Origin of the sequence: Methylorubrum aminovorans, from assembly GCF_022179725.1 — a bacterium.
Classification (GTDB): Bacteria; Pseudomonadota; Alphaproteobacteria; order Rhizobiales; family Beijerinckiaceae; genus Methylobacterium; species Methylobacterium aminovorans.
The window spans coordinates 54963-165225 of the sequence record NZ_BPRC01000007.1; the positions used below are offsets into that span (position 1 = coordinate 54963).

Genomic DNA, 110263 nt, shown 5'->3' on the forward strand with positions numbered 1-110263 from the left:
ATGGCGCGGATCGGCCGGATAGGGGCCGGCTTCGAGCGGAGCGCGGCGTCGGGTGTCGTGATCGCCGATCATGTCGGTCGGTATCCTCGCCAGATCCTCAGGACTTCGTGGCAACCCTGCAACTGAGTTGCCTCTCCGCCACACTCATGCGAAACCGCGGATCGATCTTCGCATTCGACGCATTCGGGGTAGCAGCCAGATGGCATCCTCGAACGTTCCGCTCAAGATGGCAGGCTCAATCTCGCCCTGCCGGCTTCAACGCTCCCACCTCACGCGACCTGACGAAGGCCATGATCGACCACGCTCTGTTCGACCCGGCGACCATCGATGCCGAGACGAAGGCGCTCAACGCTGAGATCGTGGCCGCGCACGCGGCGCAGGCCGATCCGTGGTCGCTGCCGATCGAGGAGGTGCGGGCGCGGCGCCGGGCGGGGACACAGGCCTCCCCCGCGATGCCGCGCAGCCCGCGCGCCGAGATCGTGACCATCGAGGGGCCGGGCGGCCCGCTGGCGCTGCGCGTCATCCGCCCGCAGGGCAAGGCGCGCGGCGCTTACCTCCACATCCACCGCGGCGGCTGGGTCTGGGGCGCGGCCGACGAGCAGGACCCCTGGCTCGAGCGCATCGCCGATACTTGCGGCTTCGTCTGCCTCTCGGTGGAGTACCGGCTGGCGCCAGAGCATCCCTATCCAGCCGCACTCGAGGATTGCGAGGCCGCGGCCCTCTGGCTCGCCGGTCCCGGCAAGGCGGAACTCGGCGTCCACGCGCTGACCATCGGCGGCGAGTCGGTCGGGGCCCATCTTGCGGTGATGACGCTACTGCGCCTGCGCGACCGCCACGGCCTGCCCCGCGCCTTCCGCGGCGCCAACCTCAATGCCGGCTTCTACGATCTCGGCCTGACCCCAAGCGTGCGGCTGTGGGGCGACGAGCGGCTCGTCATCAACTCCACCGACCTGAAGCGCTTCGCCGACGGCTACGTCCGCGAGGGCATCGATCGCCGCCGACCCGACGTCTCGCCGCTCTATGCCGACCTGAAGGGTCTGCCGCCGGCGCTGTTCACGGTCGGCACCGCCGACCCGCTCTTGGACGACACGCTCTACATGTCGGCGCGCTGGGCGGCGGCCAATAACGGCGGCCACACCGCGGTCTATGCCGGCGGCTGCCACATCTTCGTGCGCTATCCCGGCGCGCTCACCGAGCGGGCCCTGGAACTGATCGACCGCTTCCTGATGGCGCTGGCGTGACGCGGTGACGCCGCGCCGCCGCCGTCCTACCTGAGCCGGGTGCCCGCGCCTCCAGTCCTTCCGCCGTCTTTCTCCGCGTGGTTCGCCTCGCGCGGCTGGGCGCCCCGCCCGCATCAGCTCGAACTGCTCGCGACCGTCCAAGCCGGACGCTCGGCGCTGCTCGTCGCGCCCACGGGAGCCGGCAAGACGCTGGCCGGCTTCCTGCCGAGCCTCGTCGAACTGAGCGAGCACAAGGGCACCGGGAAGGGCGGCGAGAAGGGCAAGGCGCGCGGCCTTCACACCCTCTACGTCTCGCCGCTCAAGGCGCTCGCGGTCGACATCGCCCGCAACCTCGAAGCGCCGATCGAAGACATCGGGCTTCCCGTGACCGTCGAGACCCGCACCGGCGATACCCCGGCCCACAAGCGCGCGCGCCAGATCCAGCGCCCGCCCGACATCCTGCTCACCACCCCCGAACAGCTCTCGCTCCTGCTCGCCCATCGCGAGGCGGAAGCATTTTTCGCCGGGCTGAAGACGGTCGTACTCGACGAGTTGCATGCCCTCGTCACCTCGAAGCGCGGCGATCTTCTCTCCCTGGCGCTCGCCCGCGTGCGGCGGCTGGCGCCGGAGGCCCGCGCCCTCGGCCTCTCGGCCACGGTGCGGGAGCCGGACGAGCTGCGGAAATACCTCGTCGGCCAAGTGCCGGGCGAAGACCGCCGGGCCGATCTCGTCGTGGTGAAGGGCGGCGCCAAGCCCGACCTGCACATGCTCGAGATCGGCCGCACGCTCCCGCTCTCCGGCCACACCGCTCGGCACGCCATGCCGGCGATCTACGACCTGATCCGGGCGCACCGCATGGTGCTCGTCTTCGTCAACACCCGCCTCCAGGCGGAATACACGTTCCAGGAGCTGTGGCGGCTCAACGACGACACGCTGCCGATCGCCCTGCATCACGGCTCGCTCGACGCCTCGCAGCGCCGCCGGGTTGAGGCGGCGATGGCGGCGGGGCAATTGCGCGCCATCGTCTGCACCGCGACCCTCGATCTCGGCATCGACTGGGGCGACGTCGATCTCGTGGTCAATGTCGGCGCGCCGAAGGGCGCGAGCCGGATCATGCAACGGATCGGCCGGGCCAATCACCGCATGGACGAGCCCTCGAAGGCCTATCTCGTCCCCGGCAACCGCTTCGAGATGCTGGAATGCCGCGCCGCCCTCGACGCGGTGGAGGAGGCGGCCCAGGACACGCCCGATGCCCGCCTCGGCGCCCCTGACGTGCTGGCCCAACACGTGCTCGGCATGGCCTGCGCCGACGCGTTCGATCCGCTCGAACTCTACGGGGAGATCATCTCCGCCGCGCCCTATGCGAGCCTGTCCTGGGAGGATTTCGAGGCGGTGGTCGATTACGTCGCCACCGGCGGCTACGCCCTGCGCGCCTACGAGCGCTTCGCCAAGATCCTGCGCGGGCCGGACGGCAAGTGGCGGGTGCGCGATGCGCGGGTGGCACAACAATACCGCATGAACATCGGCACCATCATCGAGGCGACGCATATCAAGGTGCGCATGGCCCGCAGCCTGCGCTCCAAGCCCGGCACCGTGCTCCCCAAGGGTGGGCGGACGCTGGGCGAAGTCGAGGAGGATTTCGCCGAGACGCTCACCGTCGGAGACACCTTCCTGTTCGCGGGCGAGGTCCTGCGCTTCGAAGGGCTCGCCGAGGACGAGTGCCTCGTGACGCGGGCCGGGCCCGGCACCGACCCGGCGATCCCGTCCTATGCCGGCGCGAAGTTCCCGCTCTCGACCTTCCTCGCCGCGCGGGTGCGAGCCATCATCGCCGACCCGTTCGAGTGGGACCGGCTGCCGCGCCAGCTCTCGGACTACCTCGCGCAGCAGCGCCGGCACTCGGCCCTGCCGGGGGAGCGCGACCTCCTGGTCGAAACCTTCGCCCGAGCCGGGCGCCACTATCTCACCGCCTTCCCGTTCGAGGGGCGGCTCGCCCACCAGACGCTGGGCATGCTGCTGACCCGGCGCCTGGAGCGCGCCCGGCTGCGCCCGCTCGGGTTCGCCGCCAACGATTACGGCATCGCCATCTGGTGCACGAAGGATGTCAGCGAACGGGCCGCGCTCTCGCCCGGTTTCATGGAGGCCCTGTTCGACGAGGACATGCTCGGCGACGACTTGGAGGCGTGGCTCGACGAATCGGCGATGATGAAGCGCACGTTTCGCCAGTGCGCGGTGATCGCCGGGCTGATCGAGCGGCGCTTTCCCGGCCAGAAGAAGACCGGCCGGCAGGTCACGATCTCGACCGACTTGATCTACGACGTGCTGCGCCGCCACCAGCCCGACCACCTGCTCCTGCGCGCCGCACGGCAGGATGCGGCAACCGGACTCCTCGACGTGACCCGCCTCGGCATGATGCTGAGGCGTATCCGGGGGCGAATCACCCACAGGGCGCTCGACCGGGTCTCGCCACTCTCCGTGTCCGTCATGCTCGAAATCGGGCGCGAGCGGGTCTACGGGGAGGGGGCCGACGAGATCCTGGCTGAGGCCGAAGCCGAGCTGCTGCAGGAAGCGCTCGGCTGACGCGGGCCGGTCGCCCCCTCCGCGAAGCTTGGGACAACGACGTGGCACTCGGCCAGAGACTCGAGAAGACCGTGAAGGGCACCGACCTTGCGCTCGCCGGCGAGGCTGTGAGCCTCGACCGCACCGGCGCCCTGTGGCTGCCCGAATACCGCACCCTGGTGGTGTCGGACCTGCACCTGGAGAAGGGCTCGTCATTCGCTGCCCGCTCGGGCCAGTTCCTGCCGCCCTACGACACGCGCGAGACGCTTGCCTGCCTGCATGAGGTGATCCAGCGGCTCGATCCGGCCTGCGTCGTCGCGCTGGGCGATTCCTTCCACGATGCCCGCGGCCCGGAGCGGATGGAGCCCGGCGACCGGGCGATGATCGCCGCGCTGCAGGAGGGCCGCGACTGGGTCTGGATCGCCGGCAATCACGACGCGGCGGTGAGCGAGGGCGTCGGCGGGCGCTATTGCGAGACGATGTCCCTCGGCGGCCTGACCTTGCGCCACGAGCCGCTGGCGGGGGCCGGGGCGGGCGAGATCGCCGGCCATCTCCACCCCTGCGGCAAGGTGACGATGCGCGGCCGATCCGTGCGCCGCCGCTGCTTCGTCGGCGATGGCCACCGTCTCGTGATGCCGGCCTTCGGCGCCTATACCGGCGGCCTCAACGTGCGCGACGCCGCCTTCGAGCCGCTCTTCCCCAAAGGGTTCACGGCCTACCTGCTCGGCGACGGGCGCGTCTTCGCGATCGGACGATCCATGCTCGGGCGGGATTGAGGGACGTCACACCACATCCGGTTGATCCCTTCGGGATGGCGGATTTGGGCTTCGCTCAAGCGCCGCGTGGGCTCAGCGATACGGTCTCCGCTTTGATCAAGCGGAGACCGTATCGCAGACATAGGGCAGATCGACCGAAAGGAAGTGCACTCATGGCAAATCCGAGCGCGTAGGCCGCCCACATCTTTTGATCCAAAATCACCTTGCGACTACTACTTTCGCGCGCAAGGCAGCAAAATCGTCTTCTGCGATGGTGCCGTCCTCATGGGAGGACAGGTGCGATGGCTGCCGGCAACAATCCCGAACGCAGAACCCGCAAGTTTTCCGAAGTCGTCACACCGCGCCCCATTCGTACCCGCAGTTTGACCAGCCGGGGTGTCGCGCCGCCACGGGAACTTGGCCCTCTCGAACAATTGCTGGGCGTTTGGACCGGAAAGGGTACGGGCTGGAACATGATCGCCCTCCCGTTCCACAAGGCTCCGGCGCCGCCGGCCGGATTCAAGTTCCGCGTGCTGATGAACCAGTACGACGAGGAGCTTCAGTTCACGTTCGTCGACGACGATGTTCCCAATCGCGGGCTTTCGAGGCCGAGCCAGCCCGACTTCGACCAATTCGTCGTCACTCTCGATTATCAGCAGAAGATCGCACAAATCGCTGCGGAAGATCGGCCGAGCAGCGGCGGCTTGGCCGGCCCGGTCGGACTGCCGATCCACCACGAACCCGGCCTGTGGCTCTACGAGAAGAACCGCCGGAGCACGGACGATCAGATCGAGGGCGATGCGGTGTCCGAGGTCGAGCTCGACGTCGCGCGGCTGGCCTCGATCCCGCACGGAAATTCCGTCCTGGCCCTCGGCAAGTCGGAGGTGCACCACGGCATGCCGCCGATCCCGCCCATCAGCGGCCTACCCTCGGGCCGGTTCGAGGATGTCACGACTCCGGACTATGATTTCAGATCCGCCACCGATCCCGATCCGTATTTCGAACCGTACCGGCATTACATCGACAATCCCTTCATGGGGAATGTCACGGTGCCTGGATTTCCTGGCTTCAGCCCGGCCGACATGAACGCAATTTTGCGTTTCGCGAACCAGAACGTCGAGATCGTTCGGACGACGACGCTGACCGTTGATTCGACGCGCAAGAGCGCTGGAATCTCGAATGTTCCCTTTTCGGTTCGCGAGGCCGAACCGGTCAGCATGAAATCGACGTTCTGGATTCAGGAGTTGGCGGAGAAGGACGAGCAGGGCAATCCGAAACTCCGTTTGCAATACTCACAGGTCGTCATGCTGCATTTCTTCCGCCCTCGGGAAGACGAACTTCCGGAAAGAGCCGTCTGGCCGCATATCAGCATCGCGACCCTGGACAAGCTGCCTGCCGGTTACGAACTCGTGGAGAGCTAGAGAATCGTCCCGAAAGGCAGCCATTGTCTTTCGGAAAAAGAAGCTGCGAAGACAATAGTATCAAGCATCGTGCTGGATATCAGATCCAGCACGATGCTTTAAATGCTCGTTCCCGCGCTGTGGTGACACGTTTGACCCTAAGCAGCCAAGGCCGCGCGACGTGCCAAGTTCTTCACGGCAGCGCCCGCACGGAGGAGGCCGCGCAGTTCCTGCTGGATCTGATCGCAGCGATACCCCATCGCATCCACAGTTGGCGGCCGGCGCAGAGCATCCTCGTCGGTCGCGGCAATGCTGTTCGGCTCGCCCGTTACTTCACCCGCCGAGCGGCGGAACGATGCCGAGCGCCATCAGGATGGCGAGCACGTCGAACTGCTCCCAATGCGCGGTGATGCGACCGTCACGCAGCGCATAGGCCGTGATTCCTTTCAGTCGGAACCGCGCTCCCGTCGGAGCGACGTGCATGAACTGTCCGACATGCTCGCCATTCGCCGACCAGATCGCGACGACGGTATCGCCTTGCTCGATCGTCCGCTCGACATGATAGTCCTGGCGGAACGCGCTGTTGATGAAGCTGACCGACCTGGTGAAGCCTGCCTTGTCCGGTGTCGCCCCGAACACCGGCGAATGGTCGACGAAGTCATCCGCCAGCCGCTCCTGCGCCAGCCGAGCGGCGACGTCAGGGTCATTGCAGGTGTAAAATTCGGCGAACAGGCGGTCGCCATAAGGATTGATGCTCATAATTTTCGTCCTGATATTGCGCGAATAATCCGCGTCACGAGTGCCGCAGAAGTGTTGCAGGCTGATGGGGGCAGCGGTTGCTTGGTGCTGCGCGGTTCGAAGCAGAGCAGGCCAGGGAAATGCGTTCACTCGTCGATGGCGGCGCCTCTCCAACCCAGCGGATTAGGGTCAAGAAGCGCTGCCCTCCGAGACCTACGGACCCGTGCCGACGGGATGACAATCAAGCCGCTGACCGGGTTGACGAGGAATCCGAGTTGCCGCGATCACTGTGCCGACGAGGTCCTGCGCGTCGCCGACGCGATCCGGCTACCGTCCTTTGGGCCGACGAACGCAAGCACCATTGGCACCGAGATCATCGCGGGCGAGCAGACGGTCATTGAGCGGACCGCCCGAAGCGCCGGCGGTGCCGTGAACGACAACGGCCATGAACCTCTCCTTGCATCGGAACTCTGTTCGACGGCATGTTAGTGCAGATGGAGCATCGGTTACGTCAAATGCACTAATGGAGGGATTTTTTGGCGCGGAAAAAAAGTTGTCCGGAGTGCGGAGTGGAACGCTTTCTGCTTCTCCTTGACGGGCCTTGGGCCACGCTGATCGTACGCGAATTACTCCAAGGGCCGCGCCGATTTAGCGAACTGCGCGATGCTCTGGAGGGTATCAGCGCGCATACGCTGACCCACCGCCTTCGGCGCTTCGAGGCGCACGGGATCGTCACTCGGACGGTCTATGCTGAAATCCCGCCGAGGGTCGTGTACGAGTTGACACCACTGGGTGAATCGCTGCGCGACATTCTCTATGCCATGGCTGCCTGGGGGCAGAGCGTCACCAATCAGCAGCTCATGGCCGCCACAGACTGACCCGCGGTTATCCTGTCGAAGTTGTGGTCGGCGTAGAAAAAGTATCTCGGTCACGAGGAGACCGCATCCACGTTCGGGACCGGTCATCCCGGTTGGCTCGACGTAAGGTCGTGCCTCTCGTCGAGATGGCCCGCCGCGCAGCGGCTCAAAATGCGTCGGCGATTGTTGGAGCAGCGCCTTACGCTGCGACCAACAGCGCCGCCCCGGCGATCCCCGACAGGGCCAGACGCAACCGGCCCATCCAGTTCGGGACCATGCCGCGGCGGGCGAGGTCCTGATCGACGATGCCCCAGAGCAGGACCAGGGCGCCGAGGGTGCGAAGGTCCCATGGCGCCGGGGCGGCCAAAGCCGCCCAGGCCAGCAGCGAGGGCACGATGGCCAGGACGTAATCGCGCCAGCCGGCGCCGCGCGCCGCCGCGACGCCCCAGCGGATGCCGCCGAGGAATGAGGCGATCACCGCACCGTAGGCGGAGAGGATGGTGCGCGGCGAGAGGCCGATCGTGCCCAGGCCGACATCCGTACCGCTCACCGACAGCGCGGCGAAGCCCACGAACGGGATCAGCCCCGCGATGCCGAGAAGGACAGCGCTCGCGGGTACCGTGTTCAGCCGCCCCATGCCGTCTCCTCGGCTGCCTGCCGTGCGATCCGGCTCGCACCGGTTTCGCGCATCGCTCGAACCCACCCGCCGCGACGGGATGGCCCTGTGCGGGCCGCCGGCGAGCGGGCGGTGTCATGATCCGGTGTAAACGCGCAGATCCTCATCCGTCCCGCAACCGAGACCATTTGTTGCAGTACGCGCCCTCATCCCGCGCCCGGCCAAGAATCGGCGCGGGATAGCGGCGGGGCGACCATGGTGCCGGACGGCGGGCACCGGCAGGATGGGCACGAGACGGCCCACCCCTTGCACGATCGATTCCATGCTGCTGCGGCCGACGGACACGCGACTTGCCCTCGAGCGCCTCCGCGATGCGTCCGGGGATGCCTGGACGACCTGGCGCAGGCGAAGTCTGTTCCTGGCGGGCGGCATCTGCGTCGGCTTGGCCGCGGTGCTCATGGCGAAGGCGGCGGATGCGGCGCAGGCGGTGTTTCGGTCCGGAATCACCGCCTCGCCCCTGCTGGCGCTGCTGCTCTGCCCGGCCGGCTTCGCGTTGGCGGCGTGGCTGGCCCGGACCGTGTTCCCGAACTCTCAAGGATCCGGCATCCCGCAGGTGATCGCCGCCCGCGCCCTCGACGACGGGCCGGCGCGCCATGCCCTGATCTCGCTCAAGGTTGCGGCGGGCAAGGTCGTCGTGATGTGTCTCGGCCTCCTGTGCGGCGCCTCGATCGGGCGCGAGGGACCGACGGTGCAGGTCGGCGCGGCGATCATGGCCACTCTCGGCCGGCTCAGCCCGGAGCGGATGCGCGGTCTGCTGCTCGCGGGCGGCGCGGCCGGCGTCGCCGCCGCCTTCAACACGCCGCTCGCCGGAATCGTGTTCGGCATCGAGGAACTCGGCCGGGCCTATGACCGGCGGGGCAGCGCCCTCATCGTCGCCGCCATCGTCGCGGCGGGCCTGACCTCTCTGGCGATCCTGGGTGACTACACCTATTTCGGCACGTCCGACGCGGGGCTGTCCTTGAGCACCGGATGGCTCGCAGTCCCCGTGCTCGGCGTGGCGGGCGGGCTCGCCGGCGGGCTGTTCAGCCGCATCGTGATCGGGTTTGCCCAGGGCTTTCCGGGCCGGGCCGGCGCATGGATCGCGCGCCGCCCCATCCTGTTCGCCACGCTCTGCGGACTCGGTGTCGCCCTGTGCGGATTGGCCTCCGGCGGCGCCGTCTACGGCACCGGCTACGAGGAAGCGCGGGAGATCCTGCACGGCGAGAGCGATCCGCGCTGGGCGTTCGCGCCGCTGAAGTTCCTGGCCACCGTGCTGTCCTCGATCAGCGGCATTCCCGGCGGCCTGTTCGCCCCCTCGCTCGCCGTCGGCGCCGGGCTCGGCGCCCAGGCGAGCCTCATCCTCGCGGACGTCCCCGTGGGTGCGCTGGTGCTGATCGGCATGACCGCCTACCTGACCGGCGTTCTCCAGGCTCCGATCACCTCGTTCGTGATCGTCACCGAGATGACCCAGAACCACGCGATGGTGATCCCGCTGATGCTCGCCGCGCTGATCGCGGATGCGATGTCGAAGCTCGTCTGCCGCGGCGGCCTCTACCACACCCTGGCGGAGGTGCTGGTGCAGCGCGCAGGCCGCGAACGAAACGCGTAATGCCCAGGGCGCGGCGGAACGCCGCCGGTACGTCGGAAGTTACTGCTCCGCTTTCGTATCGGAGTGAACTGCCATGACGCTTCTCAAGTGGGCCGCCATCGCCTTCATCATCTCGCTCGTCGCGGGCGCCCTCGGCTTCACCGGCATCGCCTCCGGCGCGAGCTCGATCGCGCGCATCCTGTTCGGCCTGTTCCTCGTGCTCGCCATCGTCATCGTGGTGATCGCGCTGGCCATCGGTCAGGCGGTGTTCTGACGCCTCGGCCCTGAATCCGTGCGCCTCGACGGCCGCACCGCCCTGGTTACCGGCGCCTCCTCCGGGATCGGCGCCGAGACGGCCCTGGGGCTCGCCCGCCTCGGGGCGCGGGTCGGCCTCGTCGGGCGCGACCGCGCGCGCACCGAACGCGCCGCCGCGCATCTGCGCCGGGAGACCGGCGGCGCGGCGGACGTCTTCCTCGCCGACCTGTCGAGCCAGGCCGAGATCCGCCGCCTCGCGGGGGAGGTGAGGGCGCATTATCCCGCCCTCGACATCCTCGTGAACAATGCCGGCGCGATCTTCTCCGAGCGTCACGTCACGGTCGATGGAATCGAGCGGACCTGGGCCCTCGACCATCTCGCCTACGTGCTGCTGACGCACGAGCTGCGCGCACCGCTCGAAGCCGCGCCCCGCGCCCGCATCGTCAACCTCGCTTCCGCCGCCCATACCCGTGGGCAGATCGATTTCGACGATCTCGGCGGCGAGCGCCGCTATTCCGCGATGAAAGCCTATGCGCAGGCCAAGCTCGGCAACGTGCTGTTCACCCATGCGCTCGCCCGGCGGCTCGCGGGCAGCCCCGTTACTGTCAATGCGGTGCATCCGGGCGTGGTGGCGAGCGAGTTCGCCAAGAACACCCGCGGCGCGCTCGGCTTCGCCTGGAGCCTGATCCGCCCGTTCCTGATCTCGACCGAGGCGGGCGCCCGGACCTCGCTCCACGTCGCCACCGCGCCCGAACTCGATGGCGTGAGCGGACGCTACTTCGCCAAATGCCGCGAGACGGCCGCCTCCGCCCGCAGCCGGGACGAGGCGTTGCAGGAGCGGGTCTGGACGCTCAGCCGGCAGCAGGTCGAGATCGAGGCCTCGCACGCCGCGCAATAAGGGTGCGCCTCGCGGCTCGCCAAATCAGAAATGGCTGAACGCGGTGCGGGCGAAGTCCATGGCCCGGCCCGTCCCATCGAGGAAGCAAGGCGGATCCTCTCCGGATTCGACCGTGCCGATCGCGGCGGCCGGAACGCCGGCCTCGCGCGCTTCGGCGAGAAAGGCGGACAGGTTGTCCGGCGGCACCGCGCAGAGGATCTCGTAATCGTCGCCGCCGGTCAGCGCCGTGGCCAGCCGGCCTGGCTCGCGGGCGATGGCCGCCCCTGCGGCGGCCGAGAGCGGCACCGCCGGGACATCGATCCGCGCGGTCAGGCCTGTGCCGGCGAGCATTTTTCGCAGGTCGCCCGCCAGTCCGTCCGACACGTCCATGGCCGCGCGGGCGTGGCGGCGAAGGGCAGGAATAAGGGCCAGCCGCGGGCGCGGGTGGAGGTATCGGTCGAGCAGAGCGTCGCGGTGGGACGCCCCCAGCGCAGGATCGGGCGCGAGCCGCAGGGCGAGCCCGAGCGCCGCGTCGCCGATGCTGCCGCTGACGCAGAGCCGGTCGCCGGCCTGCGCCGCCTGACGCCGCAGCATCGTGCCCGATGGCACCTCGCCGAAGGCGGTGATGCCGATGAGCGCCGGACCGTCGGAGCGGACCGTATCGCCGCCGAGAAGCGGGCAGCCATGAGCACGGCTCGCGGCGCCGAGCCCCTCGGCGAAGGTGGCGAGCCACATCTCGGTCCAGTCGTCCGGCAGGGCCAGCGTCAGTAGAAAGCCGCGCGGACGGGCTCCCTTGGCGGCGAGATCCGAAAGGTTCACGCCGAGCGCCTTCACGGCAATCGAGCCGGGCGGATCGTCGGGGAAGTAGTGCACCCCGGCGACGACGGCGTCGGCGGTCACCACGAGGTCGTGGCCGAGTGTCGGCGTCAGGCTGGCGGCATCGTCGCGCAGGCCCTCGGCGCCGGGGCCGGCGAGCGGCGCGAAGTAACGCGCGATCAGCGCCTCCTCGCCCGCACGCGCCATCGCCGCCTCAGGCCTTCTTCGGCGCGGCCGGGATGCCGAACTCGGTGGAGCGCACCTCGCGGCCGACCCGGTCGAGCACGGCGTTGACCATGCCCGGCTCGTCGCCGCCGTAGAAGCTGTGGGCGACGTCGACATATTGCGAGATCGCGGCCCTGGCCGGCACGTCGCGGCGGAACATCAGCTCGTAGGCGCCCGCCCGCAGGATCGCGCGCAGCACCACCTCGAGACGGCGCAGGGGCCAGCCCTTGGCCAGCGCCGCGTCGAGCTTCGGGTCGATGGCGCGCTGCTCCTCGACGGCGCCGCGCAGCACGTCGCGAAAGAAGGCGATCTCGGCCGGTGGGTGGGCGACACCGTCGATCTCCTGGCCGATCCAGAAGGCCTCGAACTCGGCGAGCGCGTCGATCACGCCCTTGTCCGAGATCTCCATCTCGTAGAGCGCCTGCACCACGGCGAGGCGGGCGCCGGTGCGAGTGTTCGGTTTCGAAGAGGCCGGCGTCTGGGCCGGCGGCGCGGCGGGTTCGGTCATCGGGAAGGTTCCAGATTGGCAGCGCGCTTGATGGCGAGGAGGCTGAGCGCCGCCTCCGCCGCGCCGCCGCCCTTGTTCATCTCGGAGACCCGGGCACGGGCGAGCGCCTGCTCCATGGTCTCGACGGTGAGGATGCCGTTGCCGAGCGGCAGGTGCTCGGACACGGAGAGGTCCATCAGCGCACGGGCGCTCTCGCCGGCGACGATGTCGTAATGCCCCGTCTCGCCGCGGATGACGCAGCCGAGCGCCACCGCCGCGTCGTAGGGACCGCCGGCCTTGCGTCCGGCTTCCATCAGGATGGCGATGGCCGCGGGGATTTCGAGGGCGCCGGGCACCGTGAAGATCCGCGCCTCGGCGCCGACCGCCTCGATCGCGGCGCGGGCGCCTGCCAGCAGCTCGTCGGCGATGTCGTCGTAATAGCGCGCCTCCACCACCAGCACGCGGGTGCCGGCGAGGCTCTCGAGGATGCTTGTGGGCGCGTCCGCGTCCCGGCGTTGGGAGACCATGCGTGTGACGTTCCGGGGTGCGTTCGCGGAAGTTCGGGGCGGGCCGGAGGGTTAGCCCAAGTGCTGCGGGCTCTACAAGCGGCACGGGACGCAAGGCCGCGCGCGGCCGCGATGCAGTCCAGGCCAGCGACGCGCCGCCGCGGACCCGGCGATCGCTCGCTTCTCGGTTGAGCCGGACACGTTCGATCAACCCAAACCGGAAGAAGGGACGCCGCCTCAACCTGCGATGCTCGGCGATTAACCCGTCCGAAGTCGATGCCGGCGATAGACTGTCGAACACCGATTGCGGGCGCTCGAACAAGGGTCCCGCACTGGAAACGGGGGTTATCCAGCATGGCGACGGCGCGCGCGCGAAGGGACGGAACGGCCACGGTGCCGACCGAGGCGCCGCCGCCGCGGACGGCGCCGCTGGTGATCGATCTCGACGGCACGCTGCTGCGCACCGATCTTCTCCTGGAAGGCATCATCACGCTGCTGCGGCGCAACCCGCTGATGCTGCTCCTAATGCTGCTGTGGCTGCCGCGGGGCCGGGCCTTCTTCAAGCGCCGCATCGCAGAGGGTGCCGGGCTCGACGTCGCGACCCTGCCGGCCAACGAGGCGCTGCTCGCCCATATCGAGGCGCGGAAGGCGGCGGGGCAGGAGATCGTGCTCGCCACCGCCGCCGACGAGCTGATGGCGCTACGGGCGCTCCGGCGCTTTCCCGTCTTCGACCGGGTGGTGGCGAGCGACGGTGTACGGAACCTCAAAGGCGAGGCCAAGGCGGCCCAGCTTCGGGCGCTCTATCCTCAGGGCTTCGACTATGCCGGCGACTGTGCTGCCGACCTGCCCGTCTGGGCCGCGGCGCGCCGGGTCATCGTGGTGGGAGCCTCCCCCGCCGTGCTCCGTGCGGCCCACCGGCTCGGCAAGCCGGTCGAGGTGTTTCCTGCGGCCTCGCGCGCCCGCGCGCTCCTCAAGGCCCTGCGTCCGCATCAATGGGCCAAGAACGCCCTGGTCTTCCTGCCGCTCGTGCTCGGCGGCCGGGCCGGCGAGGCGGAGGCCTGGGCAAGCGCGGGCCTGGCCTTCCTCGCCCTCGGGCTCGTCGCCTCGGCGAGCTACCTGGTGAACGACCTCCTCGATCTCGCCCCCGACCGGGCCCACTGGTCGAAGCGCGAGCGCCCCCTGGCGAGCGGCCGGCTTCCCATCGCCACCGGTCTGGCGGCGCTCGTCCTCGGGCTCACGGGCGGGCTGGCGGTCGCGGCTTTCGCCGGGGTGGCGGTGCTCACCGGCGTGCTCGCCTATCTCGCCCTGACGCTGGCCTATTCCACGTGGCTCAAGCGGGTGCCGATGCTCGACGCGCTGACGCTCGGCTGCCTGTTCTCGCTGCGCATCGCCGTCGGCATCGCAGCGGTCGCGGTGGCGTGGTCGCCCTGGCTTCTCACCTTCTCGATGTTCCTGTTCACCTCGCTCTCCTTCGCCAAGCGCCATACGGAGCTGCGCGGCGCCGCGCGGCGCGGCCGGTCGGGCACCATCGCCGGGCGGGGCTACCAGCCGGCGGACGAGGCGGTGGTGCTCGCCTTCGGCGTCGCCTCCGGCCTGTCCAGCGTCGTCATCTTCATCCTCTATCTCGCCAACGAAGCGTTCCACCACGCCGCGCTCGCCGCGCCGCTGGCTCTGTGGAGCTTCCCGCTGATCCTCGTCCTGTTCATGGGCCGGGTCTGGCTGCTGGCGGGGCGCGACGCGCTCCACGACGATCCGGTCGCCTTCGCGATCAAGGACCGCCCGAGCCTCGCGCTCGCGGCAATCGCCGGCCTCGCCTTCGCAGCCGCCGCCTTCGGCCTGCCCCACAGCCTCCTTCCGCAGGGACTCGAATCGTCATGGGTCATGAGGTCGTCCGTTTCCTGATCGCCGGCGGCACGGCGACGGCGATCAACTGGCTCGCGCGGATTCCGCTCTCACTCGTCATGCCTTTCGAGGCGGCCCTGCTCGCCGCCTACGGCCTCGGCATGGTCGCCTCGTTCTGGCTCTACCGGGCCTTCGTGTTCCGGGTGTCGCGGGGATCGTTGCGCGGGCAGGTCTTCCTGTTCCTCGCGGTCAACGCCGTCGGCGCGGGCGTGGTGCTCGCGGTCAGCACAACCCTGCTCGACGGCCTGACCGCGCTGCTGCCAGACCTCGCGCGATCGATCGCCGAGGCGCTCGCCCACGGCGTCGGCATCGCATCGGGCGCCGTGGCGAATTATCTCGGCCACCGGCTCCTGACCTTCGCGTCCGGCGCGCGGCCCGCGCCCCAGAGCTCTTGATTCAGAGCCTGTAGACCGAGAGCAGCGTGACCACGGCGAGGTTTGCCACCACGCCCCAGGTGACGAGAAGCGGCAGGGCGGCGAAGGCCGGCGGGCGTTCACCGCGCACCATCAGCACAATCAGGATCGGCATCCAATCGAGAACGTAGCGCTGCGTCGCGATCTGCTCGGCGCCGTTGGAATGATAAAACAGGGTGATCCCGGCAATGACCGCGATGGTCGCCGCCCCGGCCCAGAACACCCGGTCAAGCCGCGCATAGAAGGCGAGCAACAGCCAGGGACTCGCCACGAGGATCGACGTGCCGGCCTTGTCGAAGCCGACCAGATCCATCAGCCGCGGGCCGCTGAACTCGAAATGCGTTCCCTGCAGGAACAGGTAGAGCATGTTGAACAGCAGGTAGTCGCGCGAGAACAGGCCGGTGCCAGTGATCCGGTGCCAGATGAAGCTGTCCTGGCCGGGATTGTGGATATAGGCGTAACCGGTCTCGAACGGGCTGCCGAACCGGGCTGCGTTGTAGGCGCAATAGACGGCGACGGCCGCCACGACCGGAAGGCCTGCGAGAAGCGCCGCCCGTGCGACGGATGTCGGGTTCGCGAGCAGCGGACGGTCGCGGGGCAGGGCCAGAACCAGCAGGAACAAGGGATAAAAGATCGCCATCTGACGACACAGGAAGGCGAGGCCGACGAACAGCCCGGCGAGCGGCACCGAAGCCCGGCAGATCACCGCCCAGAGGCTCAGGCTCATCATCAGGAAGGCAAGAGTCTGGGAGAAGAACCAGACGCCGTCCGAGCGCAGGGTGACCTGATAGAGGGGGCTCGAGAAGGCGAGTGCCGCCAGAAGCCACAGCGCAGGCCAGCGCTCGACGGCGAGCGCACGGAAGATCCGGCTCCAAGCGAGCAGGCTCAGGACCGACAGGCTGAGGCCCAAGAGCACGAAACCCTTGAAGCCGGGAAAGCCGAACAGGGCGACGAAGGGCGTGAGCAGCACGGCCGGGAGCGGCGGGAAGATGATGTAGGTGCGGCCCTCGAACAGGGCGCAGTCGATCTCGGGGCAGTGCTCGACCCAGAGCCGTCCGTGCAGGAGCGCATCAGCCAGTGCCCCGTGTGAATTGACGCCGGCATCGCGCAGGGCACCGCGGCCGAGCAGGAAGGCGAGGAGAAGGGCACCGCTCAGCGCGGTGAGCACCGCCAGCACCCTGTCACGGCGCCACTCGACCAATCCCGTCATGCTGCCCGCCGCCTTTTCTCAAGACAATCCCGAATCGAGGCGCCGGACTCGGAGAGAATGGTGAAGTGTCTCCTATGTGAACCTCGAATTTATCTTGAGGCAAGACCAGTTATCGGCTCCCCGGACGGCGGCGGAGCCGCAGGTCAGAGCCCGATGGGCAGTCGAGGCCGGGAGAGGTCGCGTCCCATACCAAATCCGGTTGATCCCCTCGGGATGGTGGATCTGGCCGGCGCTCAAGCGGCAGGCCGGCTTGCTGATACGCTCCCCGCTTAAATCAAGCGGAGAGCGTATCAGCCGACGATTCCTCCGCGTCTCGGCCACATTCCCCATTGTCGGGGACGCGCGAAAACAGCAAAGCTTCCATCGGAACACGCGACAAGAATGCGACGGACGGGGCTTATTATGATGGCGGGACGCACGAAATTCCTGGCGGCTGCGGCTGTTGCCGTGGCTCTTCTGGGCAACCAAGCCGCTTTGGCCAAACGCGTCACGGTCGTGCCGGGCGATCGGCCGATTGCCATCGACCTGCCGAACGCCTGGAAGGTGTCCGAGATCAAGCGCGGCATCCAGGCCAAGACCGCCGACGACGAGGTCTATCTCTGGTTCGAGAGCTACCGGCCAGCCCAGTTCCAGACGCTGCTCGACGAGCACAACGCCTATTTCAAGGGCCAGGGCGTCAAGGTTGTCGGTACCGAAACCGCCAAGCAGGTCGACTTCCCGACCTACGTGCTCAAGGTCACCGAATATCCGGCGACCTACGAGGGCAAGCCGACGGTGCTGCGCTACCTCTCGGTCGTGCCGAAGGCCGAGGGCGACCGCTATCTGCTGGTGAGCTACTGGGCCTCGCCCGCGGGCGACAAGCAATACGACAGCGAGGTCCAGAGAATCCTCAACAACCTGGCCGCCGCCTACGACGGCAAGTAGCGTTGGTCGACCTCACGTCTGCAGCAAGCCGCGCGTCTCGGCGAGCCGCGCGGCGTATCGGGCCAGGAGATCGACCTCGAGATTGATCCGGTCGCCCGCGCGGCGTTCCTCCCAGGTCGTGACCGACAGGCTGTGCGGGATCAGCAGCACCGAGAAATCGCTGCCTGAAACCGCGTTGACGGTGAGCGAGGTGCCGTCGAGGCAGATCGAGCCCTTCTCGGCGATGAAGCCGGCGAGCGCGTCCGGCGCCCGCAGGGTGAAGCGCTCGCTTGCCCCCCACGGGTTGTCCTCCCCGGTCACGGTCTCGCGGGCGATGATCTCGGCGATGCCATCGACATGGCCGGTGACGAGATGGCCGCCGAGTTCGTCGCCGAGCTTGAGCGAGCGCTCGAGATTGACCCGCGTGCCCTCGCGCCAGGAACCGACCGTGGTGCGGGCCAGGGTCTCGGCGGCGGCATCGACCGAGAAGCGGCAGCCGGTCCCGTGCGGCTCCACCGCGACGGCCGTGAGGCAGGGGCCGGAGCAGGCGATCGAGGCGCCGAGCGCAATTCCAGCGGGATCGTAGGCGCTCTCGATGACGATCCGGCGCAGGCGCTCGGCGCCCTCCACCGAGACGACGCGGCCGACATCGGTGACGAGCCCGGTGAACATGTCAGATCCTCTCGTAGGTGATCGCCGTGTCGGGGCCGTAGGCCCATCGCTCGACCTCGGCGAAGGCACCGTCGGCCAGCCGGCGGGCGAGGTTGGCCCCGAGCGCCGGCAGGCCGCCGGCCTCGCCCAGCGTGACGGTGCCCGTGATGAGCGTGCAGGCGTCGATGAGATCGTGCGCGGCGAGCGCGTCGGCAAGCGCCGGGCCGCCCTCGCTGCAGATCCGCGTCAGGCCGCGCTCCGCGAGCAGCGCCAGCGCTGCGGCCAGATCGATGCGCCCCCGCGCATCGGTGGGGACGAAGGCGAGTTCGACGCCGAAGGAGGTGAGCATCCGCCGGGCATGGGCCGGGGCGCCGCGCCCGGTCAGGACCAGCGTCGGCAGGTCGCGGGCGCCGCGCACGAGATGGCTCGCGGGGTTGAGGCGCAGCGTCGAGTCGAGGACGATTCGCAGTGGCGAGCGGTCGGCGAGCCCCGGCAGCCGCACGGTCAGGGAGGGGTCGTCCGCCCGCGCCGTGCCGATCCCGACCATGATCGCGTCGGCATGCGCCCGCCACAGATGCACCGCTCCGTCGGCGATCGGGCCGGTGATCTTCAGACGCTCCCCGGTCGAGGGGGCGGCGAAGCCGTCGCGGGTGCGGGCAAGCTTGAGATGCAGACTCGGGCGACCGCGCGTGACGCGGGAGAAGTGGCCGCGGTGATCGCGAACGGCCTCCTCGCGCATGAGGCCGGTCTCGACCGTGATCCCGGCGGCGCGCAAACCGGCATGGCCGCGCCCGGCCACCCGCGGATCGGGATCCTCGACGGCGGTGACCACGCGGGCGATCCCGGCGGCGATCGTCGCGTCGGTGCAGGGCGGCGTGCGGCCGTGATGCGAGCAGGGCTCCAGGGTGACGTAGAGCGTGGCGCCGCGGGTAGCCGCGCCGGCCATGGCGAGCGCCAGCGGCTCCGCGTGCGGGCGCCCGCCCGGTGCCGTCACCGCCTGCCCGACGATGCGGCCATCGGCGACCACCACGGCGCCGACGCTGGGGTTCGGCCACGTCCGGCCGAGATTGCGCCGCCCCAGCGCCAGGGCGAGGCGCATGGCGCGCCGATCGAGGGCTTGCTGCTGGCAGGCGTCCACGGCTCGCCCCGTCACGCGGATTTTCGGGCAGGCCGGCGGCGGCGCGGGGCGGCCATCTCCGCGTCCGGCTGCGCGGGCAGCGTTTGCCCGTCTTCGGACATCCCAGCCTGACCCTCCAGCCGGCCGCCGAGCGTGCCGAGCAGATCCTGGAAATCCTGCGCCTCGCGGAAATTCTTGTAGACCGAGGCGAAGCGGACATAGGCGACGTCGTCGAGCCCCTTCAGGCCCTCCATGACGGCCTCGCCGATGGCCTCGCTGGTGACCTCACCCTCTCCGCCGCTCTCCAGGCGCCGGGTGATGCCGCTGACGAGGCGCTCCACCCGCTCGGGGTCGACCGTGCGCTTGCGCAACGCGACATCGATCGAGCGCTGCAGCTTGTCGCGGTCGAACGGCACGCGCTTGCCCGAGCGCTTGAGCACGGTGAGTTCGCGCAACTGCACCCGCTCGAAGGTCGTGAAACGTCCGCCGCAATCCGGGCAGACGCGGCGGCGGCGGATCGCCGACGAATCCTCACTCGGCCTCGAATCCTTCACCTGCGTGTCGGGACCTCCGCAGAACGGACACCGCATCGTGCGCTCACCACCTCGTCCCGGACGCTCTCAAAAGCCGCCCCTCTCTGCCCCACCCGCCGCTCAATTGCCAGAACCGGGCTCGGCGGGATCGGTCGGATCGGGGGAAGTCGTCACCCCCCGCGCCTCCGGTTCGGCACGGAAGAGGGCGCGGAGCGCCGACGCCGTTGGCCCGGCCGCAACGTCGGCCAGGGTGAGCCGGTCGAGTTCGAGGAAGAAGGCCTGTTCCGCCGCGTCGAAGGCCCATTTGAGCCGGCAGCGGCCGATGAGCGGGCAGGGGTCACGCCGGCAATCAACCACCGTGCCGACGCCTTCCAGGTCCGCCACGAGCCGTCCGAGCCGGATCTCCCGCGGGTCGCGGGCGAGGCGCACGCCGCCGGAGCGGCCCTGCCGCGCCTCGACGACGCCGGACCGGACCAGGGCTTGGGCGATCTTCTGGAGGTGATGCACCGAGATGCCGAAGCGCTGCGCGACGGTCGGGGTCGCGATCCAGGTGCCCGGTTCGGTCAGCGTCAGGTGCATCAGCAGACGCAGGCCGTAATCCGTGTGAAGCGAGAGATGCAGGGTCGCCCTCCCGAGCGGGACCGCACAACCTTCAGATGAAGGAGCGCTCGAGTGCATCATTCCAAGGATCGAATGACCTGTACACTCCGTGGAAAAACAAACCTTGCGTCGATTAACTCTGAGGTTGCTCGCAAACGACAGCGGCCGCGGATCTGCCGATCCGCGGCCGCATCGTTCGGCCTGTGGCCGGACGCGTCTCGATAGGGGTGAGCGGCTCTCACAAAACGCCCGCCGCGCTGTCCTCGCCGGAGCGGGAACTGTTCGGAACCGGGCGTTTCGTGGGGTGCTCTTAGCTGTAGATCGGGAAGCGATCGGTCAGCGCGTGGACCTTCTCCTTCACCGCGGCCTCGACCGCGGCATCGCCACCCTCACCCTTCTCGGCGAGACCGTCGAGCACCTCGACGATGAGCGAGCCGACCTGCTTGAACTCGGCAACACCGAAGCCGCGGGTCGTGCTGGCGGGGGTGCCGAGACGGATGCCGGAGGTGATGGTCGGCTTCTGCGTGTCGAACGGCACGCCGTTCTTGTTGCAGGTGATGTCGGCCCGCGACAATGCCGCCTCGGCCGCCTTGCCGGTCAGACCCTTCCGCTGGAGGTCGACCAGCATCAGGTGGTTGTCGGTGCCGCCCGAGGTGATGTCGTAGCCGCCCGAGATGATGGTGTCGGCCAGCGCGCGGGCGTTGTCGATCACCTGGCGGGCGTAGATCTTGAACTCGGGCTTCAGCGCCTCGCCGAAGGCCACGGCCTTCGCGGCGATGACGTGCATCAACGGACCGCCCTGGAGGCCCGGGAAGATCGCCGAGTTGAACTTCTTGGCCAGCGCCTCGTCGTTCGTCAGGATCATGCCGCCGCGCGGGCCGCGCAGGGTCTTGTGGGTCGTCGTGGTGGCCACATGGGCGTGCGGGAACGGCGACGGGTGGAGGCCGGCGGCGACGAGGCCGGCGAAGTGGGCCATGTCGACGAAGAAGTAGGCACCAACCGAATCGGCGATCTCACGGAACTTCGCGAAGTCCCAGTGGCGCGGGTAGCCCGAGCCGCCGGCGATGATCACCTTGGGCTTGTGCTCCTGGGCGAGGCGCTCGACCTGCTCCATGTCGATGCGCTGGTCCTCGCGGCGCACGGTGTAGGAGACCGGCTTGAACCACTTGCCCGAGACGTTCGGCGGCGCGCCGTGGGTGAGGTGGCCACCCGCGGCGAGGTCGAGGCCGAGGAAGGTGTCGCCGGGCTGCATCAGGGCCATGAACACGCCCTGGTTCGCCTGGGAGCCGGAATTCGGCTGCACGTTGGCGAAACCGCAGCCGAAGAGGCGCTTGGCGCGGTCGATCGCGAGGTCCTCGGCGATGTCGACGAACTGGCAGCCACCATAGTAGCGCCGGCCGGGATAGCCCTCGGCGTACTTGTTCGTCAGCACGGAGCCCTGGGCCTCGAGCACGGCGCGCGAGACGATGTTCTCGGAGGCGATCAGCTCGATCTCATGCTGCTGCCGACCGAGTTCCTGCGAGATGGCCTTTGCGATCTCGGGATCGGTCTCGGCAAGATGAGCCGAGAAGAAGGTGTCGAGGGCGGTGGTGTCGGACGCAGTTCCGGCGCTCATGAGCGTAGCCTCTTTTCGTTGTTTACGGGCTTAACTCACCCGTTCTCCCGCTGGCGTTTGCGGGGGTGAATTTCGGCACTATTCGTACACGTCGTGGAACGACAGGCCAAGCACAGGTGATTTTACGCCTGTCTTCAAAATTTTTCACGGGAGCAGCCCGCATCTGCGGCACCGCAGCGCATCCGCCTGGCCCCACACACGACAACACCCGGCGGAACCGGGTGTCGCAGGACGAAGCAGGTCCCAAATGAGCCGTCCGCGAGTGCCGTTGCAACCGTAGCGGGTCGGAACGCCACCGCTTGCGGATTTGCGCCGAGTCCTTGCGGAAACCCGGCAGGCGGCACGGAACGACGGTCTTGGCTCAGGCCTGCAGGCGGCTCTTCACGTCGCCGAGGCTGGCGCGGACGAGATCCTGCGCCGCCGCACCCTGAAGCCGCTCGCGCAGGAGGGTTTCCGACACTTTCACCGCCGCGTCCGCGGCAGCGGCGCGGACCTGGGCGGAGGCTTGGGCCTCCGCCTGGGCGATCTTCGCCTCGGCAGCCTTGGTCCGGCGGGCGACGAAGTCGTTGAGGCGGGCGTGGCCCTCCGCGGCGAGGCGCTCGGCATCTTCGCGAGCGGACGCAACGATCGCTTCGGCCTCGCGCTCGGCTTCGGAGCGACGGCGCTTGTAGTCGGCGAGCACAGCCGCGGCCTCTTCGCGCAGGCGGCGGGCCTCGTCGAGCTCCTGGCGCACGCGCTTGGCGCGGCTGTCGAGCCCGTTGGTCATCATCGAGAAGCCGCCGACCCGCCAGACGATGACCAGGAACGCCACGAAGGCGACGGCGACCCAGAATTCCGCGGTCAACAGCATGTCGGTCTCAAACCCTTGGTCGGCCTTCCGCCCGGCCAGGCCGGAACGGGGTCGGTTCGGATGGGGGAGGGGCCGGCGCGGCGCCGGCCCTCAGGTCAGTGGACGGCGGGCGTCGCGTCGAGGGCGCGGTTCAAGCTGGCCTGATCGGGCGCCTGGCCGGTCAGCCGCTCGACGATGGCCGAGGCGGTTTCGCCGGCAATGGTGCGGACGTTGCCCATGGCTTCGCTGGTGCGCGCCCGGATGGTCGCCTCGGAGGCGGCCAGTCGCTGGTTCAGCTCGGCCTCGAGGGTCTTGCGCTTGGCATCGGCTTCGGCCGAGAGGCCGTTGCGGGTCTCCTGGGCGATAGCCTGCGCCTTCGCCTGGGCCTCGCGCAGAGACCGCTCGTAGGCGGCGCCGGCGGCGTCGGCCTCAGCCTTCATCCGCTGCGCCTCGTTCAGATCGGACGAGAGTCGACCGGAGCGATCATTGAGGATCGCCTCGATGCGCGGCAGCGCGACCTTGGACATCAGGTAGTAGAGCAGGCCGAACGCCAGCGCGAGCCAGATCAGCTGCGAGAGAAAGGTGTGGCTCTCGAAGGGCGGGAAGGCGCCGCCATGGCCGCCGGAGGGCTGCTCGGAATGAGTATGGGGGCTCCCGGGCGGAACGATCTGCGTGTCCGCGTTCGGGGAGGGGGTCGTGAGGGGATTCTTCTGCTCGGCCATGGCCCTGTCCGGTGACGTCGGAAGGCCGGCTCCGCGGGCGGAGCGGCCGGATCAACGAGCGAGGGCGTGCGAGGCGGACTTCAGCCGGCTCGCACGCCCTCGAAAGGCACGTCAGACGGCGAAGAGCAGCAGCAGCGCGACGAGCAGCGAGAAGATGCCGAGCGCCTCGGTGAGCGCGAAGCCCAGGAGGAGGTTGGTGCGCTGGCTGTCGGCGGCCGACGGGTTACGCAGCGCGCCCGAGTAGAACTGGCCGAACAGGTTGCCGAGGCCGATGCTGGCGCCCGCCATGCCGAGGCAGGCAAGGCCGGCGCCGATGTACTTCGCAGCGACGGGATCCATGAAACACTCCTGAAGTTCGAACGGGGTTCGTTGTGGGCGGAAGGGTCCGGCCGGTTGGGATCAGTGGCCGGGGTGGAGGGCGTCGGCGAGATAGACCGCCGTCAGCGTCGCGAAGACGTAAGCCTGAAGGGCCGCGACGAGGAACTCGAGAGCCGTCAGCGCGATGGTGAGCGCGAGCGGCAGGGGCGAGAGCACGCCCCAGGCACCGGCGACCAGAAGCTGCACCACGAAGAAGGCGAAGATCTTCAGGGCAATGTGGCCGGCCAGGATGTTGGCGAAGAGACGGACCGAGAGGCTGATCGGCCGCGACAGGAACGACACGATCTCGATCGGCACCATGATGAGCAGCAGCGGCTTCGGCACGCCCGACGGCACGAACACGCCGAGGAAGTGGGTGCCGTGCTTGGCCACGCCGTAGATCACCACGGTCAGGATCACCACGAGCGCAAGGCCGAAGGTGACGATGAGGTGGCTGGTCACCGCGAAGGCATAGGGGATCATCCCGAGCAGGTTCAGGATGAGCACGAACATGAACAGCGAGAAGACGAGCGGCAGGAAGCGCTTGCCGTCCGCGCCGGTCGCCTGGTGCACCGTATCGGCGATGAACTCGTAGAGCGTCTCGGCCAACGCCTGGAGACGGCCCGGGACCACCGAGCGTCCGGAGGTCGCCACGATGGTCAGCAGCGCGATGATGCCCACCGCCGCGAACATGTAGAGAGCCGATTGCGTAAACGCGAGCTGCTGGTTGCCGATGTGACCCAGCGAGACGAGCGGCTGCAGCTCGAACTGGTGGATCGGGTCGATACTGACCGCCATGTGCCCGCTTCCGCCCCTTTGTGTGTCGCGCGAGGAAGCCTTCGCGGCTCCCGTTCGTCGCGCGTCGCCCTTACACGATGCCGGGCGAGTCTCAAGACCCCTGAGGCGTCTCGGAGACCCTTACCGACGAACTTTCTCAGTTTTTCTTGCCGCTAAAGCCGCTGACCCGCATGACGTTGTAGATCCCCGTCACGAAGCCCAGCATCAGCAGCACGATCATTCCCCACGGCTTGGTACCGAAGAGATGATCGACGATGTATCCGAGGATACCCCCGGCGATCACGCCCGCGATGAACTCGGTCGAGAGCCGCATGGCCTGACCGAGCTGAGCCGAGCCGCCGGACGCGCTGTTGCGCGCACGCTCGGATGAAGCGGCCTTCGGTCGCTTCCCCTCGAGCTGCGTCTCGAGACGTTTGAGCCTCGCGGAGAGATCGCCGTCGGTGGGGGCCTTTTCCGGCCCGCCCCCCTCGCCTGAAGGATCACCGCTCACGGGCGACCCCACATGTCGTCGGGAGCGGAAGGAAACAGCCTGTCCCCTCGGCGCGGCGCACCATAGTTTCGCCAACCTTGAGTGTCAAGGCGAACAAGAGACCCATTAAGCTGTTGATAAAACAACATAATCTTTGCTTTTCCACGGCCTTCCGGGAGCCGGCTCACGCCCCCAGGATCGGCTTGATGATCTTCTCCAACTCCTCGATCGAGAGGGCGCCGGCGCGCTTCTCGCCGTTGATGAAGAAGGTCGGCGTCGACTCGACCTTGAGGGTCTCGAGGCCGCGGGTCTTGACCGCGTTGATGGCAGAATAGGTCTTCTGATCTTTCAGGCAGGCCTCGAACTTTTCCTTCGAGAAGCCGGCCTGACGCAGGAGCTGCTCCATGGCATCGACCGGCGATTGTGGCTTGCGCACGAAGGCCCAGTTCTGCTGCTGGTCGAACAGCAGGTCGGTGATCGGATAGTATTTCGCTTCGCCGTCGCAGCGCGCCAGCATGAAGGCGGCGGTGGCGAGCGGATCGAGCGGGAACTCGCGCAGGGTGAAGCGCACCTTGCCGGTATCGATGTAGCGCTCCTTCAGCACCGGCCACGTCGTCGCGTGGAAGTGGGCGCAGTGCGAGCAGGTCATCGAAGCGTATTCGATGATCGTCACCTTGGCATCCGCCGGCCCGAGCCAGACGTCGCCGAGGGGGCCGGGCTGCATCAGGGCAGCCGTATCGGCCGATTGCGCCAAAGCCTTGAGGGACAGGGACGGCAGCAGGGCGGCGGTGCCGATGGCAAGGCCGGTCAGTTTCAGGGCGTCGCGCCGGGTGATCATGGCAGGGCGGGCTCCGTTCGCAGGCCGCATTCGGCCCGATACCGCGCTATAGGACGGATCGGCTCCGTCCGGCCGAGGGGCGCGTCGCCGCACGGCCTTTGTCGCAGCCGCTTATCACGCTGCGCGGCCGCCCGCACGCCCCACAATCCCACCCTTCGTTGTTCCTATCGCCGCGCCACCACGGCGATGCCGAGTCGATCGAGAGCGTCGCGCAGGCGTTCCTCCTCGATGCGCGCCACCGCCAGCGCCACCTCTCCGCGCCGCGCCGGGTCGAGCATTTTTTGCGGGGCACGGCGGGCGGGCCGCTGCAACCGGTCCTGACGCAGAACGATCTTGCCGATGCACGCCCAGCCGTAATGCGCGTTGACGCGCTGGATCACGACCGGCGTAAGGTGCTGCAGGTCGAGGGCGAAGGCGCCTTCCACGCGCACCACCAGGGTGCCGGGCTCCGGCCGGCCCTCGGCGTCGCGGCGGGCACGGCGCGGCCATTCGAGCTTGACCGGCTGGCAGGCCCCGGCGAGCCGGGCTCCGACGATGTCCGGCCACGCGGCCAGGATGTCGGACGAGGCGAAGCCCTGCGCGGCAAAAGCCGGGCCGATGCAGCCCTCGATCAGTTCGCTCAGCGGTTTGACGCGCGCCATCGGCTTTCCGGAACACAAGGGCGACGTGACGGGCACGCCGCACCCATGATCCTACCCGAATTGCGGCCCCCGCGGGAGTCGGCACCGGCGCGGGACGGAGCGGCGGCAGGGCGGCGTCACCGCGGCGTCACTTTTCGGCAATCGCTCCGCAGGGGACCCGAAGCCGCTTTTTCCGCACCCGCGCTCCCGCTATGGACGAGCCATGCCCGCCGCCTCGGCCGCCGACCTCCTCGCCTGGTACGACCGCCACCGCCGGGCACTGCCTTGGCGGGCGCTGCCGGGTGAGACACCCGACCCTTACCGAGTCTGGCTCTCGGAAGTGATGCTGCAGCAGACCACCGTCACCGCGGTCAAACCCTATTTCGAGAAATTCCTGACGCTGTTTCCCAACGTCGCGGCGCTCGCGGCCGCGCCGGAAGAGGCGGTGATGTCGGCCTGGGCCGGACTCGGCTATTATTCCCGCGCTCGCAACCTGCATGCCTGCGCCAAGTCGGTCGCGAGCGCAGGCGGGTTTCCCGACACGGAAGAAGGCCTGCGCAAGCTGCCCGGCATCGGCGCCTACACGGCGGGCGCCATCGCCGCGATCGCCTTCGACCGGCCAGCCGCGGCCGTCGACGGCAATGTCGAGCGGGTCATGAGTCGCCTGCACGCCATCGAGACGCCGCTTCCCGCCGCCCGCGCCCAGATCCGCCTGTTCACACAGGCCCTGGTGCCAGAGCGGCGGCCGGGCGACTTCGCGCAGGCGCTGATGGATCTCGGCGCGACGCTCTGCACCCCGAAGCGCCCGGCCTGCGCCCTCTGCCCTTGGATGCTGCCCTGCCGCGCCCGCGCCGAAGGCCTACAGGAGACGTTTCCGCGTAAGGTCAAGAAGGAGAAGGGTGTTCTGCGAAGAGGAGCGGCGTTCGTGGCGCTAAGGGCCGGCGACGAGGCGGTCCTGCTGCGGACGCGCCCGCCGGAAGGCCTGCTCGGCGCCATGGCCGAACCGCCGACGAGTGAGTGGCTGCCCGATTACGACCCAGCCAAGGGCCTGCTCGACGCCCCCCTCGATGCCCGCTGGAAGCGTCTGCCCGGCGTGGTGAAGCACGGCTTCACCCATTTCCCGCTGGAACTGACGGTGTTTCTCGCCCGCGTCGCGGCGGACACGCGGCCGCCGGAGGGCATGCGCTTCACCCCCCGCGACGCGCTCGAGACCGAGCCGCTGCCCGGTGCGATGAAGAAGGTGCTCGCCCACGCGCTCACCGGCCCGGTGCCCGTGGTGACGCCGAAGCCGGTTCCGGTCCGCGAACCCGATCTTGCCACGATCCCGGAGCCCGAGCCGCCGCCGCGGCGTGGGCCGATCCCGAAGCTCGCCTCGTCGCGGCCCTCGGATTTGGCGCGGATCGTGAAGAAGGCACCGAAACCGGTTCGGACACGATAAAATGATGCAGGGCTCTGCCCTGCACCCGCGAAAGGACTTGTCCTTTCGAAACCGAGACGAGCGCTAAGCCCCGGCTTGGCCCCGCATCTCAGTCCGAAAATCGTCGATGCAGACGAGTTTTCCGCCGCGCTCGGCGTGCCAGAAGGTCCAGCCGTTGCAGGCGGGCAGGCCCTGCACCAGGGCGCCGACCTTGTGGATCGACCCCATCGCCGGCCCGACGCTGAGCTGGCCGTCCGGCCGCACCGTCGCCCGGAAGCGGCGGCGCTCGTCGGTCAGCGTCTCGCCGGCCCGGACATGGCCGGCCTCGACCACGCTCAGGAACGGGATGCGCGGCTCCGCCCGCTTCGGGGTAGCGAGCGCCAGTGAAGCGGCCGACAGCGTCTCGATGCTCTCGATCCGGGCCCGCGCCGCGGCGGCGTAGGTCGGGTCGCGCTCGCAGCCGATGAAGTGGCGCCCGAGCCGCTTGGCCACGGCGCCGGTCGTGCCGGTTCCGAAGAACGGGTCGAGCACCACGTCGCCGGGATTGGTCGCCGCCAAGAGCGTGCGGGCGAGCAGGGCTTCCGGCTTCTGGGTCGGATGGACCTTGCGGCCCGCCTCGTCCTTCAGCCGCTCCTCGCCCGTGCAGAGCGGGATGAACCAGTCCGAGCGCATCTGAAGGTCTTCGTTGCCGGCCTTCAGGGCATCGTAGTGGAAGGTGTACTTCGCTTGCGGCGAGCGCGAGGCCCAGATCAGGGTCTCGTGCGCGTTGGTGAAGCGCTTGCCGCGGAAATTCGGCATCGGGTTGGCTTTGCGCCAGACGATGTCGTTCAGGATCCAGTAACCGAGATCCTGCAACGCGCTGCCGACCCGGAAGATGTTGTGATAGGAACCGATCACCCAAAGTGAGGCGTTCGGCTTCATCACGCGACGCGCGGCCTTGAGCCAGGCGCGGGTGAATTCGTCGTAAGCTTCGAAGCTGGAGAATTTGTCCCAGTCGTCGTCGACGGCATCGACCACGCTCTGGTCGGGACGGGTCAGGCCCGCCTCGCCGAGCTGGAGGTTGTAGGGCGGGTCGGCGAAGACGCAGTCGACGCTTTCCGCCGGAAGACGATCCATGGCGGCGATACAGTCGCCGATCAGGATTTCGTCGAGGGGTAGGGTGTTGGGGAGACGCTGAACGGAGGGTGCGAGACCCATCCGCGGCGCCGACGCGATCCGCCCGGTACGCGAGACCTGATTCCGGGCGGTGACGCCGACGACCGCGGTACGCGGGGAAGCCATGGCAAACACCGGTTACGCGACTGACACCGGGACCATGCCGCGATCACGGTAAAGGTCGGGTTTGCCGTCGCCGTACGGTTGCGTCTCGTTATGGGGCGGCAGTTTTTGCCGGCCTTTTCCATGCAACAAATGCAAGGGTCCGCTGTCCGAGGGGCAGAGGATAGCGACGGCCCGCCCCAGGCTTTCGCGAGGCTCCGTGGCCTGCCACCGAATGCTTGCCGCGCCAGTTTTGATATCCCAGCGATAAGACGCACCGGGCTCGCACCAAGTAATCAATTCTTGCTGCGACAGGATGGGCGAGAGCGGCGACGGATAGTCTTAACAGCAGCCTAACGCCGGGAACAAAATCCCTGTCTTATTTTGGCCGAGATCGGGCTCATTTTCCGCAGCGCTCAACGCACATCGCAAATAACAAGGGAATGCGATTTTCGATGAAGGTTTCCAACCGGACCGCTGCCGCCTGCCTCGTGACCGTCATCGGCGCCCTCGCGACGCTGCCCGCCCAGGCCCAGAGCGGCCAGGCCTCCTGGTACGGAAGCGGCCGGAAGACAGCGAACGGCGAGCGTTTCAACCCCAACGGATACACCGCCGCCCACCGCAGCCTGCCCTTCGGCACCCGCGTTCGCGTCACGAACCGCTCCAACGGACGCTCCGTCGTCGTGCGCATCAACGATCGCGGCCCGTTCGTCGGCGGCCGGGTGATCGATCTGGCCCGCGGCTCGGCTCGCGCCATCGGCATGTCGGGCACCAGCTACGTTTCGCTCAACGTGGTGCGCTGAAGGCGCGGGGCCACTGGAGCCTTCCCCTGCGACCGGCGCCGGCGCGCCGAGCGTTGCCGGGGAACCGACCCGTTCCCATAATTGTCTCTTGAGATGATGTGCGGCCCGGATCATCGATCCGGGCCCGCGCTTTGAGGACAGGAGAAGGGTCGAGATGGCGAAGCCGATGGTGGTCGAGATTCCGCACGAACTCGGCCGCGACGAGGCCCGGCGGCGCATCGACGAAGGTACCACCCACGTGCGCGAGGCGCTCGGCAAGAGCGGCATCGCCATCAACACCCTGAACTGGACCGGCGACCGGCTCGACTACTCGGTGACGGCCCTGGCTCAGACCGTGGACGGCCAGATCGACGTCGGCCAGGACGTGGTGCGCGTCGAGGTGCGCATGCCACTGCTCTTGTCGATGTTCGCACAGAAGATCCAGAAGATCGTCGGCAAGGAAGGCAACAAGCTCCTCCTGACCAAGAAGTAACGGAACCCGCCTGCCTGCTCTCCGTTGGCCCGGACGGCGGCGCGGCGGACGCGCCGTCAGCGAGGTGCTCAACGATGGCCAATCCCGGATCGATCCCGGAAACTCCCACGCCCGGCCCCGAGATCCCAAGCCCGGGACCGGAGACGCCCGGCCCCGCCACCCCTGACACGCCGCAGATCCCCGAACCGGGTCCCGGCCCCGAAATCCCCGGCGGAACACCCGCGGAGGCGCCTGGCAACGTGCCGACCGAGATTCCGGTCGAGAGCCCCGGCCTCCCCGATTCGACCCCCACGGGGCCGGCGAACCCGACCGCCTGAGGCGTCCGTTGTTCCGGGCTGCGGCTGCTGCCATAAGCCCGGCATGGCCGCTCCCCCGCTTCTCACCCTTCAGGATGTCGCGCTCACCTTCGGCGGCACGCCGCTGATCGAGCGGGCCGAGCTGACGATCGCGCCCGGCGACCGCACCTGCCTCGTCGGCCGCAACGGTTCGGGCAAGTCGACCCTGATGCGCATCGCCGCGGGGCTGGTCGAGCCGGACCGGGCCGTGCGCTTCGTCCAGCCCGGCACCACGATCCGCTACCTTGCGCAGGAGCCGGACTTCTCCGGCTTCGAGACGACCCTGGCTTTCGCGGAATCCGGTCTTGCGCCGGGCGACGACGCCCACCGCGCCCGCTACCTGCTGGAGAGCCTGGGACTCGACGGCAGCGAGGATCCGCGCCGATTGTCAGGCGGCGAAGCGCGCCGGACCGCGCTGGCCCAGGCCCTCGCGCCCGAGCCCGACATCCTGCTGCTCGACGAGCCCACCAACCACCTTGACCTGCCGGCCATCGAGTGGCTGGAAAACGAGCTGAAGCGCACCCGCTCGGCCCTCGTCCTCATCAGCCACGACCGCCGTTTCCTCTCGGCCCTGTCGCGCGCCACCGTCTGGCTCGACCGTGGGGTGACGCGGCGGATCGAGCAGGGCTTTTCGAGCTTTGAGGCATGGCGCGACGCCTTCTTCGAGGAGGAGGAGCGCGACAAGCACAAGCTCGACCGAAAGATCGCCGACGAGGAGCATTGGCTACGCTACGGCGTCACCGCCCGGCGCAAGCGCAACGTGCGCCGGCTCGCCGACCTGCAGAACCTGCGCAAGCAGAGCCGCGAGCACCGCCGGCCGGTGGGGCAGGCGGTGCTGACCGCGAGCGAGGGCGAGGCCTCGGGCACGCTGATCGCCGAAGCCAAGCACGTCTCGAAATCCTACGGCGAGCGCCGGATCGTCCACGACCTGACCCTGCGGGTGCTGCGCGGCGACCGGCTCGGCATCGTCGGCCCCAACGGGGCGGGCAAGACCACGCTGATCAATCTGCTGACCGGCTCCCTCGCGCCTGATTCGGGCGAGATGCGCCTCGGCACCGGCCTCAACATGGTCCATCTCGATCAGACGCGCGCCGTTCTGGAGAACACCGCCACGGTCACGGAGGTTCTGACCGGGGGGCGCGGCGACAGCGTCACGGTGGGTGGGCGCAGCCGCCACGTGATCGGCTATCTCAAGGACTTCCTTTTCAGCCCCGAACAGGCGCGCACCCCGGTGAGCGTGCTCTCGGGCGGCGAGCGCAACCGCCTGCTGATCGCGCGGGCGCTCGCCCAGCCCTCCAACCTCCTCGTGCTCGACGAGCCCACCAACGACCTCGACCTCGAGACCCTCGACCTGCTGCAGGAGATGCTCGGCGACTATGCCGGCACCCTGATTCTGGTCAGCCACGACCGCGACTTCCTCGATCGCGTCGCCGGCAATGTCCTGGTCAGCGAGGGGGAGGGGCGCTGGGTCGAATATGCCGGCGGCTATACCGACATGCTCGGCCAGCGCGGACGCGGCGTGGAGGCCCGCAGCGACGGGCGGGACAAGGCTGCCCGCGACCGCCCCGAGCCGCGGGAGAAGGCGCCGCGGGCCGAATCGCCTCCGGCGCGGACCAAGCTCGGTTTCAAGGAACAGCACGAACTGAAGACGCTGCCGACGCGCATGGCCGAGTTGGAGGCGGGAATCGCCAAGCTGCGCGAGGTCCTGGCCGATCCAGGCCTGTACGGACGCGATCCCGGACGTTTCCAGAAGGCGACGGCGATGCTCGGTGCCGCGGAGACCGAACTCGCTGCCGCCGAGGAGCGCTGGCTTACCCTGGAGATGCAGCGCGAGGCGCAGGGCGGCTGACCGCGCCCGCTCCGTTCATCAGTCCCACCGCGCCGTGCCCGAGATCATCCTTCGCCTCACCTTGTTAGCGGGGAAAACTTTTCGGTTGGGCAGGGATTAAGTTGCGGTGCTGCAACAGACGGCAGCGAAGCCACTTTGTGACACCTCCAAGACTGTTATGCCTGTTGCCCGTACGGCCACGCTCGACCATGGTGCCGCTGCGGACGGGATAACCCCGCTGCGGCTTGGCCAACACCCGAGTGGGAAGGCCCAAGCTCCAAGGGAAACAAGGACTGGTCGGGTCGCTCTCAGCGATGGGAGCCCAACCAAAACAGAAGTCCGATCCCGTGGGTCTCGAAACTTCTGGAGGGTTTACCATGAAGCTCGTGAAGAGCCTTCTCCTTGGATCGGCAGCGGGGCTGACCATCGTGGGTGGGGCTCAGGCCGCCGACCTGCCGGTGAAGAAGGCCGCTCCGATTGAGTACGTCCGGGTCTGCACCGCCTACGGCGCCGGCTTCTTCTACATTCCGGGCACCGACACCTGCCTGCGCATCTCCGGCCGCGCCCGCGCCGAGTATGGCTACATCGGCAGCGATAACCGTCGTGTCACCGGCGGCGGCGACCTCTCGGGCTTCGTCGGCCTCGCCCGCTTCGCCTTCGACACCCGCACCCAGACCGGCTACGGCACCCTGCGCGCCTTCCTTCGCGTCGACATGGCGAGCCGCACCGGCCACACCAAGCTCTCCTCCGGCACGAACCTGCGCGGCGGCTACGCCTTCTCCGGCACCGGTCAGGATGCCTTCGGCCGCATCCAGAACTTCGTCAACGTCGACAAGGCGTTCATCCAGTTCGCCGGCCTGACCGCCGGTCGCGCCTCCTCGTTCTACGACTTCTACGCCGCCGACTACGAGATCATCGGCTCTTCGCTCGGCTCCAACATGCCGTCGACCAACCTGCTCGCCTACACGCAGAAGTTCGGTGACGGCTGGACCGCCACGATCTCGATGGAAGATCCGAACTACCGCAAGAACCCGCTCTTCACGAACGCGGTCCCGGCCGCGGGTGCTGCCGCGGGCACGGGTGCCCTCTCGCAGGTCCTGACGACCGCTCCGACCCCGATCATCCTCGGCACCGACGCCCTGGGCAACGCCACCTCGGTCGCCTTCATCGACGCTGTGCAGCGCTCGCGCCTGCCCGACTTCGTCGGCTCGCTGCGCTACGACGCTCCGTGGGGTTCGGCTCAGCTCTCCGCCGCCGTGCGCGAGATCAACGTGGGCGGCTTCATCTCGTCGGTCGGCGTCCCCGGCGGCAGCGCCGCGAACGCTCAGACTCTCCTGGCGGCGCGCGGTCTCGGCGACGGCGTGCAGACCGAGTACGGCTGGGCGGTCCAGGGCGGCGTGAAGTTCAACCTGCCCTTCATCGCTCCGGGCGACGGCCTCTACCTCCAGGGCTCGTACGGCGAGGGCACCTCGTTCTACACCGGCATCAACCGCTTCACCGCCGGCTACCTTGCCAACGCTTCGGTCTATGCCGGCAACCCGTTCAACCAGTATCTCGCCGACGCGGTCGTGAACCCGCTGTCGGGCCGGATCGAGCTGTCCAGCAGCTTCACGGCGGTGGCCTCGTACCTCCACTACTGGTCGCCGGAGTGGCGCTCGGCCTTCTACGCCAGCTACGGTGAGATCTGGTTCCCGACCGGCGCCCGCCAGGCCACCAGCCAGGCGAACGCTCTGGTCAACAGCGGTAACACTGTGGCTCCGGGCTCCTACCTCACCAACCCGGTGGGCTACGCCACCAGCCAGTCGCTGCGCGACACCTACCAGATCGTCACCGGCGCGAGCCTGATCTGGTCGCCGGTCAAGGACCTCGATATCGGCGTCGAGGGCCAGTACATCCGGACGGGCGTCAAGGGCGGCCGCGTTGCCGACCAGGACAAGGGCGGCTTCATCGGCGCCGGCAACGCCCAAGTGCCCACCCGCACCGTCAGCAGCGAGGACGTGTTCCAGGCCCGCTTCCGCGTGCAGCGCGACTTCTAAGACGAACCTGCGGCAGGCCGCGTGCCTGCCGCTCGCAATCATCGGCGTCCCGGGCGTTCGGGACCCGAAGACGACGAACGTCCTCCAGACCCCGGCTTCGCGGCCGGGGTTTTTTCTTGGTCTTGCGTGAGCCGGATCGGGCGTGCGGTTCGCGACCGCCTGCAGGGCGCCCGGCCTTCAAAGCGCCCCGATGCGCGTGTCTCCTGGTCATCATCGCCGGCCGTCGAGGAGGTCGAGCCTATGTCCGCGCCTTCGCTTCCGCCTTCATCACCGCCGCACGGCGCTCCGTCACGCTCGCGCCTGGTCCGCGCCGGCTGGCTCGCCGGCCTTCCCATCCTCCTGCTGATCGCCGTGGCGGCCTTCTCTCTCGGCCTGTCGCGCGTCAGCGCCCGCCTGGAGCGGCAGGCCTCTGCGATCGCCGCCGGCACCGGGGAAGGGCAGCCCGAGCCTTGGCTGCGGGTCTCGGTGACCGGCCGCGACCTGACCGCATCGGGCGAGGCGCCGGAAGCCTCCCAGCGCGAGGCGGCCGTCGGCCGGCTCGCCGCGATCGAGGGCGTCCGCCGCCTCACGGACCGGACCGGCGTGATCGAGGAAGTGTCCCCCTTCGTCTGGTCGGTGGAGCGTCCCGCGGCCGACCGGGTCGAGACCAATGGCAGTCGCCCGGCCGAGGTCGGCGCCTTCGAGCTGGCACAGCGGCTGAAGCCGGCCCTGCCGCGCGACACCACCTTGAGCGATCACGCCCGAGCCGCACGGGGTGCGCCGCGCGACTTCCCCGACGCGGCGGCCTTTGCCGTCGAGCGGCTTCAGGATCTCACCACCGGCGCCGTCGCCACGCTCAACGACACCGTTCTCTCGATTCGCGGCGAGGCGGCCAGTCTCGCCGCCTACGACGCTCTGCGCACGGCGCTGGCCACACCACCGCAGGGCTACACACTCGGCACGGTCGAGATCACACCGCCGGTCGTCGCGGATTTCCGCTTCGGCGTCACTCGCCGGCCGGATGGCAGCCTCGAACTCAACGGTCATGTCGCCTCGGAGGGCGCCCGCGAAGAGATCCGTGCCGCCGCCGCGCAGGCTGCCGAGGGCGCCGCGATCGACGACCGGCTGCGCGATGCCCGCGGCCTGCCGCAGGGTGTCGACGGGCCGGCACTGGCCCGCTTCGTCTTCAAGCTCGCCGCGTTACTGCACGAGGGACGCGTCAGTTCCGATGGCGCGGTCGTCTCGGTCGAGGGCAACGCCCTGGATCAAGCGGCGGTCACCGAGGCGGAGGGGCTCATGCGCGAGGCCCGCCCGGCCGGTGTCAGTGCGGGCCGGGTGGCGCTCACCGCACGCCCCATCGTCCCCTACGTCCTGCGCATCCGCCGCGGCGCCGACAGCGTCACCGTCAGCGGCCATCTGCCCGATCAGGCGGGCCGCGAGGCGCTGCTGGCCCGGCTCAACCCGCGCTTCTTCCGCGAATCGATCCAGGACCGCACGCGCTTGGCGGCCGGCGCCCCGACCGGCCTAACGGCGGCACTGGCCGCGGCGGTCGATCCGCTCTCGACGCTGGCCAGCGGTGAGCTGACGATCACCGGCACCCATCTGCGCCTCACCGGAACGAGCCTCTACCCGGAGAGCGCCGCCCGCCTCGGTCGGACGCTGCCCCAGGCGCTGCCGGCCGGCTGGAGCGCGACCGTCACGATCGCATCCGACGACAAGCCGGCGGTCACGGCCGAATCGGGCGCCTGCGGGCAACGTCTGGCCGAGCGCACCGCCGGCCATCCCCTGCGCTTCGCTCCGGGCAGCACGGCGCTCGCGCCCGAGTTCTACCCGGTTCTCGACGCGGTGGCAGCTTTGGCCCGCGCCTGTCCGGGCGAGCGGATCGAGGTCGTGGGCCATCTCGATCCGGCCGGGGCGAAACCCGAGGCGCAGGCCGACCCGGTCGCCGACGAGGCGGCGAAGGAGACGACCCCCAAACCCTCCAAGGTCAGCGCGAAGCCGGAGTCGAAGAAGGACGCGAAATCGAAGGCCGCCAAGGCGGAGCCGAAGGAAGCGGCCAAGGAAGCGTCCAAGTCTGAATCGAAGCCCGAGAAGACCGAGGCCGAGCGGGCGGAGGCCGGCGCCGACCTCGCGCGGGCGCGGGCGCTTGCGGTGGTGGACTACCTCCAGAAGGCCGGCGTGCCGCTGGAGCGCGCTGCCGCGCCGACGGGGATCGCCCCGCTCTCCGACCGGCAGGGCATCGGCTTCAGCCTGCGCTCGTGACCCTCGTCCTCTCCTCACTCTGGCCGGCGCTGGCGGCGGCGCTGGGGCTCGGCCTCGTCATCGGCACGCTCACCGGCCTTCCGCGGGGCGGACTCGCCCTGGCGGCCGCCGGGCTTCTGCTCACGGGCCTTGCGATTCTGTCCGGCCTGGCAGCGCTACGAACAGTCCCCGGTGCGCCCGGCCTCTGGATCGAATCGGGCGCGGGGCTGCTAGGCGCTTACCTCGCGGGCTGCGTTCTGGGCGGGCTCGGGCGCTCCCTCGCCGGCCGTCCGCTCTGACGGGACGGCTGCCTCCGCCGACAGCCCCCAGATCCGCTGCTTGCGCCCGACGCCGCGTAGGGCGAATTCGCCGACCGCGACGAGGGGTGTGGAGCAGCGCCGCGCGAAGGCATCCGAGAGGAGCAGCGGGCGCCCGAGTTCATCGCACAGACGCTCGATCCGGCTCGCTTCGTTGACCGCGCGCCCGATCACCGTGAAGTCGAGGCGCCGGTCGGTGCCGACATTGCCGGACACGACCCGCCCGTAATGGAGCACGATGTCCGCCTCCAGGGGCGGCAAGCCGTTCCGGCGGCGGGAGGCGTTCAGTCCGGCATTGCGCGCCAGCGCCTCCCGTGCCGCGTCGAACGCGCCGGCGCAGGCCGGGCAGGCGAGGGCGTCCGGCTCGAAAACCGGGAAGACCGCGAGGAAGCCGTCGCCGAGAAACTTCGAAATCTCGCCGCCGTGGCGCTGTACCGGTTCACCCAGCGCATCGAAATGCTCGTCGAGCCAGCCCACCACCTTCAGCGGATCGTCGCGATCCGCCACCGCCGTGAAGCCGCGCAGATCCGCGAGCAGGATCGCGGCGTGGACGACCGTGCTCTGCCCGCGCCGCATCTCGCCCGCGAGCACCCGCGCTCCCGTCGCCGGTCCGAGATAGGTGCCGAGCATCTCACGCATGGTGTGCGACAGGCTGAGCTTGGCCGTGACCAGGGCAATCACCGGCACCAGCCCGGCGACCATCGCCTGCTCCATCTCGGTGAAGCCGCCGGGACGGTCGGTGGCAAACGAGATGCCGACACCCTCCATGGCGCTGCCGGGCGCGAAGGCGACGGCATGAAGCAGGTAATCGGTGGCCCCCGCCTGCCTGAGTTCTCCCAGGAGCGGAAGGTTCGGGCATCCGTTCGATCGCTCGAGCCGCCAGCGCACGAAAGCGAGGTCGTTCGCGCGCAGCCAGCCGACGGGACTGCGGTAGAACGTGTCCTCGCCCTCCGGCCCGTGCACGGTGGGGAAGTACGCCATACCCTGCCCGCGCCGCCACGCGATGCTCACCCCGCGGAAGACGGGGTCGATCACCGGTACCGCGAGGCTGAGGCGCCAGAGCGGGAGACCCGCGGCGACGAGCGCCTCGCAGAACTCCGCGACGATGGCCTCCCCGTCATCCGACTCCGTTGCCCGCGCGATGAGGCGGGCTTCGATGCCGCGGAGGGTCGAGTCAGAGATCGAATCCGTGATGGCCATGGCGAGCCGAGTCTATCGGTGCTCGCGCCGCGATCCAAAAGGCGCCGGGCGACCATGCCTGTGGGAAATCGATCGCGGGGCCATCTTGCCCGGGTGCCCCGAACCCTTCAACGGTGCCGCGGAATGCCAGGAACACCGACATGGACGACGTGAACGACCACGCCTCTGCCCTTGCGCGCCGGTTCGCTTTCCTGGCCGAGATCGACGGGCTCAAGGCGGTGCTGCGCCAGAACCGGACCGTCGGCGAGCGAAGGCGCGAGAATTCGGCCGAGCATTCCTGGCACCTGGCGATGTTCGCCCTCGTCCTCGGCGATCTCGCCCCCGGCCTCGATCTAGGCCGTGTCGTCGCGATGCTGCTCGTGCACGACATCGTCGAGGTCGATGCCGGCGACGTGCCGATCCACGGCGCCTACGACGCCGCCGCGCTGGCCCTGGTCGAGGCGGCCGCGGCCGAGCGGATTTTCGGGCTACTCCCCGCGGCGCAACGCGACCTTTTCCTGGGCCTGTGGCGAGAATTCGAGATGGTGGAGACGGCGGAGGCCCGCTTCGCCAAGGCGCTCGACCGGCTGCAGCCGCTGCTGCTCAACACGCTGACCGAAGGCGGCACCTGGGCCGAGAACGGCCTCACCGAGGCGCAGGTGTTGGCGCGTTACCGGCCGGTGATCGAGCGCGGCGTCCCCGGCCTCTGGCCGTTCGTAGAGGCGATGGTTCGCCGCCACTACCAGGGAGGAGCCGCTACGGCGTGACCGGCTGCGCCTCGGCGCTCACGGCTGTGCGGGCGCCGCGGGCGAGGTCTCGCTCGATCAGGAGCGCGCTCTTGCCGTCGAGGCGGTTGCGGTAGACCTGCAGGTTCTCCATCACCCGCTGTACGTAGTTGCGCGTCTCGGTGAAGGGGATGCGCTCGACCCAGTCGATCGCGTCGACATCGGGCCGGCGCGGATCGCCGTAGGCGTCGATCCATTTCTTCACGTTGCCGCCGCCCGCGTTGTAGGAGGCGAAGGCGAGGATGTAGGAGCCCTTCCAGTCCTCCATCAGTTCCCCGAGATGAGCCTGTCCCAGCCGGGCGTTGTAGGTCGGATCGCTGGTGAGTCGGTCGGTCTCGTAGGAGGTCGAGACGCGCTTGGCCGTGCGCTGAGCGGTGGCCGGCATCATCTGCATCAGGCCGCGCGCGCCGACACCGGACTGGGCGCGGGGATCGAACTGGCTCTCCTGCCGGGCGATGGCGAAGACCATGGCCCGCTCCACCTGCGGCACCGCGGTGAAGGTTTCGTAGTCCGGAATGCCGATGGTCGGGTAGGCGTGCGTGTCGAGCGCCAACCCGCGCTGCGTGGCGAGCTTGCCGATGGCGACCAGCGCGCGAGCGTCGCGCGCTTGCACCGCAGCCTCGCCCAGCGCGTTGACCTGCGCTTCCTCAGTGAGCGAGCGGGCGGCGTCGATGTAGAGCGGCAACGCCAGCTCCTTCATCTGGGCGGCCGACAGGAGCTTCAGTCCGCGCATAAAAAGCCGGTCGTCGAAGGCGGCGCGGGCCGTTGGGCTCAGCTCGGCGGCGCGGCGGAGCGGCAGGCTGTGCTGGCCGAGCCGGGCGCGAGCGAGCTGCCCGTAATAGGCGATCGGCTGGAGCGCGGCGCGCTCGTAGAAGCCCTTCGCCTCGGTCGTTTTGCCCGCGGCTTCCGCCGCGCGGCCCTGCCAGTAGGCAGCACGCGCCAGCGAGATCGGCGTCTCGGCCACGCTCGCGGCAGAAGCGAAGTGCCGCTCGGCCGCCGCCGGGTCGGTCATGAAGCGCAGTGCGATCCAGCCGGCATGGAACTCGGCCTCGATCCGCTTCTCGGAGGTGCGGGCGGAGTGCGCCGCGGCCACCGCGTAGGCGGTCTTGGCATCGCCCGCATCCATCAGCTTGCGCGCGACGATGCGGCGCTCGACCCACCACGTGTCGCCGTCGGCGATGACGTCCGGGTTGGTGGGGGCGGAGAGCAGCACCTTGGCCGCCTCGGCCGCCTTGTCGGCGCGGCGGAAATACTGGGCACGCGAGAGCAGGTAGGAGGAATCGTTGCGCAGCGACGGCGGCACCGAGGCGAGGGCCGGGGTCGCCCCGGTTTTGCCCTGCACCGCCCGGCGGGCGCGCACGAGGCTGGCATAGGAGCCGCCGGCATACTCCGCCGCGCGGGCGGCCGTGGCCCAATCCTCCTTCAGGAGGGCGCGCTCCATCCGGTAGCGGTGGTCGATCACGGTCAGGACGCCGGGGAAGGCGTCCGTCACCTTGGCTTCCAGGCTGCGCCCGAAGCTCTCCTCGCGCCAGAGATCGTGGACGAGGTCGGCGGCGTCCGCATCGAGCCCGTCGGCACGCAGGGCCAAGGCCAGGGCGAACTTGCCCGGCGCGCTGGTCGGCTTCGCGGTGGCGAAGAAGGCGCGCACCAAGCCTGGGCTCTTCTTCTCGGTGAGAAGCCGCTCCTCGGCGCGGCGGCGCAGCAGCGGGCCGGCCGGCCAATCGGGATTGGTGCGGGTGAAGGCGACGACGCGCTCGAAGCTGACGCCGGCCCCGGCCCGGATCGCCACCCATTCGAGCAGCGCCCGTGCCGCCGGATCGGTGAAGCCCGCGGCGAGCCGGTCGCCGTCGGTGACCTTGCCCTTGCGGTAGAGGTCGATCGCCTCGCGGAGCTGGCCGAGATCGGTCTCGCCCGAGGCGATCGGCCGGGCCGGGTCCGGTACCTCGGGGGCAGGAGCGGCCGGCGAGACGGCCGCGTCGGGCAGCGGGAAGGCGACCGGGCCATCCGATTCGGTGGAGGCGTAGGCCGAGGCCGCGGCGGGCAACGGCTTGTCGGAGGCGGCTTCGCCCGCACTCGGATCGAGCCGCAGCGCGTCGGCCGCGACCGGATCGGCGGCCGGGCCCCCGCCATCGCTGACTTGGCCTGCGGGTGCGGTCGCGTCGCTCGCCGGTGCGGCGGGCGCCGAGGCCGGCTGCGGATTGCGCAGCTCGCTCGCCGTGCCGCGTTGCGGCAGCACGAGGGAGCCGGACAGGACGAGCCCGAGCAGCAGGGGCAGGGAGCGAGCGGGGAACGCCAAGGTCATCAGACACCCCGACACGGAGGCCAAGCCTTAAGCTGGGCTCCGGTCCGTTAAGAAGGCATTAACTGCGCAAGCGAAGCGTTTGCGCGCGGGCTGGGGAGGGCCTATGTCTCGCGCGACCCGTGCGCGGCCGAAGCCGCCGGGTTATGCCAGACAGGCAAGAAGAACGGCCGGGAACGCCAGGATGACCGATACCCACGCCCGCCTTCGCGGCTCGATGACCGCGCTCGCGACCCCCTTCCGCGACGGCGAGTTCGACGAGTCGGCCTTCCGCAAATTCGTGAACTGGCAGATCGAGCAGGGCACCCACGCCCTGGTGCCGACGGGCACCACCGGTGAGAGCCCGACGCTGAGCCACTCCGAGCACGACCGCGTGGTCGAGATCTGCGTCGCCGAGGCCGCCGGCCGGGTGCCCGTGATCGCGGGCGCCGGCTCGAACTCGACGCGGGAGGCCGTGGCACGGGCCCGTCATGCGGAAAGCGTCGGTGCGGATGCGGTGCTCACCGTCACGCCCTACTACAACAAGCCGACGCAGGAAGGGATGTACGCCCACTTCAAGGCAGTGAACGACGCCGTCGGCATCCCGATCATCATCTACAACATCCCCGGCCGGTCCGTGGTCGACATGAGCGTCGACACCATGAAGCGGCTGTTCGAGTTGAAGAACATTGCCGGCGTGAAGGACGCCACGGCCAAGATCGACCGTGTCAGCCTCCAGCGGCAGGCCATGGGAGAAGACTTCATCCAGCTTTCTGGCGAAGATGCGACGGCGCTCGGATTCAATGCTCATGGCGGCCACGGCTGCATCTCCGTGGTCTCGAACGTCGCGCCTCGGCTCTGCGCCGACCTGCAGGAAGCAACGCTCGCGGGCGATTACGCCAAGGCCCTGAAGATTCAGGACAGGCTGATGCCGCTGCACGTGCAGATGTTCTACGAATCGAACCCGGTGCCGGCGAAGTATGCGCTCTCGCGGCTCGGACTGATGTCGGAAGAAGTGCGCCTGCCGCTGGTGCCGGCCACCGAGGGCTGTCGCCGGGCGGTCGATGCCGCGCTGGCCCATGCCGGACTGATCTGACGATTTCTGTCTGATCCGAGACAATCCGGCGGGACGCCTCGCCGGACAAGGCGGCGGTCCCCATATCGGTGAGCCGTCGCCGCCCGATCGCGAACCTGAAGAAGAATGGCACCCAAACCCGATCCCGGCCGGCGCGTCGTCGCCGACAACCGCTCCGCTCGCTTCCACTACGCGATCGAGGACACGTTCGAGGCCGGCATCGCGCTGACCGGCACCGAGGTGAAATCCCTGCGCGGCGGAAAGGCGACGATCGGCGAATCCTATGCCGGGCCGTCGGGCAACGACCTGATGCTGTTCAACGCCTATATCCCGGAATACCTGGAGGCGAACCGCTTCAACCACGACACCAAGCGGCCCCGCCGCCTATTGCTGCACCGCCGCCAGATCAACAAGCTGATCGGCGCGACGCAGCGCCAGGGCTACACGGTGATCCCCTTGAAGATCTACTTCAACGACAAGGGGCGGGCGAAGGTCGAGTTGGGGCTGGGCAAGGGCAAGCAGCTCCACGACAAGCGCGAGAGCGTCAAGCAGCGCGACTGGCAGCGCGACAAGGCCCGCCTGATGCGCGACAAGGGCTGAGGCCGTTCTGGGTTTGGTCAGAGGCTCGAGCCGGCCCCGCCGTCATCGCGAGCACATGCGAAGCGATCCAGCGGCGCGACCTTTCCAGATGGGGCGGCGCCCTGGATTGCCACGGCTTCGCCTCGCAATGACGGTGAGGGTCGTTCTCCCGTCATCGCGATCGGGGCCGCGCTGTCCCGCTCAGCCTTCCGCCTCTTCGTCGGACGGGCCGGGGCGGATGCCGTAGCGGCTCTCGAGCCCCGGATTGGCGCGGGGCGCGCGCTCGGCGAAGTCGCGGCGGGGACCGTCGCCGGGCGCGCGCGCGGGGCGCTCGCTAGGGTCACGACCGATCCGGTTGGCGAGATGGGCCAGATCGACGAACTCATCCGCCTGACGGCGCAGATCGTCGGCGATCATCGCCGGCTGGGTCTGGATCGTCGAGACGACGGACACGCGGACGCCGCGGCGCTGGATCGCCTCCACCAACGAGCGGAAATCGCCGTCGCCGGAGAACAGCACCATGTGGTCGATGTGAGGAGCGAGTTCGAGCGCGTCGATCGCGAGCTCGATGTCCATATTGCCCTTGATCTTACGGCGGCCGGCCGAGTCCGTGAACTCCTTCACCGGCTTCGTCACGACGCGGTAGCCGTTGTAATCGAGCCAATCGATGAGAGGGCGAATCGAGGAATACTCCTGATCCTCGATCATCGCAGTATAGTAGAAGGCCCGGATGAGATTGTCGCGGGTCTGAAAATCCTTGAGCAGCCGCTTGTAGTCGATGTCAAATCCGAGCGCCTTCGTGGTCGCATACAGATTTGCGCCATCAATGAAAATTGCGGTGCGCTGTTTATCACTCATTGATCGACCCGTGTGCTGGAGATGAAAGTCATTTTGTTGGAAATTCGGGCATGAAAGCAGTACAGAAAACGCGAGATCGTTACACAATCAAGGTTCGGAATTCTCGCATTCTCGACAGGCAATCGCCTCCGAGTGCCGATACAGGCCGTCGCACGGCCGGACAATCATACTGGCGAAGGACGGCAGCACTCGCGACGGTGCGAACAGCACCACCCCGAGCCACCACCGTGGTGGCCGAGGGGGCAAGCTCTGTCAAGCACCAGACAGAGTTAACCGCACCTGCACGCGCCGCGCGCGAAGAAATGACCTCACAACCAACGGCCCAGGCTGAAAATCATTTTCATAGTGCCAATTGCAAAGCGAGATGCACAATCGATCAGATGGAAACCATACACACTTGAAGTTGCCGGGACGCTCGGGTCGACATCGGCTCATTTGAGTGGAATCTTGAACGGCTCTCCCGGCTCGCAAGAAATGTCGACCGCGCAGCCCGGCCTCAGGGCGCCGGTATGGCCCGGCTGCCCGGCTTGACCGCGGGGAGGGCGGCGAGCTCCGGCGGAAGGGCGTCGGGGGAATAGGTCGGGATATCGAGGGTCACGAGGGAGACGAGCGGCAATCCGATCTCGCCGCGTCCGCCGGACCGGTCGATCAGGCAGGCCGCGCCGACCACCTCTCCGGCCTCGTCCTTCAGGGAGGCGAGGCATTCGCGGGCCGAGAGCCCGGTCGTCACGATGTCCTCGACGATGACGGCGCGGGTTCCCGCGGGGATCGAGAAGCCGCGGCGCAGGGTGAAGGGGCCGCCCGGATCACGCTCAACGAAGATCGCCCTGGCGCCGAGATGGCGGGCGGTCTCGTAGCCGGGGATGATGCCGCCGATGGCCGGCGAGACCACGATGTCGATCCGGCCGAATTGCCGCGTGATCACCTCGGCCAGCGCCCGGCACAGCCGCTCAGTGCGCGCGGGATCGGAGAAGATCGTCATCTTCTGCAGGAAGGTCGGCGAGCGCAATCCGGAGCTGAGGATGAAGTGCCCCTGCATCAGGGCGCCCGCGGAACGGAACTCTTCGAGGACTTCTTCCGGTGTCATGCTCATCCGCTCACCAAGCCGCGTTCCGCCGCTTGTTGCAGCGACGCGCACGGGGCGCAAGCCGAAGGCGAATCGCCGGGCTCCAGGCTCTCGATTGCTGCGCCTTTTGACGAAGCGGCAACCACTTCGTCAAAAGGCGCTCTAACCGTTCACCCGCTCGACCCGGCTCACCGAACGCTTGCCCCGCAGATCCGCGACGATGGCGGTGAGGTGTTTCAGGTCCGGCACCGAGAGATCGATCGCAATATCGGTGAAGTCCTGCGTGCGCCGCTTCATCGAGACGTTGTCGATGTTGCCGTCGTGCTCGGCGATGACCTGGGCGATCTGCGCCAGGGTGCCCGGCTCGTTGATCGATTCGAGGGCGAGCTTGGCGGGAAAGCGCTCCTGCGAGCCCTCGACGTCCCAGCGCACGTCGAGCCAGCGCTCGGGCTCGTTGTCGAAGGCAGCGAGCGCCGCCGACTGGATCGGGTAGATCGTCACGCCGACGCCGGGAGTGAGGATGCCGACGATGCGGTCCCCCGGCAGGGCGCCGCCGTTCGGGGCGAAGCTCACCGGCAGGTCGCCGGCCAGGCCGCGGATCGGGATGCTGCCCGTCGCCGCGACGCCGTCGGCCTCGCCCGAGAAGGTCAGCCGCATGGTCTGATCCTTGGAGCGGGTGAGGCGCCCGGCCGCGCCGCTGGCCGCGGGACCGCCACTCGCGCCGGGCCGGCGCTCGTCCTTGAAGTCGGGATAGACCGCCTTCACCACGTCGCCTGAAAACATTTCTCCGCGCCCAACGGCGGCGAACACGTCTTCGGTCGAGGCGCGGGCGAGCCGGGGCAGGGCGCCGCGCAGCTTCTCCTCGGAGAAGCTCTTGCCCGCCCGCTCGAAGGCGCGGTCGAGGATCTGGCGGCCGAGGCCGGCATATTGCCGCCGGACAGCGGCGCGGGTCGCCCGGCGGATCGCGGCGCGGGCCTTGCCGGTGACAACGAGCGATTCCCAGGCCGCCGGCGGCGAGGCGCCGTCGGAGCGGGCGATCTCGACCTCGTCGCCGTTAGCGAGTTCGTGCAGCAGGGGCGCGAGCCGCCCGTTGATTTTGGCGCCGACCGCCGTGTTGCCGACATCCGTATGCACCGCATAGGCGAAGTCGATCGGCGTGGCGCCCCGCGGCAGGGCGATGAGACGGCCCTTGGGTGTGAAGCAGAACACTTGGTCCTGGAACAGTTCGAGCTTGGTGTGTTCCAGGAACTCTTCCGGCGAGTCGCCCTCGGCCAGGAGTTCGATGGTTCGGCGCAGCCATTGATAGGCGCCGCTCTCGGTGGCGAGGCGGGGGTGGACCTCGCCCTCCGCACCCTCCTTACCGGCCTCCTTGTAGTGCGCGTGGGCGGCGATGCCGTACTCGGCAATCTCGTCCATCTCGGCGGTGCGGATCTGAAGTTCGACGCGCTGGCGCTTCGGCCCGATCACCGTGGTGTGGATCGAGCGGTAGTCGTTCTGCTTCGGGGTCGAGACGTAGTCCTTGTAGCGGCCCGGCACCATCGGCCAGCTCGTATGCACGACGCCGAGGGCGGCGTAGCAATCCGCCACCGTGCCGACGATTACGCGGAAGCCGACGATGTCGGAGAGCTGCTCGAAGGCGACCGACTTGCGCTCCATCTTCGACCAGATCGAGAACGGCTTCTTCAGCCGCCCCTTCACCGCAGCGGTGATGCCGCGGGCGCCAAGCCGGGCGGTGAGGTCGTGCTCGATGCTCTCGATGACGCTGCCGGATTTGGCCGAGAGGTCTTCGAGCCGCTTGGTGATGGTGGCGTAGACCTCCGGCTTGAGCGTGCGGAACGAGAGATCCTCCAGCTCGTCGCGCAGCTCCTGCATACCCATGCGGCCGGCCAGCGGCGCGTAGATGTCCAGCGTCTCCTCGGCGATCCGCGCCCGCTTGTCGTCGCGCATGAAGTGGAGCGTGCGCATGTTGTGCAGGCGGTCGGCGAGCTTGACCAGCAGCACCCGCACGTCTTCGGCGACCGCGAGCAGCAGCTTGCGGAAGTTCTCGCCCTGTACCGCGCGCTTCGAGACCAGATCGAGTCGCTTGAGCTTGGTCAGCCCATCCACCAGCGCGCCGATCTCAGGCCCGAAGATCTCGCGGATCTCGTCGAGGGTCGCGGCGGTGTCCTCCACCGTGTCATGCAGCACCGCCGCGACGATGGTCGCGTCGTCCAAGCGCAGGTCGGTGAGGATCGCGGCGACTTCGAGAGGGTGGGCGAAGAACGGATCACCCGAGGCGCGCTTCTGCGTGCCGTGCGCGCGCATGGCATAGACGTAGGCGCGGTTCAGAAGCGCCTCGTTCGCGGCCGGGTTGTAGCGCTTGACCCGCTCCACGAGTTCGTACTGGCGCATCATCCGCCGAAGGATCCTGCTCTCGATGTGTCGGAAGTCCGGCCGGGACCGGCCATCGTCGTCGTGCAACAGCTTCCTGCATCAGCGCCTCTTGCGCCAGACCCAAGGCGTCGCAGACGCAGCGTAACTGTTTCTCTGAGGCATCGTTTTGCATCATCTTTTTCCGAAAGCCGGCGACCAGCTTTCGGGATGATGCGCAAAGCCCTGCGCCGGTTGCAGGACAGGCAAGCCGAGACGAGAACGCCCGCCGCTCGGGATCGAGGGCGGGCGCGAACGTGGCCTCGGCTTGGAAGGGGAGGCTTACTCGCCCTCGTCGTCGGTCTCGGTCGGCGGCGCCAGATTCTCCAGGCCGCGCAGAAGGTCGTCCTCGCTCATGCGATCGAACTGCACGTCCTTGTCGTCGGAGGACGACTGGGGCGCGACGGCCGCGGCAGCGGGCGAGCTCGACAGGAGCGGCACGGTCTCGGCCTCGGGCTCGTCCACCTCGACGTATTTCTGCATCGAGTGGATGAGCTGCTCCTTGAGATCCTCGGCCGTGATGGTCTCATCGCCGATCTCGCGCAGGGCCACGACCGGGTTCTTGTCGCGGTCGCGCTCGACGGTCAGAGGGGCGCCAGCGGCGAGCAGGCGCGCGCGGTGGCTGGCGAGCAGGACCAGCTCGAAGCGGTTCTCGACCTTCTCGATGCAGTCTTCGACGGTGACGCGAGCCATGCGAGGCGGCTCCTTCCTCAGGCGCGGATACGAACGATATGCGTGATGAACGGGCTTCCTACACCGGATGCCGCTGCGCAACAAGTCGCCGGGCAGGTTGAGAATCCGTGTCCATCGGTCCACATGGAAAGCGGCGCCGGCTGATCCCGGTGCCGCTTCCCGGCCGGCCTTGAACCGGCGCCAGCGGACCCGAGGATTTCCACATGTTCATCCAGACCGAAGCCACGCCGAACCCCGCCACGCTGAAGTTCCTGCCCGGACGCGTGGTGCTGCCCGAGGGAACCTTCGAGGCACGCGACGCCGCCGGGGCCGAGCGCTCGCCGCTCGCCACCGCCCTGTTCGCGGTGCCGGGCGTGAGCGGCGTCTATTTCGGGCACGATTTCATCTCGGTCACCAAGGCCGACGGCGTGAACGAGTGGCCGCAGGTCAAGCCGGCCGTGCTCGGGGCGATCATGGATCACTTCCAGTCCGGCCGCCCGGTGCTGGCCGAGGGCACGGCGCTGGCCGAGGACGAGACGGAGGAATTCTACGACGAGGCCGACCACGACACGGTCGTCACCATCAAGGACCTTCTCGAGACCCGCGTGCGCCCGGCCGTGGCGGGCGACGGCGGCGACATCACCTTCCGCGGCTACCGCGACGGCATCGTCTATCTCGAGATGAAGGGCGCCTGCTCGGGCTGCCCGTCCTCGACTGCGACCCTGCGCCAGGGCGTGCAGAACCTGTTCCGCCACTTCCTCCCCTCCGTGCGGGAAGTGCAGGCGATCTGAACGCCCGGCACACGGGCATGGGTGCAACACCGCCGCGCTTCCTTAAGGAGACCGGCGCCCGGTGCCCTGACGGGAGCGGTGGTTTCGTCCTAAACTGATGCCGATGGCGGGCGCCTGTGGCCCGCCGCCGGATGGAATCGACGTTTGCGGATCCTTGCCATCGATACGGCGCTCGAAGCCTGCGCGGCTTGCGTGGCCACCGACGACAGCGACGACCTGCTCGCCGAGGAGTCGATGCCGCTCGTGCGCGGCCATGCCGAGGCGTTGCTGCCCCTGATCGAGCGGGTCATGGCCCGGGTCGAGGGCGGCTTCGAGGGGCTTGACCGGGTGGCGGTCACGGTCGGACCGGGCAGCTATACGGGCCTGCGCGTCGGCCTCTCCGCCGCCCGCGCCATCGGGCTCGCCGCCGGCATCCCCGTCGTCGGGGTGACGACCCTCTCGGCCCTGCTGGCGCCGCAGCTCGCCCTCAACGGCGAGGATACGGTCGTCGCCGCGATCGATGCGCGCCACGGCGCCGTCTACCTCCAAGCCATGAGCGTCGGGCAAGGGACGGTGATTCCGCCCCGGCACGTCGCCCTCGAGGAGGCGGTGAGCCTGCTGAACGGCAGGCGGGCGATCCTCACCGGCTCCGGCGCGCCCGCCCTCGCGGCAGCGGCAGGTGCGGCCGGCCTCTCCGTCGAGGTCGCCGAGACCGGGGCACCGCAGATCGCCTGGGTCGCCTCGCTCGGGCTTGTGGCCGATCCGGATCAGGCGCTGCCGCGCCCCCTCTACCTGCGCGGGCCGGACGCCCAGCCGCAGGACCATGCGAGGCTCGCGAGGGCATGACGCGCACTGTCTCTCCGTTCTGGCCGCTCGACTGGTGGTCCGCGTGGTGGGATGCCTGGGGCTCCGTGCCCTACGTGGCGCCTTTGCGGGATGCGGGCCAAGCTGCCGACTTGGAGAAGCTCCACGCCACCGCCTTCGCCCGCCCATGGGCCGCCCACGAATTCGAGCGGTTGCTGTGCGAGCGCTCGACCGAGGCGCATGCCCTGCGCTGGGGCAACGCGCTGCTCGGCTTCGTGCTGTCGCGCAAGGCCGTGGACGAGGCGGAGATCCTCACCATCGTGCTGGCGCCCTCCGCCCGTGGCGGCGGACACAGCCGACGGCTCCTGAGCGAGCACCTGACGGCGCTCGCCTTCTCCGGCATCCGCACCGTCCATCTTGAAGTGGATGAGGGCAACACGCCGGCCCTGAAGCTCTACGCCCGCCACGGCTTCCTCAAGGTCGGCGAGCGTAAGGGCTACTACCCCCTGCCCAATGGCACCCGGGCCACGGCGCTGACGATGAGCGCGTCGCTGTCGTGAAGCCTCGCGCGAGCGCAGCCGGCCGATGACCCGCGCCGGCATCGGCCTCCGCCTGCTCGTCCAGGCGCTGGCCTTCCTGATCGTGATCGGGCCGCACTGGCTCAGCCTGCGCTTCGGGCGCGGGCGGCTCGCCGCGCATATCCCGGTGCTGTTCCATCGCCTGTTCCTGCGCCTGTTCTCGGTGCGGGTGACGCAGACGGGCTCGCCGCCGCCGCCGGGCGAGCCGGCGCTGGTGCTCGCCAACCACGTCTCCTGGCTCGATATCGTCGCGCTCGGCTCGCTGCGTCCGCTCTCTTTCGTGGCAAAGTCGGAGATCGAGGGCTGGCCGCTGATCGGCCCGCTGGCCAAGCTCCAGCGCACCGTCTTCATCGAACGGGCCAAGCGCGCGGCGACCGCCAGCGTCAACGCTACGGTCGGGGAGCGTCTCGTGAACGGCGACCTGATCGTGCTGTTCGCCGAGGGCACCACCGGCGACGGCTTGCGGCTGCTGCCGTTCCGCTCCTCGCTCGTCGGCGCGGCGCGCGCAGCGCTCGCCGCCGAGGCCGGCGGGCTCGCCCGCATCCGGCTCCAGCCGCTCGCCCTGGCCTATCCGCGCCGCAACGGCCTGCCGGTGACCCGCTCCGAGCGCCCGGAGATCGCGTGGTACGGCGACATGCACCTCGCGCCCCATCTGGCCCTGTTCGCGGGTCGCGGCCCGATCGACGTCCACGTGGATTGGGGGGCGCCGATCGCTTTCGATGCCGCCACCGACCGCAAGGTGGCAACCGCCCAGGCCGAGGCCGCGGTGCGCCGGAGCCTGCGCGAGATCCGCCTCTGCGGCTTGGCCCCCCGCCCGGCACCGGCGGCGCCCGAGGTGGCGGGGGAAGGCGCCGACGTCTCGGCGCCCGGCATTGCCGCGGTCTGAGCACTCAGGCAGTGAGCGGGAAAGTCGCCGCCTGCCCGCGCACGGTTCCATCCTCATCGACGAGCTGCCAGACAATCCCCTCGGTCACGGGAAAGCGCCATCCTTCCTTGGCGACGCGGATGCCGGCATAGTCCGAGACGAAGCCGTCACGGGCGACCGCGTCGAGCAGGCGCTGCCGCTCGGCCCGCTCCGGCGCCTCCGCCGAGAGCCGCGAGGGCATGCCGACGAACTCCTCCGAGGTGTAGCCGAAGACCCGCTGCGCCGCCCGGTTGGCGTAGACGAAAAGCGGGTCGGCGCTCGTGTCGTGGGACAGCACCGCGAAGGGTGCCTGGGCGTAGAGCCAGTCCGGCCCGAGATCCGGCTCGGGGATGAGCGGGCGGCCGACGAGGCGCCGGAAGCTGCCGGTCAGCAGGGCGAAGAATCTGGGATCGTCGGCAAGGCTCATGCGCGGCTTCTACAGGATTCGGAACAGAATCGTGTCGGCGTTCGATCCATGGTAAGGGGCCCCGAACCGGACATTCCGAATAAAGACGCCGCCTGTCGGCGGCAGGGTTGCGAACTTGAAGAAAGCCTACGTCAAGTCCTACGGCTGCCAGATGAACGCCTACGACGCCGGCCGCATGGCCGACGTGCTGGCAGCCGAGGGCTACAGCGCGACGGACTCGGTCGAGGAGGCCGATGTCGTCGTGCTCAACACCTGCCACATCCGCGAGAAGGCCGCCGAGAAGGTCTATTCCGAACTCGGCCGCCTGCGCGTGCTCAAGGGCGAGCGTGCCGAGAGCGGGCAGGACACGCGCATCGTGGTGGCGGGCTGCGTCGCGCAAGCCGAAGGCCGCGAGATCCTTTCGCGCGCGCCGGCCGTCGACGTCGTCGTCGGCCCGCAGAGCTATCACCGCCTGCCGGACCTGTTGCGCCAGTCGCGCGAGGCCCGCGTCGTCGACACCGAATTCCCGGTCGAGGACAAGTTCGATCACCTGCCCGCCCGGCGCAACCGCGGCGTGACCGGCTTCCTCACGGTGCAGGAGGGCTGCGACAAGTTCTGCGCCTTCTGCGTCGTGCCCTATACTCGCGGCGCCGAGGTCTCGCGCTCGGTGGCGGCGGTGGTGGAAGAAGCGCGCCGCCTCGTCGAGGGCGGGGTGCGCGAGATCACGCTGATCGGCCAGAACGTCAACGCCTATCACGGCGACGGGTCGGACGGCGCCCCGGCCACGCTGGGGCAGCTGATGGACGCGCTGGCTTCCGTGCCGGGCCTCCTGCGCCTGCGCTACACCACGAGCCATCCCAACGACTTCGCGGATGATCTCATTGTCGCGCACGAAAAAAATCCGCTGGTGATGCCCTACCTGCACCTGCCGGTGCAGTCGGGCTCCGACCGCATCCTGCACGCGATGAACCGACGCCACACCGGCGACGCTTACCGCCGGTTGATCGAGCGAATCCGGAACGCGCGGCCCGACATCGCCCTGTCCTCGGACTTCATCGTCGGCTTTCCCGGCGAATCCGACGCCGACTTCGCCGAGACCATGCGGCTCGTTGCCGATATCGGCTTCGCCGCGGCCTTCTCGTTTAAGTACAGCCCGCGGGCCGGCACGCCCGCAGCGGAGCGCGAGGATGCGGTGCCGGAAACGGTGAAGACCGAGCGGCTCGCCGCCCTCCAACAGCTCCTCGATGCGCAGCGCCACGCCTTCAACGCGGCCTCGGTCGGCACGGTCACCGAGATCCTGGTCGAGAAGACCGGCCGCCATCCGGGTCAGGTCGCGGGCAAGACGCCGCATCTCCAGGCCGTGCAGTTCGATGCGCCGGCCTCGACCATCGGCACCCTGGTGCCGGTGCGGATCACGCGGGCGGGCTCGAACAGCCTGTTCGGCGAGGTGCTAGAGGGTGCGGCGGCCGCCGCATGACCTATATGAGGCATATCACCATGCCGGATCTCTCGCGTGCCGATTGACGTTGCGTCCGCCCGTGGCCCCGCCGGCCGCAACAGCCGCCCCGGGCCGGGGCGCCCAGGATTGTCCGAGGCCGTGGAGGTCTCGCTGACCTTCGACGACAACCGGCTCGCCAGCCTCGTCTTCGGGCAGTACGACCAGAACGTCGCTCATATCGAGCGACGCCTCAGCATCACGGGCACGGCGCTCGGCAACCATCTCGTGGTCAAGGGCACGCCCGAAGCCGCCGAGAAGGCGCGGCGCGTGTTCGAGCGCCTCTACGCGCGGGTGCAGAAGGGCGGCACGACGCTCACGCTCGGCGACGTGGATGGCGTGATCCAGGAGGTCACGGTGCAGGGCAACCTGTTCCCCTCCGCCGAGATCGCGACGGAGAACGGCCGCGAGCAATTCGATCAGATCGCGACCCGCAAGCGCGGCGCCGTGCGCGCCCGCAACGCCGCGCAGAGCGACTACATCAAGCTGCTGCGCGCCAACGAACTCGTCTTCGCCGAAGGCCCCGCCGGCACCGGCAAGACCTGGCTCGCCGTCGGCCATGCCGTCTCGCTGCTGGAGCAGGGCCATGCCGAGCGCCTGATCCTGTCGCGTCCCGCGGTCGAGGCCGGCGAGCGGCTCGGCTTCCTGCCCGGCGACATGCGCGAGAAGGTCGATCCGTATCTCCGCCCGATCTACGACGCGCTCTACGATTTCATGGAGGCGCGCCACGTCGATCGCGGCCTGCAGACCGGCATCATCGAGATCGCTCCGCTCGCCTTCATGCGCGGGCGCACGCTGACCAACGCCGTGGTGCTGCTCGATGAGGCGCAGAACACCACCTCGATGCAGATGAAGATGTTCCTGACGCGGCTCGGTGAGAACTCGCGCATGATCATCACCGGCGACCCGAGCCAGATCGACCTGCCGCCGGGCCAGAAGTCGGGCCTCGTCGAGGCGGTCAACGTGCTCGACGGCGTCGAGGGCATCGGCCGCGTGCGCTTCCGCGACGTGGACGTGGTCCGCCACGATCTCGTGCGCCGCATCGTCACCGCCTACGAGTCCGCCGCCCACGGCGAGGCCGAGGCCGATCGCAACCCCAATCCGCGGCGCCGGCCGCTGGCCTGACGCATCCCACAATCGATATGAGCGACCACGAGATCGACATCGCCGTCGAGGATGCGCGCTGGGAACAGGCCGTCCCCGACCTGGAGGCGTTCACGCTGCGTGCCATCGAGGCCGGCTTGGCAATCTTGCCCGATTCGGCCTCCGGACCGGTCGAAGTGAGTGTCCTGCTCGCGGACGATGCCACCGTTCAGGCCCTGAACCGGACGTGGCGAAACAAGGATAAGCCCACCAACGTGCTGTCGTTTCCGGCCGCCGACGGCCCGCTTCAGCCCGGCATGGCGCGGCCCTTGGGCGACGTGGTTCTTGCGTATGACACGCTCGTGCGCGAGAGTGCGGAGCAGTCGAAGCCGTTCGAGCACCATTTCGCCCACCTCCTCGTCCATGGCACCCTTCACCTTCTCGGACAGGACCATGAGACCGGCGAGGCAGAGGCCGACGCCATGGAGACGCTCGAGGTGGCCGCGCTCCGGACTCTCGGCATTCCGAATCCCTACGAAGACTGAGGCGCTCTCCGCCGAAGCGGATGCCGGTTCGGCGAAAGAGAGCGCGTCAGCCAACACACTCGCCTTCTTCCGGCACTCCCGCCGCATCCTACCTAGAGACCCATGACCAACGACCGAAGTCGCGGCGCGGCCCTGGCCGCGCCAGCCGCGGACGCCGAACCCCCTCAACGCGAGGCGTGGTACGATCGTCTGTTGAACGTCTTCCACCTGCGTCCGCGCGACTCCCTGCGCACCGACATCGAGGAGGCCCTGGCCGAGCCCGACACGGGCGAGGACGCCTTCTCCCCGCTCGAACGGGCCATGCTCAAGAACGTGCTCGGCCTGCACAAGGTGCGGGTCGACGATGTCATGCTGCCCCGCGCCGACATCGTGGCGGTGGCCAGCGACACGAGCCTCGGCGATCTCCTGAAGCTGTTCCGCACCGCCGGGCATTCGCGCCTGCCGGTCTACGGCGAGACCCTCGACGACCCCCGCGGCATGGTCCACATCCGCGACTTCGTCGAATATCTCGCGACCCAGGCAGAGGCCGCGCCGCGCCGTACGGTGCCGCAGGCCGTGGCCGATGGCGAAGCCAAGCCGACACCGCGTCCGCGCCGCTCGGCCTCCACCCGCGGGGCACTCCGCAGCCTCGATCTCGGCAAGGTGGATCTCACCGCGACGCTGGCCTCCACCCGCATCCAGCGCCCGGTTCTGTTCGTGCCGCCCTCCATGCCGGCCATCGACCTGCTGGTGCGGATGCAGGCGACGCGCACCCACATGGCCCTCGTCATCGACGAGTATGGCGGCACCGACGGTCTGATCTCGATCGAGGATCTGATCGAGATGGTGGTGGGCGATATCGAGGACGAGCACGACGTGGCCGAGGGCCAGCTCGTCAACCGCATGGAGGGCGAGACGGAGGCGTATATCGCCGACGCCCGCGCCGGCCTTGCCGAGGTGTCGGAGGCCACCGGCCTCGATCTCGTCGCCGCCTTCGGGGAACTCGCCGCCGAGATCGACACGATCGGCGGCCTGATCGTGACGCTGGCCGGCCGGGTGCCGGCGCGCGGCGAGCGGATCGCCGGCCCCGAGGACATCGAGTTCGAGGTGCTCGACGCCGATCCCCGCCGGGTGAAGCGAATCAAGCTCCAGCGCGCCCCGGCCAAGATCGGCACCGTGGTGCCCCTCGCCCTGCCGCCACCGCGCCCGGCGCCGCACGCGCCCGAGGCGGAGACGACCCCGATCGCCGAGTCGGGCCGGTAAGCAGGGCGAGACGAGGCGAACAGGCATGACCGCTCCGCTCGGCCGCGCGCCCGGCGCCGGAATGCGCCCGGCCGCGGCGCGGATCGGCCCCCTCGAAGCCGTCGCGCACCGCATCATCCTGAGCCACGGTTGGCTGCGGCTCGCCATCGCCGTCGCCGCCGGTGCCTGCGGTGCGCTGGCTATGCCGCCCTTCGGCCTGTTCCCGGCCCTCGTCGTCTCGCTCTGCATCGCCGTCTGGCTGATCGACGGCGCGGCGGTCGGCGGCTCGGGCCATCGCACGGTCTGGGCCTGCGCCGGGATCGGCTGGGCTTGGGGCTTCGGCTACTTCACCGCCGGCCTGTGGTGGCTCGGCGCCGCCTTCCTCGTGGAGGCGGACCAGTTCGCTTGGGCGCTGCCGCTCGGCGTGCTCGGCCTGCCCGCCGTGCTCGCCCTGTTTTTCGCCGCGGGCTTCGCCGCCGCGCGTCTCGTCTGGTCACGGGGGGCCGGCCGCATCGCAGCACTCGCCTTCGGGCTCACCGCCGCCGAGTGGTTGCGCGGGCACGTGCTGACAGGCTTTCCCTGGAACACGCTGGGCATGGCGCTCGGAGGCAACCTCTGGACCATGCAGGCGGCCTCGCTCGTCGGCCTCTACGGCCTGACCCTGCTCGCCGTGCTGATCGCCGCCGCGCCCGCCACGCTGGCCACCGGCGCGACCCTGAAGGCGCGGATCGCACCGACGCTGGCGGCCCTCGTCGCCCTCGCGGGGCTGGCCGCCTATGGGGCGGGGCGCGTGCCCGCCGCGCCGGACCCGACGGTGGCGGGCGTGCGCCTGCGGCTGATCCAGCCCAACATCCCGCAGGACGACCGGTTCGGCTCGGCCAACCGGGAGCGGATCGTCAGCAAATATCTCGAACTCAGCGACCGGGCGCTCTCGCCCGACCGGACCGGCATCGCCGATGTCACCCACCTGATCTGGCCGGAATCGGCCTTTCCCTTCCTGATCCAGCGCGATCCTGAGGCGCTCGGGCGGATCGGCGCGGCTCTGCCCGAGGGCAAGCAGCTCATCACCGGTGCCGCGCGGATGCGTGAATTGCCCAACGGCGAGCGGCCGACCCGCGAGAACGCGGTCTTTTTCAACTCGATCCTGACGATCGGCGCGGGCGGGCGCTTCGGCGACATCTACGACAAGGTTCACCTTGTCCCCTTCGGCGAGTACCTGCCGGGTCCCCTCGACGCGGTGTTGCGGGCCGCCGGCCTGCGCCAGTTCATCGCCGTTCCCGGCGGCTTCACCGCGGGCGACCGCGCGGGTCAGCGCATCCTCAACGTGCCGGGCCTGCCGCCGGTCGCCGCCATGATCTGCTACGAGGCGATCTTCCCCGGCGCGATCCTGCCGCCGGATCCGGCCGACGGTGCGCCGGCGGTGCCGGGGCTGATCCTCAACCTCACCAACGATGCATGGTTCGGCGACACGCCGGGACCGCGCCAGCACCTCGCCCAGGCCCGCCTGCGGGCCGTCGAAGAGGGGCTGCCGCTGGTGCGCGACGCCAATTCCGGCATCTCCGCGGTGGTCGATGCCCATGGCCGGATCACCGCGAGCCTTGCGCTCGGTGTCGAGGGCGTGCTCGATGCCGACCTGCCCGCCCGGCTGCCCGGCCGCACCCTCTACGCTGCCTTCGGCGACGGGCCGTTCGCCCTCGGACTGATCGCCTGCCTCCTGATCGCGCTCGCCGCCCGACGCCGGACGTAGAACTTTGCCGGGCCGCGAGACCGTCTTCGATCGAGACACGAAGAAGAGCCGCGACAAGAGCGCGACATCCGGCCAATCTTGGCCGTAGGATCAACCGTCATCTCAAGGCGTTCTGAGAATAAGGCCCCGGCCTGTCGGCTGAAACCGGCGCGGGCCATTCTCATGATTTGCTGAGGAATTGACGATGAAACAGATATTCATGGCTTCGGCCGTCCTCGCGGGCGCGTTGGCCTTCATTCCGGCCAGCGCCGAAGCGCAGCGGGTCGGCGGCTCCGGCGGCCTCGGCGGCGGCAATTTCCGCAGCGCGCTGGGAGCGGGCGGCGTGACCGGTTTCGGCAATCCCGGCTTCCGCGGCGGCGGCCTGGGCGGGGGCGGCATCCGGCCCGGCGGCGGCGCCATCGGCGGCGGATTCGCCGGCCGTCCGGGTGGCGGTGTCGGGATCGGTGGCGGTGGCTTCGCCGGGCGCCCTGGTTTCGGCGGCGTCCGACCGGGCTTCGGCGGTGGCCGGCCTGGCTTCGGCGGTGGCTATGCCGGCGTCCGGCCCGGCTTCGGCCATCACGGCTGGCACGGCGGCAACCGCTGGCGGAATGCCGGCTACTATCGCCGCGGCTACGGCTATGGCGGGATCGGTCTCGGACTGGGTCTCGGCCTCGCGGCCGGCAGCCTCTACGGTGCCTACGGCTATCCGGGCTACGGGTATGGCTACGACAGCGGCTACTACGCACAGCCCGGCTACTATGCGCCCGCCGGCTATTACGGCACCGAGACGGTGACGAGCGATGTCGGGGCCGGTGACGATGATGCGGTGGCCGAGTGCGCCCGCCGCTTCAAGACCTACGACCCGCAGACCCAGACCTACATCGCCAAGCGCGGCGTCCGCCGCTCCTGCCCGTAACGACTGAAGGGGAGGCGCCGAAGCCGGCGCCTCCCTCGTTTCAAAGAAAAACCCCGCCCGACCTGACGGTCGGGCGGGGTTTTTCATGTCGGTGGAGCGCTGGCCTTACTCGGCGGCGACCTTCTGCGGAGCGTTGCCGCCCTCGGTGTAGGTCTCAGCCTGGAGGCGCTTGTGCGGGGCAGCGCGGCCCGGCAGCGGCGGCAGGGCCTTGGCCTTCTCCAGATCGATCCCGGCGCCCTCGGCGACGCGGCGGCCGTAATCCTCGTCGGCGTGCCAGAAGTGCCAGACCATCCGAAGCTGGATCGGCTCGGGGCACTGCTTCATGTCGGCCACGAGATTGGCGATCAGGTCCTCGCGCTCCCAGTCCTGGAACGAGCGGTAGCGCACGCCGGCCTGGGTGTAGTCGTCCTCGGTGCGCGAGGTCTGGTAGCGGCCGAGATTGCCGCTCACCGGCTGGTGATACTCCTTGCGCTTGGGCGCCTCGGCCAGCCCCTCGCCGAGCGTCGAGGGCTCGTAGTTGATGTGTTTGTTGGGGCCCGTGCCGTCGACGCTGTAGGTCATCTGGCCGTCGCGCTGGTTCGAGTAGACCTTCACGCCTGGCTGCGGCGCGTTGATCGGCAGTTGCAGGTAGTTCGGGCCGACGCGGTAGCGCTGCGTGTCCGAGTAGGACAGGGTGCGGCCCTGCAGCATCTTGTCGTCCGAGAAGTCGATGCCGTCCACAAGCACGCCGGTGCCGAAGGCGGACTGCTCGACCTCGGCGAAGAAGTTGTCCGGCACGCGGTCGAGCACCATGCGGCCGACGGGGAGGAGCGGGAAGTCCTCGACCGGCCACAGCTTGGTGTCGTCGAGCGGATCGAACGACAGGTGGTCGTTCGGGCCGTCGGGCATGATCTGCACACAGAACTCCCACTCGGGGAAATTGCCGGCCTTGATGTTGTCGTAGAGGTCACGCGTGGCGTGGCCGACATCCTTGGCCTGGATCTCAGAGGCCTGCTGCGAGGTCAGGTTGCGCACGCCGAGCTTGGGCTCGAAGTGGAACTTGCACAGCACCGCCTCACCCTGATCGTTGATCAGCTTGTAGGTGTTGACGCCCGAGCCTTCCATCTCGCGGTAGTTGGCCGGGATGCCCCAGGGCGACTTGAGGTGCGTCACCATGTGGATCGACTCGGGGTGCTGCGCCACGAAGTCGAAGAACCGCCAAGCCTCCTGGCGGTTGGTCACCGGGTCGGGCTTGAACGCGTGGATCATGTCGGGGAACTTGATCGCGTCGCGGATGAAGAAGACCTTGAGGTTATTGCCCACCAGGTCCCAGTTGCCCTCGACGGTCTTGAACTTCACCGCGAAGCCGCGCGGGTCGCGCTCGGTCTCGGGCGATTCCTTGGCGCCGGCCACAGTCGAGAAGCGTACGAAGACCGGGGTCTTCACGCCGGTCTCGTTGAGGACGCGGGCGCGGGTGTACTTGGAGGCCGGCTCGTTGCCGATCTTGCCGTAGGCCTCGAAATAGCCGTGCGCTCCGGCGCCGCGGGCGTGGACGACACGCTCCGGAATGCGCTCACGGTCGAAATGCGTGATCTTCTCGATGAACTGATAGTTCTCGAGCGTCGCCGGTCCTCTCTCGCCGACCGTTCGCAGGCTCTGGTTGTCGCGGACCGGATGGCCCTGGCGGGTCGTCAAAATCGGACGGTTCTCGCTCATGCGTCACTCTCTCCTTGAAAGGCAGGGGTCTTCAGGTGGGGTCGCTCGGCACGTCCGCACAGCCTGGAACCATTCTGTTTCGACGGTATGACCCAGGCATGACCTATTGGCAAATGCATCGTTACAAAGATTGTGATAGATACGGCCTATGAATCTGTCCGGCCTGTCGCTCCGCGATCTCGAATATGTCGTGGCTGTCGCCGACGAAGGGCATTTCGGTCGGGCCGCCGAGCGCTGCAACGTGAGCCAGCCGACGCTCTCCGTGCAGGTCCGCAAACTGGAAAACGCGCTCGGGCTGACCTTGTTCGAACGATCCAACCGGCGCGTGTTGCTGACCATGGCCGGGCAGGGCATCGTCCGGCAGGCCCGCGTGGTGCTCAGCGAAGCGCAGCGCTTGCTGGCGCTCGCGGTCGAGGGGCGCGGCTCACCGCTGACCGGCCGGCTGGTGCTCGCCGCGATCCAGACGCTCGGCCCCTACTATTTCCCGCTCGTGCTGCGCCTGCTGCGCCAGGAATTTCCGCTGCTGACGCTGGCGCTCAGCGAGGCGCGCACCGCCGAGATCCTCGACGGGCTGCGCGACGGGCGCATCGACGCGGCCCTGGTCTCGCTCCCGGTCGCGGCCTCGGGGCTGACGGTCTCGCCGCTCTTCGTCGAGCCGTTCCGGCTCGCCTGTCCGGCCGATCATGCCTTCGCTCAAGGGGCTGCCCCGCGGGCGGAGCATCTGAGCGGGCCGGACCTGCTGCTGCTCGACGAGGGCAACTGCCTGCGCGACCAGACCATCGCCGCCTGCGGCACCCTCAGGGGCGCCGGCCGCCACGCGACGAGCCTGGAGACCCTGCGCTCGATGGTGGCGGCGGGCGCGGGCTACACCCTGATCCCGGCGCTGGCCGTGCCCACCGGCCCCGATCCGAGCGGGTTGACCGTCATGCGCCACTTCGAGGGGGAGGGGCCAGGCCGCACGCTGGCCCTGGCTTGGCGCTCCAGCGATCCGCGGGCGGCGGGGCTGGCCCATCTCGCGGCCTTCTTCCGGGCGCACGCCCCGGCGGGCACCGCCGCCTGTCGGGAGGACGAAGAGTATCGCGCCTGATCACCGGAAGAAGGGGAAGGCCGGGATCACGAGCCCCTGGCCGGCGCGCCGCGTCGGGGCCTCACCGTGACAGTTCGGGCGAGAGCGTGTAGCGCGGGCCTCGCGCGGATCTTGTCCCGCGCCATCCTCGCATCCACGCCCGTGCCCGAGACCCGCATCCTCCTGCGCTGGACGGCGCTCGTCGCCGTCTCGGCCGCTCTTGCCTACGGCCTGAGCCGCGCGCATTTCCCCGCCGCCCTTCTCATCGGGCCGATGCTCGCCGCGATCACCTTCGGCGTTCGCGGGGCCGGTCTCTCGTTGCCGCGCCCGCTGTTCCTGGGCGCCCAGGCGGTGATCGGCTGCCTCGTTGCGCATTCCGCAACGACCGAGATCGCCGCCACCTTGCGCGAGGACGGTCTCATCATCTTCGCGGTCGTCGGCGTGACGGTGGTGGCCGGCGCCCTGACCGGTCTGGCCCTGACACGGCTGCGGGTTCTGCCCGGCACCACCGCCGCCTGGGGCTCCTCGCCGGGGGGAGCGGCCGCCATGGTGGCGATGGCCGAGGATTACGGCGCCGACCCGCGCCTCGTGGCGTTCATGCAATATGTGCGCGTCGCCGCGGTGGTGCTCTCGGCCTCGCTCGCCGCGCGGCTCCTCGCCGACGTGACCGGCTCGGGCGAGGCGAGCGCTTCGGACGAGACGTGGAGCTGGACCGGGCTCGCGGCCACGGTCGCGGTCGCTGCGGTCGGGTACGGCCTCGCGAGCCTGCTGCGGCTGCCCTCCGCGCCGCTGATCGGGCCGATGCTGCTCGGTGCCGTCCTGCACGCCACCGGTCTCCTCGACATCGTCCTGCCGGGGCCGGTCCTCGATGCCGCCTACGCGGCGATCGGCTGGTATGTCGGGCTGCGCTTCAACCGGCGGACCCTGGACGAGACGCTGCACGCGTTGCCCGGCGTGCTGACCGCGACGGCCGCGATCATTCTGCTCTGCGGAATTTGGGCCTGGGCTCTGACCTACTGGCTGCCGATCGATTTCCTCACCGCCTTCCTGGCCACCAGTCCCGGCGGTCTCGATTCGGTGGCGATCATCGCCGTGGGCTCGAAGGCCGACGTGTCCTTCGTGCTCGCGGTGCAGACGCTGCGCCTGTTCGTGGTGCTGGCGACCGGCCCTATCCTCGCCAAGTGGATCGCCCGGGCGGTCCCGGGAGAAGCCCGGTGACCGCGCTCTACCTCGCCTTCCTGAATTCCTGGCGCGGCCTCCTCCATGGCGGGCGCACGGAGCGGGCGATCCGGCTCGAACTCGTGCTGCTGGCGCTCGGCCTGCCAGTGGCGCTGGTCCTCGGCGGCAGCTTGTGGGTGCGGGTGGCGCTCATCGCCAGCCTGCTGCTCATGCTCGGGGCGGAACTCCTCAACACCGCCGTCGAGAAGCTGTGCGACCACCTTCATCCCGGCCGGCACGAGCGGATCGGCATCGTGAAGGATCTCGCCTCGGCGGGCGCGTTCATGACCCAGGTCATCGCCGCCCTGATCTGGGGCGCGGCTGTGATCGACCGGTTCTGACCGGAGCGATCCGGGGCGCGGCGGACGATGCTGCCGCGCCGCGCTCAGCCGTCGTCCTGCTCGCTCCAGACAACCCATCCGCCGCCGAACAGCGTGACGGCGATGACGATCCACAGGCCGGTCCGGCCGACCAGATCGACCAACCAAGTATGCACCGCCGAGAAACTGACGGTCAGAAGGCAGTCCACGACACCGAGATAGAGAGCGAGTCCCAGAAACGCGACGGCCAGAGTGCGGCTCATCGATCCTCCGTCTCCTTCCACAGGGCCCAGGCCCCGGCGAACACCATGGCTCCGATCAGCAGCCGCATCCCCGTGTGACCGATCTGTTCAAGCAGCCATGCATGGGCGGCGGACAGGCTCAAGTCCAGCATCCACCCCCATGCCGACACGATCACGGCAAGGGCGACGACAACGAGAATTTTCGTCGAGACCGACATGGCCGCCGCGCTAGCACGTTTGGGCAGGGGCGGAGAGCGACCCAAGTGACACTTCGCCACGAGTCCTCGGAAAAATGGTGCGGCGCTCGAACCATCCGCTGCGACGGGCGATCCGTTCGCGCACGCACGGTGGGTCGATCGGCATCATTGTACCTTATGTTGTGACCGGCCGGAGGATTTTCGGCGGCGTGTGCTGCGTTGCGACGGGATGTCGGGTGATCCGCCCGCCGCGATCCTCCAGTTGTCTCACATCAACGTGAAGAAGGCATGGCTACTTACTTTATCGCCGACACGCATTTCGGCGACGCCCGCCTTGTCGAGCGCCGACGGTGCGGCTTCCCCTCGGTGGAGGCGCATGACGCGGCGCTGATCGCCCGCTGGAATGCTCGGGTTGGCCCCTCGGACGAGGTCTGGCATCTCGGCGACTTCGCGGCCCATGCGAGCCGCGAGCATTGCGCCACCGTGTTCGCCCAGCTCAACGGCACCAAGCGGCTCGTGCGCGGCAACCACGACAGCAACCGGGTGCTCGATCTGCCCTGGGCCGAGCCGCCGGTGGAAAGCGCCAGGATCTCGGTGACGGACGCGGCGGGCCGGACCTGGCGGCTATACCTGGCGCATTACGCCCATCGCGCCTGGCCGGGCCTGTGGCGCGAGACCCGGCACCTCTACGGCCACACCCACGCGACGCTGCCCGACACCATCCGCTCCTGCGACGTCGGGGTCGATGCCTGGGATTTCTCGCCGGCGGACATCGGCGAGATCGTCGCCCGGCAGGATGCGGCGACGCTGGTGCCGGAGGAACTGGCGCCGCGGGAATCGCGGTGACGGTTCGCCTCCTGCCAAATCCGGTCGATCCCTTCGGGATAGCGGATTTGGGCGTCGCTCAAGCGCCGCGCGGGCTTGCCGATACGGTCCCCGCTTCAATCAAGCCGGGGCCGTATCAGCTCACCGTCAGCGGCATCGCCTCGATCATCGTCTCGAACAGACCCCGCCGCTCCAGCGAGCGTCCGAGCGCCGGGGTCAGTCCGCTTCCGCCCGTGAACACGGCCCGCGCGGGCGGCGCGTCGGGGGACTGCGCCGGCATCTCGCCGAGAAGCTGGATCACCCGTCGGGCGATGGCCGGGGCCGGATCGATCCACGTCACCGGCCACGGCGCGAGGCGCTCGAAGCGGGGCAGCAGCAGCGGGTAGTGGGTGCAGGAGAGGCAGACCACGTCGGTGCGCCGGCCGTCCGCCCCCTCCACGAAGCAGGGCTCGATCTCGGCCAGGATCGCCGCGTCCGAGACCGGCTCTCCGGCCATCTCGGCCTCGGCGTAGCCCGCGAGGTTCTTGGAGCCCACCAGCGTCACGGCGCAATGCGCCGCGAAATTCCGGACGAGGTCGTGGGTATAGGGCCGCGCCACGGTGCCCGGCGTCGCGAGCAGGGAGACGAGGCGGGTGCGCGTCAGCGCGGCGGCCGGCTTGATCGGCGGCACCACGCCGACGAAAGGCGTGACGAAGCGCTGGCGCAGGGCCGGCAGCACCAGGGTCGAGGCGGTGTTACAGGCGATCACCACGAGGTCGGGGGCGTGGCGCGCCAGCAGCCGCTCCATCACCGCGATCACCCGTGCCACCAGCCGCTCCTCGCTCAGCGCGCCGTAGGGGAAGGCCGCGTCGTCCGCGGCATAGACGTAGGACGCATCCGGCCGGGCGCGGCGCACCTGCTCCAGCACGGTCAGGCCACCGAGGCCGGAATCGAACACGAGGATGATCGGCTGCGCGTTCTGCGCCGGCCATGCCGCCGAAAGGGTCGCCCCTGCCATCAGATCGATCCGCATCACCGCCGCCTCAGGCTCGCGCATCCTTGGGAACATCGGGGCGGCGAGTGTCCGGCAGCCACGGTTAAGGACACCTCACTGCGGCTGCAAAAAGGCCGCGCTTCTCCCCTGGTCCGACCGGGGTGCGACACGGGGTGCGACGAACAGCTTGGCGGGCTCCGGCGTTGTCATAAGGCAATCAGCGTCTATTTCCGCCGCACAACGGAGGAAGAGATTCCAACCATGGCAGCCGTCGCAGCACATCTCACCCATTCTGAGAGCGGCGCGGCTTTCCCGCCGCCGCCGCTCGACGCCCGCCCGATCGACCGCGACGCCTGGATCGCGGCCTTCCGCACCGTCCGCGACGAGACCGAGCGGCGTGCCGCCCCGCTCTCGCCGGAGGACCAGCAGATCCAGTCGATGGAGGATGCGAGCCCGACCAAGTGGCACCGGGCGCACACGACGTGGTTCTTCGAGCAGTTCCTGCTGCGCGAGCACCTGCCGGGCTACGCCATCTACGACGAGCGCCTGCACTACCTATTCAATTCCTACTACGTGCAGGCGGGCCCCCGGCAGCCGCGCTTCATGCGCGGGATGATCACCCGGCCGACCGCGGCGGAGACCGCCGCCTACCGCGCCCATGTCGATCGCGCGGTAACGGTGTGGCTGCGCGAGACCTCCGAGACGGCGCTGGAGCGGGCGCTGCCGATCCTGGAGATCGGCCTCTACCACGAGCAGCAGCATCAGGAGCTGATGTTCACCGACATCCTGCACGCTTTCGCGCAGAACCCGCTCGATCCGGTCTACGACCCGGCCTGGTCGATGCCCAAGGCGCAGGCAGATGCCGGCAAGGCTGCCCTGGAAAGAGGCATCACCCAGATCGGCCACGACGGAAACGGCTTCGCCTTCGACAACGAGAGCCCGCGTCACGACGTGCTGATGCTCGGCTCCACTATCGACCGCGGCCTCGTGACGAACCGCGACTGGCTCGCCTTCATGGAAGACGGCGGCTACGCGCGGCCGGAGCTTTGGCTCAACGAGGGCTGGCTCTGCGTGCAGCGTGAAGGCTGGGACGCGCCGGGCTACTGGCGTCGCGAGTCCGAACGCTGGTCGATGATGTCGCTCGCCGGCCGCAGGGCCGTCGATCCGGCGGCGCCGGTCACGCATGTCAGCTACTTCGAGGCCGATGCCTATGCCCGCTGGGCCGGACGCGATCTGCCGACGGAAGCCGAGTGGGAAGTCGCCGCCGGCGACGGCCTGATCGACGACGCCTTCGGCCTCGTCTGGCAATGGACCCGCAGCGCCTACGGACCCTATCCAGGCTACCGGCCGGTGCCGGGCGCGCTCGGCGAGTACAACGGCAAGTTCATGTCGAGCCAGTACGTGCTGCGCGGCTCCTCGGTGGCCACGCCGGACGGACATGCGCGGCCCGGCTACCGCAACTTCTTCTACCCGCATCAGCGCTGGCAGTTCACCGGCCTGCGGCTCGCCGACGCGCGAGGCTGATCACCCGCCTCGCCCAACCCTCCCGCGGTCCCGGAGACAGCCTTTGACGATCGACCCCCGCCTCACGGCCGCCAGCCCGGCCGCTCCCCTCTCCGAGAACGGGCTGTTCCTGGCCGATGTCTGGGACGGACTCGGCGCAAGCCCGAAAGTGCTGCCGGCCAAGTATTTCTACGACGCGGCCGGCTCCGCCCTGTTCGAGCAGATCACCGTGCTGCCGGAATACTACCCGACCCGGACCGAACTCGGCATCCTCGACGCGCGCGGTACCGAAATCGCGGCGCTGCTGCCGGAGGGCGCAGCACTCGTCGAGTTCGGCAGCGGCTCGACCGCCAAGCTGCGGCGCCTGCTGCGGCACCTGCCGGGGCTCTCGGCCTACCTGCCCGTCGATGTCTCGGGGGAGTTCCTTCGCGAACAGGCCGTGACGCTGCGCGGCGATTTTCCCGACCTCGCCGTCGAGCCGGTGGTCGCCGACTTCACCCGGCCCTTCGCCCTGCCGGGGGGTTTCGAGAACCGGGCGCTGGCCGGCTTCTTCCCCGGCTCGACCATCGGCAATTTCGAGCCGGGCGAGGCGGCCCGCCTGCTCGACGTGTTCGGGCGCATCCTCGGCGCGGGGGCGACGCTGGTGCTCGGCGTCGATCTCGTGAAGGACCGCTCGGTGCTGGAGGCGGCCTACGATGACGCGGCCCGCGTCACCGCCGCCTTCAATCTCAATCTCCTCCACCGCATCAACCGCGAACTCGACGGCGAGATCGACCCGGACGCCTTCGCGCACCGGGCCTTCTTTAACGAGGCGGCCTCGCGCATCGAGATGCATCTGGTCAGCCGGCGGGCGCAGAGCGTGCGCGTCGCCGGGCGCGGCTTCGCCTTCGCGGAGGGCGAATCGATCCACACCGAGAACAGCTACAAATACACCCTCGACGGCTTCCGGACGCTCGCGGCCCGCGCCGGCTGGGCTTCGGTCGAAGCCTGGACCGATCGGGACGGGCTGTTCTCGGTCCATGCCCTGCGGCGGCAGGCCTAGGACTGGCTGTCGTCGCTCACGCGGCGGAAGAGGCCATCCTGCCCCTCGACGTGCAGGATGGCCGCGCCGCGGTTGGAGCCCGTAAAATGGCAGCCTACATCCGGCAGGCGCCAGACAACGCCTCGTTCTCCGCGCTCGTGAACAGCCGCGAGCGGATGTGGAAGCGCTTCTCGCGGCCGTTCTCGAGCGAGAACATGCCGCCGCGGCCGGGCACCACGTCGAGCATGATGTGGGTGTGCTTCCAGACCTCGAACTGCGAGCGCGAGATGAAGAAATCCGCGCCGCCGACCCGGCCGAGATGCACGTCGCCGTCGCCGGTGATGAAGTCGCCGACGGCGTAGCACATCGGCGACGACCCATCGCAGCAGCCGCCGGACTGATGGAACATCACCGGGCCGTACTCCGCCTTGAGTTCCTCGATCAGCTCCAGCGCCGCCGGCGTCGCGGTCACCCGCAGGGGCGTACCGGAATTGTCCGCCTGCTCGGCCGTGACGGGTTCAACGCGCTCGGCGGCGGTGCTCGCGGTCTCGCTCATGGCTTCCTCTCTCTGATTGTTCTGTCGTGTTTATCTGAGGCCGGACCGGCGGATGTCCAAGCGACCGGGTCTCCGGCCGCCAGCACCGTCGACGATAGCAGAGGAACGTCGCCGGCCCCCTCCGAAATGGCTCGGCGCTTCATCCAACCTCAGGTGGTGCGAAGGTGAGCGGCCCGACTTTTGCTATCCCCAGCGAAACGTCCCTGCGACGAAAAATCCGCCGAGGATTCATGATGTCTCAGCCCGCCTCCGACAGCACCGCGCCCGCCGTGAAGACGACCTGCCCGTATTGCGGCGTCGGCTGCGGCGTGCTCGCGACGCCGGACGGCCAGAGCGGTGTGGCGATCGCCGGCGACCCCGACCATCCGGCGAATTTCGGCCGCCTCTGCTCCAAGGGCTCGGCGCTCGGCGAGACGGTCGATCTCGGCGACCGGCTGCTCGATCCGATCGTGGACGGCCGGACCGCGACCTGGGAGGGCGCGCTCGGCACCGTGGCCGGCGGCTTGAGGCGGATCGCCGAGCAGCACGGGCCGGACGCGATCGCCTTCTACCTCTCGGGCCAGATCCTGACGGAGGATTACTACGTCGCCAACAAGCTGGCGAAGGGCTTTCTGGGCACGCCGCACGTCGACACCAATTCGCGGCTGTGCATGTCGAGCGCCGTCGCCGCCCACCGCCGCGCCTTCGGCTCGGACACGGTGCCGGGCTGCTACGAGGATCTCGACGAGGCCGACCTGATCGTGCTCGTCGGCTCCAACGCCGCGTGGTGCCACCCGATCCTGTTCCGGCGGATGATGGATGCCCGCAAGAACCGCGGCACGAAGATCGTCACCGTCGATCCCCGCCGAACGCAAACCGGTGAGGAGGCCGACCTCCATCTCGGCCTCCAGCCGGGCACCGATACCGCGCTCTTCTCCGGCCTGCTGGTGCATCTGGCCGGCATGGGCAAGCTGGACCTGCGCTTCATCGAGGCGCACACCGCCGGCTTCGAGGGCGCCCTGGAGCGCGCCCGGCAGATCGCGCCGGACATCGCCGCCACCGCCCGCGCCACGGGTCTGGCCGAAGCCGACGTGCAGGCCTTCTTCGAGCTGTTCGCCCGGACGAAGCGCGTCGTCACGGGCTTCAGCCAGGGGGCGAACCAGTCGGCGCAGGGCACCGACAAGGGCAACGCCATCATCAACTGCCATCTCGCCACCGGGCGGATCGGCCAGCCCGGCATGGGCCCGCTCTCGCTCACCGGCCAGCCCAACGCCATGGGCGGGCGCGAGGTCGGCGGCCTGGCCAACATGCTCGCCGCCCACATGCACTTCGCGCCGGAAGAGGTGGACCGGGTCCGCCGTTTCTGGAAGGCGCCCAACATCATCACCGGCGAGGGCATGAAGGCGGTCGCGCTGTTCGAGGCGATCGAGCGGGGCAAGATCAAGGCGCTCTGGGTAATCGGCACCAACCCGCTCGTCTCGATGCCGCGGGCCGACCGGATCCGCGAGGCGATCAAGGGGCTCGACCTCTACGTCGTCTCGGAGGCGGTCGCGAACAGCGACAGCGCCCGCGCGACGGGTAAGAAGACCGTGCTGCTGCCGGCGCTGGCCTGGGGCGAGAAGGACGGCACGGTGACGAATTCCGAGCGCCGCATCTCGCGCCAGCGCGCCTTCCTGAAGGCGCCGGGGCAGGCGCGGGCGGATTGGGCGATCCTGTGCGACGTTGCCCGCCGCCTCGGTCACGGCGAGGCCTTCGCCTACCAGTCCGCCGCCGAGATTTTTCGCGAACACGCTGCGCTCTCGGCGTTCGAGAACGAGGGCAGCCGCGACTTCGACCTCGGCGGCCTCGCCGAGATGAGCTCGCTTGCCTACGACGCGCACCGGCCGATGCAGTGGCCGGTGCCGAAGCGCGGGCCGGAGGCGAAGACGGGCCGCGCCCGGCTCTTTGCCGACGGGCGCTTCTACACCTTCGACCGGCGCGCCCGCTTCGTCGCGGTGCAGCCGCCGGCCCTGGCGCAGCCGGTCACCGCCGCGCACCCGCTGGTGCTCAACACCGGCCGCATCCGCGACCACTGGCACACCATGACCCGCACGGGCAAAAGCCAGCGCCTCTCCGCCCACCGCGCCGTGCCCTTCGTCGAGGTTCATCCCGACGACGCGGCCCGCTACCGCCTGAGCGACGGAGGATTTGCCCGCGTCGCGACCGAGCTCGGCAGCGCGATCCTCGAAGTGACGGTGACGGACGCCGTTCTGCCGGGCTCGATCTTCGTGCCGATGCACTGGTCCGACATGACCGCCTCCGACGGGCGCGCGGCGGCGCTCGCCCGCGGCATCGCCGATCCGGTCTCGGGCCAGCCGGAACTGAAGGCGACGCCCGCTTCCGTCGAGGCCGTGGCCTACCGTTCCCGCGGCTACCTGCTGACGCGGGACATCCAGGCGGCGCCCGCCGGCTGGTGGTGGGCGCGGGCGACCGTTCAGGGCGGCTCCGGCCTCATCTTCGCGACCCAGGAGGGCTCGCGAGAGATGGCCTTGTCCGTGCGTGGACTGTTCCCCGGCCACGAGCTGGCCGAGTACGTCGATCACGCCCGCGGCCTCTACCGCTGCGCCGTCTATCGCGGGGACCAACTCATTGCGGCGCTCAGCGTGGCTCCCGGTGACCGGCGGCCGGACTGGGAAATCGCCAAGGCGGTCTTCGCCAGCCCCGACATCGAGGCGTTCGACCGGCGCGCCCTGCTCTCGGGCCGGGCGGCTTCGGCCTCGGCCGGGCCGATGGTCTGCGCCTGCCACGGCGTCGGGCTCGACGTCATCACTGGGGCGATCGCAGCTGGAGCGGGCTCGGTCGAGGCGGTGGGCGCGGCCTGCAAGGCGGGAACAAATTGCGGCTCCTGCATCCCCGAGATTCGCAAGCTGCTGTCGCCGACGCTTGCGCGCAGCGCCGCGTAGGCGCAGTTTTCAGGCCCTCCGTCCTACTCTCGCCCTCTTCCTAAGGTGCTGCGAAGCAGCTTCAAGGAGAGGGCTCCGGGAATGCCGCGCGCCCTGGAGTCCTCCTTCGAGGCTCCGCTCCGGCACCTCAGGATGCGGGATGGGGATGGGATCACAAGTCGAGTCGTACAAGAAGACCATGAGCACGCCCCGCCAACCCCGCGAAACCCGCGCCGGCCTCGAGCCGCTGGCGGTGCTGCCCGTGTTCGTGCCGCTGCAGGACAAGCGGGCGGTGCTCGCCGGCTCCAACGGGGGCGCCCCCTGGAAGGTGAAGCTGCTCGCCGCCGCCGGCGCGCGGGTCGATGTCTATGCCGAGGCGCCGAGCGAGGAGCTGCGCGGCGTGCCGTCCGAGATCGCCGCCGGTTCGGTGACCTTGCACGAGCGCCGCTGGACGCCGGAGGATCTTCAAGGCGCGGCCTTCGCCATCGGTGCCATGGAGGACGAGGAGGATTGCATCGCCTTCGTCGCGGCGGCGCGCGCGGCGGGTGCCATCGTCAACGCGGTCGACCGGCCGCATCTGTGCGACGTGAAGTTCGGCGCCATCGTCAACCGCTCGCCGCTCGTCGTCGGCATCTCGACCGAGGGCGCCGCCCCGGTCTTCGGGCAGACGGTGCGGGCGCGCATCGAGGCGATGCTGCCGCGCGGCTTCAAGCACTGGGTCGCCGCCGCCCGCGACTGGCGCGAGGCGGTCACTTCCCGCTTCCACGGCTTCTCCGAGCGGCGCGGCTTCTGGGAGCGCTTCACCGACCGCGCCTTCGCCGAACCGGACCGCACCCCGACGGAAGCCGACCTCGCCGACCTGCTGGGCCAGACCGAGGCGCTGCCGCTCGGCGGTGCCGTGACGCTCGTCGGCGCCGGGCCGGGCGATGCCGAACTGCTGACGCTCAAGGCCCTGCGCGCCCTGCGCAATGCCGACGTGATCCTCTACGACGACCTCGTCGCTCCCGAAATCCTCGACTACGCCCGCCGCGAGGCCCGCACCATGCTGGTGGGCAAGACCGGTCACGGCCCCTCCTGCCGCCAGGACGACATCAACGCGCTGATGGTCTCGCTGGCGAAATCCGGCAAGCAGGTGGTGAGGCTGAAATCCGGCGACCCGCTCGTCTTCGGCCGGGCCGGCGAGGAGATCGAGGCTTGCGAGGCCGCGGGCATCCCCTGCACCATCGTCCCCGGCGTCAGCGCGGCGCAGGGCGCGGCGGCGGCACTCGGCGTCTCGCTCACCCATCGCGACGCGGCCCGGCGCCTGCAATTCGTCACCGGCCACGACCGCCGCGGGGCGTTGCCCGAGGATCTGAACTGGGGCGCGCTGGCCGACCGCAGCGTCACCACGGTCGTCTACATGCCCAAGCGCACGTTGCGGGCCCTGCTGGAGCGAGCGGTCGCCGAGGGGCTCGCTCCCGAGACGCCGGCCCTCGTCGTGTTCAACGCGACCCGCGCCAAGCAGGCGACAGTCGCCGGCACCGCCGCGGATCTCGCCGGGCGAATCGAGGCTTCGGATCTCGAAGGGCCGGCGCTGTTGATGGTCGGAGAGGCCCTGCGCCGGCACAACGCCCGCGGCGCGGACGCCCCCGTCGAGATCCGGGCCGAAGCCTCCTGACACGCCGCATCGTCCGGAGGACCGGGCGCCCGTGCGGCTTCCCGCGGGCTTGCGGCACGCCTTGGGCTCTGTGATGTGAGGAGTGGCGCACTGACGACCGAGGCTGTCGCTTTCAGCACAGCGTCCGGAGTCGGGGCCCGTTCCACACGGTCGTCCCGCCCCGTTGGGCCGCCTTCGTAGACACGCTTCCGAGAGCTCCATGCGTCGTCCCTCCCGCAGCGTTCTCCTGCCGCTCGCCGCCTTCGTCGCCGGTCTCGTGGCCCTCTCCGTCGCGCTGGTGATGACGCTGGTGCCGCAGCATCCCCAGAGCGGCCCGAGCGGCGTCGGCGGGCCCTTCACCCTGGTGAACCAGAACGGGGCGACGGTCACCGAGCGCGACTTTGCCGGCAAGCCCTACCTGATGTTCTTCGGCTTCACCCATTGCCCCGACGTCTGCCCGACCACGCTGCAGCAGATCAGCGATGTGCTGGCGGCGCTGGGCCCCAAGGCCGACGCGCTGAAGGTCGCCTTCGTCAGCGTCGATCCCGAGCGCGACACGCCCGAATCCCTCAAGACCTACCTGTCGAGCTTCGATCCGCGCATTACGGGCCTTACCGGCAGCCCGGAGCAGGTGGCGGCGACCATCAAGACCTTCCGCGCCTACGCCAAGAAGGTGCCGAGCCAGGGCGGCGACTACACGATGGAGCACACCGCGCTCGTCTACCTGATGGACGCCCGCAACGGCTTCGTCGGCGCGGTCAACCTCAACCGGCCGGCAGCGGAGACGGCAGCGGAGCTGTCGAAGCGGATCTGATCGCGCCGAGCGGGCGCCGCCCGAGCGCGCCGGTCCGGGAGGTGCGGGCCAGCCCGTGCTCGGTCTTGTTCCAGCGGTGCGGATGCCGAGCCAGTTCGAACACGGCGAGCCACGCCGCGACGCTGCCGAGGAGGAAGTAGACGGGTAGCAGCAGCACGAGCGGCACGAGGTCGAACCATCCCCGCCGGAGGCAGCCGACGAGGCCGGGCAGGCACATCGCCGCCAGCCCGCCGAGGAACACCGTGATCGAAGCCGCACGCTTGACGATGGCGACGCCGTCGTCCGCCTCGACCCAACTGACGAGGTCGACGAGACCGCCGAGCAGCATGAAGGGATAGAACAGGGCTGAGACGACCGTGCCGGGCAGCAGCGCCAGCACGCACAGGCTCCCCGCCGCACCGAGGCGGCGATAGAGGTGGAGCGGGCGCCAGCCATGGGTGAAGCTCGTCTGCAGGAAGCCCTTCATCCAGCGGGTGCGCTGGCGCAGCCACTTGCGCGGATGGGCGAGCGCCTCCTCGTACGTCGCACTCGGCAGATCGCCGACATCGTAGCCCGCAAGCGCCATGCGCAGGCCGAGATCGGCATCCTCGGTGACATTCCACGAATCCCATCCATGGAGATCGCGCAGGACGCGGGTGCGGAAATGTGTCGAGGTTCCACCGAGCGGCGTCGGCATCCGCCACGCGGCCAGGGCCGGGCCGAGCACGTCGAACAGGGCCGCGTACTCGATGGCGAACAGGCGCGGGAGCCAACCGTCGCCGTGATTGTCGATGACGAGGCGGCCTTGGAGGCAGGCGGTCGAGGCCGGCGCGCGGGCAAACAGCGTCGCGGCGAGGCGAAGCTGTTCGGGCGATATCACATCTTCCGCGTCGTAGACCACGAGGTGCTCGCCGCGGGCGAGCGGCAGGGCCGCGTTCAACGCCCTCGGCTTCGTGCGCGGCATGCCCTCCGGGACGGTGACGATTTCGAAGCGGGCAGGCAGCGGGGTCGCGCGGAACGCCGTGGCGGTCGCCTCGTCGTCCGCCTCCAGCAGGAACTTGATATCCAGCTTGGCTGCCGGATAGTCGAGCCGGCGCAGGGCGCCGAGCAGACGCGGCACCACCGGCGCCTCCCGGTAGAGGGCGATGAGGATCGTGTAGGTCGGAAGTTCTTCGTCCGTCAGGAGCGCCGGCCGCTTTTCGGGCTCTGCGGCGCGCAGGATCTCGACAGCCCCGATCCCGGCCGCGGTGAGGCGAAAGGTCAGCAGGGTCAGCATCAGGCCCTGGATCAGCAGCAGCAGGAGGAAGCCGGCCATCGTCGGAAGGCGAGCGAGCAGGACGACAAGGGCGAACACGCTGCCGGCCAAGACAAGGTCGATCGCCAGCGGGCCAGGGCGGCAGGACCATTCGGGACGCAGACGCCCCAGGGTTTCGGAGGCATCCTCGGCGATGGCGGCCCCGTACCGTGCGAACAGGGCCTGCCTCAAGGCCGTCGGAGTCGTGATGGCAAGAGGCTGCGCCGTTCGACCCGCCGCAATCAGGCGCGCCACCGCGGCACCGCGCGGTGCCGCGACGAGGACTTCGCCTCCCTCGGATGTCACGAGCGGCGCGGCGCCGGCCTCAAGACAGCGCCTGTACGGAACGCCCTCTCCGATCGTGAAAGATCCGGCGAGAAAGGTCGCTCCGAGCCGGCGGGCCAGCGCGCGATAGAACGCCTCCTCGGAGAGAAGTCCCTCGTTGAGGAGAGCGGTCGCGGCGTCGGTGCCGCAGCGGCGGGCGATGGTCGCGGCCCGGCTCAACGTCTCGAGGGGAACGCCCTCGGCCGCGAGGAAGCCGATTTCCGGCGGGAGCAGAGCGGACCGGTTGCTCCGTCGGCGGTCGAGATCGGACAGGGGGATAGCTCCCTGCGAGCCCGCGCCGTGCTAGGGAGAGGCATGGGCTCGGACCTCTCCATCGGCGTGCACTGCGCCACGACGACAACCAGCGCGTCAATTCTCTACCGCTGGATGCAGTGGCTGATCGTACCAGCCGTTATCATTTCATTAACCAATGTTGCATCGGCACAACAGCCGACCGATCCCGCGCCAACGCCGTCCGTGGCCATCCCGAATTTCTGGAATCCGCGGGCGCGTGGTGAGCGCGTCGAGGCGCCGCAGACGGGACGGGCCGTCCGCTTCATGACCGACGACGAATTCCCGCCCCTGCACTTCGCAGGGCCCGACGGCATGCCGACGGGCTTTGCCGTGGAACTGGCCCGCGCGGTCTGCGACCGGTTGACCATCACCTGCACGGTGCAGGCGCGCCGCTTCGACACGCTGCTCGACGCGCTCGCCGACAAGCAAGGCGACGTGGTCGCCGCCGCCGTGCCCCTGACCGCGGGCCTGCGCGCGCGCTTCCTGGCCACGCGACCCTATTTCCGCTGGCCGGCCCGCTTCGTCGCCCGCAAGGATCGCGGTCTGCCCGCCCCCTCGGCGAGCGCGCTGGCCGGGCGGAGCGTCGGAATCGTGGAGGGCAGCGCCCACGAGGCCTACCTGAAAGCCTATTTCCCCAAGGCCACAGGCAAGACGTTCACCGACCTGTCAGCGGCCGAGAGCGCGCTCAAGCGCGGCGAGGTCGAGTATCTGTTCGCCGACGGCCTCAGCCTCGCTCTGTGGCTGAACGGCCAGGAGGCGGAAGGCTGCTGCGCCTATTCCGGCGGCGACTACTTGGAGAACCGCTATTTTGGCGAGGGCATCGGCTTCGTCACCCGCACCGAGGACGCGGCACTCGCCCGCGCCCTCGACGATGCGTTGCAGCGGGTGTGGGACGACGGAAAATACGCTGAGCTCTATCTACGGTTTTTTCCGGTCAGTCCGTTCTGACCTGGGCCTGAACGCCCTAACTGCTGTAGCGTGAAGCCCGCGCCTCACGGGGCCTGCAAGCCCCGGCCGACCTAAAGGATCGAATGGATCGTCCGCGAATGCCGAAGCCGTACAGCATACAGGGACAGGCGCGTCGCCGCGTCGGCGAGCCGCAAACCGCGCAGCGGGAGAGCGATCTTTCCCTGGAGAGGCGACAAAAGCTCGCGCTAAACCGCTTCACCTATAGCGGTGGCTACGACGGCTATGAAGGCCGCATGATCCTGAAGCCGGAGCTGAGACGACGGGACGGACACCCCGACGGGTCTCGCTGACCCTCGCCGCATCGTCCACACCGTAACCGGGAGGCGGCCCCTCCCGGATGCGGTCGGTCAGCGCCGCCCAGCCACCCGCCGCATTGCCCCGCCGCCACCGGACGCGCCGGTCTTCTCCTCGAACAGCTCGGCCAGCTTCTCCGTCATCGCGCCGCCGAGTTCCTCGGCGTCGATGATCGTGACGGCGCGGCGGTAGTAGCGCGTCACGTCGTGGCCGATGCCGATGGCGAGCAACTCGACCGGCGAGCGGGTCTCGATCTCCTCGATCATGTAGCGCAGGTGGCGCTCGAGGTAGTTGCCGGGATTGACCGACAGCGTCGAATCATCGACCGGCGCGCCATCCGAGATCACCATCAGGATGCGGCGCTGCTCGGGCCGCGCCAGCAGGCGCTTGTGGGCCCAATCCAGCGCCTCGCCGTCGATGTTCTCCTTCAACAGCCCCTCGCGCATCATCAGCCCGAGGTTTTTTCGCGCGCGCCGCCAGGGCGCGTCGGCCGACTTGTAGATGATGTGGCGCAGATCGTTCAGGCGGCCGGGGTTGGGCGGCTTGCCGTTAGCGAGCCACGCCTCGCGGGACTGGCCACCCTTCCAAGCGCGGGTGGTGAAACCCAGAATCTCGACCTTCACGCCGCAGCGCTCCAGCGTGCGAGCGAGAATGTCGGCACAGGTCGCCGCGACCGTGATCGGGCGCCCGCGCATCGAGCCGGAATTGTCGAGCAGCAGCGTCACCACCGTGTCGCGGAAGTCGGTGTCCTTCTCCTGCTTGAAGGAGAGCGGCTGGAACGGATCGGTGACGACACGGACGAGGCGGGCCGGATCGAGCTGACCCTCTTCGAGGTCGAAGTCCCAGGCACGGCTCTGCTGCGCCAGCAGGCGACGCTGCAGGCGGTTGGCGAGACGCCCGACGACGCCCTGAAGGTGGGCGAGCTGCTTGTCGAGATAGCTGCGCAGCCGCGTCAGCTCCTCGGCATCGCACAGATCCTCGGCCTCGACGGTCTCGTCGAAGCGCGGATTGTAGACCCGGTAATCGGGGCCGGTGCGCTCGTTGCCGCGCTGGCTCGGCGGGCGCCAGGATTCGGAAGCCTCCTCCGATTCCGCGTCCTCGGCCTCTTCCGGCAATTCGCCGGAGGGCGCGTCGGCGGACTCGGTGGCGCCCTCGTCGAGTTCGTCAGTGGCCTCATCGGACACCTCGATCTCGGCGCGGTCGCCCTGCGACTGCTCTTCAGCCTCGCCCTCGCTCGGCTGCTGCTCGTCGTCCTGAGCCTGGTTCTCGTCCTCGTCGCTCTCGTCGTCCTGATCGAGCGGCGTCTGGTCGGCCATGTCGAGGGAGGAGAGCAGGTCGCGCACGGAGCGGGCGAAGCCGCGCTGATTGTCGATCGTGCCGATCAGGCCGTCGAGGTTCTTCCCGGCCCGCGCTTCGATATGGTCGCGCCAGAGATCGACGATCCGCGCGGCGGCGGGCGGCGGCTTCTGGCCGGTCAGCCGCTCGCGCACCATCAGCGCGACGGCATCCTCCATTGGCGCGTCGGCTCGGTCGGTGATGTTCTCGTACTTGCCGCCGCGGTGGTAGCGGTCCTCCAGCATCGCGGTGATGTTGGCCGCCACGCCCTCCAGCCGGCGCGAACCGATCGCCTCGACGCGAGCCTGCTCGACCGCATCGTAGACGGCGCGCGCCGCGGCGTTGTCGGGGGCGAGCCGGCGGTGGACGCTCGTGTCGTGGCAGCCGAGGCGCAAAGCCATGGAATCGGAGTGGCCACGCAGGATCGCGGCGTCCTCGGCGGTGAGCCGCCGCGTCGGCTCGGGCAAGCGCGCCTTGTCGCCGATCAGCGCCGGCCGGTCGCTGGCATAGGTGACCTCGATATCCGGCCGCTTGGCGATGGCGCGCAAGCAACCGGCCACCGAGCGCTTCAGCGGCTCGGCGCCGGGTTCCTTACGATCACCGGTCTTGGGGCGGTTGGTCAGGGCCATATCTTCGCGGACGCCACCGAATCGAGTTCGAAGGCCCGGTCGGGGCAATGCCATGACGGCGGGCCCCCAAAACCGGGAAGACGAGCGCCGTCCCCGTCGCCTGCGAGGGGGACGGCTGCCCGATCAGCTCAGCGCAACGTTGAGCGCGCTCTCGGGCAGCTCCTTGCCGAAGGCACGCTGGTAGAACTCGGCCACCAGCGGACGCTCCAGCTCATCGCACTTGTTGAGGAAGGTCACCCGGAACGCGAAGCCGATGTCGCGGAAGATGTCGGCGTTCTCGGCCCAGGTGATGACCGTGCGCGGGCTCATGACGGTCGAGAGGTCGCCGTTCATGAACGCGTTGCGGGTGAGATCCGCCACGCGCACCATCCGGTTCACCGTGTCGCGCCCACCCTCGTTCTGGTAGTGCGTCGCCTTCGAGAGCACGATGTCGACCTCGCGGTCGTGCGGCAGGTAGTTCAGCGTGGTGACGATCGACCAGCGGTCCATCTGGCCCTGGTTGATCTGCTGAGTGCCGTGATAGAGGCCGGATGTGTCGCCGAGGCCGACCGTGTTGGCGGTGGCGAACAGGCGGAAGCCCGGATGCGGGCGGATGACGCGCTTCTGGTCGAGCAGCGTCAGGCGGCCGGAGACCTCCAGCACGCGCTGGATCACGAACATCACGTCGGGCCGGCCGGCATCGTACTCGTCGAAGACGAGGGCGACGTTGTTCTGCAGGGCCCAGGGAAGGATGCCGTCCTGGAAGGCGGTGACCTGCTTGCCGTCACGCAGGACGATGGCGTCCTTGCCGACGAGGTCGATGCGCGAGACGTGGCTGTCGAGGTTGATCCGGATGCAGGGCCAGTTCAGCCGCGCCGCGACCTGCTCGATATGGGTCGACTTGCCGGTGCCGTGATAGCCGGTGACCATGACGCGGCGGTTGCGGGCAAAGCCCGCCAGGATCGAGAGCGTGGTCTCGCGGTCGAAGATGTAGTCCGGATCCAGGTCCGGCACGTGCTCCTCGGGCTCGGAATAGGCCGGCACCTTGAGGTCGAGGTCGATGCCGAACACCTCGCGGACGGAAACCTGGCGATCGGGCAGGGAAGCGGGCGTATCGTCGGACAGCATACGGAACCTCATCGAGGCGGCCGGGAGCGTGCGTAAGCCCGCGCGACCGCGCAATTTCGTCGTCAACTCACCTGCCGGGCAGCCCGTCGGTAAGCGGGCGGATGTCATCCTTAATCGCCGCCCGGCGGCATCGCCAAGGGGGCTCAGCCAGAAAGACGGGTCGGCCCGAAGGATGATTCATCCGGGAAGCCGGCTTCGCGAAGAAGCGGTATCGCATGGATATAGGGCGCGCACGGACATTTGCTGCCCCATCCATCGCCGGCCCGACCGGCGCCCGGCGCAAGGGCGGATAGTCTTCCCCGTGCCGAGACTGGCGCGGTCCGACGCGGCGGCGGGAGGCCGCGCTCAGCACATCCCGGCAGCGCGCAGCACGTCGTGGGCGCGGATGATGTCGCGCAAGCGGTCCTCGAAGGAGCGGTCTCCGCCATTGGCATCCGGGTGGAAGCGCTTCACCAGGGTCTTGTACTGCGCCTTGATCGCAGCGGTGTCGGCGTTCTCGTCGAGGCCCATGACGTCGAGCGCCTTGCGCACTGCCGCCGAGTGACGCGGCCGCTGCGGCTCCGGCTCGGCTTGGCGCCGCCCCGCCGCCCCGCCGCCGACCCCGTTCGCCCGCAGAATTCCCAGCGGATCGGCATAGGCCCAGTCGCGCTCGGCCTCGGGCTTGGCTCCCTTGGCCTTGCTCTCCGCTGCCCCTGCGGCAGCGTTCATGCCCATCGACCAGGTCGGCCGATGGCCGATGATCGCGTCCTTCTGGTAGGCCTCGACCGCGGCGTCGTTCATGCCGTCGAAATAGTTGTAGGCGGCGTTGTAGGCGCGCACGTGATCGATGCAGAAGCGCCAGTACTGCCCCTCCTGCTTGCGCCCCTTGGGCGCGCGGTAGAGGCCGGGATGGGTGCAGCCCTGCGCCTCGCAGGCCGCCTCGGTCGTGGCGGCGCCGGCATTGGCGCCCTTCCGCCCACCGGCTCGCGTTCCCGCCTTCGCTCCCTGCTTGGGATCGTCACAGGTCGGCTTGATGCGAATGCGGTCGAACAGCGGCGAGTTGAGATCCATGACGGGCCGATTATGAGGGGCGGACGCGCGGACGGAAAGGCCGTCGGGCCTGATGCCGCATGCTTCGATCCGGGGTTGACGCTTCTGTGCCCGAAAGGTGCCGGGCCGGCATGTCCGAAACACGTTCGCGGCGCATTTGAAGCGCCGCCTTTCGCAGTGAGGAAACGATGACCGGGACCCTGAAGGACTGGATCGCCGGGCGGCTCGACGCCGAGTTGGCCCCGACCGCGCTGGACGTGATCGACGAGTCGCACCTGCACGCCGGCCATGCCGGCGCCCGGCCGGAGGGCGAGACCCATTTCCGGCTCGATGTCGTCTCGGCGGCGTTCGAGGGCAAGAGCCGGGTCGAGCGTCACAGGCTCGTCAACGGGCTCCTCGACGAGGCTTTTAAGCGCGGGCTGCATGCCCTGGCGGTGCGGGCCCGCACGCCGGGCGAGGCGGGCTGAGGCTCTCAACGGGAAAGGGCGACCGCCGTGGGGCTCCGCTGCACGCCGCAGATCGAGATCGACGAGGCCGAGATCGAGGAGAGCTTCGTGCGCGCCTCGGGGCCGGGCGGGCAGAACGTCAACAAGCTCTCCACCGCGGTGCAGTTGCGCTTCGACGTGCGCCGCTCCCGCAGCCTGCCCGACGCCGTGGCGGTGCGGCTGATGCGGCTCGCGGGACGGCGCCTGACGGGGGAGGGCGTGCTCGTCATCAGCGCCCAGCGCTTCCGCACACAGGAGCGCAACCGGGCGGATGCCCGCGAGCGGCTCGCGGCGATGGTGGCGGAAGCGGCGGTGCCGCCGACGCCCCGCCGCGCCACCCGGCCGACTCTGGCCTCGAAGAAGCGGCGCCTCGATGAAAAGAGCCGCCGCAGCAGCGTCAAGCGGCTGCGCGGCGGTTCGAGCGACGAGGGTTGAGGATCAGCCCGCGGCAGCAGGCGCGGTCGCCGTCGGCTTCGCCTCCGGATGCGCATCGGGCTGCGGGGCGGCGACGCCCGAGACGTAGGGCGTGTCCTTGAGCCAGATCGTCAGCACCAGCGCGACCACCGCCAGCAGGGCGGCAAAGCCGGCCGGGAACAGGAAGGCCCGCTCGCCGAACCATCCGTGGAGGAAGCCGCCGACCACGGCGCCGGTGCTGAGCGCACCCCAGAGAGGTGCCTGCAGCCAGAAGGACGGGGCGGGCTTGTGCAGGATCAGGTTGGCGACGCCCGCTCCGAAGCGGACCACGGTTCCCGTGACGTAGGTGATGGCGAGGCTGCGGCCCGCCTCATCCTGAAGCGTCGCGTTCTGAATGCCGAGCGCCAGCACGATCGGGTAGGCGTGGAGCGGGAAGGCCGTGGTGCCGAAGGGGACCAGCAGGCCGATGGCGAACAGGATCGCCTGGATGATGAGCAGGACCGAGAGCCGGAAGCGACCGGCCCAGGCCGCGATCAGCGTACCAAGGAAGGCGCCGAAGCAGAACAGCGCGATCACGCTGGCAAAGCGCGTGGTCCCGTCCCAGTCGAAGCCGGCCACGGCCACGCCGAAGCGCGTGGTGTTGCCGCTCATGAACGACATGAAGAGCTGAGAGAATTCAAGAAAGCCGATCGAATCGGCAGCGCCGGCGGTACCGGCCAGCATCAGTGCGAAGGGCACCCGCGTTGCAGCACTTGCCGGAAAGGCTTTGTTCGACTCGTCGGCCATCGGTTCCCCTGATTTTGCTCCGCAGCACAACGGTATTACGGCTGTCTGGTTGCACTCATTTCAGGAGTTCCGATCAAGTGTTTGTGCAGGATTAAAAGCCGACCGGGCACGTCTATTCTCTTCTGCCGCCGGATGGCCGCTGGACGCATCTCGGCGACAACGAGTTCGGCCTGCCGCGCCTCGGCCTGCAGGTAGGCATCGGCGTGGGCGTAGCGGCCGTCGGCGCCGAGAACGACGCCGGTTTCCTCCTCCTGCGGCGACTGGACGGTGAAAACGGCCAGCCCTCCGGGCCGTAGTGCGCGGGCCATTCCGGCCAGCGCGGATGTGAGGTTTCCCAGATAGATGAACACGTCCGCCGCCACGATCAGGTCGGCTGAGGCCTCCGGTTCCCCGGCAAGGAAGGTGACGAGATCGGCCTCGACGAGGCGCTCGTAGAGTCCGGTGCGGCCGGCCTGAGCGAGCATCGCCGGGGAGAGGTCGCACCCGGCCAGACGCCCGGCCCGGTTCGCAAGCGCACGCCCCATCAAGCCGGTGCCGCAGCCGAGATCGAGCACGTTCGAAAAGTGCTGCGGCGCACAAACCGGTGGTGTCCCGGGCAGCGCATCGAGTGCAGCGACGATCAGCGCCGGCCCGCAATAGCCGAGTTCGTCCACGAGGTGCCGCTCGAAGCGCGGGGCGTAGCCGTCGAACAGCGCGCGGATATAGGCCGGCGACATCGCCGCGAGGGCGTCGCCCCCGCCCAGCGCCGCCCGGTGCAGCCGGCTGCCGAGCGCATCAGACGGATCGAGGTCGAGCGCCCGCTCGAAGGCCGAGAGGGCCGCCAGCCGGTCGGCCTCGTCGCGACTCTGCCCGAACAGGGCTTCGCGGGCGCGCCCGAGCAGGAACCAGGCGGGGGCATAGCCGGGCGCGAGGTCGAGGGCTTGGCTCGCCATCTCCGCCGCCGCGCCGGGATCGCCCTCGGCGAGGCAGGCCTCGGCATAGGCGTAGCGGCGGTCGGCGAGGAGGTCACCGGAGGAAAGTTGGCGTGACATCGCGGCAGGATGGCGGGGTGTCGGTGCTACGGAAGGTTCCGCCCTATATCCCGGCCGATGTCGCAGCGCGCCTCCGATCTCCTCACCCTGACCCGCGAGGGCCTCTATTGTCCGCTCGGGCGCTTCCACGTCGATCCGACGCGGCCGGTGGAGCGGGCGCTGATCACCCACGGCCATGCCGACCACGCCCGCGCCGGACACGGCACGGTGCTGGCCACCCCCGAGACGCTGCGGATCATGGCCGTGCGCTACGGCGAGGATTTCTGTGCCTCGCGCCAGGAGGCGCGGCTCGGTGAGCGGATGCGCATCGGCGACGTCACCGTGTTCTTCGCCCCCGCCGGGCACGTGCTCGGCTCGGCCCAGATCGCGATCGAACGCGAAGGCAAGGGGGCGGGCAAGGGGCCGCGCCAGCGCATCGTCGTTTCGGGCGACTACAAGCGCGCGCCCGACCCGACCTGCCTGCCGTTCGAGGTGGTGCCCTGCGACGTGTTCATCACAGAGGCGACCTTCGGCCTGCCGGTCTTCCGCCACCCCGACACGCGAGGCGAGGTGCGCAAGCTGATCGAATCGGTGACGCTGTTTCCCGAGCGCGCGCACATCGTTGGCGCCTACGCCCTCGGCAAGGCGCAGCGGGTGATGGCGCTGCTGCGCGAGGAGGGCTGGGACCGGCCGATCCACCTGCACGGGGCCATGGAGAAGTTGACCGAACTCTATAAGCGCGAAGGCGTGCCGCTCGGCGAGACGCCGAAGGTGGTGGCAGCCGAGCGCAAGGATCTGCACGGCGCCATCGTGCTGTGTCCGCCCTCCTCGATCCAGGATGTCTGGTCGCGGAAATTCCCCGATCCGGTCACCGCCTTCGCCTCGGGTTGGATGCGGGTGCGCGCCCGCGCCCGGCAGAAGGGCGTCGAGTTGCCGCTCGTCATCTCCGACCATTCCGACTGGCCGGACCTGTGCCGCACAATCCGCGACACCGGCGCGGAGGAGGTGTGGGTCACCCACGGACAGGAGGACGCGTTGGTGCATTGGTGCGGCACGCAAGGCATCCGCGCCAAGCCGCTGCACATGCTGGGCTACGGCGACGACGGCGAGGCCGAGCCGGATCCCGGGCAGGAACCGAAGATGGAGGAGGCCTCGGCGTGAACGACTTCGCCCACCTCCTCGACCGCCTCGCCTACGAGCCGCGCCGCAACGCCAAGCTGCGCCTGCTGCAGGATTTTTTTGCCAGTACGCCGGACCCCGAGCGGGGCTGGGCGCTCGCTGCCATGACCGGCGGGCTGACCTTTCGCGAGGCCAAGCCGGCGCTGATCCGCGGACTCGTGGAGGAGCGGATCGATCCGGTGCTGTTCGCGCTCTCGCACAACTATGTGGGGGATCTCGCCGAGACCACGGCGCTGATCTGGCCGGGACCGGATCAGAGCCCTCCCTCCTGGGCGGGGGAGGGTGCACGCGGAGCGGGCGGGAGAGGGGCCGGCGCGACCTTTCCAGAAGCTTCGGGAGGGGATCACCCAGGCCCGGGCCATAACAACCCGCCGCCCTCCGTCCCGACCCTAGCAGAAGTGGTCGAGACGCTGGCCACCACCCCGAAGCGCGCGCTGCCGCAGCATCTGGCGGGCTGGCTCGATGCCCTCGACGAGACCGGGCGCTGGGCGCTCCTGAAGCTCGTCACCGGCAACCTGCGGGTCGGCGTCTCGGCCCGGCTCGCCAAGACCGCAATCGGCGCGCTCGGCGGCCACGAGGCCGATGCGGTGGAGGAGGTCTGGCACGGCTTGAAGCCGCCCTACATCGAGCTGTTCGGCTGGGTCGAGGGACGCGCTGAGCGGCCCGAGAGCCGCAACCCGGCGCCGTTTCGCCCACCGATGCTGTCGCACCCGGTGGAAGAATTCGAGGATCTCGACAAACTCGAGCCCGAAGCCTTCTCCGCCGAGTGGAAGTGGGACGGCATCCGGGTGCAGCTCGCGGGCGGGCGCGACGGCCAGGGCCGGCAGGTCCAGAAAATCTACTCGCGCACGGGAGAGGACATCTCCGAAGCCTTCCCCGATCTCGCTGACGCGATCACGTTCGAGGGCGCGATCGACGGTGAGTTGCTCATTCTGCGCGAGGGCCGGGTCCAGAGCTTCAATGTGCTGCAGCAGCGGCTCAACCGGAAGGCGGTGACGGGCAAGCTCCTCGACGAGTTCCCGGCCCATGTTCGCGCCTACGACGTTCTCTCAGCCGAGGGCGAGGACTTGCGCGGACTGCCCTTCGCCGAGCGCCGGCCCCGGCTGGAAGCCCTGGTGCGGCAGCTCGACCATGCCCGCATCGACCTCTCGCCGCTCGTCCCCTTCGCGACCTGGGACGAGGTCGCGAGCGCCCGCGCCGACCCGGCTTCCGCCGGCGCTGGCGCGGATGCCGACGCCGTCGAGGGCGTGATGCTGAAACGCCTCAACAGCCCCTACCTGCCTGGCCGCCCGAAGGGGCCGTGGTGGAAGTGGAAGCGCGAGCCCTACGTCGTCGATGCGGTGATGATGTACGCCCAGCGCGGCCACGGAAAGCGCTCGTCGTTCTACTCGGACTACACCTTCGGCTGCTGGCGCGAGGGGGCGGAGGGTGAGGAGCTGGTGCCGGTCGGCAAGGCCTATCACGGCTTCACCGATGCCGAGCTGCAAAAGCTCGACCGCTATGTTCGCAACCATACTACCAAGCGCTTTGGCCCGGTGCGCGAGGTCGCCTACGGCCGCGACGCCGGATTGGTCTTGGAGATCGCCTTCGAGGGCGTGCAGCGCTCGACCCGGCACAAGTCGGGCGTGGCGATGCGCTTCCCCCGCGTCAGCCGCATCCGCTGGGACAAGCCCCCGGCGGAGGCGGACCGGGTCGAGGTGCTGGAGCGGATCCTGGCCCGCGGCGAGCGCGAGGTCGCGCCGGGGGCGACGATGGAGGCATCGGAATGAGGCAGGCGGGCAGGAGCGCCGGCAAGATCGGATCGCTCGAAGGCTTTTCGGCCGGGGACGTGACCCGGCAGGCGAGCGCGCGGATCACGGTCGCGACGTCCGGCCAGGGCTTTACCGACATCACCGAGGCGGTGGCCGCCTTCGTCGGCGAGAGCGGCATCCGCTCAGGCCTCGTCAGCGTGTTCTGCCGGCACACCTCGGCCTCGCTGACGATCCAGGAGAACGCCGACCCCGATGTGCGGGTCGACCTGATGACCGCCCTCGACGGGTTCGCGCCGCGCCACGGGCAGTATGTCCACGGCCTGGAGGGACCGGACGACATGCCGGCGCATATCCGCACGATGGTGACCGATTCGGGGCTCACCATCCCCGTGCGCGACGGACGGCTGGCGCTCGGCACGTGGCAGGGGATCTACCTGATCGAGCACCGCGACCGCGGCCATCGGCGGGAGATCGCGCTGCACGCCGTCGGGGCGTGAGCGGGATCAGCGCCGGATCAGGATCACGCCGGCGACCAGCAGGGCGACACCGATCAGGCGCGGGCCGTCGATGGGGCGCTGGGCGAGGCCCATCCAGCCGAAATGATCGAAGGCGACCGAGGCGAGCATCTGCCCGGCCACGAGCAGCGCGATGAAGGTCGCGGCGCCGAGCTGCGGCACGAGGACGATGGCGAGTCCGATGAAGAGAGCGCCGAACAGACCGCCGCTCCAGCCCCACCACGGCACCCGCGCCGCCGCACCGGCCGCGGGCAAGGGATCGCGCAGGGCGAGGATGAGCAGCACCATGCAGGCGAGGCCGACGGCATAGCTCGCGAAACCGGCCCAGGCCGCCGATCCGAGATCCGTGCGCAGGCGCGTATTGAGCCCCTGCTGGATCACGATGCTGATCCCCGCGCCGAGGGCGAGGAGTGAGGGCAGCAGGACTCTGAGCATCGGTTTCGGCCTTCCGGGAACGTTGGATCGGCCGGCTTGCGAACGTCCGGGCCGCCGGAGCGGACCGGTTCATACCGTTTCCGGTTGGCTGTTAGGGAATTTATCTCACCTGTCATCGCCGGTGTCAGCGCGGCGCTTCAAGGCGCGACATCTCCGGAGACGGCGCGCCGTGAATCACGTCGGCTCCGCCTCGCAAGGGCAGGTCAGGGCCGAAGCGAGCAAGAGGACGCGTCCGATGCGCGCTTCCGAAGCCCGGACCGGATGCTCAGTCGAGCGCGATCAACGGTCGCGCAGCAACAGGTAGAGCGCGTGGATCGAGCCCGGCAGGTAGAACAGCAGGCAGAGCAGGATGTTGAACAGAAACTGGATCCCGATCCCGTTCGTCATCAGCACCGAGATCGGCGGCAGGAAGAACGCGATCAGGATCTTGATGAGGGTCGACAAAGGGAACTCCGATTCACTCAATGCGGTCGGGCGATGAACGAGAGCGGCGCTGTTCGGTTCCGCATGGCAGCCCTCCCTGTACGGGAGGGCGCCCAGGTCGTTACGCCGCCTGCTTCAGCGCATCGTAGAAGCGCTCCCCGGACTCGGCCATCGCCAGCAGGTTGTCCGGCGGGGTGAAGCGGGCGCCGTGCCGGGCTTCCAGGACACGGGCCAGTTCCACGAATGCCGCCGCGCCCATGAAGTCGATGTAGGAGAGCGCGCCGCCGGTGAACGGAGCGAAGCCGAAGCCGAGGATCGAGCCGACATCCGCCTCGCGCGGATCGGTCACCACGCCCTCCTGCATCGTGCGGGCCGCCTCCAGCGCCTGCACCACGAGGAAGCGGTGCTTCAGTTCCTCAACATCCAGGCTGTCCGGGTCGAGCCGGTCCGGCTGGATCTCGGCGAGCCCCGGCCAGAGCTTCTTCTGGCCGCCTTCCGGGTAGTCGTAGAAGCCGCGCTTGTTCTTGCGCCCGAGCCGGCCGTGGGTCTCGACCATCGCGACGAGGAGCCGCTTCTGATCCGGATCGACGGCGCCCTCGCCGAGCTGCGCCTCGGTCGCGCGCATGATCTTGAGGCCGAGATCGAGTGCCACCTCGTCGTTGAGCGAGAGCGGGCCGACCGGCATGCCGGCCATCCGCGCCACGTTCTCGATCATCGCCGGGGGCACGCCCTCGGCGAGCATCTTGTGGCCCTCTTTGATGTAGGCGAGCACGCAGCGGTTGGCGAAGAAGCCACGGGAATCGTTGACGACGATGCCGGTCTTCTTGATCGCGCGGACGTAGTCGAGGGCGGTGGCCACCGCCCGGTCGCCGGTCTGATTGCCGCGGATGATCTCCACGAGCAGCATCTTCTCGACCGGCGAGAAGAAGTGGATGCCGACGAATTGGTCAGGCCGCTTCGAAGTCTGGGCGAGCCCTGAGATCGGCAGGGTCGAGGTGTTGGAGGCGAAGATCGCGTGCTCCGGCAGCGCCGCCTCGACCCGGGCGATCACCTCGGCCTTCACCCGCGGATCCTCGAACACCGCCTCGATCACGAGATCGCAGTCCGAGAGCGCGGCATAGTCGGGTGTCGCGGTGATGCGGGCCAGCAGCGCGTCGCGGTCGGCGGTCTTGGCCTTGCCGCGGTTGATCTGGCCGGTGATGAGCTTGTGGCAATGCGCCTTGCCGGCATCGGCGGCCTCCTGGTCGCGGTCGATCAGCACGACTTCCATCCCGGCCTGCGCCGTGACGTAGGCGATGCCCGCGCCCATGAAGCCGGCGCCGATGACGCCGACCTTGCCGACCTTGGTCGGCTCCACGTCCTTCGGACGGCGTGCGCCCTTGTTGATCTCGCCCATGGAGATGAACAGGGTGCGGATCATCGCCTGCGCCTCCTTGGTGCGCAGGATGTGGGCGAAGTAGCGGCTCTCGACCTTGAGGCCCAGATCCATCGGCAGTTGCAGGCCCTCGTAGACCGAGGCCAGGATCGCTTTTGCCGCGGGGTAATTGTCGTGGGTCTCACGGCGGTAGATCGCGTTGGCCGGCGGCCAGATCATCATGCCGACCGGCGAGTAGACCTTGCCGGACGGCGCCTTGAACTTCGGCACGTCCCACGGTGCCACCGCCGAGCCGCCCTCGCGGATCCAGGCTTTGGCCCGCTCGACGATCTCCGCCGCCGGGGCGACGGCGTGGGCCAGTCCCATGTTCTTGGCCATGAGCGGACGGATCTGCTCGCCCTTGAACAGCATCTGCAGCGCATCGCCGGTCTGCATCAGCCGCGCCACCCGCTGGGTGCCGCCGCCGCCGGGGAACAGGCCGACCTTGATCTCGGGCAGGCCGACGCGGGTTCTGTCGTCGTCGGCAAGCACCCGGTGGTGGCAGGCCAGTGCCAGCTCGAACGCACCACCGAGGCAGAGGCCGTGCACCGCCGCGGCGAACGGCTTGCCGCAAGTCTCGAGCTTGCGGAACACGAGGCTGAGGCGCCGCGACTCCTCGAAGAAGTGGCGCATGGCCACCGCCTCGCCCTCACTCGCCTTCAACCGCTCGTACTCGACCCCGAGGCCCTGAAGCATGGTGAGGTCGGCGCCGCCGGAGAAGTTGTTCTTCCCCGAGACGATGACGCAGCCCTTGATCGCCTCGTCGGCGACGACCGCGTCGACGATCCGTTCCAGTTCCGCCATCACGTCCATGGTGATGACGTTCATCGAGCGGCCGGGCATGTCCCAGGTCGCGAGCGCGATGCCCTCGGCATCGGTCTCGAAGCGGAAATTCTCGGTGGCGGTCATCGCGGAACCTCGAAGGAAAAGAGCCTAGCCGTATCAGAATTTTAAGAGGGAGAGCTCGTCATGGCGGATGCAACGGGTGCGCGACCCGCCCCGCCCCTCCAATGCAGCCTCCGGACAGACCATGACGACGGACGCCCGATCGCGACCCGCCTGCCGAGCCTGCCGCGACGGAGCGGATCTCGACTTCGCCTTCACCATGGCCTTCCAGCCCATCGTCGACGTCGCCAACGCACGGGTCTGGGGCTACGAGGCGCTGGTGCGCGGCCCGAACGGCGAGTCCGCCGGTTCGATCCTGTCGCGGGTCACCGACGAGACGCTCTACCGGTTCGATCAGGCGGCGCGGGTCAAGGCGATCGAACTCGCCGGTCGCCTGTTCCCGCCGGGTGGCGACACCAAACTGTCGATCAACTTCATGCCGAACGCCGTCTACGAGCCGGCGGCCTGCATCCGCGCCTCGCTGGAGGCCGCCCGCCGCGTCGGCTTCGACAACGGGCGCCTCAACTTCGAATTCACCGAGAACGAGCGCTTCACCGACATCGCCCATGTCCAGCGCATCGTCACGGAGTACCGACGGCAGGGCTTCCTCACGGCGCTGGACGATTTCGGTGCGGGCTATGCCGGCCTCGGCCTGCTCGCCAATTTCCGCCCCGACCTGATCAAGATCGACATGGATCTCGTGCGCGGCATCGAGGCGGATGCCGGGCGGCAGACCATCGTCGGCGGAATCACCCAGATCGCGCGGGCGCTCGGTGTCGCAGTGATCGCGGAGGGCATCGAGAGTGCAGCCGAGGCCGAGGCGCTGCACGGCCTCGGCATCGACCTGCTGCAAGGCTACCACTTCGCCCGTCCGGCGGTGGAAGCCCTGCCGCCGGTCGCGGGCTTCGCGGCCGACGGCGCGCCGACGAAGCGCGTCGCCTGACGCTCCTCCACCGAAGCTGCCCGCCGCACCGCTCATCCTTGCGCCTCCGCCGGCTTACTTGGCGGGCATCGGCATGCCGCCGGGCAGGCCGCCGGGGGCACCGCCGGTCTGGTCGCTGGCGGCGGCGAGCGTCAGCATGTTCAGGAGCCGCGTCACCACCGCCTGCGAAAGCAGGTTCACCTCGGACTTCGGGTCGGCGTTGACAGCCTGGAACTTCTGATAGGTCTTGTCGTCGTAGATCTTGTCGAGTTCCTTCAGCTCGTCGAGGCTGAACTTGTCGGCGTACTGCTTGGACAGGCCTTCGAGCAGTTCCTTGCGCTGCTTGTCGAACTCGGCCCTGGCCTCCTTGCGCACCTTCTCCGCCTTGTCATCGGGCATGGTCGAGACGGTCTTCTCGAGCGCGCCGCCGAAACCGGTGTCGAGGTTCTTCAGCACCGTCTTCTCGGTGAGCTTGGTGGCGACGGCGAGCTTGTCCGCATTCTCGTCGGCCCGCGCCGCGAGCGGCAGGGCCAGCACGGCGGCGAGGCAGAGGGCGACTTTCGTGATCTTCATCGTGGCGTTTCTCCCAATGATGTTCTGGGACCGCGCCCAGTCGAAAAGGGTGCGGCGTGGGAGGCCCTTAGAGCCGTTCCCGATCGCGTTGCAATCGGGAACGGCTCCCGGTCTTCTATGCCGCGCTCCCTTTCGCCAAACCGGCATCCAATTTGGCGGAGAGCGCTCCGGCAGCGTTTGCGCAGCGATGGCAGGGCAGGGCGGCGGCGTGACGCCGCCCGGTCCGATCACACCCGCTCGATGATCGTCGCGGTGCCCATGCCAGCGCCGATGCACAGAGTGACGAGCGCCCGCTCCTTACCGGTGCGCTCCAGTTCGTCGAGCACGGTCCCGAGGATCATCGCCCCGGTGGCGCCGAGCGGATGGCCCATGGCGATGGCGCCGCCGTTGACGTTCACCCGCGCCGGGTCGAGGTCGAAGGCTTGCTGGAAGCGCAGCACCACCGAGGCGAAGGCCTCGTTGATCTCGAACAGGTCGATGTCGGCGAGGCTCATGCCGGCCCGCGCCAGCACCTTCCGCGTGACATCGACCGGGCCGGTCAGCATCAGCGCCGGATCGGAGCCGATATTGGCAAACGCCCGGATGCGAGCCCGTGGCCGCAACCCAGCCCGATCGCCGGCCTCGGCCGAGCCGATCAGCACGGCAGCCGCGCCATCGACGATGCCCGAGGAATTGCCGGCATGGTGGACGTGCTCCACCGCCTCGACATCGGGATGGGCATCGACGGCCACCGCGTCGAAGCCGCCCATCTGGCCCATCTGCACGAAGGAGGGCTTGAGGCTCGCCAGCGATTGCATGTCGGTCGAGGGCCGCATGTGCTCGTCGCGGTCGAGCAGGGTGATGCCGTTGATGTCCCGCACCGGCACGACCGAGTTCGCGAACAGGCCCTCGTTCCACGATTGGGCCGAGCGCTTCTGCGACTCGACGGCGTAGGCGTCGCAATCGTCGCGGGAGAAGCCGTACTTGGTGGCGATCAGGTCGGCCGAGACGCCCTGCGGCATGAAGTAGGATTTGACTGCGATCGCCGGATCGACCGGCCAAGCGCCGCCCGAGGCGCCGAGGCCGACGCGGCTCATCGACTCGACGCCGCCGCCCACCGTGAGGTCGTGCTGGCCGGCCATGACCTGCGCGGCGGCAAAGTTGATCGCGTCGAGACCGGAGGCGCAGAAGCGGTTGATCTGCACGCCGGGCACGTGAGTGCCGTAATCGGCCACCAGCGCCGCGGCGCGGGCGATGTCGCCGCCGGCCTCGCCGACCGGATCGACGCAGCCGAGCACGACGTCGTCCACTTGGCGCGTATCGAGGCCGTTGCGGTCCTTGAGGGCGCGCAGGGCCGTTTCCGCAAGGCGGAGCGCCGTCACCTCGTGCAGCGAACCGTCCGGCTTGCCGCGACCGCGGGGGGTGCGGACGTGATCGTAGATGTAGGCCTCGGGCATCTCGTCCTCCTCGAGCCGGCCGCGCACCGGCCAGGCTCTGGTATCCTTTGTCGGCGATGCGGACCATGGGGCAAGGTCGATCGGGCCTGCATCACAGCCTGCTCGCGATGGGCTAGAAATCTCGAATGCCGCTCAACCGTCGATCAAGATCGGCAATGCGGCTGCGCCATTCCGGGCCGTGACCGGCTTCGTCCGAAAGCTCGGCGATCTCAGATCCCTCCGCGGTCAATCGTGCCAGCGCCTGTCGCGCCTGTTCAACGAGCTCGACTTCACCCAGGAGCCGTTCTCGATAGAGAGCAACAATCCGGGCGACCTCTTCCGGCAGTTCATCGCCGGGGCGACCGTACGCCGATGCCAGTATCTCTGCCGCTGCCACGGCCCCCTGCCCGGCATCGACCTCCACGTAATCCGGCTCCGCCATCACGGCTCGGAAGGCGGCTCCAACAGCATCGTCCTCTCCCTCCCGCAGTTGCGCGAGCGGCTCCAACGCGCCATCGTTCTCGAACGGCCCCAGCCCCCAAGCCCCCATCGGCCGAGCCTCCCCCCGATCAGAACGCCTCGGCCGGCAGCGCCATGGTCGTCTCGGCGCCGGCCTTGATCCGCGCCAGCCGCAGGCTCGTCTCCGGCAGCATCCGCTCCATGAAGAAGCGCCCGAGCACGAGCTTGGCGTCCATCCGCTCGATGTCGGTTCCTCCTGCCTTCTTGGCAAGCGCGGCCTTTGCAATTCGGGCCCACATGTAACCGAGCACGACGTTGCCGAGCAGGTGCATCAGGTCGGTGGCCCCGGCACCCGCGTTGTCCGGCTTCGAGAAAGCGTTCTGCATCAGCCACATCACCGCGGCCTGGAGGTCGTTCAGCGCCGGCTGGAGCGGGGCGACGAAGGGTTGCATCGCCTCGTCCTCGCCGTGGTCCTTGATGTAGCTCTGCACCTCGGTGAGGAAGGCCATCATCGCCCGGCCGCCGTCTTTCGGCAGCTTGCGGCCGATCAGATCCATGGCCTGGATGCCGTTGGCGCCCTCGTAGATCATGGCGATGCGGGCATCGCGCACGAACTGCGACATGCCCCATTCCTCGACATAGCCGTGGCCGCCGAACATCTGCTGCGCCTCGACCGCGTTGGCGAACCCCCGATCGGTCAGCACGCCCTTCACCACCGGCGTCATCAGGCCGAGCATGTCCTCGGCCGCCTGACGCTCGGCCGCATCCTGCGAGCGGTGGGCGATGTCGGAATTGAGCGCCGTCCAGAGGATCAGGGCGCGGCCCGCCTCGTTGAAGGCGCGGATTTGCATCAGGGTGCGGCGCACGTCCGGATGGACGATGATCGGGTCGGCGACCTTGTCCGGCGCCTTCGCCCCGGTCAGCGCGCGGCCCTGGAGGCGCTCGCGGGCGTAAGCCACCGCGTTCTGGTAGGCGACCTCGGACTGGCCGAGCCCCTGCACGCCGACGGCCAGCCGCGCCTCGTTCATCATCACGAACATCGCGTTGAGACCGCGATTCTCCTCGCCGACGAGCCAACCCTTGGCGCCGTCGTAGTTCATCACGCAGGTGGCGTTGCCGTGGATGCCCATCTTGTGCTCGAGCGAGCCGCAGGAGACCGCGTTGCGCTCACCCAGCGAGCCGTCCTCATTCACGAGGAATTTCGGCACCACGAAGAGCGAGATACCCTTGGTGCCCGAGGGCGCGCCTTCGATCCGGGCGATGACGAGGTGGACGATGTTCTCCGCCAAGTCGTGCTCGCCCGCCGAGATGAAGATCTTGGTGCCGGTGAGGCTGTAGGAGCCGTCGCCGTTCGGCACCGCCTTGGTCTTGAGCAGCCCGAGATCCGTGCCGCAATGCGGCTCGGTCAGGTTCATGGTGCCGGTCCAGGCGCCCTCAACCATCTTGGGCAGATAAGTGGTCTTCTGCTCCTGCGAGCCGTGGACGAGCAGGGCCGCGACCGCGCCCTGCGTCAGGCCGGGATACATGCTCAGCGCGAGGTTGGCGCCGGAGCCGAATTCCTGGATCGCCGTGTTGAGCACGTGCGGCAAGCCCTGGCCGCCGAATTCCTCCGGCACCGACAGGCCCATCCAGCCGCCGGCCGCGTAGGCGTCATAGGCCGCCTTGAAGCCCTTCGGCGTCGCGACGCTGCCGTTCTCGCGGCGGGTGCAGCCCTCCTGGTCGCCGGACAGGTTCAGCGGCGCGAGGATCTCGGAGGCGAGCTTTCCGCCCTCGTTGAGCACCGCCTCGACCACGTCCGGCGAAGCCTCGGAGAAGCCCGGCAGGTTGTCGTAGCGGTGGATCGCGAGAACGTCGTTGAGGAGAAAAAGAGTATCCTCGACCGGGGCCCGGTAGCTCGGCATCGCGTCAGCCTCCCGCATCTCACTCAGGTGGGCCGCACCGGTCCGGCCGGCTTCGACCCTAGATAGTTCATATGTAAACTATCTCGCGACGGCCGCGCAAGGCCCCTTCAGGCGCTATCCGGGCGCTCGCTTCGAGGCCTGCTCCAGCGATCCATCAGCAATCATTGCCCCTGCATTTGCGAAAGTCCCGGAAAAGGGCGTGCGATCGGGGGGCATCTTAACTGACCATTTACCAAGATTGGAAAAGGTCACTCCAGTCCGATCCGCGATCCGCCGCCCTGACGCCTCCGCGCGGATTGGCAGCCCGGCGGACACCGGAAGCCGCCGACTTCGGATCTCCGCGCGATGAAACAGACTGCCTCGATCAGCCTCGACAGCTTCGACCCGGAGGTGCTCGCGGCGGCCCGCGAGGTCGCTCGGCGGGCGGGTGTGCCGTTGGAGAGCTGGATCGCCTCCGTGGCCGTGCCGGAGACGGCGAAGCCGGGCCCGCGGCGGCGACGCGCGGACGCCGCAGCTCCGGCCAAGGACGGAGCCAAGGACACAGTTAAGGACGCGGGCACGGATCAGACGCGGCGGGTCGGAGGGCGTGCGGCGGACAAGGCGGCCGCACCCCGGAAGGAGACACCGCAGCACAAGGGCCGCGAGGCGACTCCCGTCGCTGCGGCCTCCGAGGATTTTGCAGCACCGTCGCCCGCAGCCGCGCTCGAAGCGTCGATCGGCGCGATGATGCGGCGGCTCGACGCCCTCGACCGCTCGATCAGCCAGGAGCGCGAGGCCTCGAAGGCCGACGCGGCTCGGATGATCGGCGATATCGAGCGCAAAGTCGGCGAACTCGCCGGTCAGCTCAGCGCCCCCCGGCCGCTCGGCCGTCGCGGGCGCCCGCTCGCCACCGAGGTGCGCGACGCCGTCGCCGAGGTGCGCCGCCGCCAGCGCGAGCTGGAAGAGGGCATCGCCGAGTGGAACAGCGCCAGCGCGGGCGAGCCCCAGCACAGCGAGTCGGCGGCCCCGGAGGTCTCCGAGGACGTGCCTGTCGCGGCTTCGAACGCGGAGGCGGCCCACGACCAAGTGGCGGCTCACGGCCACGAGCCGTCGCCGGCCATCATCGAGCTGCAGCGCGAGACGAGCCGGCTGCGCGACGCGCTCGGCGGCCTCGCCACCGGCCGCGACGTGGGCGAGCTGGAACAGACCATGCAGGCCGTCGCGAGCGACCTCCAGCGGGCGCGCGATCCGCAGGAACTCGCCGCCATCGCCGCCCCGATCGAGCTGATGCGCGTCCAGGTGGAGCGGCTGGCCGGGGATGTGGCCGAGAACGTTCATGCCCGTGTCGCGGGCGAGGTGGAGCGCTTGGTCGCGAAGGTCGATGGCGTGCTCTCCGGCGCCCTCACGGGCCCGGCCGACGAGAGCGCCCTCGACAGCGTGTTCCGTGAACTCGACGAGATCCGCCGCCTCGTGGCGGCCCTGGCGGGTCCGGAGCGGATCCAGAGCCTCGCTCAAGGCGTGCAGGCGATCAGCGCCCAGATTGCGCAGCTTCAGCGCGACGAGGATGCGGGCATGGCCGCCATCAAGCCGCTGCTGGAGGAGATCCGCGGCGAGCTGAAGACCCCCGATCCGTCCCGCGAGTTGCCCCGCGAGCTGCTCACCCGTTTCGAGGCGCTCGCCGAGCGGCTCGGCCGGACTGAGGCGGGGCCCGTCGGCGAGCTGATCGAGCGGCTCGAAACCGTGGCCGAGAAGGTGGATCGCGTCAGCGCGGGCGGCAGCGGTCTCGACGCCCTGGAACGTCACGTCCTCGCCCTGGCAAGCCGGCTCGACGCGCCGCGCGATCCCGATCCGGCCGTGGCGCGCCTCGAACGCTCCATGGGCGATCTGCTCGCTCAGGTCGCGGCCCTGCGCAACGGGTCCGACGTCGAAGCCGCCGTCGAGCGCGCGGTCCGCGAAGCCGTGGCGGGCGCGTCCTCTCCGCTCAAGGCGGCCGGCGGCGATGTCGAGCTGCTGCGCGCCGATCTCGCCGAACTGCGCGCGAGCCAGAAGGGCTCGGACCAGCGTCTTCAATCGACGATGGAGGGCGTCCATTCGGTGCTGACGCGCCTGAGCGAGCAGCTCGACCGCACCATGACCTCCGCCGCCGCGCTCACCGCCGCCGCTCCGCAGGAACGGGCGCCCCTCGGGCTCTCCCCGAGCGAGCGCGTCTCTCAGGAGCGCCCCGCCGCCCCGAAAGCGGCGGCCGAGTCGCAGGCCCGCCCGCGCCGTACGGCGCCGTCCGAGGAGATCGGCGGGACCGAGTCGGTTCGCCTCTCCGACGAATTGCTGGAACCCGGCGCCGGCCGACCCGGCCCCGGCCGCCCGGCCGCGCCGGAGGCGATCCCGGCCGCCGGCAGCACCGACATCAAGACGAGCTTCATCGCCGCCGCCCGCCGCGCCGCGCAGGCGGCGCAGGCGGAAGCCGCAACGGAGACCCCGCTGGCGGCCCGGCTGCGCGACAAGGTCGCTCCGGCCGCCCGTATGCCGGGCTCGGACACCGCGCCCCTGTCGCGACTCCGCGGGGCCCTCGACGGCCGCCGCCGCACGCTGCTGCTCGGCCTCGCCGCCGTCGTTCTGGCGCTCGGCGCCTACCAAGCTTTCCTGGCGGGCAAGAGCGCGCCGGCCGGAGACGCCGTCTCCGCGGATGCCCGCGCCGTGGAGACGGCGTCTCCGGCCGCATCCTCCGATGCTCCAGCCGGCCGCAGCGCGGAGGCCGAGCCGGCCCCGGCGCCCGCCGCTCCGTCTCAGGCCCCGGCCGCTCAGGCGTCCTCCGAGACGACGCTCCCGGCCGCAGCCCCGACGAGCCCGGCCGATCCGACGACCACCCAGTCCATCGCCGAGCCGAAGGCCCCGACGGGCAAGCGCGCGCTGCCTCAGGTCGCCGGCATGGCCGCACTCGGACCGGACCTCGCCGGGCTGCCGCCGTCCCTGGCCAAGCTCAAGCAGGACGCGCTCGACGGCGACGGTGCCGCCGTGTGGGAGATCGCCGCCCGTCAGGCCGAAGGCCGCGGGGTGACGCGCGACCTCGCGCTCGCCGCCAAGTTCTACGAGCGGCTCGCGACGGCCGGCTACGCCCCGGCGCAGTTCAAGGTCGGAAACGCCTACGAGAAGGGCTCGGGCGTGATCCGCGACGTCGAGAAGGCGAAGCTCTGGTACGGCCGCGCCGCGGATCAGGGCAACATCCGGGCGATGCACAATCTCGCCGTCCTGCATGCCGAGAACCCGGCCGCCAACGGCAAACCGGACTTCGCGAACGCCGCCAACGCCTTCCGCCGGGCGGCGGAGCACGGCGTGCGCGACAGCCAGTACAATCTGGCCGTGCTCTACGCCCGCGGCCTCGGCGTCGGCCAGGATCTCGTGCAGTCCTACCTCTGGTTCTCGGCCGCGGCCGGGCAGGGCGATGGCGAAGCGGGCCGCAAGCGGGACGAGGTCGCCACGAAGCTCTCGCCGAAGGATCTCACCGAGGCCAAGAGCCTCGCCGCGAGCTTCCGGGTGAAGGCCGTCGATCCGGCCGCAAACGAAGCGCCGTCGGCGAAGGCGACCGCCACGGCGCCGATGTCCCTGATGGGCGCGCCGTCGCCGGGCATGCCGAACGGCACGTCCTCATCGGCACAGAAGCGCGTCGGGGTCTGAAAACCGTCCCGACCGGCCCGGGCCGAAGCAACCGCGCCATGCCTTGACGCGCTTGCTCGTCGGCGCGCCGCCGGATCGGGATGCGGTCCGAGCCCGTCTCACGCCGCGCGATATTCCGTGATCCAAAGGGCCGTGCTCCGAACAGGGGCGCGGCCCTTTTGCTGTGTCCGTGTGCCGTCGCTCTACCGCCGAAGAAGGCCGAAACCACGCGGTCAGCGACCCTCAGTAACGCTTCGTCTTCCTCATATACGTTCGAGCAAGAAATCTCATCCATCCAATATAAATAATATTTCTATGGATTAAAATTAATCCCATTACTGTGATAAAACACACTTCAAATCGAAAATCTGCATGTTACGTGCGCTCTTGCTTCAAGATTAATCGGAATTTGAACAAGAGAGGAGCACAACATGCTGCGCTTCGCATCATTCGCATCGGTCCTCCTGTTTGCGTTTGCGACCACGGCTACCCCGGTCTCCGCGCAGTCGGCTCGATCCAAGAAGGGAACCTGGACCGCGCTGCCCTCGCAGGTCGTGCCGCCGGCTCCGCCGCGCGTCGCCCATGGCGGCTTCGGCGCGCTTCCGTTCGCGGCGGGCGGGTCCTCGGGCTACTGCGACATCGTGGTGAAGCGCGGCGGCGGCAATCCGACCCAGGACATGACCGGCTCGATCGGCCACGCGAAGAGCTATCAGGCCGGCGGCGGCGGCCCGGCCCGGCAGCGGGTCTGCTCCCGCTGAGATCCCGGCGCTTCGAAGGAAGAACGGCGCCCTTCCCGCGAGGGGCGCCGTGGTTCGTCAGACCAGGGGTTCCGTCTCCGCCTGACGCACCGGCTTCTCCATCCCCGGCCTCTCGTAGGCCGCGACGTCGAAATCGTCGCTCGGGATGCGGACGAGGAAGCGCTCGGCCATCTCGAACATCAGGATGTCGGGGCGCACTCGCTCGACGTAAGTCCAGTCGATGCTGGACGACCAGACGAAGTGCATCTCGCGGAAGGTCTCGGCGAGGAAGCTCGTCAGCATGATCGGCGCGAAATGCGCGTAGGAATCCCCGAACAGCACCAGGGTGCGCGGGTCGGCCTGGGGGGAGGGGTTCCGGTAGATGACGTGGGCGCCGACATGCAGGTCGCCCGCCCGTCCCGCCGCCTCGTAGGATTCGACCAGCGGGCTGGCATAGCTGCGCGCGGCGTCGCGATGCACCGCCCAGTTCTCCACCGTCTCCCGCGGCCGGTCGGGCAGCTTGTCACCGAGATCCCACAACCCGTCATGGGGAAAGCGCGGGCGTTCGGCGATATCGGGCGGAGCGACCGCACCGCAGGCGCGCAGCAGCGCCCGGTAGCCGACCAGGCAGCCCTCGTAGGTCCAGTGGGAATCGGTGCGGCGATAGAGCGGCGCCCCGTCATCGCGGGCCGCGCGCAAGGGGGCGACGAGATCGACGTAGCCGCCCATCCCGGCGAGCCGCCGGGCAAGCCGGCGGGCCGGCGACAGGCGCGGGTCGTAGTCGAGGTCGAGAGTACGGTCGTCGTAGACCGAGAGCTTTTCCGGCACGACGGTGTGGACGTAGCGGATGCCGAGCGCCTGAGCGCGGGCGGCGCGGGCCTCGATCAGCCGCGCCCAGCGGCGCAGGTGCCACCAGCCGGCGAGGGAGCGCCGGTATTGCAGGAGCACCCCGTTGGTGCCCCCGATCAGGAACAGCCACCCGTCGCGCCCCCGGTGGATGATCTCTCTGTTCCTGCGGGCCATGGCTGCTTCCTAGACGGTGCGATGCCGGCTGAACAGCGCAGCTGCACCACAGCCCGCCGGCTGGATCCGCTGCCCCGCTGCTCCATCTTGGTCGAGTCGCGCCGGACGGCCGGCCCCGATCGAGAGAGAGTGCAAGGCTTGCCAGAGCCCGCGTCGCCCGAGCCCGCCCCGCTGATCCTGACGCTGCAGATGGACGAGGCGGCCTTCGCCACCTTCGACGGCCTGAGGCGGCGGCACTTCCCGGAGGCGCTGAACCACATCCCCGCCCACGCCACGCTGTTCCATCACCTGCCGGGGGAGGACGTGGCGGCCGTGACCGAGACAGTCGCCGCGCTCGCCCGCACGCAAAGCGCGCCGGAGGTGGCGGTGACGGGCGTCCGCTTCACCGGCCGCGGCGTCGCCTACGTGCTGGAATCGGAGGCTCTGTCCGCCTTCCGCGGGCGGGTCGCGGCAGCGTTCCGCGAGCACCTCACGGCGCAGGACCGGCAGGGCTGGCGCCCGCACGTCACCGTGCAGAACAAGGTGGCGCCCGAGACAGCCCGCGCGCTGCACGCCGCGCTCACCCAGGATTTCGCGCCGTCGCACTTCCACGCACCGGGCGTGCTGCTATGGCGTTACCTCGGCGGCCCGTGGGAGCGGGTCGCGACCATCGCATTCGGGGATGCGGCATGAGACTGCCTGGTTTTGCGCGCAGCAGCGGCGGTGCCCTGTGGCGCGGCTCGTCCGCCGTATGGGTCCGGCTCCACCTCAACGAGGTCGGGCCGCTGGTCTCGCTGCTCCTCGTCAGCACCCTCGGCTACGGCTTCTTCGCGCTCGCCCGCGAGGTCGGCGAGGGATCGACCGCCGCCCTCGACCGCAAGATCCTGCTCGGATTGCGTAACCCCGCCGACATCTCCGACCCGCTCGGGCCGGCCTGGCTGGAGGAGGCGATGCGCGACATCACCGGCTGGGGCAGCGTCGTCACCATCGTGTTCCTGACCGCAGCAGCGGTGATCTACCTCGCGCTGGCGGGAAGGCAGAGGGTCGCGGTGTTCGTCCTCGCCGCGGTGGGCGGCGGCGAGGCGGTCTCGACGGTGCTCAAGATGTTCTACCACCGCCCGCGGCCCGACCTCGTCCCGCACGGCATGGAAGTGTTCACGGCGAGCTTCCCCTCCGGCCACGCGATGATGTCGGCCATCGCCTACCTGACGCTCGCGACGCTGCTCGCCCGCGTCGAGCGACGGCGCAGCGTCAAGGCACTGCTGCTGGCGCTCGGTATCGCCATGACGGTGCTGGTCGGCGTCAGCCGGGTCTATCTCGGCGTGCACTGGCCGAGCGACGTGCTGGCTGGCTGGTGCGTCGGCGCCGCCTGGGCCGCCCTGTGCTGGTTCGTCGCGCTTCAGCTCCAGCGCCGGGGCGAGGTGGAGGACCCCGATCCGACGCCCGCCTCGACCGGCCCCGGCCAGATCAAGGGAACCCCCTCGGCGGGCTGACGCGTTCCGGCCTCGTATTCCACAGAGGCCGGACCCCTTCATGAGCGACGATCTCCGACTGTCCCGGCGCCTTCTCCTCGCGGGGGGCGCCGGCCTGACCGGTGCGGCCCTCGGCCTCGGCGGGAATGCGCGGGCCGCCTCCGGGCCGCCGGCACCTTCGGTGCCCGCCGATACCGGCGCGGTCCAGGGCGGGCGGATCGTCTTCCCGAACTGGCGCGATGACGGCGACGCCCCACCCCCACCGCCGCCCGCGCCGATGCCGCCCTCCGAGCGGGTCGGCTTCGCCATCATCGGGCTCGGGCGGCTGAGCCTCGAGGAGATCCTGCCGGCCTTCGGGGAGGCGAAGAAGGCGCGGGTCGTCGCGCTGATGTCCGGCTCAGCCGATAAGGCGAAGCTGACGGCGGCGCAGTACGGCATCCCGGCCGACGCGATCTACGGCTACGATCAGTGGGACCGCCTGAAGGCCAACCCGGCGGTCAAGGCGGTCTACATCGTCACGCCGAACGGCCTGCACCGGGACAACGTCCTGGCCGCCGCGGGCGCGGGCAAGCACGTGCTGTGCGAGAAGCCGATGGCGAACAGCTCGGCCGAGGCGCACGAGATGGTCGAGGCCTGCGGCAAGGCCGGCGTCAAGCTGATGATCGCCTATCGCTGCCAGTACGAGCCGTTCAACCGCGAGGTGGTGCGGCTCGCCCGCTCCGGCGAGTTCGGACGGGTGAAGATGATCGAGGCCTTCAACGGCCAGACCACGGGGCTGCCCGAGCAGTGGCGCCTGCGCAAGGCGCTGGCGGGCGGCGGCGCGCTGCCCGATATCGGCCTCTACTGCCTCAACGGCGTGCGGGCGCTCCTCGGGGAGGAGCCGGTCTCGATCCAGGCGCAGATCGTCACGCCCGAGAACGATCCGCGCTTCAAGGAGGTAGAGGAGAGCGTCGCCTTCACGATGCGCTTCCCCTCCGGCGTGATCGCGCAATGCGGCACCAGCTACGGCGTCCACGAGAGCCGCGAATTGCGGGTCCACACCACCAGCGGCTCGCTCGACCTGCACAACGCTTTCGCCTATCGCGGCCAGCGCCTCACGGTCGCTCACCGCGAGGGCAGCCATGTGCAGCGCGACGAGCCGGTGCTGACGCACAAGAACCAGTTCGCACTCGAACTCGACCACATGGCCGACTGCATCCTGAAGGATCGCCGCCCCCGCACGCCTGGCGAGGAGGGGCTGCAGGACATGATCCTGATGGAGGCGATCTACGCCGCCGCCCGCACCGGCCAGCCCGTCACCGTCGGCCCGCTCGCCGGAACGGGGCAGGGGACCGACGCGACACGGGGGCCGGCGCTGGAGGAGGGGAAGTAGCCCCTCACTCCCCCCAGCGCACGAATACCCCGATGGCGACGATGGCGAGGAGGGCGAGCAGCCACGCCTCGCCCACGGTCAGCGCGTAGGCGAGCAGACCGAAGAAGCCGAGGGCGAGGCCGAGCATGGTCGCGACGGCGACGGGATTCATGGCGGGCTTTTTGTCGTTGATCGCGTAGCCGGCCCACCGGAAGGGCCGGCCTCACGCCCAGAGTTAGAGCGCCGTCAGGCCGCCTGAAGGGCTGCCGTGACGCGGGCGAGCGGCGGCAATCCCTTGATCGGGCCGATCGCTGCGAGCGTGGGAGCGCCGCGCAGGAGGCTGCGGCCAGCCGCACGCACATGCTCGACCTCGACCGCATCGATCTTGGCGATTAGCTCCTGCGGCGGGATCACCCGGCCCCAGGCGAGAAGCTGGCGGGCGTTGCGCTCGATGCGCCCGCCCGGCGTCTCCAGGGCGGAGAGCAGGGAGAGTTTGAGCTGCGCCTTGGCGCGGGCGAGCTCGGTCGTATCGAGCCGCTCCGCCGCCTCGCGGGTGGTGGCGATGGTGACATCGACGAGCTCGGCCAGATCCGCGCCCGAGGTGCCGGCGCCGATGCCGAACAGGCCGCAATCGGTGAAGGGCCAGTGGAAGGCCTGGATGTCGTAGGCGAGCCCGCGGGTCTCGCGCACCTCGTGCCAGAGCCGCGAGGTCAGGCCGCCGCCGAGCACTTGGCTGAACAGGTGCAGCGCGTAGTAGCCGTCGTCGCGGAAGGAGAGGCCGGGCAAGCCGAGCACGAGGTTGGCTTGTTCGAGCCGCTTCTGCATCCGCCGCTCGCCGCCGCCATAGACGCCCGCCACGACCGGGGGCGCCTCGACGGGTTTAAGGCCGCCGAAATGCCGCTGGGCCGCCGCGACGATCTCGGCGTGCTCCACCGCGCCGGCCGCAGCGAGCACCATGCGATCGGGGACGTATTCGCGGGCGATATAGGTTTCGATCGCCGCGCGGTCGAAGCTCTGGATCGTCTCGGGCCGGCCGAGGATCGGCCGGCCGATCGGCTGGTCCGGGAAAGCCGTCTCGATGAAGGCGTCGTAGACGACGTCGTCGGGCGTATCCTCGACCGCCGCATATTCCTGGAGGATCACGCCCTTCTCGCGGGCGAGTTCGCCGGCATCAAAGACCGAGCGAGTCAGGATGTCGCCGAGCACGTCGAGGGCGACGCCCGCATCCTCGCCGAGCACGCGCGCGGTGTAGCTCGTGCTCTCGGTGCTGGTGGCGGCGTTGATCTCGCCGCCGACATTCTCGATGTCCTCGGCGATCTGCCTCGCCGAGCGGGTCGCCGTGCCCTTGAAGGCCATGTGCTCGATCAGGTGGCTGAGCCCGTGCTCATCCGCCCGCTCGTGCCGCGAGCCCGCCCCGACCCAGACGCCGAGCGTCGCGGTGGCCACGCCGGGAATGGTCTCGGTGGCGACCGTCAGACCGTTTTCGAGGCGACTGACGGTGAGGCCCGGCGAGGCGCCGAAGGTCGAGAAGTGCTGGTTCATGTCACCTCAGGCGCCGCGGCTGATGCGGGCATGCTCCGTGATGTAGCGCTCGATCACGGCCTGATCATTGGCCAGATTCGCGACCGTTTCCGGGCGGGTCATCAGGTCGGCGAGGTGCGGCGGCAGCACAGGGCGTCCGCCGCCGGTCGCCTGCGAGACGGCGTCCGGGAACTTGGCCGGATGGGCGGTGGCGAGCGCCACCACCGGCGTCGCCGGATCCGTCTCGAGCAGCTTGCGGGCGGCGCGCACGCCGATGGCGCTGTGGGGGTCGAGCACCATGCCGGTCTTGCGGTAGGTGCCGGCGATCTCGTCCACCACGTCCGGCTCACGTACGGCCGCCGCGTCGAATTCCTCGCGCACACTCGCCAGCACCTCGGGACTGAGCGTGAAGCCGCCGGACTGCTTCAGGCCTGCCATCAGACGCCCGAGCGCCGAGGCGTCGCGGTCGAGCGCCTCGAACAGCAGCCGCTCGAAGTTCGACGAGATCTGGATGTCCATCGACGGCGAGGTGGTGGGCTGCACGCCGCGAGGCTCGTAGGCCCCGTGCTCCAGGGTGCGCGCCAGGATGTCGTTGGCGTTGGTGCCGATCATCAGCCGCTCGATCGGCAGGCCCATCCGCTTGGCGACCCAGCCGGCGAGGATGTCGCCGAAATTGCCGGTCGGCACCGCGAACGAAACCTTGCGATGCGGAGCGCCGAGCGCCACGGCGCTGGTGAAGTAGTAGACGGTCTGCGCCGCCACGCGGGCCCAGTTGATCGAGTTGACGCCGGAGAGCTTCACCCGGTCGGCGAAGTCGCCGTGCTGGAACATCGCCTTCACGATGTTCTGGCAATCGTCGAAATTGCCCTCGATCGCCAACGCGTGAACGTTGGGCGCGTTGACCGTCGTCATCTGCCGCCGCTGCACCTCCGACACGCGCCCGTGCGGAAACAGGATGAACACGTCGACCTGATCGAGCCCTTTGAAGGCCTCGACGGCCGCGCTGCCGGTATCGCCCGAGGTAGCGCCGACGATGGTGGCGCGCGTGCCCTTCTGGCGCAACACGTAGTCCATCAGCCGCCCGAGGAGCTGCATCGCCACGTCCTTGAACGCGAGCGTCGGCCCGTGAAACAGCTCCATCAGGAACAGGTTGTCGTCGATCTGCGTCAGTGGGCAGATCGCCGGATGGCGGAAGGTGGCGTAGGCCGCCTCGATCATGGAATCGAGTTCGGCGTCCGGAATCTCGCCGTCGATGAGCGGGCGCAGCACGCGCTTGGCGACCTCGGCGTAGCGCATCCCGGCAAAGCCCGCGATCGTGTCACGGCTGAGCTGCGGCCAGCTCTCGGGCACGTAGAGGCCGCCGTCGCGGGCGAGGCCGGCGAGCAGCGCATCGGAAAAGCTCAAGGGCGCGGCGGCGCCGCGGGTCGAGACGTGCAGCAAGGATGCCTCCGGGAAGGCGCCCCCTCTACACGATCGATTTCGCCATGTCGAAGCGGAGCCGGTGCCATTTCTTGCCCCGCGCGGTCAAACCCGCTCGCCCGGCGCCTTCTTCAACTGGCATCCGGTGATGCGCCACTGGCCGTCGGCCTGGCGCTGGAGCGTGTAGAGTGCCACCCAATCGAGGCCAGCCTCGTCCTGTAGGCTCACCCCTTGAGCGATCTCGTCCTCGGCCGTCTCCTGCACCGACTCGAAGCGGTAGCTGCGCGGACGCAGGACCGGTGCGTAGCCCTTCGCCACCATGGCGATGAAGGTCTCGGCCGAGGGAAACAGGTTGCGGATTTGCGGCGCGGCCTCGGCGTAGGCCGCCGGCGCATCGTTGCGGCGGAAGGCGTCGATCTGCCGCTCGATGGTGGCGCGGGCAGCACCGCGCGCCGCATCGTCGGACTGCGCCGCGCTCCCCGTCAGAACGAGGAAGAGGAGGCTGGCAACGGTGCGCATCGAACGGCACTCCGCGGAAATCCTGCCGCGGGAGGCTTTTCGTTCCCGCGTGGGATGCCGAGATCCCGGCACCACGCGAGCCAACGCCGTCAGCCGGCTTTCGGCTCCGCCGGATCGTGCCACCGCCGCCACGCGAAAACGGAGAAGACGCCGATCAGGCAGGCGGCGATGCCGAACCACGTGAAGGCGTATTGCAGGTGGTTGTTGGGCAGATCGACCCGGAGCTGCCCGCCGCGGGGCCAGCCGCCGGGGTTCGGCGTCGCGTCCGCCTCGATCAGGTAGGGGGCGACGTTCGTCAGCCCGCGGGCTTCACTGATACCGGGGATGTCGCGGGTGAACCACGCGTCGCGCTTCGGGTCGGATTCCGGCACGAATAGCCCACGCGCCTCGCTCGCCCGCAGCATACCGGTCACCGTCGCCTCGCCCGTCACCTGACCGGCGGCGCGGTCCTCGGGACGCTTCAGCTCGGTCGGGATGAAGCCGCGGTTGATCAGGATCGTCGTGCCGTCGTCGCGCCTGAGCGGCGTGAGGACGTAGAAGCCCTGGAGCGCCCGGCCGGGCTCGCCCGGCGCCAACCCGTGCACCAGGGTCTCCTTGTCGTGGAGGAAGGTGCCTCGCGCCCGGACGCGGCTGAACTCGTCGGCCCGCGCGTCCCAGGTGTCGAAGGGGGGCGGGGCGGCCGGCGGCTCGGCGTGCGAGCGCTCGATGATGCGGGCGATCAGGGCCTCCTTCTCGGCCTTCCGGGCCAGTTGCCAAAAACCGAGGCCGAGCAGGATCGCGAGGCAGATCAGGGCGGCGAGACCCGGCGCCCAGAGGCTGCGCAGGCGGGCGCTGCGCTCGTTCGCGGACAAAGCGGCCACTAGCGGAAGCGCCCCTGCTCGGCCTTGTTGGCAAACTGCACCGCCGCGAGCACGCCCTTGAGCGGGCGCACCAGAGCCAGGCTCAGGCCGATGGCGAGGCTGCCGGCCACGAGCGCGTGAAGCCAGACCGGCGGCTCGTAGGTGAACTCCATCCACAACGCCGTGCCGACGACGACGAAACCCGTGATCGACATCACGAAGAAGGCCGGCCCGTCCGCCGAGTCGAAGGCGGAGAAATCCTGGCCGCAGGCTTCGCAGGCCGGCTTGAAGGCGAGGAAGCCGCGGAACAGGTGGCCCTCGCCGCAGGCGGGGCAGCGCCCGCGCAAGCCTGTCGAAACCGGGGAGGGAGGCGGGCTCGTCGTCGCTCGGGTCACGGGTGACTCACTCGTTCTTTCCCCCCGGTATCAGAGATCCGGCGAGGCCCTGCACGTGAAAAAGGGCGGCTCACGCCGCCCTTCCGGGGTGCCGCCCGGTCGGGGCGGCGGATGCTCTGAGCTCGTCGGCCTTAATGGGCTCCGCCGCCGGCGCCCGCGCCCCACACGTAGATGGCGGCGAACAGGAACAGCCACACCACGTCGACGAAGTGCCAGTACCAGGCGGCGAATTCGAAGCCGAGATGCTGCTTGGGGGTGAAGTCACCCTGGTAGGTGCGCAGCAGGCAGACGGCGAGGAAGATCGTGCCGATGATGACGTGGGCGCCGTGGAAGCCCGTCGCCATGAAGAAGGTCGCCGAGTAGATCGAGCCCGAGAAGCCGAAATGGGCGTGGGCGTACTCGTAGGCCTGGCAGGCGGTGAACAGCACGCCGAGGATGATGGTGAGCCACAGGCCGTACTTCAGGCCCTTGCGGTCGCCGTGCAGCAGGGCGTGGTGGGCCCAGGTCACGGTGGTGCCGGAGGTGAGCAGGATCAGCGTGTTGAGCAGCGGCAGGTGCCAGGGATCGAACGCCTCGATGCCCTTGGGCGGCCACATGCCGCCGGTGAACTCGACGCGCTGGGGCTGGATCGGATCGGCCGTGTAGAGGGCGGCCTCGAAATAGGCCCAGAACCACGCCACGAAGAACATCACCTCGGAGGCGATGAACATGATCATGCCGTAGCGGTGATGGAGCTGGACGACGCGGGTGTGGTCGCCGGAATTGGCCTCGTGCGTAACGTCGCGCCACCACGACAGCATGGTGTAGAGCACGCCCAGCGTGCCGGCACCGAACACGTAGGGGCCGATGGCGAGGCCGCCGGCGGAGAGACCCTTCATCCAGAAGACGGCGCCGAAAGCCATCAGGAACCCGGAGAACGCGCCCAGCAGCGGCCACGGGCTCGGGTTGATGATGTGGTAATCGTGGTTCTTGGCGTGCGCCCCGGCCATCGCGATGGTTCTCCCTAAGCCCTTGCCCGTCACCGCCTGACGGCCGGGCTCTGTTGCCTTGGAGGTCCGGCGGGACCGGACCTCGGTTGAAACCCCTCTATCGCGGCGCCCGAGCCATTGTCACGCTTAGGGCCCCGCGATCCCTCAAAAATTGCGCGTAGGTGCGGGCTTGGCCGCTTCCGCCACCGGCGCACCGTTCTTCGAGGGGTAGTAGGTGTAGGACAGCGTCATCTCCGAGAGGGTGCCGATGTCCGGATCCTTGCGCAGGGCCGGATCGACGTAGAACACCAGCGGGAATTCGGCCGACTCGCCCGGCTGCAGCGTGTGCTCGTCGAAGCAGAAGCACTGCACCTTGACGAAGTAGCTGCCCATCAAGTCCGGCTGCACGTTGAACACGGCGATGCCGGCCGTGGGCGCGGGGCCGGTATTGGTCACCTTGAAGAACACGGTCGCCGTCTGGCCGGGCACCGCCTCGACCCGCGACTGCTCCGGCTGGAAGCGCCAGGATAGGGCTTTGGCGACGTTGGTGTCGAAGCGGACCGAGATCGGCGCCAGGGCCTCACCCGTTGGGGCAGAGGGTGCGGCGCCGACGAGCGGGGTGCCGCCGTAGCCGGTCGCCTTGCAGAACATGGAGTAGAGCGGTGCCGAGACGGCCGCGAGGCCACCCATGCCGAGCACGACGCCGGCGCAGGCCAACACGGTCCAACGGGCGCCGCGCGCCGCTTGGCTTTGCCTCTCGCTCGTATCCGTCATCGGTTTACGCCCTCAGAGCGGCCGCTGCAGGACCTGCGGCCCGAGCTTCGCGATCGTCAGCACGAAGAAGATCAGCACCAGGGCGCCCAGCGTCAGGGCGATGGCGATCGAGCGCTTGCGGCGGGTCTTGACCTCTTCCGGCGTCAGCGGACGCACGCCTTCCGGCAGATCGGACATCACCGGCCTCACGCCACGACCGCACGGAACAGTCCGAGCCCCTGCTCGGCGAGCAGCGCCGAGAAGAGCAGGAACAGGTAGAGGATCGAGAAGGCGAACAGGCCCATCGCCGCCTTGCGCTCGGGC

Annotated in this window: 111 protein-coding genes (2 of these 111 only partly in view); 55 read left to right on the forward strand and 56 right to left on the reverse strand. The window is 69.3% G+C overall.

All coding sequences use genetic code 11. The annotated features are described in order from the left end of the window. On the reverse strand, window positions 1-72 hold the beginning of the coding sequence (locus MFF24_RS11720) for a DUF6460 domain-containing protein (RefSeq protein WP_108940997.1). The gene continues 285 nt to the left of window position 1, outside the view; the window shows 72 of its 357 coding nt (coding positions 1-72); it begins with the start codon at window positions 70-72; its stop codon lies off the left edge, out of view. A 218-nt stretch (window positions 73-290) separates the two neighbouring features. Here MFF24_RS11720 and MFF24_RS11725 point away from each other — a divergent pair, with 218 nt between their 5' ends. From MFF24_RS11725 to MFF24_RS11740, 4 genes are all read left to right on the forward strand, one after another. After that, window positions 291-1241 carry an alpha/beta hydrolase gene (locus MFF24_RS11725; RefSeq protein WP_108940998.1) on the forward strand — a complete coding sequence of 317 codons (951 nt, stop codon included), beginning with the start codon at window positions 291-293 and terminating at the stop codon, window positions 1239-1241. Between the two features lie 39 nt (window positions 1242-1280). Further along, on the forward strand, window positions 1281-3797 hold the full coding sequence (locus MFF24_RS11730) for a ligase-associated DNA damage response DEXH box helicase (RefSeq protein ID WP_238224611.1): 2517 nt from the start codon (window positions 1281-1283) through the stop codon (window positions 3795-3797). A gap of 41 nt (window positions 3798-3838) precedes the next feature. Next, complete coding sequence (pdeM, locus tag MFF24_RS11735; RefSeq protein ID WP_238224612.1) at window positions 3839-4552, forward strand: ligase-associated DNA damage response endonuclease PdeM; 714 nt, start codon at window positions 3839-3841, stop codon at window positions 4550-4552. Between the two features lie 281 nt (window positions 4553-4833). Continuing rightward, a complete protein-coding gene (locus MFF24_RS11740) occupies window positions 4834-5952 on the forward strand; it encodes a heme-binding protein (protein ID WP_238224613.1) in 1119 nt (372 codons plus the stop codon). A gap of 312 nt (window positions 5953-6264) precedes the next feature. Here the strand turns inward: MFF24_RS11740 and MFF24_RS11745 are convergent, their stop codons facing one another. Beyond that, window positions 6265-6819, reverse strand: coding sequence for an ester cyclase (locus MFF24_RS11745; protein ID WP_238224614.1), 555 nt, complete (start codon window positions 6817-6819; stop codon window positions 6265-6267). 84 nt (window positions 6820-6903) lie between these two features. Between MFF24_RS11745 and MFF24_RS11750 the strand changes: the two genes are divergently transcribed. Both MFF24_RS11750 and MFF24_RS11755 read left to right on the forward strand, forming a co-directional pair. After that, entirely contained in the window at window positions 6904-7158 is a 255-nt protein-coding gene (locus MFF24_RS11750) for a hypothetical protein (RefSeq protein ID WP_238224615.1), read from the forward strand. Window positions 7159-7238: 80 nt separating this feature from the next. Further along, on the forward strand, window positions 7239-7547 hold the full coding sequence (locus tag MFF24_RS11755; protein WP_197711569.1) for a winged helix-turn-helix transcriptional regulator: 309 nt from the start codon (window positions 7239-7241) through the stop codon (window positions 7545-7547). Window positions 7548-7725: 178 nt separating this feature from the next. Here the strand turns inward: MFF24_RS11755 and MFF24_RS11760 are convergent, their stop codons facing one another. Continuing rightward, the gene (locus MFF24_RS11760; RefSeq protein WP_108941004.1) at window positions 7726-8163 is read right to left on the reverse strand and encodes a DUF3429 domain-containing protein; all 438 of its coding nucleotides are present in this window, start codon (window positions 8161-8163) and stop codon (window positions 7726-7728) included. Window positions 8164-8464: 301 nt separating this feature from the next. Here MFF24_RS11760 and MFF24_RS11765 point away from each other — a divergent pair, with 301 nt between their 5' ends. From MFF24_RS11765 to MFF24_RS11775, 3 genes are all read left to right on the forward strand, one after another. After that, window positions 8465-9790, forward strand: a complete 1326-nt coding sequence (locus MFF24_RS11765) for a chloride channel protein (protein ID WP_238224616.1) — start codon at window positions 8465-8467, stop codon at window positions 9788-9790. A 73-nt stretch (window positions 9791-9863) separates the two neighbouring features. After that, complete coding sequence (locus tag MFF24_RS11770) at window positions 9864-10043, forward strand: DUF1328 domain-containing protein (protein ID WP_133090945.1); 180 nt, start codon at window positions 9864-9866, stop codon at window positions 10041-10043. A gap of 18 nt (window positions 10044-10061) precedes the next feature. Beyond that, window positions 10062-10922, forward strand: coding sequence for an SDR family oxidoreductase (locus tag MFF24_RS11775; protein ID WP_238224617.1), 861 nt, complete (start codon window positions 10062-10064; stop codon window positions 10920-10922). 24 nt (window positions 10923-10946) lie between these two features. On the opposite strand, the gene thiL is transcribed toward MFF24_RS11775, so the two are convergent. From thiL to ribH, 3 genes are read right to left on the reverse strand one after another with little or no spacing between them, the layout of a single operon-like run. Further along, complete coding sequence (gene thiL, locus MFF24_RS11780; protein WP_238224619.1) at window positions 10947-11924, reverse strand: thiamine-phosphate kinase; 978 nt, start codon at window positions 11922-11924, stop codon at window positions 10947-10949. A gap of 7 nt (window positions 11925-11931) precedes the next feature. Continuing rightward, the gene (nusB, locus tag MFF24_RS11785; protein WP_108941009.1) at window positions 11932-12450 is read right to left on the reverse strand and encodes a transcription antitermination factor NusB; all 519 of its coding nucleotides are present in this window, start codon (window positions 12448-12450) and stop codon (window positions 11932-11934) included. Further along, entirely contained in the window at window positions 12447-12956 is a 510-nt protein-coding gene (gene ribH / locus MFF24_RS11790; RefSeq protein ID WP_238224620.1) for a 6,7-dimethyl-8-ribityllumazine synthase, read from the reverse strand. The genes nusB and ribH overlap by 4 nt, the downstream gene beginning before the upstream one ends. Window positions 12957-13289: 333 nt before the next feature. On the opposite strand from ribH, the gene MFF24_RS11795 reads away from it, so the two are divergent. Further along, window positions 13290-14837 (forward strand): UbiA family prenyltransferase, encoded by a 1548-nt coding sequence (locus tag MFF24_RS11795; RefSeq protein WP_238224621.1) that lies wholly within the window; start codon window positions 13290-13292, stop codon window positions 14835-14837. Beyond that, a complete protein-coding gene (locus MFF24_RS11800) occupies window positions 14810-15232 on the forward strand; it encodes a GtrA family protein (protein ID WP_238224622.1) in 423 nt (140 codons plus the stop codon). Before MFF24_RS11795 ends, MFF24_RS11800 begins: the two co-directional genes overlap by 28 nt. 1 nt (window position 15233) lies before the next feature. Here the strand turns inward: MFF24_RS11800 and MFF24_RS11805 are convergent, their stop codons facing one another. Continuing rightward, window positions 15234-16460 carry a hypothetical protein gene (locus MFF24_RS11805; protein WP_238224623.1) on the reverse strand — a complete coding sequence of 409 codons (1227 nt, stop codon included), beginning with the start codon at window positions 16458-16460 and terminating at the stop codon, window positions 15234-15236. Between the two features lie 402 nt (window positions 16461-16862). On the opposite strand from MFF24_RS11805, the gene MFF24_RS11810 reads away from it, so the two are divergent. Continuing rightward, window positions 16863-17384 (forward strand): hypothetical protein, encoded by a 522-nt coding sequence (locus MFF24_RS11810; protein WP_238224624.1) that lies wholly within the window; start codon window positions 16863-16865, stop codon window positions 17382-17384. Window positions 17385-17396: 12 nt separating this feature from the next. On the opposite strand, the gene MFF24_RS11815 is transcribed toward MFF24_RS11810, so the two are convergent. The 12 genes from MFF24_RS11815 to MFF24_RS11870 form a co-directional block, all read right to left on the reverse strand. Continuing rightward, window positions 17397-18035, reverse strand: a complete 639-nt coding sequence (locus MFF24_RS11815) for a riboflavin synthase (RefSeq protein ID WP_108941013.1) — start codon at window positions 18033-18035, stop codon at window positions 17397-17399. 1 nt (window position 18036) lies between these two features. Then, window positions 18037-19113 carry a bifunctional diaminohydroxyphosphoribosylaminopyrimidine deaminase/5-amino-6-(5-phosphoribosylamino)uracil reductase RibD gene (gene ribD, locus MFF24_RS11820; protein WP_238224734.1) on the reverse strand — a complete coding sequence of 359 codons (1077 nt, stop codon included), beginning with the start codon at window positions 19111-19113 and terminating at the stop codon, window positions 18037-18039. Between the two features lie 50 nt (window positions 19114-19163). Further along, a complete protein-coding gene (nrdR, locus tag MFF24_RS11825; RefSeq protein WP_238224625.1) occupies window positions 19164-19721 on the reverse strand; it encodes a transcriptional regulator NrdR in 558 nt (185 codons plus the stop codon). A gap of 63 nt (window positions 19722-19784) precedes the next feature. Beyond that, window positions 19785-20342, reverse strand: coding sequence for an RrF2 family transcriptional regulator (locus MFF24_RS11830; RefSeq protein ID WP_308445600.1), 558 nt, complete (start codon window positions 20340-20342; stop codon window positions 19785-19787). 232 nt (window positions 20343-20574) lie between these two features. Continuing rightward, window positions 20575-21879, reverse strand: a complete 1305-nt coding sequence (gene glyA, locus MFF24_RS11835; RefSeq protein ID WP_108941016.1) for a serine hydroxymethyltransferase — start codon at window positions 21877-21879, stop codon at window positions 20575-20577. Window positions 21880-22240: 361 nt separating this feature from the next. Beyond that, the gene (locus MFF24_RS11840) at window positions 22241-22726 is read right to left on the reverse strand and encodes a F0F1 ATP synthase subunit B family protein (protein WP_197711648.1); all 486 of its coding nucleotides are present in this window, start codon (window positions 22724-22726) and stop codon (window positions 22241-22243) included. Window positions 22727-22824: 98 nt separating this feature from the next. Further along, the gene (locus MFF24_RS11845) at window positions 22825-23430 is read right to left on the reverse strand and encodes a F0F1 ATP synthase subunit B (protein WP_238224627.1); all 606 of its coding nucleotides are present in this window, start codon (window positions 23428-23430) and stop codon (window positions 22825-22827) included. A 111-nt stretch (window positions 23431-23541) separates the two neighbouring features. After that, complete coding sequence (locus MFF24_RS11850) at window positions 23542-23769, reverse strand: F0F1 ATP synthase subunit C (RefSeq protein ID WP_012455237.1); 228 nt, start codon at window positions 23767-23769, stop codon at window positions 23542-23544. Window positions 23770-23829: 60 nt separating this feature from the next. Beyond that, the gene (locus tag MFF24_RS11855) at window positions 23830-24585 is read right to left on the reverse strand and encodes a F0F1 ATP synthase subunit A (RefSeq protein WP_012455238.1); all 756 of its coding nucleotides are present in this window, start codon (window positions 24583-24585) and stop codon (window positions 23830-23832) included. Between the two features lie 136 nt (window positions 24586-24721). Continuing rightward, window positions 24722-25075 (reverse strand): AtpZ/AtpI family protein, encoded by a 354-nt coding sequence (locus tag MFF24_RS11860; RefSeq protein ID WP_166059936.1) that lies wholly within the window; start codon window positions 25073-25075, stop codon window positions 24722-24724. A gap of 163 nt (window positions 25076-25238) precedes the next feature. Further along, on the reverse strand, window positions 25239-25892 hold the full coding sequence (locus tag MFF24_RS11865) for a DsbA family protein (protein ID WP_133090933.1): 654 nt from the start codon (window positions 25890-25892) through the stop codon (window positions 25239-25241). A 164-nt stretch (window positions 25893-26056) separates the two neighbouring features. Next, entirely contained in the window at window positions 26057-26533 is a 477-nt protein-coding gene (locus MFF24_RS11870; RefSeq protein ID WP_238224628.1) for a DUF721 domain-containing protein, read from the reverse strand. A 202-nt stretch (window positions 26534-26735) separates the two neighbouring features. Between MFF24_RS11870 and mutY the strand changes: the two genes are divergently transcribed. Continuing rightward, window positions 26736-27950, forward strand: a complete 1215-nt coding sequence (mutY, locus tag MFF24_RS11875; protein ID WP_238224629.1) for an A/G-specific adenine glycosylase — start codon at window positions 26736-26738, stop codon at window positions 27948-27950. A gap of 63 nt (window positions 27951-28013) precedes the next feature. Here the strand turns inward: mutY and MFF24_RS11880 are convergent, their stop codons facing one another. Further along, window positions 28014-29210: a site-specific DNA-methyltransferase gene (locus MFF24_RS11880; RefSeq protein WP_283214494.1), complete on the reverse strand. Its 1197-nt coding sequence runs from the start codon at window positions 29208-29210 to the stop codon at window positions 28014-28016. A 431-nt stretch (window positions 29211-29641) separates the two neighbouring features. Here MFF24_RS11880 and MFF24_RS11885 point away from each other — a divergent pair, with 431 nt between their 5' ends. From MFF24_RS11885 to MFF24_RS11915, 7 genes are all read left to right on the forward strand, one after another. Continuing rightward, window positions 29642-29989, forward strand: a complete 348-nt coding sequence (locus MFF24_RS11885; RefSeq protein ID WP_108941023.1) for a septal ring lytic transglycosylase RlpA family protein — start codon at window positions 29642-29644, stop codon at window positions 29987-29989. Between the two features lie 154 nt (window positions 29990-30143). Beyond that, window positions 30144-30461 (forward strand): polyhydroxyalkanoic acid system family protein, encoded by a 318-nt coding sequence (locus tag MFF24_RS11890; protein ID WP_238224630.1) that lies wholly within the window; start codon window positions 30144-30146, stop codon window positions 30459-30461. 74 nt (window positions 30462-30535) lie between these two features. Further along, on the forward strand, window positions 30536-30778 hold the full coding sequence (locus tag MFF24_RS11895) for a hypothetical protein (RefSeq protein WP_133090929.1): 243 nt from the start codon (window positions 30536-30538) through the stop codon (window positions 30776-30778). A 43-nt stretch (window positions 30779-30821) separates the two neighbouring features. Beyond that, window positions 30822-32645, forward strand: coding sequence for an ABC-F family ATP-binding cassette domain-containing protein (locus tag MFF24_RS11900; RefSeq protein WP_238224631.1), 1824 nt, complete (start codon window positions 30822-30824; stop codon window positions 32643-32645). 356 nt (window positions 32646-33001) lie between these two features. Then, complete coding sequence (locus tag MFF24_RS11905; RefSeq protein ID WP_238224632.1) at window positions 33002-34660, forward strand: porin; 1659 nt, start codon at window positions 33002-33004, stop codon at window positions 34658-34660. Between the two features lie 240 nt (window positions 34661-34900). After that, a complete protein-coding gene (locus MFF24_RS11910) occupies window positions 34901-36901 on the forward strand; it encodes an OmpA family protein (protein ID WP_238224634.1) in 2001 nt (666 codons plus the stop codon). After that, the gene (locus tag MFF24_RS11915; protein ID WP_238224636.1) at window positions 36898-37179 is read left to right on the forward strand and encodes a hypothetical protein; all 282 of its coding nucleotides are present in this window, start codon (window positions 36898-36900) and stop codon (window positions 37177-37179) included. The genes MFF24_RS11910 and MFF24_RS11915 overlap by 4 nt, the downstream gene beginning before the upstream one ends. On the opposite strand, the gene MFF24_RS11920 is transcribed toward MFF24_RS11915, so the two are convergent. Beyond that, window positions 37111-38397 carry an adenylate/guanylate cyclase domain-containing protein gene (locus MFF24_RS11920; protein WP_238224638.1) on the reverse strand — a complete coding sequence of 429 codons (1287 nt, stop codon included), beginning with the start codon at window positions 38395-38397 and terminating at the stop codon, window positions 37111-37113. The two genes, MFF24_RS11915 and MFF24_RS11920, sit on opposite strands and share 69 nt — an antisense overlap. A 140-nt stretch (window positions 38398-38537) precedes the next feature. On the opposite strand from MFF24_RS11920, the gene MFF24_RS11925 reads away from it, so the two are divergent. Then, a complete protein-coding gene (locus MFF24_RS11925) occupies window positions 38538-39143 on the forward strand; it encodes an HD domain-containing protein (RefSeq protein WP_238224639.1) in 606 nt (201 codons plus the stop codon). Here the strand turns inward: MFF24_RS11925 and MFF24_RS11930 are convergent. Continuing rightward, on the reverse strand, window positions 39133-41457 hold the full coding sequence (locus tag MFF24_RS11930) for a lytic transglycosylase domain-containing protein (protein WP_238224736.1): 2325 nt from the start codon (window positions 41455-41457) through the stop codon (window positions 39133-39135). The two genes, MFF24_RS11925 and MFF24_RS11930, sit on opposite strands and share 11 nt — an antisense overlap. Before the next feature lie 187 nt (window positions 41458-41644). Here MFF24_RS11930 and dapA point away from each other — a divergent pair, with 187 nt between their 5' ends. Both dapA and smpB read left to right on the forward strand, forming a co-directional pair. After that, complete coding sequence (gene dapA / locus MFF24_RS11935; protein WP_108941031.1) at window positions 41645-42535, forward strand: 4-hydroxy-tetrahydrodipicolinate synthase; 891 nt, start codon at window positions 41645-41647, stop codon at window positions 42533-42535. Between the two features lie 105 nt (window positions 42536-42640). Beyond that, window positions 42641-43114 carry an SsrA-binding protein SmpB gene (gene smpB / locus MFF24_RS11940; RefSeq protein ID WP_108941032.1) on the forward strand — a complete coding sequence of 158 codons (474 nt, stop codon included), beginning with the start codon at window positions 42641-42643 and terminating at the stop codon, window positions 43112-43114. Window positions 43115-43294: 180 nt separating this feature from the next. Here the strand turns inward: smpB and MFF24_RS11945 are convergent, their stop codons facing one another. From MFF24_RS11945 to rpoZ, 4 genes are all read right to left on the reverse strand, one after another. Further along, window positions 43295-43951 carry a LabA-like NYN domain-containing protein gene (locus MFF24_RS11945; RefSeq protein WP_133090921.1) on the reverse strand — a complete coding sequence of 219 codons (657 nt, stop codon included), beginning with the start codon at window positions 43949-43951 and terminating at the stop codon, window positions 43295-43297. Window positions 43952-44447: 496 nt separating this feature from the next. After that, complete coding sequence (gene pyrE / locus MFF24_RS11950) at window positions 44448-45038, reverse strand: orotate phosphoribosyltransferase (protein ID WP_166059947.1); 591 nt, start codon at window positions 45036-45038, stop codon at window positions 44448-44450. Between the two features lie 141 nt (window positions 45039-45179). Further along, on the reverse strand, window positions 45180-47411 hold the full coding sequence (locus MFF24_RS11955; RefSeq protein WP_238224640.1) for a RelA/SpoT family protein: 2232 nt from the start codon (window positions 47409-47411) through the stop codon (window positions 45180-45182). Between the two features lie 297 nt (window positions 47412-47708). Next, window positions 47709-48119: a DNA-directed RNA polymerase subunit omega gene (gene rpoZ, locus MFF24_RS11960; protein WP_108941035.1), complete on the reverse strand. Its 411-nt coding sequence runs from the start codon at window positions 48117-48119 to the stop codon at window positions 47709-47711. A gap of 203 nt (window positions 48120-48322) precedes the next feature. Here rpoZ and MFF24_RS11965 point away from each other — a divergent pair, with 203 nt between their 5' ends. The 4 genes from MFF24_RS11965 to MFF24_RS11980 all read left to right on the forward strand — a co-directional run bounded on the left by MFF24_RS11965 (window position 48323) and on the right by MFF24_RS11980 (window position 51136). Next, window positions 48323-48889 carry a NifU family protein gene (locus MFF24_RS11965; protein ID WP_108941036.1) on the forward strand — a complete coding sequence of 189 codons (567 nt, stop codon included), beginning with the start codon at window positions 48323-48325 and terminating at the stop codon, window positions 48887-48889. A gap of 144 nt (window positions 48890-49033) precedes the next feature. After that, complete coding sequence (gene tsaB / locus MFF24_RS11970) at window positions 49034-49714, forward strand: tRNA (adenosine(37)-N6)-threonylcarbamoyltransferase complex dimerization subunit type 1 TsaB (protein ID WP_133090918.1); 681 nt, start codon at window positions 49034-49036, stop codon at window positions 49712-49714. Further along, window positions 49711-50232, forward strand: a complete 522-nt coding sequence (locus MFF24_RS11975) for a GNAT family N-acetyltransferase (protein WP_238224641.1) — start codon at window positions 49711-49713, stop codon at window positions 50230-50232. The genes tsaB and MFF24_RS11975 overlap by 4 nt, the downstream gene beginning before the upstream one ends. A gap of 25 nt (window positions 50233-50257) precedes the next feature. Next, complete coding sequence (locus tag MFF24_RS11980; protein ID WP_238224642.1) at window positions 50258-51136, forward strand: lysophospholipid acyltransferase family protein; 879 nt, start codon at window positions 50258-50260, stop codon at window positions 51134-51136. Between the two features lie 4 nt (window positions 51137-51140). On the opposite strand, the gene MFF24_RS11985 is transcribed toward MFF24_RS11980, so the two are convergent. Continuing rightward, entirely contained in the window at window positions 51141-51581 is a 441-nt protein-coding gene (locus tag MFF24_RS11985; protein ID WP_238224643.1) for an MEKHLA domain-containing protein, read from the reverse strand. A 115-nt stretch (window positions 51582-51696) separates the two neighbouring features. On the opposite strand from MFF24_RS11985, the gene miaB reads away from it, so the two are divergent. From miaB to MFF24_RS12015, 6 genes are all read left to right on the forward strand, one after another. Next, window positions 51697-53037, forward strand: a complete 1341-nt coding sequence (gene miaB / locus MFF24_RS11990) for a tRNA (N6-isopentenyl adenosine(37)-C2)-methylthiotransferase MiaB (RefSeq protein ID WP_238224644.1) — start codon at window positions 51697-51699, stop codon at window positions 53035-53037. A 36-nt stretch (window positions 53038-53073) separates the two neighbouring features. Next, on the forward strand, window positions 53074-54180 hold the full coding sequence (locus MFF24_RS11995) for a PhoH family protein (RefSeq protein WP_108941042.1): 1107 nt from the start codon (window positions 53074-53076) through the stop codon (window positions 54178-54180). Between the two features lie 17 nt (window positions 54181-54197). Next, complete coding sequence (ybeY, locus tag MFF24_RS12000; protein WP_238224645.1) at window positions 54198-54683, forward strand: rRNA maturation RNase YbeY; 486 nt, start codon at window positions 54198-54200, stop codon at window positions 54681-54683. Between the two features lie 102 nt (window positions 54684-54785). Next, window positions 54786-55925, forward strand: a complete 1140-nt coding sequence (locus tag MFF24_RS12005) for a hemolysin family protein (protein WP_238224647.1) — start codon at window positions 54786-54788, stop codon at window positions 55923-55925. 25 nt (window positions 55926-55950) lie between these two features. After that, a complete protein-coding gene (lnt, locus tag MFF24_RS12010) occupies window positions 55951-57651 on the forward strand; it encodes an apolipoprotein N-acyltransferase (RefSeq protein ID WP_238224649.1) in 1701 nt (566 codons plus the stop codon). A 184-nt stretch (window positions 57652-57835) separates the two neighbouring features. Continuing rightward, window positions 57836-58546 carry a BA14K family protein gene (locus tag MFF24_RS12015; RefSeq protein WP_238224651.1) on the forward strand — a complete coding sequence of 237 codons (711 nt, stop codon included), beginning with the start codon at window positions 57836-57838 and terminating at the stop codon, window positions 58544-58546. A 105-nt stretch (window positions 58547-58651) separates the two neighbouring features. Here the strand turns inward: MFF24_RS12015 and MFF24_RS12020 are convergent, their stop codons facing one another. Further along, window positions 58652-60241 carry a catalase gene (locus MFF24_RS12020; RefSeq protein WP_108941047.1) on the reverse strand — a complete coding sequence of 530 codons (1590 nt, stop codon included), beginning with the start codon at window positions 60239-60241 and terminating at the stop codon, window positions 58652-58654. Between the two features lie 148 nt (window positions 60242-60389). Here MFF24_RS12020 and MFF24_RS12025 point away from each other — a divergent pair, with 148 nt between their 5' ends. From MFF24_RS12025 to MFF24_RS12035, 3 genes are all read left to right on the forward strand, one after another. Beyond that, window positions 60390-61328, forward strand: coding sequence for a LysR substrate-binding domain-containing protein (locus MFF24_RS12025; RefSeq protein ID WP_238224652.1), 939 nt, complete (start codon window positions 60390-60392; stop codon window positions 61326-61328). Between the two features lie 141 nt (window positions 61329-61469). Continuing rightward, window positions 61470-62525: an AbrB family transcriptional regulator gene (locus MFF24_RS12030; protein WP_238224737.1), complete on the forward strand. Its 1056-nt coding sequence runs from the start codon at window positions 61470-61472 to the stop codon at window positions 62523-62525. Further along, a complete protein-coding gene (locus tag MFF24_RS12035) occupies window positions 62522-62866 on the forward strand; it encodes a diacylglycerol kinase (RefSeq protein WP_238224653.1) in 345 nt (114 codons plus the stop codon). The genes MFF24_RS12030 and MFF24_RS12035 overlap by 4 nt, the downstream gene beginning before the upstream one ends. Window positions 62867-62910: 44 nt before the next feature. On the opposite strand, the gene MFF24_RS12040 is transcribed toward MFF24_RS12035, so the two are convergent. Together MFF24_RS12040 and MFF24_RS12045 are read right to left on the reverse strand one after the other, a co-directional pair. Continuing rightward, window positions 62911-63108: a hypothetical protein gene (locus tag MFF24_RS12040; RefSeq protein ID WP_108941051.1), complete on the reverse strand. Its 198-nt coding sequence runs from the start codon at window positions 63106-63108 to the stop codon at window positions 62911-62913. Further along, complete coding sequence (locus tag MFF24_RS12045; RefSeq protein ID WP_108941052.1) at window positions 63105-63305, reverse strand: hypothetical protein; 201 nt, start codon at window positions 63303-63305, stop codon at window positions 63105-63107. The genes MFF24_RS12040 and MFF24_RS12045 overlap by 4 nt, the downstream gene beginning before the upstream one ends. A gap of 267 nt (window positions 63306-63572) precedes the next feature. Between MFF24_RS12045 and MFF24_RS12050 the strand changes: the two genes are divergently transcribed. After that, window positions 63573-64130: a metallophosphoesterase family protein gene (locus tag MFF24_RS12050; RefSeq protein ID WP_238224654.1), complete on the forward strand. Its 558-nt coding sequence runs from the start codon at window positions 63573-63575 to the stop codon at window positions 64128-64130. Window positions 64131-64245: 115 nt separating this feature from the next. Here MFF24_RS12050 and murI read toward each other — a convergent pair whose 3' ends face one another. After that, window positions 64246-65121: a glutamate racemase gene (murI, locus tag MFF24_RS12055; RefSeq protein WP_238224738.1), complete on the reverse strand. Its 876-nt coding sequence runs from the start codon at window positions 65119-65121 to the stop codon at window positions 64246-64248. 222 nt (window positions 65122-65343) lie between these two features. Between murI and egtB the strand changes: the two genes are divergently transcribed. Together egtB and egtD are read left to right on the forward strand one after the other, a co-directional pair. Further along, a complete protein-coding gene (egtB, locus tag MFF24_RS12060) occupies window positions 65344-66606 on the forward strand; it encodes an ergothioneine biosynthesis protein EgtB (protein WP_238224655.1) in 1263 nt (420 codons plus the stop codon). Window positions 66607-66649: 43 nt separating this feature from the next. Then, complete coding sequence (egtD, locus tag MFF24_RS12065; protein WP_238224656.1) at window positions 66650-67627, forward strand: L-histidine N(alpha)-methyltransferase; 978 nt, start codon at window positions 66650-66652, stop codon at window positions 67625-67627. Window positions 67628-67721: 94 nt separating this feature from the next. Here egtD and MFF24_RS12070 read toward each other — a convergent pair whose 3' ends face one another. After that, window positions 67722-68162: a DUF779 domain-containing protein gene (locus tag MFF24_RS12070; RefSeq protein ID WP_133090904.1), complete on the reverse strand. Its 441-nt coding sequence runs from the start codon at window positions 68160-68162 to the stop codon at window positions 67722-67724. 233 nt (window positions 68163-68395) lie between these two features. On the opposite strand from MFF24_RS12070, the gene MFF24_RS12075 reads away from it, so the two are divergent. The 3 genes from MFF24_RS12075 (at window position 68396) to MFF24_RS12085 (ending at window position 73512) form a co-directional block, all read left to right on the forward strand. Then, window positions 68396-71083 (forward strand): nitrate reductase, encoded by a 2688-nt coding sequence (locus tag MFF24_RS12075; RefSeq protein WP_238224739.1) that lies wholly within the window; start codon window positions 68396-68398, stop codon window positions 71081-71083. A gap of 178 nt (window positions 71084-71261) precedes the next feature. Then, the gene (cysG, locus tag MFF24_RS12080; RefSeq protein ID WP_238224657.1) at window positions 71262-72719 is read left to right on the forward strand and encodes a siroheme synthase CysG; all 1458 of its coding nucleotides are present in this window, start codon (window positions 71262-71264) and stop codon (window positions 72717-72719) included. Window positions 72720-72918: 199 nt separating this feature from the next. After that, entirely contained in the window at window positions 72919-73512 is a 594-nt protein-coding gene (locus MFF24_RS12085) for an SCO family protein (protein WP_238224658.1), read from the forward strand. On the opposite strand, the gene MFF24_RS12090 is transcribed toward MFF24_RS12085, so the two are convergent. After that, complete coding sequence (locus MFF24_RS12090; RefSeq protein WP_238224659.1) at window positions 73463-75289, reverse strand: glycosyltransferase family 2 protein; 1827 nt, start codon at window positions 75287-75289, stop codon at window positions 73463-73465. The two genes, MFF24_RS12085 and MFF24_RS12090, sit on opposite strands and share 50 nt — an antisense overlap. 135 nt (window positions 75290-75424) lie before the next feature. Between MFF24_RS12090 and MFF24_RS12095 the strand changes: the two genes are divergently transcribed. Beyond that, the gene (locus MFF24_RS12095) at window positions 75425-76351 is read left to right on the forward strand and encodes a transporter substrate-binding domain-containing protein (protein ID WP_238224661.1); all 927 of its coding nucleotides are present in this window, start codon (window positions 75425-75427) and stop codon (window positions 76349-76351) included. A gap of 98 nt (window positions 76352-76449) precedes the next feature. Then, the gene (locus MFF24_RS12100; RefSeq protein ID WP_238224663.1) at window positions 76450-76662 is read left to right on the forward strand and encodes a hypothetical protein; all 213 of its coding nucleotides are present in this window, start codon (window positions 76450-76452) and stop codon (window positions 76660-76662) included. A gap of 57 nt (window positions 76663-76719) precedes the next feature. On the opposite strand, the gene cobT is transcribed toward MFF24_RS12100, so the two are convergent. The 3 genes from cobT to MFF24_RS12115 all read right to left on the reverse strand — a co-directional run bounded on the left by cobT (window position 76720) and on the right by MFF24_RS12115 (window position 80787). Then, entirely contained in the window at window positions 76720-78630 is a 1911-nt protein-coding gene (gene cobT / locus MFF24_RS12105) for a cobaltochelatase subunit CobT (RefSeq protein ID WP_238224664.1), read from the reverse strand. A 123-nt stretch (window positions 78631-78753) separates the two neighbouring features. Continuing rightward, on the reverse strand, window positions 78754-79737 hold the full coding sequence (cobS, locus tag MFF24_RS12110) for a cobaltochelatase subunit CobS (RefSeq protein WP_108941064.1): 984 nt from the start codon (window positions 79735-79737) through the stop codon (window positions 78754-78756). A 345-nt stretch (window positions 79738-80082) separates the two neighbouring features. Then, window positions 80083-80787 carry a J domain-containing protein gene (locus tag MFF24_RS12115; RefSeq protein ID WP_133090896.1) on the reverse strand — a complete coding sequence of 235 codons (705 nt, stop codon included), beginning with the start codon at window positions 80785-80787 and terminating at the stop codon, window positions 80083-80085. 167 nt (window positions 80788-80954) lie between these two features. Between MFF24_RS12115 and MFF24_RS12120 the strand changes: the two genes are divergently transcribed. Further along, window positions 80955-81233, forward strand: a complete 279-nt coding sequence (locus MFF24_RS12120; protein ID WP_108941066.1) for a BolA family protein — start codon at window positions 80955-80957, stop codon at window positions 81231-81233. A 27-nt stretch (window positions 81234-81260) separates the two neighbouring features. Then, complete coding sequence (gene arfB, locus MFF24_RS12125) at window positions 81261-81686, forward strand: alternative ribosome rescue aminoacyl-tRNA hydrolase ArfB (protein WP_108941067.1); 426 nt, start codon at window positions 81261-81263, stop codon at window positions 81684-81686. A 3-nt stretch (window positions 81687-81689) separates the two neighbouring features. Here the strand turns inward: arfB and MFF24_RS12130 are convergent, their stop codons facing one another. Beyond that, on the reverse strand, window positions 81690-82451 hold the full coding sequence (locus MFF24_RS12130; protein ID WP_108941068.1) for a YoaK family protein: 762 nt from the start codon (window positions 82449-82451) through the stop codon (window positions 81690-81692). Window positions 82452-82486: 35 nt separating this feature from the next. After that, on the reverse strand, window positions 82487-83482 hold the full coding sequence (locus tag MFF24_RS12135; RefSeq protein ID WP_238224665.1) for a class I SAM-dependent methyltransferase: 996 nt from the start codon (window positions 83480-83482) through the stop codon (window positions 82487-82489). A gap of 57 nt (window positions 83483-83539) precedes the next feature. Between MFF24_RS12135 and MFF24_RS12140 the strand changes: the two genes are divergently transcribed. The 3 genes from MFF24_RS12140 to MFF24_RS12150 are packed head-to-tail and all read left to right on the forward strand — an operon-like array spanning window position 83540 to window position 86888. Continuing rightward, window positions 83540-84622 (forward strand): ligase-associated DNA damage response exonuclease, encoded by a 1083-nt coding sequence (locus MFF24_RS12140; RefSeq protein WP_108941070.1) that lies wholly within the window; start codon window positions 83540-83542, stop codon window positions 84620-84622. Beyond that, complete coding sequence (locus MFF24_RS12145) at window positions 84619-86409, forward strand: cisplatin damage response ATP-dependent DNA ligase (protein ID WP_238224666.1); 1791 nt, start codon at window positions 84619-84621, stop codon at window positions 86407-86409. Before MFF24_RS12140 ends, MFF24_RS12145 begins: the two co-directional genes overlap by 4 nt. After that, window positions 86406-86888, forward strand: coding sequence for a secondary thiamine-phosphate synthase enzyme YjbQ (locus tag MFF24_RS12150; protein ID WP_238224667.1), 483 nt, complete (start codon window positions 86406-86408; stop codon window positions 86886-86888). Before MFF24_RS12145 ends, MFF24_RS12150 begins: the two co-directional genes overlap by 4 nt. A gap of 6 nt (window positions 86889-86894) precedes the next feature. Here MFF24_RS12150 and MFF24_RS12155 read toward each other — a convergent pair whose 3' ends face one another. The 3 genes from MFF24_RS12155 to MFF24_RS12165 form a co-directional block, all read right to left on the reverse strand. Further along, window positions 86895-87341 (reverse strand): DMT family transporter, encoded by a 447-nt coding sequence (locus tag MFF24_RS12155; RefSeq protein WP_108941073.1) that lies wholly within the window; start codon window positions 87339-87341, stop codon window positions 86895-86897. Between the two features lie 279 nt (window positions 87342-87620). Beyond that, window positions 87621-87785: a YqaE/Pmp3 family membrane protein gene (locus tag MFF24_RS12160; protein ID WP_012455304.1), complete on the reverse strand. Its 165-nt coding sequence runs from the start codon at window positions 87783-87785 to the stop codon at window positions 87621-87623. 100 nt (window positions 87786-87885) lie between these two features. Beyond that, a complete protein-coding gene (locus MFF24_RS12165) occupies window positions 87886-90087 on the reverse strand; it encodes an FAD-dependent oxidoreductase (RefSeq protein WP_238224668.1) in 2202 nt (733 codons plus the stop codon). A 121-nt stretch (window positions 90088-90208) separates the two neighbouring features. Here MFF24_RS12165 and MFF24_RS12170 point away from each other — a divergent pair, with 121 nt between their 5' ends. Further along, the gene (locus MFF24_RS12170) at window positions 90209-91006 is read left to right on the forward strand and encodes an EAL domain-containing protein (protein ID WP_238224669.1); all 798 of its coding nucleotides are present in this window, start codon (window positions 90209-90211) and stop codon (window positions 91004-91006) included. Window positions 91007-91060: 54 nt separating this feature from the next. Here MFF24_RS12170 and MFF24_RS12175 read toward each other — a convergent pair whose 3' ends face one another. The 4 genes from MFF24_RS12175 to MFF24_RS12190 form a co-directional block, all read right to left on the reverse strand. After that, window positions 91061-91558 carry a hypothetical protein gene (locus tag MFF24_RS12175; RefSeq protein WP_108941076.1) on the reverse strand — a complete coding sequence of 166 codons (498 nt, stop codon included), beginning with the start codon at window positions 91556-91558 and terminating at the stop codon, window positions 91061-91063. A 227-nt stretch (window positions 91559-91785) separates the two neighbouring features. Next, on the reverse strand, window positions 91786-92994 hold the full coding sequence (locus tag MFF24_RS12180; RefSeq protein ID WP_238224670.1) for an acetyl-CoA C-acetyltransferase: 1209 nt from the start codon (window positions 92992-92994) through the stop codon (window positions 91786-91788). Window positions 92995-93106: 112 nt separating this feature from the next. Continuing rightward, window positions 93107-93523, reverse strand: coding sequence for a DUF4259 domain-containing protein (locus MFF24_RS12185; RefSeq protein ID WP_238224672.1), 417 nt, complete (start codon window positions 93521-93523; stop codon window positions 93107-93109). Window positions 93524-93542: 19 nt separating this feature from the next. Further along, window positions 93543-95333, reverse strand: a complete 1791-nt coding sequence (locus MFF24_RS12190; protein ID WP_238224674.1) for an acyl-CoA dehydrogenase C-terminal domain-containing protein — start codon at window positions 95331-95333, stop codon at window positions 93543-93545. A gap of 345 nt (window positions 95334-95678) precedes the next feature. Between MFF24_RS12190 and MFF24_RS12195 the strand changes: the two genes are divergently transcribed. Both MFF24_RS12195 and MFF24_RS12200 read left to right on the forward strand, forming a co-directional pair. Further along, window positions 95679-98984 carry an SEL1-like repeat protein gene (locus MFF24_RS12195; protein WP_238224675.1) on the forward strand — a complete coding sequence of 1102 codons (3306 nt, stop codon included), beginning with the start codon at window positions 95679-95681 and terminating at the stop codon, window positions 98982-98984. A 410-nt stretch (window positions 98985-99394) separates the two neighbouring features. After that, window positions 99395-99721: a hypothetical protein gene (locus MFF24_RS12200; RefSeq protein WP_133090884.1), complete on the forward strand. Its 327-nt coding sequence runs from the start codon at window positions 99395-99397 to the stop codon at window positions 99719-99721. Window positions 99722-99778: 57 nt separating this feature from the next. Here MFF24_RS12200 and MFF24_RS12205 read toward each other — a convergent pair whose 3' ends face one another. Then, window positions 99779-100723: an alginate O-acetyltransferase AlgX-related protein gene (locus tag MFF24_RS12205; protein WP_166059977.1), complete on the reverse strand. Its 945-nt coding sequence runs from the start codon at window positions 100721-100723 to the stop codon at window positions 99779-99781. A 189-nt stretch (window positions 100724-100912) separates the two neighbouring features. On the opposite strand from MFF24_RS12205, the gene MFF24_RS12210 reads away from it, so the two are divergent. The 3 genes from MFF24_RS12210 to MFF24_RS12220 are packed head-to-tail and all read left to right on the forward strand — an operon-like array spanning window position 100913 to window position 103546. Then, a complete protein-coding gene (locus tag MFF24_RS12210) occupies window positions 100913-101395 on the forward strand; it encodes a 2'-5' RNA ligase family protein (protein ID WP_238224740.1) in 483 nt (160 codons plus the stop codon). Next, window positions 101392-102195, forward strand: coding sequence for a phosphatase PAP2 family protein (locus MFF24_RS12215; RefSeq protein WP_108941082.1), 804 nt, complete (start codon window positions 101392-101394; stop codon window positions 102193-102195). The genes MFF24_RS12210 and MFF24_RS12215 overlap by 4 nt, the downstream gene beginning before the upstream one ends. Window positions 102196-102235: 40 nt before the next feature. Continuing rightward, a complete protein-coding gene (locus MFF24_RS12220) occupies window positions 102236-103546 on the forward strand; it encodes a Gfo/Idh/MocA family protein (protein WP_238224677.1) in 1311 nt (436 codons plus the stop codon). Window positions 103547-103550: 4 nt separating this feature from the next. Here the strand turns inward: MFF24_RS12220 and MFF24_RS12225 are convergent, their stop codons facing one another. From MFF24_RS12225 to MFF24_RS12270, 10 genes are all read right to left on the reverse strand, one after another. Then, window positions 103551-103697, reverse strand: coding sequence for a hypothetical protein (locus tag MFF24_RS12225; protein ID WP_238224679.1), 147 nt, complete (start codon window positions 103695-103697; stop codon window positions 103551-103553). Between the two features lie 74 nt (window positions 103698-103771). Beyond that, window positions 103772-105067, reverse strand: coding sequence for a M16 family metallopeptidase (locus MFF24_RS12230; RefSeq protein ID WP_238224680.1), 1296 nt, complete (start codon window positions 105065-105067; stop codon window positions 103772-103774). A gap of 6 nt (window positions 105068-105073) precedes the next feature. Further along, window positions 105074-106486, reverse strand: coding sequence for a threonine synthase (gene thrC, locus MFF24_RS12235; RefSeq protein ID WP_238224681.1), 1413 nt, complete (start codon window positions 106484-106486; stop codon window positions 105074-105076). Window positions 106487-106570: 84 nt separating this feature from the next. Further along, window positions 106571-106984 (reverse strand): DUF4864 domain-containing protein, encoded by a 414-nt coding sequence (locus tag MFF24_RS12240; protein WP_108941086.1) that lies wholly within the window; start codon window positions 106982-106984, stop codon window positions 106571-106573. A gap of 89 nt (window positions 106985-107073) precedes the next feature. Next, window positions 107074-107844, reverse strand: a complete 771-nt coding sequence (locus MFF24_RS12245) for an SURF1 family protein (protein ID WP_238224682.1) — start codon at window positions 107842-107844, stop codon at window positions 107074-107076. Further along, window positions 107844-108218: a DUF983 domain-containing protein gene (locus MFF24_RS12250; RefSeq protein WP_238224683.1), complete on the reverse strand. Its 375-nt coding sequence runs from the start codon at window positions 108216-108218 to the stop codon at window positions 107844-107846. Before MFF24_RS12250 ends, MFF24_RS12245 begins: the two co-directional genes overlap by 1 nt. A 131-nt stretch (window positions 108219-108349) precedes the next feature. After that, entirely contained in the window at window positions 108350-109207 is an 858-nt protein-coding gene (locus MFF24_RS12255; protein WP_108941089.1) for a cytochrome c oxidase subunit 3, read from the reverse strand. A 144-nt stretch (window positions 109208-109351) separates the two neighbouring features. After that, complete coding sequence (locus tag MFF24_RS12260; protein ID WP_108941090.1) at window positions 109352-109960, reverse strand: cytochrome c oxidase assembly protein; 609 nt, start codon at window positions 109958-109960, stop codon at window positions 109352-109354. Window positions 109961-109972: 12 nt separating this feature from the next. After that, complete coding sequence (locus MFF24_RS12265; RefSeq protein WP_238224684.1) at window positions 109973-110137, reverse strand: cytochrome c oxidase system small membrane protein; 165 nt, start codon at window positions 110135-110137, stop codon at window positions 109973-109975. Between the two features lie 8 nt (window positions 110138-110145). After that, window positions 110146-110263, reverse strand: partial view of a heme o synthase gene (locus tag MFF24_RS12270; RefSeq protein ID WP_108941091.1) — the 3' portion only. It continues 836 nt past the right edge of the window; the window shows 118 of its 954 coding nt (coding positions 837-954); the start codon falls outside the window, past its right edge — the gene reads right to left on this strand; the stop codon is at window positions 110146-110148.

Excerpts from the sequence above, each read along its gene's own strand:
- MFF24_RS11725 (WP_108940998.1), top strand. The coding sequence starts at position 291 with ATGATCGACCACGCTCTGTTCGACCCGGCGACCATCGATGCCGAGACG.
- MFF24_RS11740 (WP_238224613.1), top strand. The coding sequence starts at position 4,834 with ATGGCTGCCGGCAACAATCCCGAACGCAGAACCCGCAAGTTTTCCGAA.
- MFF24_RS11750 (WP_238224615.1), top strand. The coding sequence starts at position 6,904 with ATGACAATCAAGCCGCTGACCGGGTTGACGAGGAATCCGAGTTGCCGC.
- MFF24_RS11760 (WP_108941004.1), bottom strand. The coding sequence starts at position 8,163 with ATGGGGCGGCTGAACACGGTACCCGCGAGCGCTGTCCTTCTCGGCATC.
- MFF24_RS11765 (WP_238224616.1), top strand. The coding sequence starts at position 8,465 with ATGCTGCTGCGGCCGACGGACACGCGACTTGCCCTCGAGCGCCTCCGC.
- MFF24_RS11770 (WP_133090945.1), top strand. The coding sequence starts at position 9,864 with ATGACGCTTCTCAAGTGGGCCGCCATCGCCTTCATCATCTCGCTCGTC.
- thiL (WP_238224619.1), bottom strand. The coding sequence starts at position 11,924 with ATGGCGCGTGCGGGCGAGGAGGCGCTGATCGCGCGTTACTTCGCGCCG.
- nusB (WP_108941009.1), bottom strand. The coding sequence starts at position 12,450 with ATGACCGAACCCGCCGCGCCGCCGGCCCAGACGCCGGCCTCTTCGAAA.
- ribH (WP_238224620.1), bottom strand. The coding sequence starts at position 12,956 with ATGGTCTCCCAACGCCGGGACGCGGACGCGCCCACAAGCATCCTCGAG.
- MFF24_RS11795 (WP_238224621.1), top strand. The coding sequence starts at position 13,290 with ATGGCGACGGCGCGCGCGCGAAGGGACGGAACGGCCACGGTGCCGACC.
- MFF24_RS11800 (WP_238224622.1), top strand. The coding sequence starts at position 14,810 with ATGGGTCATGAGGTCGTCCGTTTCCTGATCGCCGGCGGCACGGCGACG.
- MFF24_RS11805 (WP_238224623.1), bottom strand. The coding sequence starts at position 16,460 with ATGACGGGATTGGTCGAGTGGCGCCGTGACAGGGTGCTGGCGGTGCTC.
- MFF24_RS11810 (WP_238224624.1), top strand. The coding sequence starts at position 16,863 with ATGATGGCGGGACGCACGAAATTCCTGGCGGCTGCGGCTGTTGCCGTG.
- MFF24_RS11815 (WP_108941013.1), bottom strand. The coding sequence starts at position 18,035 with ATGTTCACCGGGCTCGTCACCGATGTCGGCCGCGTCGTCTCGGTGGAG.
- ribD (WP_238224734.1), bottom strand. The coding sequence starts at position 19,113 with ATGCGCCTCGCCCTGGCGCTGGGGCGGCGCAATCTCGGCCGGACGTGG.
- nrdR (WP_238224625.1), bottom strand. The coding sequence starts at position 19,721 with ATGCGGTGTCCGTTCTGCGGAGGTCCCGACACGCAGGTGAAGGATTCG.
- MFF24_RS11830 (WP_308445600.1), bottom strand. The coding sequence starts at position 20,342 with ATGCACTCGAGCGCTCCTTCATCTGAAGGTTGTGCGGTCCCGCTCGGG.
- glyA (WP_108941016.1), bottom strand. The coding sequence starts at position 21,879 with ATGAGCGCCGGAACTGCGTCCGACACCACCGCCCTCGACACCTTCTTC.
- MFF24_RS11845 (WP_238224627.1), bottom strand. The coding sequence starts at position 23,430 with ATGGCCGAGCAGAAGAATCCCCTCACGACCCCCTCCCCGAACGCGGAC.
- MFF24_RS11850 (WP_012455237.1), bottom strand. The coding sequence starts at position 23,769 with ATGGATCCCGTCGCTGCGAAGTACATCGGCGCCGGCCTTGCCTGCCTC.
- MFF24_RS11855 (WP_012455238.1), bottom strand. The coding sequence starts at position 24,585 with ATGGCGGTCAGTATCGACCCGATCCACCAGTTCGAGCTGCAGCCGCTC.
- MFF24_RS11865 (WP_133090933.1), bottom strand. The coding sequence starts at position 25,892 with ATGATCACCCGGCGCGACGCCCTGAAACTGACCGGCCTTGCCATCGGC.
- MFF24_RS11870 (WP_238224628.1), bottom strand. The coding sequence starts at position 26,533 with ATGGCGCGCGTCAAACCGCTGAGCGAACTGATCGAGGGCTGCATCGGC.
- mutY (WP_238224629.1), top strand. The coding sequence starts at position 26,736 with ATGCCCGCCGCCTCGGCCGCCGACCTCCTCGCCTGGTACGACCGCCAC.
- MFF24_RS11880 (WP_283214494.1), bottom strand. The coding sequence starts at position 29,210 with ATGGCTTCCCCGCGTACCGCGGTCGTCGGCGTCACCGCCCGGAATCAG.
- MFF24_RS11885 (WP_108941023.1), top strand. The coding sequence starts at position 29,642 with ATGAAGGTTTCCAACCGGACCGCTGCCGCCTGCCTCGTGACCGTCATC.
- MFF24_RS11890 (WP_238224630.1), top strand. The coding sequence starts at position 30,144 with ATGGCGAAGCCGATGGTGGTCGAGATTCCGCACGAACTCGGCCGCGAC.
- MFF24_RS11895 (WP_133090929.1), top strand. The coding sequence starts at position 30,536 with ATGGCCAATCCCGGATCGATCCCGGAAACTCCCACGCCCGGCCCCGAG.
- MFF24_RS11900 (WP_238224631.1), top strand. The coding sequence starts at position 30,822 with ATGGCCGCTCCCCCGCTTCTCACCCTTCAGGATGTCGCGCTCACCTTC.
- MFF24_RS11905 (WP_238224632.1), top strand. The coding sequence starts at position 33,002 with ATGAAGCTCGTGAAGAGCCTTCTCCTTGGATCGGCAGCGGGGCTGACC.
- MFF24_RS11910 (WP_238224634.1), top strand. The coding sequence starts at position 34,901 with ATGTCCGCGCCTTCGCTTCCGCCTTCATCACCGCCGCACGGCGCTCCG.
- MFF24_RS11920 (WP_238224638.1), bottom strand. The coding sequence starts at position 38,397 with ATGGCCATCACGGATTCGATCTCTGACTCGACCCTCCGCGGCATCGAA.
- MFF24_RS11925 (WP_238224639.1), top strand. The coding sequence starts at position 38,538 with ATGGACGACGTGAACGACCACGCCTCTGCCCTTGCGCGCCGGTTCGCT.
- dapA (WP_108941031.1), top strand. The coding sequence starts at position 41,645 with ATGACCGATACCCACGCCCGCCTTCGCGGCTCGATGACCGCGCTCGCG.
- smpB (WP_108941032.1), top strand. The coding sequence starts at position 42,641 with ATGGCACCCAAACCCGATCCCGGCCGGCGCGTCGTCGCCGACAACCGC.
- MFF24_RS11945 (WP_133090921.1), bottom strand. The coding sequence starts at position 43,951 with ATGAGTGATAAACAGCGCACCGCAATTTTCATTGATGGCGCAAATCTG.
- pyrE (WP_166059947.1), bottom strand. The coding sequence starts at position 45,038 with ATGACACCGGAAGAAGTCCTCGAAGAGTTCCGTTCCGCGGGCGCCCTG.
- MFF24_RS11955 (WP_238224640.1), bottom strand. The coding sequence starts at position 47,411 with ATGATGCGCCAGTACGAACTCGTGGAGCGGGTCAAGCGCTACAACCCG.
- rpoZ (WP_108941035.1), bottom strand. The coding sequence starts at position 48,119 with ATGGCTCGCGTCACCGTCGAAGACTGCATCGAGAAGGTCGAGAACCGC.
- MFF24_RS11965 (WP_108941036.1), top strand. The coding sequence starts at position 48,323 with ATGTTCATCCAGACCGAAGCCACGCCGAACCCCGCCACGCTGAAGTTC.
- MFF24_RS11975 (WP_238224641.1), top strand. The coding sequence starts at position 49,711 with ATGACGCGCACTGTCTCTCCGTTCTGGCCGCTCGACTGGTGGTCCGCG.
- MFF24_RS11980 (WP_238224642.1), top strand. The coding sequence starts at position 50,258 with ATGACCCGCGCCGGCATCGGCCTCCGCCTGCTCGTCCAGGCGCTGGCC.
- MFF24_RS11985 (WP_238224643.1), bottom strand. The coding sequence starts at position 51,581 with ATGAGCCTTGCCGACGATCCCAGATTCTTCGCCCTGCTGACCGGCAGC.
- ybeY (WP_238224645.1), top strand. The coding sequence starts at position 54,198 with ATGAGCGACCACGAGATCGACATCGCCGTCGAGGATGCGCGCTGGGAA.
- MFF24_RS12005 (WP_238224647.1), top strand. The coding sequence starts at position 54,786 with ATGACCAACGACCGAAGTCGCGGCGCGGCCCTGGCCGCGCCAGCCGCG.
- lnt (WP_238224649.1), top strand. The coding sequence starts at position 55,951 with ATGACCGCTCCGCTCGGCCGCGCGCCCGGCGCCGGAATGCGCCCGGCC.
- MFF24_RS12015 (WP_238224651.1), top strand. The coding sequence starts at position 57,836 with ATGAAACAGATATTCATGGCTTCGGCCGTCCTCGCGGGCGCGTTGGCC.
- MFF24_RS12020 (WP_108941047.1), bottom strand. The coding sequence starts at position 60,241 with ATGAGCGAGAACCGTCCGATTTTGACGACCCGCCAGGGCCATCCGGTC.
- MFF24_RS12025 (WP_238224652.1), top strand. The coding sequence starts at position 60,390 with ATGAATCTGTCCGGCCTGTCGCTCCGCGATCTCGAATATGTCGTGGCT.
- MFF24_RS12040 (WP_108941051.1), bottom strand. The coding sequence starts at position 63,108 with ATGAGCCGCACTCTGGCCGTCGCGTTTCTGGGACTCGCTCTCTATCTC.
- MFF24_RS12045 (WP_108941052.1), bottom strand. The coding sequence starts at position 63,305 with ATGTCGGTCTCGACGAAAATTCTCGTTGTCGTCGCCCTTGCCGTGATC.
- MFF24_RS12050 (WP_238224654.1), top strand. The coding sequence starts at position 63,573 with ATGGCTACTTACTTTATCGCCGACACGCATTTCGGCGACGCCCGCCTT.
- murI (WP_238224738.1), bottom strand. The coding sequence starts at position 65,121 with ATGCGGATCGATCTGATGGCAGGGGCGACCCTTTCGGCGGCATGGCCG.
- egtB (WP_238224655.1), top strand. The coding sequence starts at position 65,344 with ATGGCAGCCGTCGCAGCACATCTCACCCATTCTGAGAGCGGCGCGGCT.
- MFF24_RS12070 (WP_133090904.1), bottom strand. The coding sequence starts at position 68,162 with ATGAGCGAGACCGCGAGCACCGCCGCCGAGCGCGTTGAACCCGTCACG.
- MFF24_RS12075 (WP_238224739.1), top strand. The coding sequence starts at position 68,396 with ATGTCTCAGCCCGCCTCCGACAGCACCGCGCCCGCCGTGAAGACGACC.
- cysG (WP_238224657.1), top strand. The coding sequence starts at position 71,262 with ATGAGCACGCCCCGCCAACCCCGCGAAACCCGCGCCGGCCTCGAGCCG.
- MFF24_RS12085 (WP_238224658.1), top strand. The coding sequence starts at position 72,919 with ATGCGTCGTCCCTCCCGCAGCGTTCTCCTGCCGCTCGCCGCCTTCGTC.
- MFF24_RS12095 (WP_238224661.1), top strand. The coding sequence starts at position 75,425 with ATGGGCTCGGACCTCTCCATCGGCGTGCACTGCGCCACGACGACAACC.
- MFF24_RS12100 (WP_238224663.1), top strand. The coding sequence starts at position 76,450 with ATGCCGAAGCCGTACAGCATACAGGGACAGGCGCGTCGCCGCGTCGGC.
- cobT (WP_238224664.1), bottom strand. The coding sequence starts at position 78,630 with ATGGCCCTGACCAACCGCCCCAAGACCGGTGATCGTAAGGAACCCGGC.
- cobS (WP_108941064.1), bottom strand. The coding sequence starts at position 79,737 with ATGCTGTCCGACGATACGCCCGCTTCCCTGCCCGATCGCCAGGTTTCC.
- MFF24_RS12115 (WP_133090896.1), bottom strand. The coding sequence starts at position 80,787 with ATGGATCTCAACTCGCCGCTGTTCGACCGCATTCGCATCAAGCCGACC.
- MFF24_RS12120 (WP_108941066.1), top strand. The coding sequence starts at position 80,955 with ATGACCGGGACCCTGAAGGACTGGATCGCCGGGCGGCTCGACGCCGAG.
- MFF24_RS12130 (WP_108941068.1), bottom strand. The coding sequence starts at position 82,451 with ATGGCCGACGAGTCGAACAAAGCCTTTCCGGCAAGTGCTGCAACGCGG.
- MFF24_RS12135 (WP_238224665.1), bottom strand. The coding sequence starts at position 83,482 with ATGTCACGCCAACTTTCCTCCGGTGACCTCCTCGCCGACCGCCGCTAC.
- MFF24_RS12140 (WP_108941070.1), top strand. The coding sequence starts at position 83,540 with ATGTCGCAGCGCGCCTCCGATCTCCTCACCCTGACCCGCGAGGGCCTC.
- MFF24_RS12150 (WP_238224667.1), top strand. The coding sequence starts at position 86,406 with ATGAGGCAGGCGGGCAGGAGCGCCGGCAAGATCGGATCGCTCGAAGGC.
- MFF24_RS12155 (WP_108941073.1), bottom strand. The coding sequence starts at position 87,341 with ATGCTCAGAGTCCTGCTGCCCTCACTCCTCGCCCTCGGCGCGGGGATC.
- MFF24_RS12165 (WP_238224668.1), bottom strand. The coding sequence starts at position 90,087 with ATGACCGCCACCGAGAATTTCCGCTTCGAGACCGATGCCGAGGGCATC.
- MFF24_RS12170 (WP_238224669.1), top strand. The coding sequence starts at position 90,209 with ATGACGACGGACGCCCGATCGCGACCCGCCTGCCGAGCCTGCCGCGAC.
- MFF24_RS12175 (WP_108941076.1), bottom strand. The coding sequence starts at position 91,558 with ATGAAGATCACGAAAGTCGCCCTCTGCCTCGCCGCCGTGCTGGCCCTG.
- MFF24_RS12180 (WP_238224670.1), bottom strand. The coding sequence starts at position 92,994 with ATGCCCGAGGCCTACATCTACGATCACGTCCGCACCCCCCGCGGTCGC.
- MFF24_RS12185 (WP_238224672.1), bottom strand. The coding sequence starts at position 93,523 with ATGGGGGCTTGGGGGCTGGGGCCGTTCGAGAACGATGGCGCGTTGGAG.
- MFF24_RS12190 (WP_238224674.1), bottom strand. The coding sequence starts at position 95,333 with ATGCCGAGCTACCGGGCCCCGGTCGAGGATACTCTTTTTCTCCTCAAC.
- MFF24_RS12195 (WP_238224675.1), top strand. The coding sequence starts at position 95,679 with ATGAAACAGACTGCCTCGATCAGCCTCGACAGCTTCGACCCGGAGGTG.
- MFF24_RS12200 (WP_133090884.1), top strand. The coding sequence starts at position 99,395 with ATGCTGCGCTTCGCATCATTCGCATCGGTCCTCCTGTTTGCGTTTGCG.
- MFF24_RS12205 (WP_166059977.1), bottom strand. The coding sequence starts at position 100,723 with ATGGCCCGCAGGAACAGAGAGATCATCCACCGGGGGCGCGACGGGTGG.
- MFF24_RS12210 (WP_238224740.1), top strand. The coding sequence starts at position 100,913 with ATGGACGAGGCGGCCTTCGCCACCTTCGACGGCCTGAGGCGGCGGCAC.
- MFF24_RS12215 (WP_108941082.1), top strand. The coding sequence starts at position 101,392 with ATGAGACTGCCTGGTTTTGCGCGCAGCAGCGGCGGTGCCCTGTGGCGC.
- MFF24_RS12220 (WP_238224677.1), top strand. The coding sequence starts at position 102,236 with ATGAGCGACGATCTCCGACTGTCCCGGCGCCTTCTCCTCGCGGGGGGC.
- MFF24_RS12225 (WP_238224679.1), bottom strand. The coding sequence starts at position 103,697 with ATGAATCCCGTCGCCGTCGCGACCATGCTCGGCCTCGCCCTCGGCTTC.
- MFF24_RS12230 (WP_238224680.1), bottom strand. The coding sequence starts at position 105,067 with ATGAACCAGCACTTCTCGACCTTCGGCGCCTCGCCGGGCCTCACCGTC.
- MFF24_RS12240 (WP_108941086.1), bottom strand. The coding sequence starts at position 106,984 with ATGCGCACCGTTGCCAGCCTCCTCTTCCTCGTTCTGACGGGGAGCGCG.
- MFF24_RS12255 (WP_108941089.1), bottom strand. The coding sequence starts at position 109,207 with ATGGCCGGGGCGCACGCCAAGAACCACGATTACCACATCATCAACCCG.
- MFF24_RS12260 (WP_108941090.1), bottom strand. The coding sequence starts at position 109,960 with ATGACGGATACGAGCGAGAGGCAAAGCCAAGCGGCGCGCGGCGCCCGT.
- MFF24_RS12265 (WP_238224684.1), bottom strand. The coding sequence starts at position 110,137 with ATGTCCGATCTGCCGGAAGGCGTGCGTCCGCTGACGCCGGAAGAGGTC.